This window comes from Nocardia sp. AB354, assembly GCF_049538315.1.
Taxonomy (GTDB): domain Bacteria; phylum Actinomycetota; class Actinomycetes; order Mycobacteriales; family Mycobacteriaceae; genus Nocardia; species Nocardia nova.
On record NZ_JBMVFU010000027.1, the window covers coordinates 1 to 104,950 of the forward strand.

The 104,950-nt window shown below is 67.8% G+C and carries 110 protein-coding genes, 2 tRNA genes and 3 pseudogenes; 55 read left to right on the forward strand and 60 right to left on the reverse strand.

Annotated elements, in window-relative coordinates; genetic code table 11:
- Window position 1 precedes the first annotated feature (1 nt).
- The 5 genes from ACPCUW_RS29125 (at window position 2) to ACPCUW_RS29145 (ending at window position 4,153) form a co-directional block, all read left to right on the forward strand.
- Window positions 2–397: a DUF779 domain-containing protein gene (locus tag ACPCUW_RS29125; protein ID WP_063014446.1), complete on the forward strand. Its 396-nt coding sequence runs from the start codon at window positions 2–4 to the stop codon at window positions 395–397.
- A 166-nt stretch (window positions 398–563) separates the two neighbouring features.
- Window positions 564–1,346 carry a (Fe-S)-binding protein gene (locus tag ACPCUW_RS29130; protein ID WP_063014448.1) on the forward strand — a complete coding sequence of 261 codons (783 nt, stop codon included), beginning with the start codon at window positions 564–566 and terminating at the stop codon, window positions 1,344–1,346.
- A complete protein-coding gene (locus tag ACPCUW_RS29135) occupies window positions 1,343–2,830 on the forward strand; it encodes a lactate utilization protein B (RefSeq protein WP_423428381.1) in 1,488 nt (495 codons plus the stop codon). Before ACPCUW_RS29130 ends, ACPCUW_RS29135 begins: the two co-directional genes overlap by 4 nt.
- On the forward strand, window positions 2,827–3,471 hold the full coding sequence (locus tag ACPCUW_RS29140; protein ID WP_423428383.1) for a LutC/YkgG family protein: 645 nt from the start codon (window positions 2,827–2,829) through the stop codon (window positions 3,469–3,471). Before ACPCUW_RS29135 ends, ACPCUW_RS29140 begins: the two co-directional genes overlap by 4 nt.
- Before the next feature lie 13 nt (window positions 3,472–3,484).
- Window positions 3,485–4,153: a nucleoside/nucleotide kinase family protein gene (locus ACPCUW_RS29145; RefSeq protein ID WP_423428384.1), complete on the forward strand. Its 669-nt coding sequence runs from the start codon at window positions 3,485–3,487 to the stop codon at window positions 4,151–4,153.
- Here the strand turns inward: ACPCUW_RS29145 and ACPCUW_RS29150 are convergent.
- Both ACPCUW_RS29150 and ACPCUW_RS29155 read right to left on the reverse strand, forming a co-directional pair.
- On the reverse strand, window positions 4,134–5,024 hold the full coding sequence (locus tag ACPCUW_RS29150; protein WP_423428385.1) for a PfkB family carbohydrate kinase: 891 nt from the start codon (window positions 5,022–5,024) through the stop codon (window positions 4,134–4,136). The two genes, ACPCUW_RS29145 and ACPCUW_RS29150, sit on opposite strands and share 20 nt — an antisense overlap.
- Window position 5,025: 1 nt before the next feature.
- Complete coding sequence (locus ACPCUW_RS29155) at window positions 5,026–5,598, reverse strand: TetR/AcrR family transcriptional regulator (protein ID WP_423428387.1); 573 nt, start codon at window positions 5,596–5,598, stop codon at window positions 5,026–5,028.
- 239 nt (window positions 5,599–5,837) lie between these two features.
- Here ACPCUW_RS29155 and ACPCUW_RS29160 point away from each other — a divergent pair, with 239 nt between their 5' ends.
- Window positions 5,838–7,076, forward strand: a complete 1,239-nt coding sequence (locus tag ACPCUW_RS29160) for a cytochrome P450 (RefSeq protein WP_423428388.1) — start codon at window positions 5,838–5,840, stop codon at window positions 7,074–7,076.
- A gap of 57 nt (window positions 7,077–7,133) precedes the next feature.
- Complete coding sequence (locus ACPCUW_RS29165) at window positions 7,134–7,553, forward strand: pyridoxamine 5'-phosphate oxidase family protein (RefSeq protein WP_423428389.1); 420 nt, start codon at window positions 7,134–7,136, stop codon at window positions 7,551–7,553.
- 54 nt (window positions 7,554–7,607) lie between these two features.
- Here the strand turns inward: ACPCUW_RS29165 and ACPCUW_RS29170 are convergent, their stop codons facing one another.
- Together ACPCUW_RS29170 and ACPCUW_RS29175 are read right to left on the reverse strand one after the other, a co-directional pair.
- Window positions 7,608–8,750: a phage tail tip lysozyme gene (locus ACPCUW_RS29170; RefSeq protein WP_423428390.1), complete on the reverse strand. Its 1,143-nt coding sequence runs from the start codon at window positions 8,748–8,750 to the stop codon at window positions 7,608–7,610.
- 185 nt (window positions 8,751–8,935) lie between these two features.
- On the reverse strand, window positions 8,936–9,943 hold the full coding sequence (locus tag ACPCUW_RS29175; protein ID WP_423428391.1) for a DUF4189 domain-containing protein: 1,008 nt from the start codon (window positions 9,941–9,943) through the stop codon (window positions 8,936–8,938).
- Window positions 9,944–10,165: 222 nt separating this feature from the next.
- Here ACPCUW_RS29175 and ACPCUW_RS29180 point away from each other — a divergent pair, with 222 nt between their 5' ends.
- Window positions 10,166–11,518 carry a cytochrome P450 gene (locus ACPCUW_RS29180; protein ID WP_423428507.1) on the forward strand — a complete coding sequence of 451 codons (1,353 nt, stop codon included), beginning with the start codon at window positions 10,166–10,168 and terminating at the stop codon, window positions 11,516–11,518.
- 92 nt (window positions 11,519–11,610) lie between these two features.
- Here the strand turns inward: ACPCUW_RS29180 and ACPCUW_RS29185 are convergent, their stop codons facing one another.
- The gene (locus ACPCUW_RS29185; RefSeq protein ID WP_030515733.1) at window positions 11,611–12,360 is read right to left on the reverse strand and encodes an SDR family oxidoreductase; all 750 of its coding nucleotides are present in this window, start codon (window positions 12,358–12,360) and stop codon (window positions 11,611–11,613) included.
- Window positions 12,361–12,406: 46 nt separating this feature from the next.
- Window positions 12,407–13,879: an aldehyde dehydrogenase gene (locus ACPCUW_RS29190; RefSeq protein ID WP_423428393.1), complete on the reverse strand. Its 1,473-nt coding sequence runs from the start codon at window positions 13,877–13,879 to the stop codon at window positions 12,407–12,409.
- 112 nt (window positions 13,880–13,991) lie between these two features.
- On the opposite strand from ACPCUW_RS29190, the gene ACPCUW_RS29195 reads away from it, so the two are divergent.
- The 6 genes from ACPCUW_RS29195 (at window position 13,992) to ACPCUW_RS29220 (ending at window position 19,843) form a co-directional block, all read left to right on the forward strand.
- Window positions 13,992–14,870, forward strand: coding sequence for an SDR family NAD(P)-dependent oxidoreductase (locus ACPCUW_RS29195; RefSeq protein WP_423428395.1), 879 nt, complete (start codon window positions 13,992–13,994; stop codon window positions 14,868–14,870).
- Between the two features lie 144 nt (window positions 14,871–15,014).
- Entirely contained in the window at window positions 15,015–16,220 is a 1,206-nt protein-coding gene (locus ACPCUW_RS29200) for a cytochrome P450 (RefSeq protein WP_063014570.1), read from the forward strand.
- A gap of 1 nt (window position 16,221) precedes the next feature.
- The gene (locus ACPCUW_RS29205; RefSeq protein ID WP_423428397.1) at window positions 16,222–17,028 is read left to right on the forward strand and encodes an SDR family oxidoreductase; all 807 of its coding nucleotides are present in this window, start codon (window positions 16,222–16,224) and stop codon (window positions 17,026–17,028) included.
- The gene (locus ACPCUW_RS29210) at window positions 17,028–17,225 is read left to right on the forward strand and encodes a ferredoxin (protein WP_423428398.1); all 198 of its coding nucleotides are present in this window, start codon (window positions 17,028–17,030) and stop codon (window positions 17,223–17,225) included. The genes ACPCUW_RS29205 and ACPCUW_RS29210 overlap by 1 nt, the downstream gene beginning before the upstream one ends.
- Before the next feature lie 31 nt (window positions 17,226–17,256).
- Entirely contained in the window at window positions 17,257–18,336 is a 1,080-nt protein-coding gene (locus ACPCUW_RS29215) for a dihydrodipicolinate reductase (protein WP_423428400.1), read from the forward strand.
- Window positions 18,337–18,616: 280 nt separating this feature from the next.
- Complete coding sequence (locus ACPCUW_RS29220) at window positions 18,617–19,843, forward strand: cytochrome P450 (RefSeq protein ID WP_423428402.1); 1,227 nt, start codon at window positions 18,617–18,619, stop codon at window positions 19,841–19,843.
- Between the two features lie 127 nt (window positions 19,844–19,970).
- Here ACPCUW_RS29220 and ACPCUW_RS29225 read toward each other — a convergent pair whose 3' ends face one another.
- Window positions 19,971–20,570 (reverse strand): TetR/AcrR family transcriptional regulator, encoded by a 600-nt coding sequence (locus ACPCUW_RS29225; protein ID WP_423428404.1) that lies wholly within the window; start codon window positions 20,568–20,570, stop codon window positions 19,971–19,973.
- Window positions 20,571–20,700: 130 nt separating this feature from the next.
- On the opposite strand from ACPCUW_RS29225, the gene ACPCUW_RS29230 reads away from it, so the two are divergent.
- A complete protein-coding gene (locus tag ACPCUW_RS29230) occupies window positions 20,701–21,576 on the forward strand; it encodes an NmrA/HSCARG family protein (RefSeq protein ID WP_423428406.1) in 876 nt (291 codons plus the stop codon).
- 63 nt (window positions 21,577–21,639) lie between these two features.
- Here the strand turns inward: ACPCUW_RS29230 and ACPCUW_RS29235 are convergent, their stop codons facing one another.
- From ACPCUW_RS29235 to ACPCUW_RS29265, 7 genes are all read right to left on the reverse strand, one after another.
- Complete coding sequence (locus ACPCUW_RS29235; RefSeq protein WP_063014572.1) at window positions 21,640–22,071, reverse strand: nuclear transport factor 2 family protein; 432 nt, start codon at window positions 22,069–22,071, stop codon at window positions 21,640–21,642.
- A gap of 98 nt (window positions 22,072–22,169) precedes the next feature.
- Window positions 22,170–22,481 (reverse strand): pyrimidine/purine nucleoside phosphorylase, encoded by a 312-nt coding sequence (locus ACPCUW_RS29240; RefSeq protein WP_063014479.1) that lies wholly within the window; start codon window positions 22,479–22,481, stop codon window positions 22,170–22,172.
- A gap of 30 nt (window positions 22,482–22,511) precedes the next feature.
- Window positions 22,512–23,558 (reverse strand): alpha/beta hydrolase, encoded by a 1,047-nt coding sequence (locus ACPCUW_RS29245; RefSeq protein WP_423428408.1) that lies wholly within the window; start codon window positions 23,556–23,558, stop codon window positions 22,512–22,514.
- Window positions 23,555–24,439: a short-chain dehydrogenase/reductase gene (locus ACPCUW_RS29250; RefSeq protein WP_423428409.1), complete on the reverse strand. Its 885-nt coding sequence runs from the start codon at window positions 24,437–24,439 to the stop codon at window positions 23,555–23,557. The genes ACPCUW_RS29245 and ACPCUW_RS29250 overlap by 4 nt, the downstream gene beginning before the upstream one ends.
- Complete coding sequence (locus tag ACPCUW_RS29255) at window positions 24,436–25,899, reverse strand: flavin-containing monooxygenase (RefSeq protein WP_104362849.1); 1,464 nt, start codon at window positions 25,897–25,899, stop codon at window positions 24,436–24,438. Before ACPCUW_RS29255 ends, ACPCUW_RS29250 begins: the two co-directional genes overlap by 4 nt.
- Before the next feature lie 89 nt (window positions 25,900–25,988).
- Window positions 25,989–27,032, reverse strand: coding sequence for a PDR/VanB family oxidoreductase (locus ACPCUW_RS29260; protein WP_423428412.1), 1,044 nt, complete (start codon window positions 27,030–27,032; stop codon window positions 25,989–25,991).
- Entirely contained in the window at window positions 27,029–27,922 is an 894-nt protein-coding gene (locus ACPCUW_RS29265; protein ID WP_030515749.1) for a metal-dependent hydrolase, read from the reverse strand. The genes ACPCUW_RS29260 and ACPCUW_RS29265 overlap by 4 nt, the downstream gene beginning before the upstream one ends.
- Window positions 27,923–28,021: 99 nt before the next feature.
- Here ACPCUW_RS29265 and ACPCUW_RS29270 point away from each other — a divergent pair, with 99 nt between their 5' ends.
- Window positions 28,022–28,636 carry a TetR/AcrR family transcriptional regulator gene (locus ACPCUW_RS29270; protein ID WP_030515750.1) on the forward strand — a complete coding sequence of 205 codons (615 nt, stop codon included), beginning with the start codon at window positions 28,022–28,024 and terminating at the stop codon, window positions 28,634–28,636.
- Between the two features lie 90 nt (window positions 28,637–28,726).
- Here the strand turns inward: ACPCUW_RS29270 and ACPCUW_RS29275 are convergent, their stop codons facing one another.
- The 5 genes from ACPCUW_RS29275 to ACPCUW_RS29295 all read right to left on the reverse strand — a co-directional run bounded on the left by ACPCUW_RS29275 (window position 28,727) and on the right by ACPCUW_RS29295 (window position 31,240).
- Window positions 28,727–29,347, reverse strand: coding sequence for an MBL fold metallo-hydrolase (locus tag ACPCUW_RS29275; protein WP_423428414.1), 621 nt, complete (start codon window positions 29,345–29,347; stop codon window positions 28,727–28,729).
- Window positions 29,344–30,426 (reverse strand): S-(hydroxymethyl)mycothiol dehydrogenase, encoded by a 1,083-nt coding sequence (locus ACPCUW_RS29280; protein ID WP_423428416.1) that lies wholly within the window; start codon window positions 30,424–30,426, stop codon window positions 29,344–29,346. Before ACPCUW_RS29280 ends, ACPCUW_RS29275 begins: the two co-directional genes overlap by 4 nt.
- Window positions 30,427–30,622: 196 nt before the next feature.
- Entirely contained in the window at window positions 30,623–30,907 is a 285-nt protein-coding gene (locus ACPCUW_RS29285; protein WP_423428418.1) for a hypothetical protein, read from the reverse strand.
- On the reverse strand, window positions 30,888–31,067 hold the full coding sequence (locus ACPCUW_RS29290) for a hypothetical protein (RefSeq protein WP_423428420.1): 180 nt from the start codon (window positions 31,065–31,067) through the stop codon (window positions 30,888–30,890). The genes ACPCUW_RS29285 and ACPCUW_RS29290 overlap by 20 nt, the downstream gene beginning before the upstream one ends.
- 5 nt (window positions 31,068–31,072) lie before the next feature.
- The gene (locus tag ACPCUW_RS29295; RefSeq protein WP_167331926.1) at window positions 31,073–31,240 is read right to left on the reverse strand and encodes a hypothetical protein; all 168 of its coding nucleotides are present in this window, start codon (window positions 31,238–31,240) and stop codon (window positions 31,073–31,075) included.
- Between the two features lie 227 nt (window positions 31,241–31,467).
- On the opposite strand from ACPCUW_RS29295, the gene ACPCUW_RS29300 reads away from it, so the two are divergent.
- A complete protein-coding gene (locus ACPCUW_RS29300; protein ID WP_423428422.1) occupies window positions 31,468–32,313 on the forward strand; it encodes a helix-turn-helix domain-containing protein in 846 nt (281 codons plus the stop codon).
- Window positions 32,310–32,513: a DUF397 domain-containing protein gene (locus ACPCUW_RS29305; RefSeq protein ID WP_423428423.1), complete on the forward strand. Its 204-nt coding sequence runs from the start codon at window positions 32,310–32,312 to the stop codon at window positions 32,511–32,513. The genes ACPCUW_RS29300 and ACPCUW_RS29305 overlap by 4 nt, the downstream gene beginning before the upstream one ends.
- A gap of 310 nt (window positions 32,514–32,823) precedes the next feature.
- Here the strand turns inward: ACPCUW_RS29305 and ACPCUW_RS29310 are convergent, their stop codons facing one another.
- The 6 genes from ACPCUW_RS29310 to trxA form a co-directional block, all read right to left on the reverse strand.
- Window positions 32,824–32,970 carry a hypothetical protein gene (locus ACPCUW_RS29310; RefSeq protein ID WP_423428424.1) on the reverse strand — a complete coding sequence of 49 codons (147 nt, stop codon included), beginning with the start codon at window positions 32,968–32,970 and terminating at the stop codon, window positions 32,824–32,826.
- Between the two features lie 201 nt (window positions 32,971–33,171).
- Entirely contained in the window at window positions 33,172–34,368 is a 1,197-nt protein-coding gene (locus tag ACPCUW_RS29315) for an alpha/beta fold hydrolase (protein ID WP_423428425.1), read from the reverse strand.
- Between the two features lie 365 nt (window positions 34,369–34,733).
- Window positions 34,734–35,171, reverse strand: a complete 438-nt coding sequence (locus ACPCUW_RS29320; RefSeq protein ID WP_423428427.1) for a VOC family protein — start codon at window positions 35,169–35,171, stop codon at window positions 34,734–34,736.
- An 86-nt stretch (window positions 35,172–35,257) separates the two neighbouring features.
- The gene (locus tag ACPCUW_RS29325) at window positions 35,258–36,193 is read right to left on the reverse strand and encodes a universal stress protein (protein ID WP_423428429.1); all 936 of its coding nucleotides are present in this window, start codon (window positions 36,191–36,193) and stop codon (window positions 35,258–35,260) included.
- Window positions 36,194–36,223: 30 nt separating this feature from the next.
- Complete coding sequence (locus tag ACPCUW_RS29330) at window positions 36,224–37,060, reverse strand: ribosome hibernation promotion factor (protein ID WP_423428431.1); 837 nt, start codon at window positions 37,058–37,060, stop codon at window positions 36,224–36,226.
- A 139-nt stretch (window positions 37,061–37,199) separates the two neighbouring features.
- Window positions 37,200–37,568 carry a thioredoxin gene (trxA, locus tag ACPCUW_RS29335; RefSeq protein ID WP_423428433.1) on the reverse strand — a complete coding sequence of 123 codons (369 nt, stop codon included), beginning with the start codon at window positions 37,566–37,568 and terminating at the stop codon, window positions 37,200–37,202.
- A gap of 307 nt (window positions 37,569–37,875) precedes the next feature.
- On the opposite strand from trxA, the gene car reads away from it, so the two are divergent.
- Both car and ACPCUW_RS29345 read left to right on the forward strand, forming a co-directional pair.
- Window positions 37,876–41,355: a carboxylic acid reductase gene (car, locus tag ACPCUW_RS29340; protein ID WP_423428434.1), complete on the forward strand. Its 3,480-nt coding sequence runs from the start codon at window positions 37,876–37,878 to the stop codon at window positions 41,353–41,355.
- A 133-nt stretch (window positions 41,356–41,488) separates the two neighbouring features.
- Entirely contained in the window at window positions 41,489–41,683 is a 195-nt protein-coding gene (locus tag ACPCUW_RS29345) for a hypothetical protein (protein ID WP_423428436.1), read from the forward strand.
- A gap of 151 nt (window positions 41,684–41,834) precedes the next feature.
- On the opposite strand, the gene ACPCUW_RS29350 is transcribed toward ACPCUW_RS29345, so the two are convergent.
- On the reverse strand, window positions 41,835–42,587 hold the full coding sequence (locus ACPCUW_RS29350; protein WP_423428438.1) for an SDR family oxidoreductase: 753 nt from the start codon (window positions 42,585–42,587) through the stop codon (window positions 41,835–41,837).
- 50 nt (window positions 42,588–42,637) lie between these two features.
- On the opposite strand from ACPCUW_RS29350, the gene ACPCUW_RS29355 reads away from it, so the two are divergent.
- The 5 genes from ACPCUW_RS29355 to ACPCUW_RS29375 all read left to right on the forward strand — a co-directional run bounded on the left by ACPCUW_RS29355 (window position 42,638) and on the right by ACPCUW_RS29375 (window position 47,493).
- A complete protein-coding gene (locus ACPCUW_RS29355) occupies window positions 42,638–42,952 on the forward strand; it encodes a winged helix-turn-helix transcriptional regulator (protein ID WP_423428439.1) in 315 nt (104 codons plus the stop codon).
- A gap of 149 nt (window positions 42,953–43,101) precedes the next feature.
- On the forward strand, window positions 43,102–43,563 hold the full coding sequence (locus ACPCUW_RS29360) for a hypothetical protein (RefSeq protein ID WP_064910885.1): 462 nt from the start codon (window positions 43,102–43,104) through the stop codon (window positions 43,561–43,563).
- Between the two features lie 127 nt (window positions 43,564–43,690).
- On the forward strand, window positions 43,691–44,593 hold the full coding sequence (locus ACPCUW_RS29365; protein ID WP_423428441.1) for a metal-dependent hydrolase: 903 nt from the start codon (window positions 43,691–43,693) through the stop codon (window positions 44,591–44,593).
- Entirely contained in the window at window positions 44,590–45,699 is a 1,110-nt protein-coding gene (locus ACPCUW_RS29370) for a PDR/VanB family oxidoreductase (RefSeq protein ID WP_423428443.1), read from the forward strand. Before ACPCUW_RS29365 ends, ACPCUW_RS29370 begins: the two co-directional genes overlap by 4 nt.
- Window positions 45,700–45,729: 30 nt before the next feature.
- Window positions 45,730–47,493, forward strand: coding sequence for an SDR family oxidoreductase (locus ACPCUW_RS29375; protein ID WP_423428445.1), 1,764 nt, complete (start codon window positions 45,730–45,732; stop codon window positions 47,491–47,493).
- Between the two features lie 102 nt (window positions 47,494–47,595).
- Here the strand turns inward: ACPCUW_RS29375 and ACPCUW_RS29380 are convergent, their stop codons facing one another.
- The 6 genes from ACPCUW_RS29380 to ACPCUW_RS29405 all read right to left on the reverse strand — a co-directional run bounded on the left by ACPCUW_RS29380 (window position 47,596) and on the right by ACPCUW_RS29405 (window position 53,741).
- Entirely contained in the window at window positions 47,596–48,525 is a 930-nt protein-coding gene (locus tag ACPCUW_RS29380) for a slipin family protein (protein ID WP_423428447.1), read from the reverse strand.
- A gap of 668 nt (window positions 48,526–49,193) precedes the next feature.
- The gene (locus tag ACPCUW_RS29385; RefSeq protein ID WP_423428449.1) at window positions 49,194–49,712 is read right to left on the reverse strand and encodes a hypothetical protein; all 519 of its coding nucleotides are present in this window, start codon (window positions 49,710–49,712) and stop codon (window positions 49,194–49,196) included.
- A 61-nt stretch (window positions 49,713–49,773) separates the two neighbouring features.
- Complete coding sequence (locus ACPCUW_RS29390) at window positions 49,774–50,793, reverse strand: TerC/Alx family metal homeostasis membrane protein (RefSeq protein ID WP_063014523.1); 1,020 nt, start codon at window positions 50,791–50,793, stop codon at window positions 49,774–49,776.
- Window positions 50,794–50,992: 199 nt separating this feature from the next.
- Entirely contained in the window at window positions 50,993–51,424 is a 432-nt protein-coding gene (locus tag ACPCUW_RS29395) for a nitroreductase family deazaflavin-dependent oxidoreductase (protein WP_063014525.1), read from the reverse strand.
- A gap of 138 nt (window positions 51,425–51,562) precedes the next feature.
- On the reverse strand, window positions 51,563–52,648 hold the full coding sequence (locus ACPCUW_RS29400; protein WP_063014527.1) for a dihydrodipicolinate reductase: 1,086 nt from the start codon (window positions 52,646–52,648) through the stop codon (window positions 51,563–51,565).
- A 40-nt stretch (window positions 52,649–52,688) separates the two neighbouring features.
- Window positions 52,689–53,741 (reverse strand): Rieske 2Fe-2S domain-containing protein, encoded by a 1,053-nt coding sequence (locus tag ACPCUW_RS29405; protein ID WP_423428451.1) that lies wholly within the window; start codon window positions 53,739–53,741, stop codon window positions 52,689–52,691.
- 147 nt (window positions 53,742–53,888) lie between these two features.
- On the opposite strand from ACPCUW_RS29405, the gene ACPCUW_RS29410 reads away from it, so the two are divergent.
- Window positions 53,889–54,506 carry a TetR/AcrR family transcriptional regulator gene (locus ACPCUW_RS29410; protein WP_030518457.1) on the forward strand — a complete coding sequence of 206 codons (618 nt, stop codon included), beginning with the start codon at window positions 53,889–53,891 and terminating at the stop codon, window positions 54,504–54,506.
- Window positions 54,507–54,641: 135 nt separating this feature from the next.
- Window positions 54,642–55,061, forward strand: a complete 420-nt coding sequence (locus tag ACPCUW_RS29415) for a hypothetical protein (RefSeq protein ID WP_423428453.1) — start codon at window positions 54,642–54,644, stop codon at window positions 55,059–55,061.
- 150 nt (window positions 55,062–55,211) lie between these two features.
- On the opposite strand, the pseudogene ACPCUW_RS29420 reads toward ACPCUW_RS29415, so the two are convergent.
- A pseudogene (locus tag ACPCUW_RS29420) lies at window positions 55,212–55,481 on the reverse strand (MerR family transcriptional regulator); the annotation flags it as partial.
- 24 nt (window positions 55,482–55,505) lie between these two features.
- On the opposite strand from ACPCUW_RS29420, the gene ACPCUW_RS29425 reads away from it, so the two are divergent.
- Together ACPCUW_RS29425 and ACPCUW_RS29430 are read left to right on the forward strand one after the other, a co-directional pair.
- Window positions 55,506–56,168 carry a maleylpyruvate isomerase family mycothiol-dependent enzyme gene (locus ACPCUW_RS29425; protein ID WP_423428454.1) on the forward strand — a complete coding sequence of 221 codons (663 nt, stop codon included), beginning with the start codon at window positions 55,506–55,508 and terminating at the stop codon, window positions 56,166–56,168.
- 278 nt (window positions 56,169–56,446) lie between these two features.
- Window positions 56,447–57,250 carry an LLM class flavin-dependent oxidoreductase gene (locus ACPCUW_RS29430; RefSeq protein WP_423428455.1) on the forward strand — a complete coding sequence of 268 codons (804 nt, stop codon included), beginning with the start codon at window positions 56,447–56,449 and terminating at the stop codon, window positions 57,248–57,250.
- Window positions 57,251–57,357: 107 nt separating this feature from the next.
- Here the strand turns inward: ACPCUW_RS29430 and ACPCUW_RS29435 are convergent.
- Both ACPCUW_RS29435 and ACPCUW_RS29440 read right to left on the reverse strand, forming a co-directional pair.
- A tRNA-Ile gene (locus ACPCUW_RS29435) sits at window positions 57,358–57,431 on the reverse strand.
- Between the two features lie 123 nt (window positions 57,432–57,554).
- Window positions 57,555–58,322, reverse strand: a complete 768-nt coding sequence (locus ACPCUW_RS29440) for a maleylpyruvate isomerase N-terminal domain-containing protein (RefSeq protein ID WP_423428456.1) — start codon at window positions 58,320–58,322, stop codon at window positions 57,555–57,557.
- A gap of 125 nt (window positions 58,323–58,447) precedes the next feature.
- Here ACPCUW_RS29440 and ACPCUW_RS29445 point away from each other — a divergent pair, with 125 nt between their 5' ends.
- The 5 genes from ACPCUW_RS29445 to ACPCUW_RS29465 all read left to right on the forward strand — a co-directional run bounded on the left by ACPCUW_RS29445 (window position 58,448) and on the right by ACPCUW_RS29465 (window position 61,141).
- A complete protein-coding gene (locus ACPCUW_RS29445) occupies window positions 58,448–58,900 on the forward strand; it encodes a hypothetical protein (protein WP_030518462.1) in 453 nt (150 codons plus the stop codon).
- A gap of 189 nt (window positions 58,901–59,089) precedes the next feature.
- Window positions 59,090–60,325: an inorganic phosphate transporter gene (locus ACPCUW_RS29450; RefSeq protein ID WP_423428458.1), complete on the forward strand. Its 1,236-nt coding sequence runs from the start codon at window positions 59,090–59,092 to the stop codon at window positions 60,323–60,325.
- A 5-nt stretch (window positions 60,326–60,330) separates the two neighbouring features.
- On the forward strand, window positions 60,331–60,630 hold the full coding sequence (locus ACPCUW_RS29455; RefSeq protein WP_104406835.1) for a hypothetical protein: 300 nt from the start codon (window positions 60,331–60,333) through the stop codon (window positions 60,628–60,630).
- A 10-nt stretch (window positions 60,631–60,640) separates the two neighbouring features.
- The gene (locus tag ACPCUW_RS29460; RefSeq protein WP_063909229.1) at window positions 60,641–60,952 is read left to right on the forward strand and encodes a DUF3349 domain-containing protein; all 312 of its coding nucleotides are present in this window, start codon (window positions 60,641–60,643) and stop codon (window positions 60,950–60,952) included.
- A 9-nt stretch (window positions 60,953–60,961) separates the two neighbouring features.
- Entirely contained in the window at window positions 60,962–61,141 is a 180-nt protein-coding gene (locus ACPCUW_RS29465; RefSeq protein WP_423428460.1) for a hypothetical protein, read from the forward strand.
- A gap of 7 nt (window positions 61,142–61,148) precedes the next feature.
- Here ACPCUW_RS29465 and ACPCUW_RS29470 read toward each other — a convergent pair whose 3' ends face one another.
- The 3 genes from ACPCUW_RS29470 to ACPCUW_RS29480 all read right to left on the reverse strand — a co-directional run bounded on the left by ACPCUW_RS29470 (window position 61,149) and on the right by ACPCUW_RS29480 (window position 64,896).
- Complete coding sequence (locus tag ACPCUW_RS29470) at window positions 61,149–62,090, reverse strand: hypothetical protein (protein WP_423428462.1); 942 nt, start codon at window positions 62,088–62,090, stop codon at window positions 61,149–61,151.
- Between the two features lie 183 nt (window positions 62,091–62,273).
- Window positions 62,274–63,929 carry a class I adenylate-forming enzyme family protein gene (locus ACPCUW_RS29475; protein WP_423428463.1) on the reverse strand — a complete coding sequence of 552 codons (1,656 nt, stop codon included), beginning with the start codon at window positions 63,927–63,929 and terminating at the stop codon, window positions 62,274–62,276.
- A 97-nt stretch (window positions 63,930–64,026) separates the two neighbouring features.
- On the reverse strand, window positions 64,027–64,896 hold the full coding sequence (locus tag ACPCUW_RS29480; protein ID WP_104362860.1) for an IclR family transcriptional regulator: 870 nt from the start codon (window positions 64,894–64,896) through the stop codon (window positions 64,027–64,029).
- 204 nt (window positions 64,897–65,100) lie between these two features.
- Here ACPCUW_RS29480 and ACPCUW_RS29485 point away from each other — a divergent pair, with 204 nt between their 5' ends.
- The 6 genes from ACPCUW_RS29485 to ACPCUW_RS29510 all read left to right on the forward strand — a co-directional run bounded on the left by ACPCUW_RS29485 (window position 65,101) and on the right by ACPCUW_RS29510 (window position 67,907).
- Window positions 65,101–65,844: an SDR family NAD(P)-dependent oxidoreductase gene (locus ACPCUW_RS29485; protein WP_030518469.1), complete on the forward strand. Its 744-nt coding sequence runs from the start codon at window positions 65,101–65,103 to the stop codon at window positions 65,842–65,844.
- A gap of 49 nt (window positions 65,845–65,893) precedes the next feature.
- Window positions 65,894–66,055, forward strand: coding sequence for a hypothetical protein (locus ACPCUW_RS29490; RefSeq protein ID WP_169812493.1), 162 nt, complete (start codon window positions 65,894–65,896; stop codon window positions 66,053–66,055).
- A gap of 80 nt (window positions 66,056–66,135) precedes the next feature.
- Window positions 66,136–66,303: a CopG family transcriptional regulator gene (locus tag ACPCUW_RS29495; protein WP_036499828.1), complete on the forward strand. Its 168-nt coding sequence runs from the start codon at window positions 66,136–66,138 to the stop codon at window positions 66,301–66,303.
- A 1-nt stretch (window position 66,304) separates the two neighbouring features.
- Complete coding sequence (locus ACPCUW_RS29500) at window positions 66,305–66,646, forward strand: VOC family protein (RefSeq protein WP_039784179.1); 342 nt, start codon at window positions 66,305–66,307, stop codon at window positions 66,644–66,646.
- Window positions 66,643–67,515, forward strand: coding sequence for a class I SAM-dependent methyltransferase (locus ACPCUW_RS29505; protein WP_218401965.1), 873 nt, complete (start codon window positions 66,643–66,645; stop codon window positions 67,513–67,515). Before ACPCUW_RS29500 ends, ACPCUW_RS29505 begins: the two co-directional genes overlap by 4 nt.
- A gap of 20 nt (window positions 67,516–67,535) precedes the next feature.
- Entirely contained in the window at window positions 67,536–67,907 is a 372-nt protein-coding gene (locus ACPCUW_RS29510) for an ACT domain-containing protein (RefSeq protein ID WP_064908943.1), read from the forward strand.
- A gap of 7 nt (window positions 67,908–67,914) precedes the next feature.
- Here the strand turns inward: ACPCUW_RS29510 and ACPCUW_RS29515 are convergent, their stop codons facing one another.
- A complete protein-coding gene (locus ACPCUW_RS29515) occupies window positions 67,915–69,552 on the reverse strand; it encodes an HNH endonuclease (RefSeq protein WP_423428467.1) in 1,638 nt (545 codons plus the stop codon).
- An 89-nt stretch (window positions 69,553–69,641) separates the two neighbouring features.
- On the opposite strand from ACPCUW_RS29515, the gene ACPCUW_RS29520 reads away from it, so the two are divergent.
- Window positions 69,642–70,115 carry a hypothetical protein gene (locus tag ACPCUW_RS29520; RefSeq protein ID WP_063011353.1) on the forward strand — a complete coding sequence of 158 codons (474 nt, stop codon included), beginning with the start codon at window positions 69,642–69,644 and terminating at the stop codon, window positions 70,113–70,115.
- Here the strand turns inward: ACPCUW_RS29520 and pabB are convergent.
- Complete coding sequence (pabB, locus tag ACPCUW_RS29525; protein WP_423428509.1) at window positions 70,095–72,335, reverse strand: aminodeoxychorismate synthase component I; 2,241 nt, start codon at window positions 72,333–72,335, stop codon at window positions 70,095–70,097. The two genes, ACPCUW_RS29520 and pabB, sit on opposite strands and share 21 nt — an antisense overlap.
- A 146-nt stretch (window positions 72,336–72,481) precedes the next feature.
- Here pabB and ACPCUW_RS29530 point away from each other — a divergent pair, with 146 nt between their 5' ends.
- The gene (locus ACPCUW_RS29530; protein ID WP_423428468.1) at window positions 72,482–73,546 is read left to right on the forward strand and encodes a phosphotransferase family protein; all 1,065 of its coding nucleotides are present in this window, start codon (window positions 72,482–72,484) and stop codon (window positions 73,544–73,546) included.
- Between the two features lie 117 nt (window positions 73,547–73,663).
- On the opposite strand, the pseudogene trpB reads toward ACPCUW_RS29530, so the two are convergent.
- The 3 genes and pseudogenes from trpB to ACPCUW_RS29545 all read right to left on the reverse strand — a co-directional run.
- Window positions 73,664–74,800 (reverse strand): annotated as a pseudogene (gene trpB, locus ACPCUW_RS29535) (tryptophan synthase subunit beta); the annotation flags it as partial.
- Window positions 74,801–74,936: 136 nt separating this feature from the next.
- Window positions 74,937–76,127: a serine hydrolase domain-containing protein gene (locus ACPCUW_RS29540; protein WP_423428469.1), complete on the reverse strand. Its 1,191-nt coding sequence runs from the start codon at window positions 76,125–76,127 to the stop codon at window positions 74,937–74,939.
- 65 nt (window positions 76,128–76,192) lie between these two features.
- A complete protein-coding gene (locus ACPCUW_RS29545) occupies window positions 76,193–76,966 on the reverse strand; it encodes an alpha/beta fold hydrolase (protein ID WP_423428471.1) in 774 nt (257 codons plus the stop codon).
- Between the two features lie 54 nt (window positions 76,967–77,020).
- Between ACPCUW_RS29545 and ACPCUW_RS29550 the strand changes: the two genes are divergently transcribed.
- The 3 genes from ACPCUW_RS29550 to ACPCUW_RS29560 all read left to right on the forward strand — a co-directional run bounded on the left by ACPCUW_RS29550 (window position 77,021) and on the right by ACPCUW_RS29560 (window position 78,900).
- Entirely contained in the window at window positions 77,021–77,392 is a 372-nt protein-coding gene (locus ACPCUW_RS29550) for a MerR family transcriptional regulator (RefSeq protein WP_423428472.1), read from the forward strand.
- Window positions 77,393–77,442: 50 nt separating this feature from the next.
- On the forward strand, window positions 77,443–78,276 hold the full coding sequence (locus tag ACPCUW_RS29555) for a serine hydrolase domain-containing protein (RefSeq protein ID WP_423428473.1): 834 nt from the start codon (window positions 77,443–77,445) through the stop codon (window positions 78,274–78,276).
- A gap of 96 nt (window positions 78,277–78,372) precedes the next feature.
- Window positions 78,373–78,900, forward strand: coding sequence for a DUF3145 domain-containing protein (locus ACPCUW_RS29560; RefSeq protein WP_423428475.1), 528 nt, complete (start codon window positions 78,373–78,375; stop codon window positions 78,898–78,900).
- Between the two features lie 79 nt (window positions 78,901–78,979).
- On the opposite strand, the gene ACPCUW_RS29565 is transcribed toward ACPCUW_RS29560, so the two are convergent.
- The 6 genes from ACPCUW_RS29565 to aceE all read right to left on the reverse strand — a co-directional run bounded on the left by ACPCUW_RS29565 (window position 78,980) and on the right by aceE (window position 87,668).
- Window positions 78,980–80,425, reverse strand: coding sequence for an acyl-CoA carboxylase subunit beta (locus tag ACPCUW_RS29565; protein ID WP_063011312.1), 1,446 nt, complete (start codon window positions 80,423–80,425; stop codon window positions 78,980–78,982).
- A 152-nt stretch (window positions 80,426–80,577) separates the two neighbouring features.
- Complete coding sequence (locus ACPCUW_RS29570) at window positions 80,578–81,828, reverse strand: KasA/KasB family beta-ketoacyl-ACP synthase (RefSeq protein WP_063011310.1); 1,251 nt, start codon at window positions 81,826–81,828, stop codon at window positions 80,578–80,580.
- A gap of 10 nt (window positions 81,829–81,838) precedes the next feature.
- Window positions 81,839–82,138 carry a meromycolate extension acyl carrier protein AcpM gene (gene acpM / locus ACPCUW_RS29575; protein ID WP_030518485.1) on the reverse strand — a complete coding sequence of 100 codons (300 nt, stop codon included), beginning with the start codon at window positions 82,136–82,138 and terminating at the stop codon, window positions 81,839–81,841.
- Between the two features lie 131 nt (window positions 82,139–82,269).
- Window positions 82,270–83,184 carry an ACP S-malonyltransferase gene (locus tag ACPCUW_RS29580; RefSeq protein WP_423428478.1) on the reverse strand — a complete coding sequence of 305 codons (915 nt, stop codon included), beginning with the start codon at window positions 83,182–83,184 and terminating at the stop codon, window positions 82,270–82,272.
- A gap of 128 nt (window positions 83,185–83,312) precedes the next feature.
- On the reverse strand, window positions 83,313–84,641 hold the full coding sequence (locus tag ACPCUW_RS29585; protein WP_063011308.1) for a PucR family transcriptional regulator: 1,329 nt from the start codon (window positions 84,639–84,641) through the stop codon (window positions 83,313–83,315).
- Window positions 84,642–84,719: 78 nt separating this feature from the next.
- Window positions 84,720–87,668 carry a pyruvate dehydrogenase (acetyl-transferring), homodimeric type gene (gene aceE / locus ACPCUW_RS29590; protein WP_423428480.1) on the reverse strand — a complete coding sequence of 983 codons (2,949 nt, stop codon included), beginning with the start codon at window positions 87,666–87,668 and terminating at the stop codon, window positions 84,720–84,722.
- Window positions 87,669–87,905: 237 nt separating this feature from the next.
- Between aceE and ACPCUW_RS29595 the strand changes: the two genes are divergently transcribed.
- The 5 genes from ACPCUW_RS29595 (at window position 87,906) to ACPCUW_RS29615 (ending at window position 90,382) form a co-directional block, all read left to right on the forward strand.
- Window positions 87,906–88,463, forward strand: coding sequence for a hypothetical protein (locus tag ACPCUW_RS29595; RefSeq protein WP_064902389.1), 558 nt, complete (start codon window positions 87,906–87,908; stop codon window positions 88,461–88,463).
- Window positions 88,464–88,640: 177 nt separating this feature from the next.
- Window positions 88,641–89,063, forward strand: a complete 423-nt coding sequence (locus ACPCUW_RS29600) for a DUF3052 domain-containing protein (RefSeq protein ID WP_030518770.1) — start codon at window positions 88,641–88,643, stop codon at window positions 89,061–89,063.
- Window positions 89,064–89,142: 79 nt separating this feature from the next.
- Complete coding sequence (locus ACPCUW_RS29605) at window positions 89,143–89,607, forward strand: peroxiredoxin (RefSeq protein ID WP_062999484.1); 465 nt, start codon at window positions 89,143–89,145, stop codon at window positions 89,605–89,607.
- 74 nt (window positions 89,608–89,681) lie between these two features.
- Window positions 89,682–89,753, forward strand: a tRNA-Val gene (locus ACPCUW_RS29610).
- 179 nt (window positions 89,754–89,932) lie between these two features.
- A complete protein-coding gene (locus tag ACPCUW_RS29615) occupies window positions 89,933–90,382 on the forward strand; it encodes a Zn-ribbon domain-containing OB-fold protein (protein WP_423428481.1) in 450 nt (149 codons plus the stop codon).
- A 32-nt stretch (window positions 90,383–90,414) separates the two neighbouring features.
- Here the strand turns inward: ACPCUW_RS29615 and ACPCUW_RS29620 are convergent, their stop codons facing one another.
- Window positions 90,415–91,173, reverse strand: a complete 759-nt coding sequence (locus ACPCUW_RS29620) for an SDR family oxidoreductase (protein ID WP_423428482.1) — start codon at window positions 91,171–91,173, stop codon at window positions 90,415–90,417.
- Window positions 91,174–91,242: 69 nt separating this feature from the next.
- Window positions 91,243–91,704, reverse strand: coding sequence for a hypothetical protein (locus ACPCUW_RS29625; protein ID WP_423428483.1), 462 nt, complete (start codon window positions 91,702–91,704; stop codon window positions 91,243–91,245).
- Between ACPCUW_RS29625 and ACPCUW_RS29630 the strand changes: the two genes are divergently transcribed.
- Entirely contained in the window at window positions 91,679–93,484 is a 1,806-nt protein-coding gene (locus tag ACPCUW_RS29630; RefSeq protein WP_423428484.1) for a recombinase family protein, read from the forward strand. The genes ACPCUW_RS29625 and ACPCUW_RS29630 overlap by 26 nt on opposite strands.
- Before the next feature lie 228 nt (window positions 93,485–93,712).
- Here the strand turns inward: ACPCUW_RS29630 and ACPCUW_RS29635 are convergent, their stop codons facing one another.
- Complete coding sequence (locus ACPCUW_RS29635) at window positions 93,713–95,329, reverse strand: flavin-containing monooxygenase (protein WP_423428485.1); 1,617 nt, start codon at window positions 95,327–95,329, stop codon at window positions 93,713–93,715.
- Between the two features lie 70 nt (window positions 95,330–95,399).
- Here ACPCUW_RS29635 and ACPCUW_RS29640 point away from each other — a divergent pair, with 70 nt between their 5' ends.
- Window positions 95,400–96,422 carry an AraC family transcriptional regulator gene (locus ACPCUW_RS29640; protein WP_423428487.1) on the forward strand — a complete coding sequence of 341 codons (1,023 nt, stop codon included), beginning with the start codon at window positions 95,400–95,402 and terminating at the stop codon, window positions 96,420–96,422.
- A gap of 223 nt (window positions 96,423–96,645) precedes the next feature.
- On the opposite strand, the gene ACPCUW_RS29645 is transcribed toward ACPCUW_RS29640, so the two are convergent.
- Both ACPCUW_RS29645 and ACPCUW_RS29650 read right to left on the reverse strand, forming a co-directional pair.
- Window positions 96,646–97,596 carry an SDR family NAD(P)-dependent oxidoreductase gene (locus tag ACPCUW_RS29645; RefSeq protein ID WP_423428489.1) on the reverse strand — a complete coding sequence of 317 codons (951 nt, stop codon included), beginning with the start codon at window positions 97,594–97,596 and terminating at the stop codon, window positions 96,646–96,648.
- A complete protein-coding gene (locus ACPCUW_RS29650) occupies window positions 97,593–98,042 on the reverse strand; it encodes a MerR family transcriptional regulator (RefSeq protein WP_423428491.1) in 450 nt (149 codons plus the stop codon). The genes ACPCUW_RS29645 and ACPCUW_RS29650 overlap by 4 nt, the downstream gene beginning before the upstream one ends.
- A gap of 429 nt (window positions 98,043–98,471) precedes the next feature.
- On the opposite strand from ACPCUW_RS29650, the gene ACPCUW_RS29655 reads away from it, so the two are divergent.
- Window positions 98,472–99,032 carry a TetR/AcrR family transcriptional regulator gene (locus tag ACPCUW_RS29655; RefSeq protein WP_423428493.1) on the forward strand — a complete coding sequence of 187 codons (561 nt, stop codon included), beginning with the start codon at window positions 98,472–98,474 and terminating at the stop codon, window positions 99,030–99,032.
- Between the two features lie 36 nt (window positions 99,033–99,068).
- Here ACPCUW_RS29655 and ACPCUW_RS29660 read toward each other — a convergent pair whose 3' ends face one another.
- Window positions 99,069–100,190, reverse strand: coding sequence for an alpha/beta hydrolase (locus ACPCUW_RS29660; protein ID WP_423428495.1), 1,122 nt, complete (start codon window positions 100,188–100,190; stop codon window positions 99,069–99,071).
- Between the two features lie 260 nt (window positions 100,191–100,450).
- On the opposite strand from ACPCUW_RS29660, the gene ACPCUW_RS29665 reads away from it, so the two are divergent.
- The gene (locus tag ACPCUW_RS29665) at window positions 100,451–101,641 is read left to right on the forward strand and encodes a PucR family transcriptional regulator (protein ID WP_423428497.1); all 1,191 of its coding nucleotides are present in this window, start codon (window positions 100,451–100,453) and stop codon (window positions 101,639–101,641) included.
- Between the two features lie 188 nt (window positions 101,642–101,829).
- Here ACPCUW_RS29665 and ACPCUW_RS29670 read toward each other — a convergent pair whose 3' ends face one another.
- Both ACPCUW_RS29670 and ACPCUW_RS29675 read right to left on the reverse strand, forming a co-directional pair.
- Window positions 101,830–102,189 (reverse strand): hypothetical protein, encoded by a 360-nt coding sequence (locus ACPCUW_RS29670; RefSeq protein ID WP_423428499.1) that lies wholly within the window; start codon window positions 102,187–102,189, stop codon window positions 101,830–101,832.
- Window positions 102,190–102,592: 403 nt separating this feature from the next.
- A complete protein-coding gene (locus tag ACPCUW_RS29675; protein WP_423428501.1) occupies window positions 102,593–102,922 on the reverse strand; it encodes a hypothetical protein in 330 nt (109 codons plus the stop codon).
- A 290-nt stretch (window positions 102,923–103,212) separates the two neighbouring features.
- Here ACPCUW_RS29675 and ACPCUW_RS29680 point away from each other — a divergent pair, with 290 nt between their 5' ends.
- Window positions 103,213–103,458 carry a recombinase family protein gene (locus tag ACPCUW_RS29680; RefSeq protein ID WP_423428503.1) on the forward strand — a complete coding sequence of 82 codons (246 nt, stop codon included), beginning with the start codon at window positions 103,213–103,215 and terminating at the stop codon, window positions 103,456–103,458.
- A gap of 426 nt (window positions 103,459–103,884) precedes the next feature.
- On the opposite strand, the pseudogene ACPCUW_RS29685 reads toward ACPCUW_RS29680, so the two are convergent.
- From ACPCUW_RS29685 to ACPCUW_RS29695, 3 genes and pseudogenes are all read right to left on the reverse strand, one after another.
- Window positions 103,885–104,043 (reverse strand): annotated as a pseudogene (locus ACPCUW_RS29685) (transcriptional regulator); the annotation flags it as partial.
- A 114-nt stretch (window positions 104,044–104,157) separates the two neighbouring features.
- Window positions 104,158–104,646 carry a PaaI family thioesterase gene (locus tag ACPCUW_RS29690; protein WP_423428505.1) on the reverse strand — a complete coding sequence of 163 codons (489 nt, stop codon included), beginning with the start codon at window positions 104,644–104,646 and terminating at the stop codon, window positions 104,158–104,160.
- 173 nt (window positions 104,647–104,819) lie between these two features.
- Window positions 104,820–104,945 (reverse strand): 2-oxo acid dehydrogenase subunit E2, encoded by a 126-nt coding sequence (locus ACPCUW_RS29695; protein ID WP_423428512.1) that lies wholly within the window; start codon window positions 104,943–104,945, stop codon window positions 104,820–104,822.
- Window positions 104,946–104,950 lie beyond the last annotated feature (5 nt).

Here is a 104,950-nt window from a genome sequence, read left to right on the forward strand (position 1 = left end):
GATGGGTACCCGCGTCGACCTGACCGAGGCAGCGGAGTCGTTGCTGGACAACCTGATTCGACAGCACGGCCCGGTCATGTTCCACCAGTCGGGTGGCTGTTGCGACGGTAGCGCGCCGATGTGCTTCCCGCGCGGGGAATTCCGCGTGGGCGCCTCGGATGTGCTGCTCGGCCGGGTCGGCGCCGATACCCCGTTCTGGATGAGCGCCGATCAGTACGAGTACTGGAAGCACACGTTTCTCACCGTCGATGTGGTGTCCGGGCGGGGGAGCGGATTCTCGCTCGAAGCTCCCGAGGGGGTGCGGTTCCTGATCCGGTCCCGGCTGCTCACCGATGACGAAGTGGCCGAACTCGATTCCGAGCCACCGCCGCTCACCGGGGCGGAGGCGATGAGCTGACCGACGCCGCCGGCGAGGCGGATCCGCGGGTGCACACGCACCCGCAGATCCGTCTCGCCGCGGTGCGTGCGGCGTATTCTGGCCGGGATCGTTCGCGAGTATCCGTATCGAGGTGCCGCTCCAGAAACAGTGCCCGGCCCGCGGCATCGGTGACGAGAGGGGCCGCATGTCGGCGCGTACGGCATTGTTCATCACCTGCGTCAACGACGTCATGTATCCGGGAACCGGCCGGGCGGCGGTGGCCTTGCTGCGCCGGCTCGGCGTCGAGGTCGAATTCCCGATGGCCCAGAGTTGTTGCGGCCAGATGCATGCCAACACCGGGTATCGGGCCGACACCGCGAAAATGGCCCGGCATTTCGTCTCGGTGTTCGGTGACTACGACCGGATCGTCGTGCCGTCCGCCTCGTGCGGCGCCGCGCCGCGCGAGTTCTACCGGGTGGTGGCCGAGCAGGTCGGTGACTCCGGGCTGGCTCGCGATGCCGAGGCGCTGCTCCCCAGAATCCGGGAGCTGACCGAATTCCTCACCGACGACCTGGATGTCGTCGACGTGGGCGCCTATTTCCCGCATCGGGTGACCTACCATCCGACCTGCCATTCGCTGCGCGTGCAGCGCATCGGCGACCGGCCGTACCGATTGTTGCGGGCGGTGGCCGGATTGGAGCTGATCGAATTGCCCGCGGCCGACGAATGCTGCGGATTCGGTGGCACGTTCTCGGTGAAGAACGCCGCCGCCTCCGGCGCGATGAACGCCGACAAGGCCGCCCACGTTCGCGAGACGGGCGCGAGTGTGGTGACGGCCGTGGACAATTCGTGCCTGATGAATATCGGCGGGCGCCTGGCCGCCGACGCGACGCCGGTGCGCGATCTGCATCTGGTGGAAATCCTGGCGCGCACGAAGGCCGACGGGCCGATGCCCGGGCTGCCGGTGGCCGCGGGAGCCCGCTCGTGAGTAAGAGTTTCGTGGGCTGGCCACCGTTCCCGCAGGCCGCGCGCACCGCGACCGCGGACGAACAGCTGCGTGCCACTGTGCACCGTGCCACCCGCACCATCCGCGCCAAGCGCGACGCCCTGGTGGCCGAACGCCCGGACTGGGAGGAACTGCGCACTGCCGCCGCCGCGGTCAAGGACGATGTGCTGCGCCGTCTCGACACCTATCTGGAGCGTTTGGCCGCTGCGGTGGAAGGCGCCGGGGGAGTGGTGCATTGGGCGACGGACGCGGCCGAGGCCAATGCCGTCGTCACCGAATTGGTCCTGGCCACCGGTGAAACCGAGATCGTCAAGGCCAAATCCATGCTGTCGGAGGAGATCGGGCTGGACGAGGCGCTTGCCGCGGCCGGAATCGACCCCCGCGAAACCGATCTCGCCGAGATCATCCTGCAACTGGGCGACGATCTGCCCTCCCATATCGTGGTGCCGTCGCTGCACCTGAACCGCAGCCGGATTCGCGACATCTTCCGCCGCGAGATGGGCAAGCACGGCCGCCCCGCGCCGGACGATCTGACCGACGATCCGCAGGCGCTCGCCGATGCGTCGCGGCTGCATCTGCGGGAGAAGTTCCTGCGCGCGAAGGTCGGCGTCACCGGCGCGAATTTCCTTGTCGCCGATACCGGAACGGTGGTGATGGTGGAGTCGGAGGGCAACGGGCGGATGTGCCTGACCCTGCCGGAGACGCTGATCACGGTGGCCGGCATCGAGAAGGTGATTCCGAGCTGGCGCGACCTGGAGATCTATCTGGAGTTGCTGGCCCGCAGCGCGACCGGGGAGCGGATGTCGCCGTATGTGTCGACCTGGACCGGCGTCACCGCGCAGGATGGCCCCTCGGCCTTCCACCTGGTCCTGGTCGACAACGGGCGCACCCGCGCCCTGCGCGACGAACTCGGGCGGGAAGCGTTGCGCTGCATTCGGTGTGGCGCCTGCATGAATATCTGCCCGGTCTACGAACGCACCGGCGGACAGGCCTACGGGTCGGTTTATCCGGGGCCGATCGGCGCCATCCTCAACCCGTTGCTGCAGGGTGCCGACGATCCGCAGACCGCCGCGCTGCCGTATGCCTCCGCGCTGTGCGGGGCCTGCGACGACGTCTGCCCGGTCGGCATCGATATCACCGGGAATCTGCTGGCCCTGCGCCACCGGGTGGCCGAGGGTGAGGCGGCGGTGAAACATCGCGTCGAACGGGTGGCCTTCGACGCGATGGCGGGAGTCATGAGCCATCCGGCGCTGTGGGGCGCGGCCGTGCGGTCGGCGGCGCGCATCGGCGTCACGATCCCGAAGCGGCATCTGCCCGGTCCGCTGAGCGGGTGGACCGACAGTCGGCGGGTACCCGACATTCCGGCCGAATCGTTCCGCCGCTGGTGGGCGCGCACCGAGGGCGGCCGCCACGGCGACGGACCCGGGCCGCGCGACACCGCGAACGAGGACGGGGGCCGGTCGTGAATGCGCGCGAGACGATTCTGCGGCGCATCCGCGAGGCCATCGGCGAACCGGCGGACGCGGTCACCGTGCCGCGTGACTACCTGCGGACCGCGCCGGGCGTCGACCCCGACGATCGCGCCGCGATCCTGGACCTGTTCGAACAGCGACTGCAGCGGTATGGGGCGCAGGTGCATCGGACCACGCCGGCAGGGATCGCGACGGCCGTGGATCGGGAACTGCGGCGTGCGTCGGCCCGTGTGGTGCTGACGCCACCCGGACTGCCGGACATGTGGACGGCACTGTGGGCGGACCGCTCCGAGCACCGGGTCGTGATCGACGACCCGCCCTTGACCACGCCCGAGCTGGGCGAGATCGACGCCGTCGTGACCACCTGCGCCGCGGCGATCGCGCAATCGGGCACGATCGTGCTCGACGGCGACGCCGGCCAGGGCCGCCGCGCGCCCACGCTCGTGCCCGACTGTCACGTGTGCGTGGTTCACGCGGAGCAGGTGAAATCCGCGCTGCCGGAGGTTGTTCCGCGTCTCGACCCGCGCCGGCCGACCACCTGGATCAGCGGTCCGTCGGCGACCGTGGATATCGAGATGACCCGCGTACAGGGCGTGCACGGGCCCCGGCGGTTGATCGTCGTCCTGGTCGAATGAGGGCGGGAACATCGTGAAGGTGACGGGGCCGGGTGAGCTGGCGGCGCGGATCGTGCGCGCGGCGGATGATGCGGGCGGACGCCGGTACCTGGTCGGTGTCGCCGGACCGCCGGGAGCGGGAAAGTCCACGCTGGCACAGGGTTTGGCGGATGCGGTGCGGAGGTCGGGAGTGTCCGCAGAGGTGGCGGGGATGGACGGATTCCATCTGAGCTCGGCACTGCTGCGAGATGCCGGCGCGCTCGCCCGCAAAGGGCAGCCCGATACCTTCGATGTGGCGTCGTTCGTCGCCCGGCTGCGGCGGCTGCGCGACAGTGCGATCGGCGTGCCGGTGCCGTGGCCAGTCTACGATCGGGCCCGCCACGACCCGGTCCCGGATGCGGTGGTCTTCACCGGCGAACGGGTCGCGATCGTGGAAGGGAACTACCTTCTGCTGGATCGGCCGGGATGGCGGGAGGTGCGGGAATATCTCGACGAGGTCTGGTACCTCGATGCCGAGGAAGCGGTCATCGAACAGCGCCTGCTGCGCCGGCATCTGCGCGGCGGTAAATCGCCGGATCGGGCAGAAGCCATGGTGGCCGGCAGCGATCTGCCGAATGCCCGTCTCATCGCGCGGACCGCGGACCGAGCCGACCTCGTGTTGCGCGCGGTCCGCGGCGGCTACCTCATTCGCCAGGGTCGGTGAGCCTTGGGGTGCGCGGCTCACGGAGCCGGTCTCCCCATGCGCGGGTGCCGAAGAACCGGCACGACAGGGTGGCGACCGCGGCGGCGCGGGTGAGCGCGTCGGCGAAGTCGTGGCCGCGCGAGTGGTAGGCGCAGAACGCGCCGTGCAGAATGTCCCCGGCGCCGAGCGTATCCGCGCCGTCCACCTCACCCACCGCGATCTCGCCCCGAATCCCGTTGGCGGAGTAGAGGATCGATTGCTGTCCGCGAGTGACGGCCACCGCCCGGACCCCGACCCGGTGCAGGTGGTCGAAGACGTCCTCGGCGCCCGGCGGCACGAACGAGGCCGAGCAGATCGCGATGTCGACCAGCGGCAGCAGTTGCGCGTGTTCGGGCTTCCAGCGTCCCCCGTCGAGCACCACCGGAACTCCCGCGTCGCGCGCCACCCGTGCGATGCCGAGGGCCAGTTCGATGTGATGCCCGTCGACGAGCACCACCGGCGCCTCCCGGGCGAGATCGGCGAATGCGTGGTCGAACGGCGCCTCGATCCCCGAACCGTCCAGCGAGACAATGGTTCTCGTCCCGGCGCCGGCCGCGACCACGATGGACGAGATCGGCGGCGGATCGGTGCGCCGCGCCGTGGTGTCGACGAGCTCCACGCCGTGGGACCGCAGATCGTCGCGGATCAGCGCGGTGAGCGGATGCCGGCCGACGGCGGTGAGCAGCCGGGCCCCGCCGGTCAGTATCGCGCACGCCACCGCGGCATTGGCGGCCGGTCCGCCGGCGCCCAGAAATTGGTCGCGCGCACGGGTTTTGGTGTCCTCGGCCGGATAGGCGTCGACGGCGTAGGCGAGGTCGACGGTCGTGAGACCGACGAAGAGGGGGACGTTCATCTCATCCCTTCCGCGCCGGTCCGGCCGGACGCATCATGAGCGGGCCGACGAACCGCTCCACCATCCGGCGTTCCGCGGCGGCGTCGGGCAGTGGCCAGGTGAGCAGCGACAACACCACCCTTACGATCCACTGTGCGGCATCGTCGTCCGCGGCGATTCCGGTGAGTGTGGTGGCGATGCCGCGCAGTTCGGGCGTGGCCACCACCTGGTCGCCGGTGGCGCCCGCACCGGCCACGAACGCCGACAGGGTGGGTTCGGCGCGGATCGCCGCGAGCGAGGCGAGGACGGCCTCCACCACGCGCCGCGGGCCGCGCAGCGGTGCCACGGTCGCCGCCACGCGTTCGGCGATATCCCGCGCCGCCGAGGCCGTCACGATCCGGACCAGTTCCGGCTTACCGCCGACGTGCCGGTACACGGTGGCCCGGGAGCAGCCCACGCGTTCGGCCACGTCGTCGATGCTCACTCGCTCTATTCCGCGTTCCAGGAAGAGGGCGGCGGCCGCCGCCTCGATGCGCGAGCGGGCGACGGTGCGCCGGACCCCGCCCGCAAGCCAGTCCACCTCGGTGGTTCGCATCGCCGGATACGATCCCTTCACTCTGCGGCGTCTCGAGACGAGACGATATAGCGCCATTGTCTCACGTCTGCCTCCCTCGGTATATGCGTGTGAAGTGCGTAGATAACGGCGGTCCACGTGTTCGCGCTTGTCGGCGAACGCGCGGAGGCGGTCTCCCGCGTCTCACTGTGCGACATCGATTGACACTCGTCTCCGCCGCGCGCACGGTGAACGCACCCGTTCCCGGAGGGAGTTCACCGATGACCACGACAGTGCCGGACGGATCCGAACTGTTCCTGTCCGCCCATCTCGACGATCCGTACCCGCTCTACGACCGGCTGCGCGACGAGGCGCCGGTCTACCGGGTGCCCGGCACCGGCTTTCACCTGGTGTCGTCGTGGGATCTCGTGACCGACGCGGCAGCCCGCACCACCGAGTTCTCCTCCCACCTCACCGCGGTACTGCTGCGTCATCCGGGAGCCGCTGCGACCGCCTTCGATCTCGACGGCGGCGGTCGCGCGGTGCATGTTCTCGCCACGGCCGACGATCCGTCCCACGCCGTTCACCGCAAACTCGTCTCGAGTGTGCTGGCCGGGCGCATCCGGGAACTCGCGCCGATGGCCGAGGATCTGGTCGACCGGCTCTGGTCCGAACACGTGCGCGACGGCCGCATCGACTGGGCCGCCGAGATGGCCGACCGCCTGCCGCTCGCCCTCGTCGCGGCAGTGATCGGGCTGCCCGGCGACGATGTGCCACAACTGCTCGAATGGGCCTACGACAGCACCGAAATGCTCGGTGCCGTGGTGGACGCGCACCGTCTCCCGCGACTGGTGCAGTCGGCGGCACTGCTCGCCGGCTACCTCGCCGAACAGCTGCGGCGGACGCGGGGCGCGGCGGAACCCGACGGTCCGCCACGAACCGTGCTCGACGCGCTGGCCCGCGCGTGCCGCGCCGGCACACTCACCGAGGAGGTCGCGGTGCTGATTCTCGTTCAACTGGTCGGCGCCGGCGGCGAATCCACCGCCGGCCTGATCGCCTCCGCGGCCCGAATTCTGGCCACCCGCAGCGATATTCAGCACCGGCTGCGCGCCGAACCGCACCTGATTTCCGCTTTCCTGGACGAGGTGCTGCGCCTCGAATCCCCGTTTCGCGGCCACTACCGCCACGTCACCACCGATACCCGTCTCGGGGAGGTGTCCCTGCCCGCCGGAAGCCATCTCCTGCTGTTGTGGGGCGCGGCCAATCGCGATCCGGCGATCTTCCCGGAACCGGCCGCTGTCGAGCTGCACCGTCCGAACATCAAGTCGCACACCGCCTTCGGCCGCGGGCTCCATTTCTGCGTCGGCTCGGCCCTGGCGAAACTGGAAGCCCGCACCGCGATCACGACCCTCCTCGACCGCAGCACCGACATCCGCCTCGCCGCACCGCCGCGGTGGACCCCGAGCATTCTCGTGCGCCGCCACACCACCCTGCCGCTGCTCATTCGCGGTGCGGAATAGGACACCCGTCGCGACGGGTTGTCGCGAACACAGACCCGACTCGCGAAAGGACCGTCGATGCCGACCATGACCCGTACCGAGCGTGAGAAGTTCCTCGCCGAATTGCACGTGGGGGTGATCGCCGTCGAGCGGCCCGATCGGGCGCCGCTGGCGGTGCCGATCTGGTACGGGTACGAGCCCGGCGGGGAGGTCGTACTGTGGACCGACGCCGGGACGCTGAAGGAGCGGTTGATCCGGGCCGCCGGGCGGTTCTCGATCACCGCGCAGGTGGAACAGCCGCCGTACCGGTATGTCACCGCCGAGGGCTCGGTCACCGCGATCGACGCGGCGTCGCCCGAGGTGGTCCGCGCGATCGCGGTGCGCTATCTGGGACCCGAGGAGGGGGCCGCATTCGCCGAGCAGAACCTCGGCCCGAACTCGGTGGTGATCCGGATGCGGCCCGAACGGTGGCTGAGCACCGACTACTCGAAGGAGTAGCGCGCCGAACGCAGGGAGCAGTGATCGCGCCTCGGCCGCGCCCCGCCGCCGCACTCACACGGCGAGCGCCGACTTGTTGTACTCCTCGAGCAGCCCTGCCGCGTAATTGCGCCGGTCGTTGGTCGAAAGGCCCGCGCTCTTCTCGTAGTACCTGTCGAAGGCCTCGGCCACGGTCCGGGCGTCGTTGGGGTTCGCGGTGACGGCATTGTTCGCCTGCTGATAGTCGCCACCGCGCAGTTCCTGAACCATGTAATCCAGATGGGTATGCCAGTCGCCGATATTCTCACCGGGCCTCTGCGCGAAGGCCTGGAGGCCGGAAAGCCGGTTGAAACGCCACTGGAACAGGCCCTTTGCCGATCCGTTGTCGCCGGTGGCCGAAACGTCGAATCCCGACTCGAATTTCGCGTTGGCGACGATGCCGGCGGCCTGCGCCGGTGTGAAGTGGTAGGTATCGATGAGGTACTTCATCATCGCCATCGCGGTGGGCTTTTCCGTGGTCGGAATGATCGCGGTGCCCATGGATCCCGACTGGCCGCTCCACGGAGTGCTTCCGTTGTATCCCGCCGGAGTGGCTCCCGCGGAGGGACTCGAACCGGTCGATACAGCCGGTATCGGATTGCCGGTGGAGGACGGCGGGGCGCCGCCCTTTATCTTCAGTGCCGCGGCCGCCGCCTGATCCGAGACGCCGTGGACCTTGTCGAAGGTCGTACTCAGGGTTTCCCACATGGCCTTGAACAAGCCGTCGACGATGGCTTTCGGTAGTCTCTTGTGCTCTCTGCCATTGTCGTCTTTCCAGGTCTCCGGCTTCACGTTCCAAGAGGCGTCGATCTTCGTATTCAGTTCCCGCACTGCGGTATCCACGCCCGAATAAGCGTCTGTTACAGCCTTGCCGATTCCGGCGGTGTGTTTCACGACGCCGTGGTCGTCTCGCTCGATATTGGATACGGCGTTGCTCAGCTGTTTCTTGTGACTGCCGTACTTATCGACCATCTCCGATTTGTCCTCGGGATTGGATACACCCTGGCCACGGAGTCTGTCGCGTAAGTCGGGCGCTTCCGACGGGTGGCCCGATCCGAGCGTGCGGACCTGTTCCTGAATAACCGCCTCGGCGGCATCGAAGAACGCTATCAAACCCTCTGGTGCATAGGCGGGAAGTTTGTGCAGGTCGCCCAGTCGTATGGTGCCATCGGGGCTCATCGCTGCCTCGCTTTCACCGCGGACACGCCTGGGATGACCATGATCCGCCTTCCGCCGCACGCCGGTTCATGTGCGTCACCGTCGCCGGACACGACTCGTGTCCGGGCCGACAGCACTGCCGGAAGCATAAGTCCGACACTGCGCGTGACTGCTCCCCTTGCTGGGAAGCGACCGTCAGGGAGCGATCACTCCGTCGCGCATTTCGACCATTTATTGAACGGTCCCGACACCCCGTAGTTGTCCTGTGCGCTGCTGATGGCCTTGGATTCGGCCTCTTCGGCGGTGGTGCCCCAGGTGGAGGCCCAGCCGTTGTTCTGGCCGACGACCACCGCCACGCACGCGTTGCGCGCCCACGCGGCCGGCTGTGCGCAACCGGGGCAACGGGTTTGGACCTGGTTGGTGGCGTCGTCGGAGCTGACCGTGCTGCGCGCCCAGGTCACCTTGCCGGTATCGACGTCGTAGCCCGCGGCGATCCAGACGTCGGCCGGGGTCGGCGGAGGCGGCGGGGGAGCGTTGCGGGTGGTCTCGCGGGTCGTGGGCGCGGTCGAGGTCGAATACGTCGGCGAGGGGCCGGCGCTCGTCGACCGGTCGGCGGCCGCATCGGCGTCGCTGTTCTTGTTGTGGTTGTGCACCACGATCACCGCGACGACCGCGCCCAGGACCAGGACCGCCACGACCACTGCCGCGACGATCGCCAGCACCTTGCCGCCACCCGAATTGGGTTGCGGCGCACCCGGATAGAGGTAGGGCTGCGCGCCCCCGTACTGCGGGTCGGGATACGGCTGCGGATACGGTTGCGCGCCCGGATATCCGCCTTCGGGGTAGCCGCCCGGCGGATATGCCTGCCCGTACATCGGGGGCTGATTCGGGTCCCCGGGATACGGCACGCCGGCGGGATATCCCTGTCCCGCATGCACGGTGGGATCCTGGGAACCGGGCGGCGGCCCCGGTTGCCCGCCGGGATAGGCCTGGGTCGTCGGCGCCGGCTGCCCGGGGTAGGCCTGTGTCGGCGGGGCGGGCTGTCCCGGATAGGCCTGGGTCGGCGGAGCCGGTTGCTGCGGGCCGGGCCCGCCGGGCTGTGCGCCCGGATCCGGCACGCCGCCGGGGTAGGCCCGGGTCGGCGGCGCCGGGGGTGGGCCCGGTTCGCCGGACGGCGGCTGCTGCGGGGAATCCGAACGATCGTCGGTGGCCATCGCCTACCGCGCCCGGCTCGTCGAAATGCGCTGTGTCGTGGTCGGTGTCGACATCGACCGTGCCCCCGTCCGTGCTGTGAATCGTATCGGCGAGCCACTGTAGCGCATACCTATGACGTCGATATTGCCTGAAATAGCATTCTCAAATTCGGAGAGCAATATTGCCGTTCGCCGTATTCTGTGTGCTTGGAGCCTGAGACCGGGGACGCCCGAGAGGACAGCATCGTGACCGTGCACGCCGACGACCACAGACAGCCGCGCTACGACTTCGATCGGCATGCGCCGCAGTACCGCGACAATTTCGACGCGATCACCACCGAGATGCACCGGCAGTGTCCGCTCGCGTGGTCGCCGACCTACGGCGGGCACTGGGTGGCGGCCGGCAGCCGCGAGGTGTTCAGCCTCGCGCGCTCGGAACACGTGTCGAGCGACCACGATCCGAACGGGGAGCGCCGCGGCTACCGCGGCATCACCATTCCGTTTCCCGAGACCGGGAATGTCATCCGCAACGGCATCCTCGAAATGGATCCGCCGGAGCAGCGGCTGTGGCGTCAGGCGCTCAATCCGTATCTGTCGCCGGCCGCGGTGCAGCGCTGGGTGCCGTTCGTCGACGAGGTGGTCCGGGCGAGTCTCGACGATCGGATCGAGAGCGGCCGTATCGATTTCGTCGACGACCTGGCCAATATCGTGCCGGCCGTCCTCACCCTGGCGATGCTGGGCATCCCGCTGCGCAAATGGCAGTTGTACTGCGAACCCGCGCACGCCTCGGTGTACACCCCACCGAATTCGCCCGATATCGAACGGGTTCGGCGTCAGCACGAGGCGATGGGCCTGGATCTGCTGATCAACCTCACGCAGGTGCGCGAGAATCCGCGTCCGGGAATCATCGAGGCGCTGACGCGTCTGGAGATCGACGGCGCCGCGCCGCCGGATATCGAAATCCTGGGCATGCTGGGCCTGCTGATCGGTGGCGGCTTCGACACCACCACCGCGCTGACGGCCCATGCGCTGGAATGGCTCTCGGAGCATCCGGATCAGCGGGAGATCCTCAGCGCCGAACGCGAGTTGCTGCTGAACTCGGCGACCGAGGAATTCCTCCGGTACTTCACTCCCGCACCCGGTGACGGCCGCACCATCGCCGCGGACTGCGAATACGCGGGTATCCGGCTCGAGGAAGGGGAGCGGCTGTGGCTGTCGTGGGCGATGGCCAACCGCGATCCGGAACTGTTCCCGGACCCGAACACCGTCGACCTGGATCGGAAGGGCAACCGCCACTTCAGCTTCGGTCTGGGCGTCCACCGCTGCATCGGTTCCAATGTGGCGCGCACGGTGTTCAAGCGCATGCTGGTCGCGGTGCTCGATCGGCTGCCGGATTTCCGGTGCGATCCCGGCGGCGCGGTGCACTACGACACGATCGGCGTGATCCAGGGCATGCGCCATCTGCCCGCCACGTTCACACCCGGCCCGCGGCTGGGCCCCGGACTCGACGAAACCCTGGAGACCCTGCAGCAGGTCTGCGATGAGAAGCGCCTGGCCGAGCCGGTCACCGTCCGTCGCGGCACCGCCGACCTCTGATCGCGAAAGGTGAAGCGGCCCGGCCCGGTTCACCGCACGGACCGCTGCCACCGGCCCGCTGGCACGCCCGTCGCGGGGACGGGCGTCGCGCGCTACCGGATGATCTGCCCGCCGTCCACGTTGAGGATGTGCCCGGTGACCCACGCCGCGTCGTCGGACAGGAGATACAGGCATGCCCCCACCAGATCCTGCGGGGTGCCGATCCGCTTGAGCGGCAGGCGATTCACCATGTCGTTCACGATCGAGCCCGGGGTGACGGTCTGCGTCGCCTCGGTGTTGATCGGTCCCGGCGCGATGGCGTTGATGCGGATGTTGGATCCGCCGAGTTCGACCGCCAGCTGCTGGGTGAGGCTGTTGACCCCCGCCTTGGCGAGGCCGTAGAAGTTCGAATACACCCATGCGGCGGTGGAGGACTGGTTCACGATGGACCCGCCGCCGCCCTTCGACATGTGCTGCCACACCGCGCGGGTCATGTTCAGCGCGCCGTCGAGATTCACGCTCATGAACTTCTTGTAGTAGTCCCACGGCACCGTCAGCAGCAGGTCCAACTTCATCCCGCCGTAGATGGCGGCGTTGTTGACCAGATGGTTGATCGCGCCGAACTCGTTCTGCGTGTAGTCGGCCAGGGTGGTGACCGATTCGGGATCGGAGACATCGACCGGATGGAAGACCGCGGTGGCGCCGCCGCTGCTGATCTCCTCAGCGACCTGTTTTCCCTTGTCCTCGTTGAGATCCGCGACGACGACGGTGGCGCCCTCGCCGGCCAGTGCCCTCGCGTATTCGGCGCCGATGCCCTGGGCCGCGCCGGTGACGATCGCGACGCGATCGGTGAAACGAGCCATGAGTTGTCTTCTCCTGTCGATAATTCGCGACGAGGTCGCGTGCTGTCTATTTCTGCGCGGTGGCGACGAGCTTGGTTTCGAGGTACTCCTCGAATCCGGCGACACCGAGTTCGCGGCCGATGCCGGACTGTTTGTAGCCGCCGAACGGAGCGTCGGCGCTGTACCAGATACCGCCGTTGACGCCCAGGGTTCCGGTCCGGACACCGTTGACCACGTGGTCGATTCGCGCCTGGTCGGTGCCCCACACCTCGCCCGAGAGCCCGTAGGGCGATTCGTTGGCCAGCCGGATGGCGTCGTCGTCGCCGTCGTGCGGGATCACCACCAGCACCGGGCCGAAGACCTCCTCCTGCGCCACGGTCGAGGTGTTGGACACTCCGCTGATCAGGGTGGGTTCGATGAAGAACCCACGGTCGCGATCGGGACTGCCCCCGCCGGTGACGATGGTGCCGCCCTCGGCGCGTGCGATATCGATGTAGCGCCGCACGCGGTCGCGCTGCCGCGCCGAGATGACCGGCCCGCAGACGGTGCCCGGCTCGTTCGGATCACCCGGGACGATGCCGCCCATCGACTTCGCCGCCGCGGCGACCGCCGTGTCGTACTGCTCGCGCGGAACCAGCAGGCGAGTGGTGAGCGCGCAACCCTGGCCGGCGTGGACGCAGACGGTGAACCCCGCGTAGCTCGCCGCGGCGGCCACATCGGTGTCGTCCAGAACGATGAAGGCCGACTTCCCGCCGAGTTCGAGAAAGACCTTCTTCAGGCTCTGCGCCGCACCGGCCATGATGGTCCGGCCCGTCTGCGTCGATCCGGTGAACGAGATCATGTCCACCCGCGGATCGGTGACCAGCTGGGCGCCGAGCTGATGGTCGTCGGAGGTGACGATATTGATCACGCCGGCCGGAATGTCGGTGTGTTCGGCGATCACCGTGCCGACCAGCGCGGCGACCCACGGGGTGTCGGGAGCCGGTTTGAGTACCACGGTGCATCCGGCGGCCAGGGCGGGGCCGAGTTTGGCGAAGTTGATCTGATGCGGGAAATTCCACGGCGTGATGGCGCCGACCACGCCGATCGGCTCCCGGCGCAGCGTGCGCGCCGTCGGGATTCCCATCGGCTTCGCGACGCCGAGATCGCTGACCCACTCGTAACTTTCGGCCAGGTCGGCGAAATAGCCGAGGTCGCCGATCGGGCCCTCCAGTTGTGGGCCGCTGGTGAGCATGCGCGGGGCGCCCACCTCGGCGATGGTGATCTCGCGCAGTTCCTCGATGTTGTCGCGCAGCGCGTCGCGCAGTTGCCGCAGGCACCGGGCGCGGAACGCGTGATCGCGCGACCACTCGGTGTTGTCGAAGGCCGCGCGGGCGGCGGCGATGGCCGCGTCCATATCGGCGGCGTCGGCATTGGCGGCCTGGCCGAGGATCTCCTCGGTCGCCGGATTGACCGTCGCGAACACCCCCGCGCCGCCGGCGACCAGTTTGCCGTCGATCAGAAGCCGGGATCCCTCGCCTGGGGGGAGCAGTTTCGTCATTCGCCTCTCCGATAGGGCTGTCTGGACACCTGTACGGAATATAGTTTGGACGGAGCTGTGAATACAAGAACGTGTTGCAGACTGATCGAGTCGGCGAGAGGCGGTACCGGCAATGACCGGAGATGCGGCGGTGGCCGGTAAGGCGGCGATCGTGGTGGGTGGCGGCAGCGGCATCGGCCGGGCCGTCGCCGTCGAACTGGCGCGCCAGGGCGCGGGGGTGGTGGTCAATTCCCGGAGCGAGGCGGCGGTGGCCGCGGTGGTGGACGACATTCGCGCGCCGGGCGGTCGCGCCGTCGCGGTCGCGGGCTCGGCCGCGGACGAAACGATCGCGGACGCGCTGGTGAGCCGGTGCGTCGAAAGTTTCGGTGCCGTCGATGTTCTCGTCAACTGTGCCGGCATCGCCGAACCCGCGCACTCCTCGATCCTCGATATCTCCACCGCGGACTGGCGAGCCCAGCTCGATTCCCACCTGACCACGGTGTTCAACACCTGCCGCGCGGTGGCGCCGCTGATGGTGGCCCGCGGCGCCGGCTCGATCGTCAACACCGGCTCGTTCGCCTATCTCGGCGACTACGGCGGCACCGGCTATCCGGCCGGAAAAGGCGCGGTCGCGAGCCTGACGCTGGCCATGGCCGCGGAGCTGAAAGAGCATGGTATCCGGGTGAACGCCATCTGCCCGGGGGCCAGGACGCGACTGTCCACCGGACCGGAATACGAGGCGAAGATCGCCGAGCTGCGCGAGCGGGGGCTGCTCGACGAGTTCACCGCGCAGTCGTCGCTGGACGCGCCGCCGCCCGATTACGCGGCCGCGCTGTATGTCTATCTCGCCTCCGATCTCGCCACCGCGACGGGCGAGATCTTCGTTGCGGCAGGCGGATTCGTCGGTCGCTTCGCCCGGCCGAAGCTCGAGTCGATCGGTTATCGCGACCATGCGGAAACTCCGCCGTGGTCGGTGGCCGAGCTGCGGCCGCTGTTCGGCGAGGGATCGTGAAGCCGATGGTGGAGCTCGGGCTCGCCCATTGTCCGGATTCCGGTCCGGTGGTAGCGTCCAGACACATGTCCAGTCCTGTGTCTCGGTTGGCGGTGTGCGGATGAGGCTTCATGTGAACGCGTTATATTTCGAGAGGTGGGTGTGATGACTGTGGCGTCTGCGCAACCGGTCGTGTTCGATCCCTACGACTACCGCTTCCACGAGGATCCGTATCCGGTGTATCGGCGGCTGCGCACGGAGGCGCCGCTGTACTACAACCCGGACCTGGACTTCTGGGCGCTGTCGCGCCACGCCGACGTGACGGCCGCATTCCGCGACGCCACCCGCCTGTCCAGTGCCAACGGCGTCTCCCTGGACCCGGCCGCGTGGGGCCCGCACGCGCACAAGACCATGTCTTTTCTCGCCATGGACGATCCGCGCCACCTGCGCATGCGCCAGCTGGTCAACAAGGGCTTCACGCCGCGCCGGATCGCCGGTATGGGCGATCGGATCCGGGAACTGACGTTGCAGCACCTGGAACCCGCGCTCGAGCAGGGCAGTTTCGACTGGATCGAGGATTTCGCGGGCAAGCTGCCCATGGACGTCATCTCCGACATGATGGGCGTGCCCGAACCCGATCGCGCCGAGATCCGCCGGATGGCCGACCTGGTGGTGCACCGCGAGGAGGGTGTGCTCGACGTGCCGGAGGCGGCCATCGAGGCCTCGCTGAATCTGGTCGTCTACTACTCCGACATGGTCGCCCAGCGCCGCCGCAGCCGCACCGAGGACCTGACCTCGGCGCTGCTCGACGCGGAGATCGACGGTGACAAACTCACCGACGACGAGATCATCGGCTTCATGTTCCTCATGGTTGTGGCCGGAAACGAGACCACCACCAAACTGCTCGGCAACGCGCTGTACTGGGCCGGCCGCAACCCCGAACAGTTCGCCAAGGTCGTCGCCGACGGCGACCTGGTGCCGGACTGGGTCGAGGAGACGCTGCGCTACGACAATTCGAGTCAGATGGTGGCGCGCTCCTCGGTCGTCGATGTGCCGTTCGAACACGGGGTGATCCCCGCCGGTTCGAAGGTGGTGTTGCTCATCGGCTCCGCCAATCGCGACGACGCGGTCTTCACCGACGGCGATCGCTACGACATCGAACGCACCGACAAGAGCGCGCTGGCCAGTTTCGGCGGCGGCGTGCACTTCTGCCTGGGCGCGCATCTGGCCCGGCTGGAGACGGTTGTCGCCCTGCGCGAGTTCGCCTCCCGCGTCCGGGAGTACTCGATCGACGAGTCCGCCATGGAGCGGGTGCATTCTACCAATGTCCGGGGGTTCGCGAAACTCCCTGTCACCGTGGAGGTTTCATAGTATGCCGCGTTTCGATCCGCACCCGGATGTGCGACCGGTTCTCATCGCCGGGGCGTCGTCGGGAATCGGCGCCGCGACCGCGATCATGCTGGCCGAGGCCGGATTCCCGGTGGCGCTCGGTGCGCGCCGGGTGGAGACCTGCCGCGAACTGGCCGACAAGATCACCGCCAACGGCGGCACCGCCTTCGCGGGTTCGCTCGACGTGACCGACGATGCCTCGGTCGACGCCTTCGTCACTGCCGCCGAGGAGGCGCTGGGGCCCATCGAGGTCGCGGTATCCGGCGCCGGGGACATCGAATTCGGTCTGGCCCACGAGATGGAACCGCAGACCTTCCTGAAGCAGGTCGACGTCCATCTGGTGGGTGCGCAACGGCTGGCCCATCGCATCCTGCCGGGCATGATCTCCCGGCGCCGCGGCGATTTCGTCTTCATCGGCTCCGACTGCGCCGACCAGGTCCGCCCCCGCAACGGCGCCTACAACGCCGCCAAGACCGGACTCGAGGCGATGGCCCGCCAGCTGCGAATGGAGTTGGAGGGCACCGGTGTTCGCGCCTCGATCGTGCGGCCGGGCGCGACCCAGACCGGAATGGGGATGAACGCCGCACCCGAGCAGGTCGGCCCACTGCTCGACGACTGGGTGAAATGGGGCTTCGCCCGCCACCCCTTCTTCCTGCGCGCCTCCGACCTCGCCGCCGCGATCGCCGCGGTGGTCAACACACCGCGCGGCGCGCATCTGGTGCTGGTCGAGGTGCAGCCGGAAGCCCCGTTGCGCGAGCCGGAGCAGGCCGACAAGGGGGAACAGAGCTGATGCGTATCGGAGTGGATCTGGACCTGTGTCAGGGCCACGCGATGTGCCAGGCCGAGGCGCCGGACTACTTCGACGTGCCCAAACACGGCAAGGTCGAAATCGTGCGGCCCGAGGTGGACGAGGCCGACCGCGCGGATGTGGAGAACGCGGTGCGGTACTGCCCGACCCAGGCACTCTCGATCGTGCGGGACCAGTGATGGGCGCGGCCGTCCGGGAAGGGGAGCGCTCGTGATCAGGGTGATCCAGTGGGCGACCGGTGGAGTGGGTCGCGCCGCGATCGAAGGCGTCCTCGACCATCCGGAGCTGGAACTCGTGGGCGCCTGGGTGCACAGCCCGGACAAGCACGGCGCGGACCTCGGCGTGCTTGTCGGCCGCGAACCCGTGGGCGTCACCGCCACCACCGATGCCGAGGCCCTGCTCGCCCTCGACGCCGACTGCGTGATCTACAGCCCGGTCTTCGCCGATACCTCGGTGCTGCGCGCGATCCTGCGTTCGGGCAAGAACGTCGTGACCCCGCTGGGCTGGTTCTATCCCCGGCAGCGCGACCGCGAGAAGTTCGACGCGGTCTGCGCCGAGGGCGGAGTCACGTTGCACGGCACCGGCATTCACCCCGGCGGCCTCACCGAACGGTTGCCGCTGGTGGTCTCCGCGCTGTCGGGTTCGGTGACCGGCGTCCGAGCCGAGGAATTCTCCGATATCCGCACCTACGGCGCTCCGGATGTGGTGCGGCACTGGATGATGTTCGGCGCCGATCCGGAGAAGGCCGCGGGAAGCACCGTCGCGGCGATGCTGGCCGGCGGCTACAGCCAGTCGGTGTGGATGATCGCCGACGAACTGGGATTCGATCTGGATCCCGATATCCGCACCACCCACGACATCGCGGTCGCCACCGCGCCGATCGACTCGCCGATCGGCGTCATCGAGCCGGGACAGGTTGCAGCCCAGCGCTTTCGGTGGGAAGGCACGGTCGACGGCGAACCGGTGATCACGGCGGCGGTCAACTGGTTCATGGGTGAGCGGAACTTCGACCCGGCGTGGAGCTTCGGGCCGAACGGTCAGCGGTTCGAGGTCGAGGTGCGCGGCGACCCCGGCTGTGTGCTGACGCTGTCCGGCTTGCACGCCCACGATCCGGCCGAGGGGGCCCGGCGCAATCCCTCGATCGTCGCCACGGCGCTGAACTGTGTGAACGCGATCCCCTATGTCGTGGCGGCCGAACCGGGCGTGCGCACCTATCTCGATCTGCCGCTGCCGGCGGGGCGGGCCGCGCCGCGTCTGCATCGCGACCGGAGAACCGAGGTGAGCGGATGAACGAAACCCGCCGTTGAATTCCCGGGTGCCACTCGGGTTTTCGCCGACCGAACAGTGCGATACAGACCAATAGCGTAGAGCGATGCGCGCCCGGACGATCGGGAAATCCCGCCGATCGGGCGGTTTTTCGTCTGCTCGAAATAGTTTTGTCATAACTTCTGTTTTTCCGGAATGCGCGCATCCGCAGCTCTTTTCCACTGCAATGCAACGTGTTCTAATCAAGGAAGAACACGTTTCGAAAAATCCATGATTCGCAGTGCAGCGGACACGAGGAGGAACTGTGGCTGCTCCGTCGATACCGGCCGGATTCGATTTCACCGACCCGGGACTGTGGGCCGAGAGAAGTCCGGTCGCCGAATTCGCGGAATTGCGGCGCACCGCGCCGGTCTGGTGGAACGCCCAGAGTGAGGAGCAGTCCTACCCGTTCGAGGATGCCGGCTACTGGGTGGTGAGCCGGCACGAGGACATCAAGGAGATCTCGCGCCGCTCGGACGTCTTCTCCTCGGAGAAGAAGGGTTCCATCATCCGGCTGCCCGGTTTCGCCACGCCGGAGCAGTTGTCGGTGACCAGCGCGCTGCTGGTGAACATGGATCCGCCCAAGCACACCAAGATCCGCCGCATTATCTCCAAGGGCTTCACCCCGCGCGCCGTGGAGAGCCTGCGGGCGGCATTGACCGAGCGGGCCGAGCGAATCGTGCGCGCCGCCAAGGAATCCGGCGGCGGCGATTTCGTCGAACAGGTGGCGTGCGAATTGCCGCTGCAGGCCATCGCCGAACTGCTGGGCGTCCCGCAGGACGATCGCCACAAGCTGTTCGACTGGTCGAATCAGATGCTCAATTACGACGATCCGGAATACGGTGATTCCGCGGTCGCCTCGGCCGAAATCCTGGGCTACGCGTGGAATATGGCCGAGGCGCGCCGGACGGAACCGTCGGGCGATATCGTCAGCCAACTGGTCAGCGCCGATATCGACGGCGAGGCATTGGGTTCGGACGAATTCGGATTCTTCGTCATTCTGCTCGCCGTCGCCGGAAACGAAACCACCCGCAATGCGATCACGCACGGGATGAAGGCTTTCGTCGACCATCCGGACCAGTGGGAGGTGTACCGGCAGCAGCGTCCGCGCACGGCGGTCGACGAAATCGTGCGCTGGGCGACTCCGGTCACCGCCTTCCAGCGCACCGCGACCGAGGATGTGGAATTGGGCGGGCAGCTGATCAAGGCCGGTGAGCGGGTCGGATTGTTCTACAGCTCGGCCAATTTCGACGAGGCGGCCTTCGACCAGCCGTTCGGCTTCGACGTGCTGCGCGATCCCAACCCGCATCTGGCCTTCGGCGGAACGGGCGCCCACTTCTGCGTCGGCGCCAACCTCGCCCGCCTGGAAATAGACCTGATGTTCAACGCCATCGCCGACGTGATGCCCGACCTGCACCAGATCTCCGACCCCCAGCGCCTGCGCTCGGGCTGGATCAACGGCATCAAACACTGGCAGGTCGAATACTCCTAGACCCGGGGAAAAGGGCTGGGGGACAACCGAGGGCCGCACGATCATTCGTGCGGCCCTCGATCGTGTGCGCGACATGCGTTGTGGCCCAGTATCATTCCCGGCGCAGTGGTTCGGCAACCGGTGTCGGTCACGCAGGCGCGCGGTGATCGGGCGCGCGGAGGCCGTCGAGCACGACGGCGATCAGAGGGTTCGGCGCGTTGCGCGCTCGGGCGCGGCGTTCGACCGTCGCCGCGCCGATGACCAGGTCGAGCACGTCGGCGACATCGATGTCGGGTCGTACGGCCCCTGCCTCTTTCGCCCGGGAGAGCAGGGTGTCGAACGACCGGATGAAGTCGTGCCGGAGCCGGTCGGGGATCGCTACGGCCGTGCCGCCGTCGTCGTCCAGCGCTTCGCACAGCGCCTGGTTGAGGGCGACCTCGCCGACGAGGTGGGTGAAGTAGTCGAAGAACGCGTCCTCCGGCGCGGTATCGGTGCCGGCGAGCAGGCGTGCTCGTTCGGTGAACTCCTCCACCCGGCCGACGACGACCGCCTCGAACAGTGCGGAACGCGTGGGGAAATGCCGGTACACGGTGCCGACGCCGACGCCCGCTCGGCGCGCGATCTCGTCGAACGACGCCGACGAGCCGTCCGCCGAGAGCATCTCCCGGGCGACCGCCAGTACCTGGTCCCGGTTGCGGCGCGCGTCGGCGCGCAGTGGCTTGGCAACCTGCCCCGCGTCCTTACCCATCGCTCGATCGTAGCCGCCACCGTTGCGAAACGGAGACGCCTCTCCGTATAGTGGGCAGAAGCGGAGAATAGTCTCCGTTTACTGCGGCTCGGCGGCGCGGTAGATCCGATGATTCGCTTACGGAGGGCTCATGGAGCAGGTTGTTTTCGTCATCGGCGCGACCGGACAGCAAGGCGGTGCGGTCGCCGATCGTCTCCTTGCCGACGGATGGCAGGTGCGGGTGTTGAGTCGTCGCCCTGACAGCGACAGGGCGCGAAGCTTGGCGCGGGCGGGCGCGCAGGTGATCGCGGGCTCGCTGGAGGACCCGGCGACGATTGACCGCTGCGTCGACGGCGCCTACGGCGTGTACAGCGTGCATCCCGGGCCGCTGGCCCCGGAGCAGGACGAGGTGAAGGCCGGTAAGGCCGTCACCGACGCGGCGGTGAAATATGGTGTGGCGCACCTGGTTTACAGCTCTGGCCTGGGTGCCGATCGCGGCGGCCAGCCGACCAAATGGGAGATCGAGCAGTACATCGCCGCGTCGGGCGTCTCGGCCACGGTGCTGCGGCCGAGTTCCTTCATGGAGAATCTGATCACGCAGTCCGCGACGGTTGGGATAAGCGACGGCGCGCTGCGCACCGCCGCCGCCGCGCACGTGCGTCAGCAATTCATCGCGCTCGACGATATCGGCGCGTTCACCGCGCTCGCCCTGCGGAATCCGAACGACTATCGCGGCCGGACACTGGAACTCGTCGGCGACGTGCTCACGCCGCCGGAGGTCGCCGCGCAGGTCGGCGCCGCCCTCGGGCGGCCGGTCCCGTACATCCAGCGCCCGATCGAGGAACTGCGCCGCATCAACGAACGATTCGCCCGCGGCTACGAACTGCTCAACAGCGGCGACGGTAGCATCCCCGACGTCGACGTCGACGAACTGCGCGCACTGCACCCGGGCTTGATGACCTTCCGGGACTGGCTCGACGCCAAGGGCGCGAAGCTGATCCGCCCCTTGCTCGACACCCGGCCTTGATCATCACCGAGGTGCGCCCTCGCGCTTGTCGGCGTCGACGATCGGGAACGGTGACCGAAGCTGTCAGCCGGTGACCGCCGGTTCACCGAAGACGTCACGGTGCCCGCGCGCGGTGTCCATGTATTCGCGAACCCGGTGAATCAGTCCGTCGCGCAGTTCGAACACGAAACAGTAGTCGTTGCTGTATCGATTTCCGTTCGCCAGCGTGGCAGTCATCGTCTCCTCCACGATCACCCGGTCGCCCTCGGCGTAAAAGCCGTGAAAATCCAGCGCGACATCGGCGACGAACAGGCGGGGAAAACCGTTCGCGATGAACTCCGTGATGGCCTCGCGCCCGATCATGTGGCTGGGAGCGTCCAAGGCGACCGCGGTGGCATTGCCCGCGGGCGCCAGCCATTCGGCGTCCGGAGTGAAGAATGCTGCGATCTGCTCGGCGTCGTGGCCGGCGAAGGCTCGCCAGGCAGCCTGAACCACGGTCCTGTTGTCCGGTGTCATGGCCCGGACCTTACCGTCGTGAACGACAGCGATCCGGCGGGAAATGGACAAGGTCATCGAGGTGGCGGGGAGCGTCGGCGGCCCGTGTTATCGGCTGGTCAGCCGAAGTGGCAGACGTAGTGCAGGGTTTCCCGCACCTCGATGTCGAACGAGCTGTCGCCGGGCACGGAGAACGATTCGCCGCCGCGGTAGGTCGTCGGCTCGGTCGCGCCGGGCAGTGTCACGGCGCACTCGCCCTCCACCAGTTCCATGATTTCCGGAGCGCCGGTGGTGAAGGTCAATGTCGACGGCAGGATCACGCCGACCGACTTCCTGGTGCCGTCGGGCAGCGTGAGGTCGTGGCTCACGCATTTGCCGTCGAAGTACACATTGGCCTTCGTGGCCACGCTGACGTTCTCGAACTGCGACATGGTCTCTTTCCCGGAGGTGACGTGGAGTAGTCAGCCTACTGACCGCGCCGATCGGCCCGGTGCGGCGGTCGCCGCCGCTGTCTCCCCGGCGGGATCGAGATGGGCGGCGACGAAGCGGGCCGCGGCGCGGTAGGCGGATCGGGATTCGGGCACGACGGCAGGTAGCGCGTGGAACACGTGCAGTTGCCCGGGCCAGGTGTGTAGTGAGCAGTGTGCGCCGGCGGCCCGCAGCGCCGTGGCGAGGGCGACGGCGTCGGCGGTGAAGAACTCGTCCCCGCCGACGTGAATCAGGGTGGGCGGCAGAGCCGTTCCCGCGACCGGCCGCAGCCGCTGCGGTCGCGCGGTGAACTGCGCGACCGCAGCGCGGGCGACGGCCGGGCCCAGCACGGTGTCACCATGGGCGGAGCCTGCGGCGGTATCCAGGGAGAGATCGGTCATCGGCGAGAACAGCAGCAGGCAGGCAGGGCGCGAATTACCCTGCGCCGCATGCGTGATCGCGAAGTCCGCGGCCAGATAGCCGCCCGCGGAATCGCCGGCCAGCACGATGCGGTCCGGACCGTAGCCCTGGGTCAGCAGCCATCGGTAGGCCGCCGCGACATCCTGCGGTGCCGCCGGATGCGGATACTCGGGAGCGAGCCGGTAGGCCGGCGTGAAGACCGGCAGCCGGGTGGCGGTGGACAGCCGCGAGGCGACGCCGCGGTAGGACCGGGGCGAGCCGGCCACGAACCCGCCGCCGTGTACGTAGAGCACAGCGGCGTCGTCGCGGGTGGCACGCGGTCCGCGCACCCATTCGCCCGGAACCGGGCCGTCGTCCACCGGGTCGATGCCGGTCCCGGCGAGTACCGGCGCGGCCGCGCGCATACCGTGCTCGAGCAGCAGGCGCGCGGCAGCGAGGGTGCGCCGGTCGACCGGGACGGCGGCGAGGACGGTGCCCACCCCGAGCAGTGCCGAGATCCGACGCAGCGCCCGGGCGGGGGGCGAGGCCGGCGCCGCGGTGACGGTGTGGTCTCCCGGGAACAGGCCGGCCGTGGCGAATTCCTCGTATTCGGCACGGTTTTCGCCGATCCGGCCGGTCACGGCCGGGCCCGCTGTTCGACGCGCCGCACCAGGTCGTGCATCCGCGCGTCGTTGGCCAGTCGACTGTCGAGCACGACGTTCACCGCGCCGCGCAGCAGGGCGTAGGGCTCCCAGCCGAGCGGCGCGACGGTGCGCGGTGCGCGGCGGGCGATGCCGTCGGCGATCACGGTGGCCGCCTCGGTCGCGCTGACCCGGACGTTGAGCGGCCACGGCAGCAGGTTGTCCAGTTCGTGGCCGAGGGGATCGCGATCGAGAGTGCTGCGCGTCATCTCGGTCTCCACCACGCCGAAATACGACACGCCCGCGCTCGCGCCGAACCCGGCCAGTTCCACCCGCAGGGCGCGGCCCAACTGCTCGACGGCGGCCTTGCTGATCATGTACGGCGATCCGGCCATCCCCGGTGCGAACGCCGCGCACGAGGAGACGACCACGACGTGTCCTCGATTGGCGACGATCTGGTCCAGCGCGGGATGCACGGTGTTGTACGCGCCGGTGAGGTTGATGGCCATCACCCGGTCGAACGCCGGCCCGGTCATCGTCCGCAGGGTCGCGGCCTCGGGCACGACCCCCGCGTTGGCGACCACGACGTCCAGGCGGCCGAAATGGTCGATCGCCCAGGCGATGGCGGCCTCCATACCCTCCCGGTCGGCGACGTCGGCCCCCACGCCGAGCGCGCGCGAGCCGAGATCACGCGCGGCGGTCTCGGCCGCGGCGGCATCGATGTCCACCACCGCGATCCGCGCGCCGCGCCGGTGCAGGATGGCGGCCAGTTCCCGGCCGATGCCCTGGCCGGCGCCGGTGATCAGCACCACCCGTCCGTTCACGTCGTAGCGCTCGCCGCCGCGACCGACGAGCCCGAGCAGTCCGCCGAGGCCGATCATGCGTTCACCGCGTAGGACTCGGCGTCGAAACCGGCTGTGCGGCGGCGGTATTCGAAACTCCAGTTGGGGTACAGGCCCGCGTTGCGGCCATCGGGGGTGGTGTAGTACGTCTGGCATCCGCCGGTGAGCCAGACCGTCGAGGTGCTGCGTTCCCGCATCTCCTCGACGAAGCGCTCCTGGACCTGCGGTCGCAGTTCGACCCGGCGCGCGCCCTTGCGGCGCATCGTGCGCAGGGCGTCGACGATGTAGGTGATCTGGGATTCGATCATGTAGATCGCCGACTGATTGCCCGCCGCCCCGAACGGGCCCAGGGTGCAGAAGAAATTGGGGAATCCGGCCAGTGCGATGCCCAGGTAGCTTTGCGGCTGCTGGTGATACAGCTGCGCCATCGTCACCCCGTCGCGTCCGTGGTAGCGCTCGAAGACCGAGGGGATCGGCTTGAAACCGGTGCCGAAGATGATGGTGTCCACTTCGTGCTCGGAGCCGTCACGTAGCACGATCGAGTGCGGCCGGACCTCCGCGATGGACTCGGTCACCACCTCCACGTTCGGCCGGTCCAGCGCCGGGAAGTACGCGTCGGAGAAGATCGCGCGTTTGCAGCCGATCACGTAGTCCGGGGTCAGTTTCGCGCGCAGCTCCGGGTCGCGCACCTGCCGCCGCAGGTGCCACTTGGACAGGGCCTCGTAGGGATGGCGAAAGCGCTTGTCCACCAGCGAGATCAGGCCGAAGGCCTCGATGGTGGCGTACCAGCCGCCGCGAATCGCCTTCTGCGCCATCGGCAGCGTGCGCAGTACCAGCCGCTCCGCGCCGAGCGTGGCGCGGTCCATGCGCGGCACGATCCACGGCGCGGAGCGCTGGAAGAGCAGCAGCTTGCCGACTTTCGGCTGGATCTCGGGCACGAATTGCACCGCGGACGCTCCCGTGCCGATCACCGCGACCCGTTCGCCGGTGAGGTCATGGTCGTGATCCCAGTGCAGCGAGTGAAAAGCATTGCCGGCGAACGTTTCCAGGCCCGGCAGCGCCGGATACTTCGCTTCGGCGAAGACCCCGGCGGCCGACAGCAGGAAATTGGCCGTGAGCGAGCCACGGGAGGTCTCGATCCGCCAGACCGACTCGTCCTCGTCCCACCGGGCGTCCAGCACCTCGGTGCCGAACCGGATGTGCCGGGCCACATCGAACCGTTCCGCCACGGAGCGGAGATAGTCGAGGATCTCGGGCTGCTTGCCGTAGGTGCGCGACCAGTCGGGGTTCGGGGCGAACGAATAGCTGTACAGGTGCGAGGGGACGTCGCACGCGCAGCCGGGGTAGGTGTTCGCCTGCCAGGTGCCGCCGAGGTCGTCCGCGCGTTCCAGGATCACCAGATTGTGGAAACCGGCCTCACGAAGTTTGACGGCCAGGCCGATACCGCCGAATCCGGCGCCGACGATGGCGATGCCGATGTGCTCGCGAGGTGTGTTCATCGCAGGTTCCTTCCGTGCGGTACCGCGATCGGCGTGGCATGCGCTTGTTCGGACAACGTTGTCCCTTCTCGGTGTCGGAGGTCGAGCGCTCAGAGGTCGAGCACGAGATCGTCGCCCGCCGCGCGGGAGACGCAGATCAGCATCCGGTCGCCGCGCTCGGCGCCGGACAGCAGGCGGTCGCGGTGGTCCACGGCGCCGGCGAGCACGCCGGTCTTGCAGGTTCCGCAGAATCCTTGGCGGCAGGAGAAGGTCACGTCCGGCGCCACGCGCCGAATCGCGCTCAGTGCGGTCTCGTTCGCCTCCACCCGCACCGTCCGGCGGGAGCGGGCCAGTTCGATCCGGAACGGCTTGCCGTCGGTGACGGGCAGAGCCGAGAACCGTTCGGTGTGCAGGGAGCCGGTGGGGTTCAGCTCGAACATGCAGCGCTGGGCGGCCGCGAGCATCGGCGGCGGCCCGCAGACGTAGACGGCCGCGCCGGGCTCGGCCCGCGCGATCAGGTCCGCGACCGCGGGCACGCCGCACTCGTCGTCCGGCCGGATCTCCGCATGCGCCGGCAGTTCTGCCAGGAACGGCATGGCCGAGCGGGTGCGGCCGGTGTAGATCAGTTGTCCGCGCGCGCCGGCCGCTGTGGCCATCGGCAGGATCGGGGTGATCCCGATGCCGCCCGCGAGGAACAGGTAGGACGGCGCCTCCACGAAGGGGAAGGCGTTGCGCGGACCGCGAATTCGCAGTGGGTCGCCCACTCGCAGCGTCTCGTGGATTTCCCGGGAACCGCCCTCCCCGTCCGCGATGCGGCGGACCGCGATGCGGTAGCGCTGCCGGTCGGCGGGGTCGCCGCACAGCGAATACTGCCGCTGCCGGCCGGACGGCAGGAAGACGTCCAGATGTGAGCCGGGACGCCAGCTCGGCAGCTCGTCACCGCCGGACGCGCGCAGCGTCAAGCCGGCCACGTCGTCGGCTTCCCGCTCGACGGACTCGACCACCATGTTCAGGTCGAAACCGTTGCGCCGCACCGGGTTCGGCCGCGACAACACCGTGGCGGCCGGTCCCGAGACGAACACGTGTTTGTAGACGTCGATGACGCCGCCGAGCACCCGCAGCCCGGCGGGCACGCTGGTCGCCGCGCGGGTCATCGCTGTGCCGCCCTGGCCGCGGGCGAGTGTGCGAGGTAGCGCAACGCCGTGTCCATCGGGCCGAGCTGGGAGGGATGGAATCCCGGCCGCAGGTAGCGCGGGATCTCGGTGAAGAACGTCGTCCAGCTCGGGATCACCTTGCGACGGGTCGCGCTGACGAATTGCCATCCCCAGAACCGGCCCTTGTCGGGCGATGGGTCCTTGCGATACATGTACGCGGCCGACAGCACGAACAGTGGCAGCAGCGTCGCACTCGCGACCAGCGCCGTCCGCGCTTTGCGGGCGTAGCTGCCGTCGACGTGCATGAACGCGTCGTACACGACGCTGCGGTGCTCCACCTCTTCGGCGCCGTGCCAGCGCACCAGATCGAGCATGGCCGGATGCATACCCTTCTGCTCGAGCACCTCGGCGTTGAGCAACCACTCGCCGAATACGGCGGTGTAATGCTCCATGCCGGCGAACAGGCCCAGCCGTTCCTTGAGCCATTCCTCCTTGGCGCGGCCGGTCAGTCCGTGGTCGCCGAGGATGCGATCGACGGCCCAGCCGATCGCGCCGATGTAGGAGTCGACGTCCAGCCCGATCGACTGCAGGTGCGTGCGAGCGGCCTCGTGGGTAGCGGCATGCATGGTCTCCTGTCCGACGAATCCGGTCACCTCCTCGCGGAGCCGTTCGTCGTCGATGTAGGGCAACGACTCGGCGAGGGCCTGGGCCATCGCCCGCTCACCTTCCGGCAGCAGCAGGTGCATCACGTTGACGATGTGGGTGGCCAGCGCCTCACCGGGGATGTAGTGCATGGGCACGGTGGCGAAGTCGAAGTGCACGTCGCGCGCGTTGATCGCATGCGCCTCGTCGCGGTAGGGGCGCCTCGTCGCGCCAGCTGTCGAAGCCATACACGGAACGTACAGCGCAACATTTTCTATTGCAATGTTGCGCGCAACATTTTCCTCGAGAATGTTGCAAGGGGTGGTCCCTCTGTTAGCGTGGACAGTGTGATCAGCGCGTCGAAAACGGCCTCTACCCGGGACAATGTCGCCGATGGCGTGGAAGCGCGCATCCTTGACGCGGCATTGGTCCGGTTCCAGAAGGTCGGCGTCAAGAAGACCACCATCGAGGACATCGCTCGCGAAGCGGGCGTCGACCGGGTCACGGTCTACCGGCGCATGGGCTCCCGCGACGACGTGGTGCAGGCGGTGGTGAACCGCGAAGTCACCGCCGTGCTCACCGATGTCGCCGAGATTCCCGAGCGCCATGACACCGTCGAGGACCTCGTGACCGACGTCTTCGTCACCGTCCTCACCCGCTGGCGGACCAACCCGCTCGTCGAGCGCATGATGGCCCTCGAGCCGGAGCGGGTCATCATGAAGCTGACCGCCGAGGGCGCCACGACCTTCGCCATGTGCGTCTCCGCGACGGCGGCGGTCTTGCAGCGCGCGGTGGATCGTGGGCTACTGCCCGACGCACCCGACCTGCTCACCCGCGCCGAATTGCTCTGCCGCATAGTGCATTCCCTCATCCTCGCGCCGTACTGTGCCGGAGAATTCCACAACGACGAAGAACTGGCCGCCTTCGCTCGCGTCTACCTGATCCCGCTCGTCAAGGGGTGAGCGAGGCCGCCACGGTAAGGGTGTCACGGCCGAGGGCCGCACGATCGCTCGTGCGGCCCTCGGCGCGTATATGACTGTGCGGCAGTTGTTTCAGTGACCGCGTTTGATCCATTCCGACAGGTGCGGCGCCTCCGTGCCGATGGTGGTGGAGTCACCGTGTCCGGTCAGTACCGTGGTATCCGCGGGCAGATTCAGCAGGCGGGTGCGGATGGATTCGATGATCGTGGGGAAGCTCGAGAACGAGCGGCCCGTCGCGCCGGGTCCGCCTTGGAACAGGGTGTCGCCGGTGAAGACCGTCTTCTCCGAGGCCAGGTACAGGCTCACCGCGCCGGGGGAGTGGCCCGGTGTGTGCAGGACCTCGATCTCACTGCCCGCCACCGGAATTCGCTCCCGATCATGCAGCGGTTCGTAGCGGGTGTCGGGGTAGAGGGCACTCCACAGCACCTCGTCGGCCGGATGCAGCCGGATCGGGGCGCGCAGCGCCTCGGCCAGTTCGGTGGCCACGTTGATGTGGTCGTTGTGGGCGTGGGTGCAGAGGATCGCGCGCACCGTGCGATCGCCGACGGCCGCGATGATCGGCTCGGCCTGGTGGGCGGCATCGATCACAATGGCCTCACGGTCGTCGCCGACGACCCAGACATTGTTGTCGACATCCCAGCTGCCGCCGTCCAATTCGAACTTTCCGGAGGTGACGACGCGGTCGATCCTCACAGCGTCACCACCGATCGCAGCACGTCACCGTGGTGCATGGTGGTGAAGGCCTGCTCGACCTGGTCGAGGGTCACGCGCTCGCTCACGAACCGCTCCAGCGGCAGCCGTCCCTGGCGGTAGAGGTCGAGCAGCATCGGGAAGTCGCGTTCCGGCAGGCAGTCGCCGTACCAGGAGGACTTCAGCGAGCCGCCGTGCGAGAAGAAGTCGATCAGCGGCATCTCCAGTTGCATATCCGGCGTCGGCACGCCGACCAGCACCACCGTGCCGGCCAGATCGCGCGCGTAGAAGGCCTGCTTCCAGGTTTCCGGCCGCCCGACCGCGTCGATCACCACGTCGGCGCCGAAACCGCCGGTCAATTCCTGCACCCGCTCGACCACGTCAGCACCGGCCTCGAGGGTGTGGGTGGCGCCGAGTTCCTTGGCCCACTCCAGCTTTCGCGGATCGCGGTCGATGGCGATGATGGTGGTGGCGCCCGCCAGCCGGGCCCCCGCGATCGCCGCGTCACCGACGCCGCCGCAGCCGATGACCGCGACCGAATCGCCGTAGCTCACCCCGCCGGTGTTGATCGCCGCCCCCAGTCCGGCCATCACACCGCAGCCGAGCAGTCCGGCCACGGCGGGATCGGTCTCCGGGTCGATTACGGTGCACTGTCCCTCGTGCACCAGGGTCTTGTCGGCGAAGGCGCCGATGCCCAGAGCCGGGGTCAGTTCGGTTCCGTCGGCCAGCGTCATCGGCTTGCTCGCGTTGTGGGTGTCGAAGCAGTACCACGGCTTGCCGCGCTTGCAGGCCCGGCACTGGCCGCACACCGCGCGCCAGTTCAGCAGCACGTGATCGCCGGGCTGGACGTGGGTGACGGCATCGCCGACCGTTTCCACCACGCCGGCCGCCTCGTGGCCGAGCAGGAAAGGGAATTCGTCGTTGATGCCGCCCTCGCGGTAGGTCAGATCGGTATGGCACACCCCGCAGGCCTGCACCCGCACCACCACGTCGTGCGGGCCCGGATCGGGGATGACGATATCGACGATCTCGACCGGGGCGCCCACACTGCGGGCGATGACGCCGCGAACCTTCTGGGACATGGAATCTCCTTTACGCGTCGGGGGTGCCGGTTTACCTTACGGGTCAGTGTATGCCCGCATCGACTGCCTCGGACAGGTGTCCAGACGATAGTTCGGTTTCCCTGGTCGCACCGCGCGCGTGCTGGTGGAAACCATTGTCATCTCCACTGCCGGGCGGAGTTACCGGCGCGCTGCCCGGGCCTGCGGCGGGCACCCGTCAGGTGGCGAACCGGCGACGGAACTCCTCGCTCACCGCGCACCACAGTGCGTGGTAGTGCGGAAGAAGGGAATGTGCTTGCGCCAAACTCGGCGTGTCGATGAAGACCACGCCGTGGCACGAGTACCGCGTCACCCGGAAATTCACGAAAGATTCGGTATTGATGGCTTTTTCGCGATCAGTGAGATGAGTGATCTCGACCCGCTCGCGGCCGGCGACCCGCCACCACGCCGACGACGGCCCGACTGCCGTCCGGAAGTGGCCGCTATTCGCGGTGTCGGTCACGGTATTTCGCCTCTCCGGCGCGGTCTTCGCGCGCGATCCGGTCGATGATCGCGCGCACGGAATCGCGCGATTCAGGTTTGGAGATCTGCTCGGGCCAGAACACCGCGAGCAGAATGACGGCCAGCGGAATACTGATCAGCAGCACGAATTCCCAGAACATCGGCCTCACTCCCGACCCGAGTCCGGCACCAGGTGTTTTGCCTCGATGAGCCGCTGCTTCGCCTGCTGTTTCACCGGGCACACGCACAAAGCGCAGTCGATATGCAATTGCATGATGATGTGCGCGTAGGAGACGGTCATGATCGGCATTCGATCGTGGTTGAGCAGTCCCATGGTGGATACTTCCCCTGCGATGTGAAAGTGGTTGTCGGCGTTGAGGTTGCATCGACTCGGCCGCGAGTTGTAGTCGAATGGTGGGGATTTCGGGTATCCGTTGCCGTACCGATTGTTTGAACTCGTCTACCAGCAACCTGTCCAGTGGGGACCTGTCCAGAAAACCGGGACACAATCGATAGGGGAGCTAACGAATGGGGTCAGGGAGCACACTCGCGCAACGAGCATTGGGGCGTGAACTGCGGCGGCTGCGAAATGCCAAGGGAATGGGCCAATCCCAGGCCGCGCGCATCGCGGAAACGTCGCATCAGACCATCGGCCGTATCGAAGAGGGCCAGACGACGCGGATCACCAGCCTGCAAGTGAACGCACTGTGCGACAGCTACGGGGCGACCGATGAGGAGCGGCGCATCTGCCTGGATCTGGTGAAGGAGATTCGCGCATCGCGAGAGGGGAAGGTGACGGCCAGCTGGTGGAGGGCGTATGCGGACGCGCAGGACAGCGGGTTCAACCACTACCTGGCTTTGGAGGACGCCGCAACCAAGTTGACGCTCTGGAAAACGACCATCGTGCCTGGTCTTCTTCAAACGCCTGCCTACCGACGCGCGATGGGTTGGGCAGAACGACCTGATATGCCGAGTGAGCAGCTGGAGCGACGAATCGAATGGCAGACCCATCGCCAAGAACGATTGAAAGACCCGAATCTTCGGATCGCGGCACTCCTCTACGAAGCCATCCTTCATGAACAGGTTGGAGGGCCAGCAGTGATCGCGGAGCAGCTAGGCCAACTGGCAACGCTGGCCGAAATGCCTAACGTGTCCGTCCGAGTAGTTCCGTTCAACGCGTCGAGTCATCTTGGGGCATATGTCGGCTCGTTCACTCTCTTGGAGTTTCCGGTTTTGCTCTCCGGGCTCTCCGCGCCTCCGATCGTCTATGTCGAAGGTTGGACCGGGGATCTCTACCTGGAACGCGAGGCGGAGCTGCAAAAATATACTCGGGCTCTTGGCGAGATTGATCGTGTAGCGTTGACCGAAGCCGAGTCGGTAGCACTGATCAAGGAGCACATGCCGTGAGCAACGACCTGTCCGGGGCGAAGTGGTTCAAGTCAAGCTTCTCAGGCGCGAGCAAAGACTGTGTCGAGGTGGCGTTCCTCAACGATGCTGTGGGCGTTCGTGATTCGAAGAACCCCACCGGTCCGGCCCTGATCTTCACTCCCTCGGAGTGGTCCGCCTTCACTGCCGGCGTCCAGTGCGGCCGGTTCGACCGGGCGTAAACACCTCCGCTCGCCACGATCCGAGAACCTCCGAAGCCCTTGCCTCCCTGGGTCTTCGGGGGTTCTGCCGTATCACCCCTCGTGCCGCCCCACCGCGTGCATCCCTCGAGCAGCCGAATTTTTCGTGCAAAGCTCTGCGATGTTGCGGGAAATCCGCAAAACCGGGCGGAGTTTGCACGATTAGTTCGCCGTAGTCTTCCTGGGACGACTCTCACTCCCAGTGCGAGGAGACGGCTGCTTCGGAGGCTTCGAAGCACGATCGTCGTTTGCTGTCCCGATGATCCGGCGCCACGCGGTATGAAACCGAAACCTATCGATCGAAGACGGCGGCAAGTGTGTCCGCGGTGAGGATCCGTAGCGCCCATTTCCGCACTTCTTCGGGCCGCGCCGCGTGCACGGTTCCGGTGACCGATTCCGGCAGCGGCCCGAACTTGAACGCGAGCTGCTGAAGCAACACCCGCGCCTCCCCGCGCGCCTCGCCGCGGGCGGTGAGGGCGCACCGGGCGGGTGTCGTTCGATTGGGGGCTGGACGGTGTTCTGCCTGAACTTTTCGTGCAAACCTCGCCCGATTTTGCGGACAACCGCAAATTTCCCCGAGGTTTGCACGGAAAGTTCAGCCCCCTCTGATACAACGCAATTCGCGCGGTGTCCTGTGTTCTCAGCGGAGATGCCGGTCGGCGAGGGCCCGAGCGGCGGCATCGGGCACGTATGTCGCACACGCGGTGATGAGAGCCCGGATCCCGTCAACGGTCTCGGTGGTGAGCGCGGCATGGCGCACCACGTCGAGTTCGTTGGCGACGGTGAGGAGTGCGAAGTCCGCGAGATCGGTGCCGTCTACGGCGACCACCTCGCCGGTGAAGCGGTCGGTGATCGGAAGTGGGGTGGTGCCGAGGTGGGGATTGGTCTCGGCTCGGTCGCACGCGCCGTAGCGGTAGACCAGAGCTTCCGCGTCGTGACCGATTGCCGCGCGCAGGCGCGCTCGCCGGTCGAGTGGCAGCAGTGAGTGCGGGAAGCCGTCCGTGCCGTAGGTGGCGTGGGTGAGCGCGGCCAGCTGAACCCGGGTACCTCCGCCGAGGTCCACGACCAGCTGCCGCACCCGCTCGAGATGATCGAGGAGATCCCCACCAGGATGCTCCACCCGCGCCGCGCCGAGTTCGCGCAGCAGCGCCCGCGCCGGCCACGGTGTTGTGAGATCCGCGATCGTCCGCGCCAATGCCTCCGGCTCCTCACGGGCGACCAGATGCCCGGCGCCGGGAATTCGGGTCACCGTGGCGTGCGGAACCAGCTGGAGCAACCCGTCCGCCTCGACGTCGGTGAGCGATGAGGCCCGGCCGGCACGGATCAGATGGATGGGGATATCCAGTTGCGCCGTGATCTGTCGCAGTCCCGGGACGTGGACCAAGACATCGTCGATGAAGTCCGGGTAGACATTCGACAGGCCGCCGGCAGCGAGAAAGCGCCGCACCCGGCCCGCATCGAGATTGGGCACCACATCCACCAGAACCAGCCCCGTGACCTTCGCTCGGGTGCGCGGATCACCCAGCGCCGCAACGGCGGCGAGCCCGCCCAGTGAGGCGCCGACGAGCACGCATCCGGGTTCCGCATCGACGATCGCGGCAATATCGCCCCCGCACTCGTCCAGCCTCCTGAGTGCCCCACCGCTATCGCCGTGGCCGCGCTGATCGAAAGCGACACACCGCAATCCGTCCCCGACAAGTCGCTCCACTACGGGAGCCCACACCTGCCGCCGCTCACCCCCGGCATGCAGCAAGACAACCGTCGGCCCCTCGCCGGCCTCCTCCCCGTACAGGTCTACGTCGGGGCGGGCAATATGCCGCGCTCGCATCACATCCATGGTCCACCCCCGTTGCGATAGTCGGGCCGCTCACGATAGCGCCACGCCGTGATCCTCGCCGCCCCTCCGTCCGGCTGAACTTTTCGTGCAAACCTCGCCGACGATGACGGAAATCGCCACATCTCGCCGAGGTTTGCACGATTAGTTCACCCCCCCGCACCTGTCCACAGGCCCTAGGACGTTCCCTGCCACCTCGGGATCTCCGGCGCACCGCAATCTCTCCGATGATGCACACCATCGTCGTTCGCAGGGAGCTGCTGTGGGAACGTCCGGGGCCGGCCCGCGAGGTAGTCGGGCTCTTCTCCGCGGTGAGGGAATCGGCCGCGTTGTGCATGATCGGCATGCTAGAGCGGCACGATCCGCCGTCAGTCCTTCTTCAGCTCCTCGGCGAGCATCACGAGGATTCCGCTCGGCCCGCGGAGGTAGGTGAGCTTGTAGATGTCCTGATAGGTCGCGACGCCGCGAAGCGGATGGCAGCCGTGCTTCGCGGCGATCTCGAGGGCTGCGTCGATATCGTCGACCGAGAAGGCGACCCGGTGCATGCCGATCTCGTTGGGGCGGGTGGGTTCCGTCTCGATCGCCTCCGGGTGGATGTACTCGAAGAGTTCGAGGCGACCGTGACCGTCCGGGGTCTGGAGCATGGCGATCTTGACGTGATTGCCGTCGAGACCGACGGCGGTGTCGGTCCATTCACCACTGACCGTGTCCCGGCCGAGAACCGTGAGACCGAGGTCGGTGAAGAAGGCGATCGCTGCTTCGAGGTCGCGAACGGCGATGCCGACGTTCTCGAGTTTGATGGGCATGCGGTGGATGCTACCGAGCAGGGCTGACCAATTTCGGTAGACGAATTACCGGCCGGGGCCCTCGTCGTCGCGGAACGAGCCGGCACTCATGCGACGCCTTCCGCCCCGGCGGTGACCTGTTCGGTGACCGCCGCGTCGGCCTCGCCGCCTCGGACGACGATCGTCGGACAGTGCGCGAGATGCAGCAGCGCGGTACTGGTCGAACCCAGAATTAGGCCGGGAAACCCGCCGCGCCCGTGGGTACCGACCACCAGCAGTTGCGCGTCCTCGCAGTGGGCGAGCAGCGCCCGAACGGGGCTGTCGCACATCACGACTCGCTCGACCGATACCTCCGGGAACCGTTCGGCCCAGCCGGCCAGTCTCTCGGCCAGCACCACCCGCTCGGTCTCGCGAATCGCCTCCCAGCCGACCACGGGCAGGTCGTAACCGCTCCGATCGCTCCAGGCGTGTACCGCGACCAACCCGGCCCCGCGCCGGGACGCCTCGGCGAAGGCGAGTTCGACGGCCGGGACGCTGTTCGCGGTGCCGTCCACTCCGACCACGACCGGTTTCCGCGCCCATCCGGCGTCGGCGGCCGGATCGCCGTGCACGACCGCGACCGGGCAGTGCGCGTGCCGGCTGAGCGCGGTGCTGACCGAGCCGAGCACCATCCGCCCGATCGCCCCGCGACCATGGCTGCCGACCACCACCATCCGCGCCCGCGCCGAATGCTCGAGCAGGGTGGGGATGATCATGTCGAAACTCAGTTCGGTGCTGATCGCCGGCGTCGCATCGGGTGTGGCATGGCGCGCCACCGCCGCCGCTTCGGCCAGTACTCGTTCCCCGTCCGCGCGCAGCCACTGCTGTTCCGCGGCGGCCAGCACCGCGGTCAGGCCCGGATTCGGCGCTACGCCGTAGGACGTGACGATGTGCAGCGCGCAGTGCTGCAACGCGGCCTCGACGGCGGCCCACACCACGGCTTGCAACGCGATCTCCGAGCCGTCGGCGCCGACCACGATCGCCGGTGTATCCGGTCCGCTCATAGGTATCTCCTCTTCCCGTGTGCGCCGGGCCTATTCGGTGCGGTCCGCGGCGTCGGTGCGGTCTGCGGCGTCGGAAGGCGTGATCAGGCCGTAGTGCCCGTCGTAGCGGTGATAGAGCACGCAGCCGCGATCGAGATCCCGGTCCCGGAAGAAGACGAACGGCCATCCGGTCAGTTCCAGCCGGGTGATCGCCTCGGGCACGCTCAGCCGGGGCGCCTGCCGGCTGCTGACGGACAATGCCGGCAAGCCGCGGGTCACCGCGTCGGGACGCGGATCCACTTGCGCCAGACGGTAACCCGTGGCGCCGTCGCGATACAGGACGCTGTCGACGCGGCTGCCGTATTCGGTGAACAGCTGGAACTCGTAGTCCATGAGTTCCATGTCGAAGGCCGCCTCGTCGGCGGTCTCGTTCGTCAGCGCGTACGACTTGTGCCGCACGACTCGACGCTCTTCGGCCGGACGCGGGTGGTACGGCAATCCGTTTCGCGGAGCAGCGCCGTGCCGCCATTCGTGGACCGCCCCGGCTCCCCGTCCCCCTCGTACGGCTTCCCAGTGCCGCGAGATGCGGGCGAGGCGTGACTCGAGCCGCGCCCGGAGCAGGTCCACGGCTTCGCGCGTGCTCGTGCCGGTGACCTGCACCCGCACCGGGCGACCGGCGAGATTCACATTGGCCTGCGCGACAACCGATCCGCCGAGGGCGGGATCACCGTGACCGGTGAGCCGCACTCGCGCGGACAGGACGGGCTCCGACGCGTGGGCCAGCGCACGTCCGATCTTCTCCCGTGCGTAGTCCGCTCCCGCATCCGACACATAGCGGCCGGCGGAGACCTGGAGGATCGGCTCCGCCGGCGAAACGGTGTTCTGCATGAGGAGGACAGTCGCATCCGCGCGGCCCGGTGCGAGAGGGCACAAAGTCACCGTGCCGCTGCCGTTCGACCGCTTCTCAGCGGCCGAACAACCGGCGAAGCCGCGGTGGTTCCGAGGGGCGATCCGGCAGCGACCCGGCTCACACTCGCGCCGCTTGCGCGGCCATCTCTCGGCGCACGTCGTCCATGTTCAACTCGCGTGCCCGTGAAATGAGTTGCTCCAGTGCGTCTTCGGGGACGACGCCCGGCTGCGCGTACAGCACGACACCGTCGCGGACGATCATCAGGGTCGGAATGGAGCTGATCCGGAACGCGCCCGCCAACTCCTGTTCCGCCTCGGTGTCGACCTTTCCGAACACGACGTCCGGATGCTTCGCGGCGACGCGCTCGAAGATCGGCGCGAACATCCGGCACGGACCGCACCAGGATGCCCAGAAGTCCAGAACCACCAGGTCCGAGCCCGCGACGACTTGGTCGAAGTTCGCCTTGGTCACTGTCGTAGTTGCCATGTCTCTCTCTTCTCTCTTGGGTCATATATACCCCGGGGGGTATATATGGAAGCGTGTGGGTGGCGCACTTATTCCACGCGGAGTCTCGCCCCAATGCCGGAAAGGAAACGTCTTCACACTGGAATCGAACGACGCCCAGGGGGGTGCGGCCATCATGTGCGTAGGCATTTCTTCCGCTGCCTACCGAATGGTTGGCGCAAAGGCTTGACGAACGGGTAGTTAGCGGAGCTAAGTTAACCGTGATGCGCGCTACAGTGGCGCGTGGGGACGACTCGTCCGCCGGTAGACGACCCAGGGAGACCTACCCATGCCCGATGACGTGCAGAAGGCCGAGCGTAAACGGCGCCTCGCGGCGGCGATGGCCGACGACGAGGTGCGCGCGGCATGGCCGGATGCGGACGTCAGCGCCGCACTCGCACGCCCGGGCCTGCGCCTGGCCGAACTGGTCTACACGGTCATGACCGCGTACGCCGACCGTCCGGCCGTCGGGCAGCGGGCCGGTGAGATCGTTGTCGACGCCGAGGGGCGCCGGGTGCGGCGGCTGCTGCCGCGCTTCGAAACCCTGAGCTATCGGCAGCTGTGGTCGCGCGCCGGCGCGCTGGCGAGTGCGTGGCAGGCTGGGGGACTGCGGGCCGGTGATTTCGTGTGCACCGTCGGATTCGTCAGCAGCGATTACGTCACCGTCGACCTCGCGGGCGTGCGGCTCGGCACCGTGGCGGTGCCGCTCCAGGCCACCGCCGCTGTCGCACAATGGAATTCGATCATCGCCGAAACCGAGGCGCGGGTACTGGCCTGCAGCGCCGAACTGCTCGACGCCGCTGTCGAGGCCGCGCTGGCGAGTGCGACGATCGGGCAACTGGTCGTCTTCGACAGCACCGGCGACGACGACGAACGCGCGGCCGTCGCGGCGGCTCGCGCCCGGCTGGCCGAATCGGGTCGCGAGATCGCGTTCGACTCGCTGCACGATCTCGTCGAGCACGGTTTCGCCCTCCCGGCCGTGCCGCTCGCGAGCGCGCTCGGCGACGATCCGTTGTCGCTGCTCATCTACACCTCCGGCAGCACCGGAACGCCCAAGGGCGCCATGTACACCGACCGCTTGGCCGCCGCGATGTGGTTGTACACCGCCAAGGCGCCGGTGCCCGCGATCACCCTCAACTATCTGCCGCTCAGCCATGTGGCCGGCCGTCTGCAACTGGGCGGCACGCTCGCTCGCGGCGGGACCGCCTACTTCACCGCGCGCAGCGATATGTCGACGCTGTTCGAGGATCTGGAGCTGACCCGGCCCACCGAACTGGTCTTCGTTCCACGCGTCTGCGAGATGCTGCTGCAACACCACCAGGGTGAGGTCGAGGCCCGGATCGCAGTAGGCGGCGAGCGCGGCGTCATCGAGGACGAGGTGAAAGCGGAACTGCGCGAACGACTTCTGGGCGGCCGCTTCCTCGGCGCGATGTGCGCCAGTGCGCCGCTGGCGCCGGAGATGCGCGCCTTCATGGAATCCGTGCTGACCATCGGCCTGCACGACGGATACGGCTCCACCGAGGCCGGCGGCAGCGTCATCGTCGACAACCAGGTCCGGCGCCCGCCGGTGCTGGACTACAAGCTCGCCGACGTTCCCGAACTCGGCTACTTCGGCACCGACCAGCCCCATCCGCGCGGTGAACTGCTGCTCAAGACCACCACCATGTTCCCGGGATATTTCAAACGCCCCGAGATCACCGCGGAGATGTTCGACGAGGACGGCTTCTACCGCACCGGCGACGTGGTCGCCGAACTCGGCCCCGACCATCTGGTCTACGTCGATCGCCGCAACAACGTGCTCAAGCTGTCACAGGGCGAGTTCGTCACCGTGGCGAAGCTGGAGTCGGTGTTCTCCACCAGCGCGCTGATCCGTCAGATCTTCGTCTACGGCAGCAGCGAACGCGCCTACCTGCTCGCGGTGATCGTGCCGACCGACGAGGCGCTGGCGCTCCCGGATCCTCGTGCGGCACTGGCCGAATCACTGCAGGAGCTGGCGAAGGAGGCCGGGCTCAACAGTTACGAGATTCCGCGCGACTTCCTGCTCGAGACCGAACCGTTCACTCAGGACAACGGTCTGCTGTCGGGGATCGGAAAGTTGTTGCGGCCCAAGCTGAAGGAACGCTACGGCGAGCGCCTGGAGCGGCTCTACGCCGAACTATCCCAGGAACAGGCCGACGAACTGGCCGCACTGCGCCACGGTGCGGCGGATCGTCCCGTGCTGGAGACGGTCGGCCGCGCCGCGCGGGCCCTGCTGGGCTGCGCGAGTGGCGATATCCGGCCGGAGGCGCATTTCACCGACCTCGGCGGCGATTCGCTCTCGGCGCTGTCGCTGTCGAATCTGCTGAGCGAACTGTTCGGTGTGGAGGTGCCGGTGGGCACCATCGTCCATCCGGCGAATACGTTGCGGCGCTTGGCCGAACACATCGACACCGAACGACGCGGCGGCGGCCGCCCCACGCTCGCCACCGTGCACGGGCGCGGCACGCGGGTGCGAGCCGCGGATCTGACCCTCGACGCGTTCATCGACCACGAGGCCCTTACTGCCGCAAAGTCTCTGCCGCCCGCATCGGACCCGCCGCGCACGGTTCTGCTGACCGGGGCGAACGGCTACCTCGGCCGGTTCCTGTGCCTGGAATGGCTGCACCGGCTCGACGCCTGCGACGGCACCCTGATCTGTGTGATCCGCGGCGGTGACGCCGCCGCCGCGCGGGCGCGCCTGGACGAGGCGTTCGACAGCGGGGATCCGGTTCTGCTGCAACGGTATCGGGAGCTCGCCGAACGCCGGCTGACCGTCGTGCCGGGTGATATCGGCGAACCGAATTTCGGGCTGGGCGAGGACCGGTGGCGCGAACTCGCCGAAACGGTCGACCTGGTGGTACACCCGGCGGCGCTGGTCAATCACGTGCTGCCCTACGACCAGCTGTTCGGGCCGAACGTGGTGGGAACGGCCGAGGTCGTCCGCCTGGCGATCACCGCGCGCCGCAAGCCGGTGACCTATCTGTCCACGGTCGCGGTGGCCTCCCAGGTCGACCCCGCGCGCTTCACCGAGGACGGCGATATCCGCGAGATCAGCCCCGAGCGGATCATCGACGGCGGCTACGCCAACGGGTACGGCAACAGTAAATGGGCCGGTGAGGTGTTGCTGCGCGAGGCGCACGACCTGTGCGGACTTCCGGTCGCGGTCTTCCGGTCCGACATGATCCTCGCGCACAGCGAATTCGCCGGCCAGTTCAATCTGCCCGACTTGTTCACCCGGTTGCTGCTCAGCGTGCTCGCCACCGGTCTCGCACCGGAATCGTTCTACCGCCCGGCCGCCGACGGGGGTCGCGCCCGCGCCCACTACGACGGCCTTCCCGCGGACTTCACCGCCGCCGCCATCACCGCGCTCGGCCCCGGCGCCGACAGCGGATTCGACACCTTCGACGTGCTCAATCCGCACGACGACGGCATCGGCCTGGACACCTTCGTCGACTGGCTCGTCGCCGACGGTCACCGCATCACTCGCATCGCCGACTACGCCGACTGGCTGGCGCGTTTCGAGACCGCGCTGCGTGCCCTGCCCGAGCGGCAGCGGCGGCATTCGGTCCTGCCGCTGCTGCATGCCTTCCGTCGTCCGGCCCCGGCCGTTCCGGGATCGGCGCTGCCGGCCGAGCGGTTCCGGGCCGCCGTGCGGGCGGCGGGAACCGGCCCGGACGGCGACATTCCGCATCTGAGCCGGGAATTGATCGGGAAATACGTCCGGGATCTGACCGCTGCGGGTCTGCTGTGAAGATTGCCGAAACCGGACACAGCCGGGGCGTGCCGGGCGTACCGTTTTGCCCCACAGCGTTGGTCGGCGAAGGCGCCGAGGGTGATCGCGTCGCCCCGGGCGCTCGCCGAGTGCGACAAGGAGGTCGATTCCGGTGCACCGACTCGAGAAGTCCGCTCTGTGGCGCTGTGTGCTGAACGGATTGTCCGCGCTGGGTGCGGGTTTCGGCGCGGTGGTTCCGGTCTACCTGAACGAGTGCCAGGTCGACGACTACCGCGACGCCGAAGCGGCCGCGGCCGAATGGGACTGGTCGATCCCGTATCAGTGGCTCGATCACGCCCACGGGTGATCGTGCGGGCCCGGCGGTCGATGTGGACCGATCGTGGCCGGGCTGCCGGCGCGCCGCGGCCGCTGGTCGGCTCGGCCGTCCGCGAACGGTAGTCGCTTCGCAGCGAGGGGTCGGAGCGTGGCCGTGGCGGTGCCGGCTCCGCGTCCGACGGTCAGGTAGCCGGATCGATGGCGTCGGCCAGGTAGTCGGTCCCGCCGACATAGACCGTATGGCCGGATTCGGTATCGGCCGTGGTGGTGTCGGCGATCGCGGTCGCGAACTCGTCGATCGTGGGCAGCGCACCGTGTTCGGTTCGCGCCGCCACCGCGTCCGGATCGCGGCGTTCGAGCAGGCGCACGATGATGGTGCCCTCGATCATGTCGCCCGATACGACCGTGAAACCGATTCCGCGCGAGTCGAATTCGCCGATCATGGCGCGCAGCGCGTCCTCGCCCGCCCGCTTGCTCCGCGCGATGGGCTCGTAGTCCGCCGGGGTGGGTTTGCGGCCGTGGAAATGCGCCTGGTGGCTGGTGACGAACACGATGCGCGCACCCGGGGCCATGAGCGGTAGCGCCAGCCGGACCAGCCGCACCTGGGCGTCACGGTTGATCGCCATCGCGTAATCGGGCGCGGCGCCGTGTTCGAGCCCGCCCGAGGCGTTGAGGATCAGCACGTCCAGCCGCCCGAAGCGGGTGCGGATCTCCTCGATCATGGCCGCGGCGGCCCCGGGATCGGACAGGTCGGCGCCCACCGGCGTCGCCGATCCGCCGTCGGCGGCGATCGAATCGGCGAGAATGCTTGCCCGCCTGCGTTTCTCGCGATAGTTCAGGACGACGTGATCGCCGCGCCCCGCGAGAATCCGGGCGGTCTGCGCCCCGATGCCGCGGGAGGCGCCGGTGATCAACACGATGCGTTGTGAATCCACCCGCACTCCCACTCGTTGCTTCTATTTCAGAATCACTATGGTGGTTCGAAATGAGAAGTGCAAGAGAGCGCGCGGGCGCCCCGCGGGCGGCGATGGAACTGCTGGGGCAGCGCTGGATGCTGCGCGTCGTCTGGGAACTGACGCCGGGACCTCTCGGTTTCCTCGAGCTGCGCCGGCGCATGGACAACTGCTCCTCGAGCATGCTCTCGGTGCGCCTGCAGACCCTGCAAGGCGCCGGTGTGATCGTCAAACGCGCCGACAAGGCCTACGAGTTGACCACGGCCGGAACCGAACTCGTGCGGGCGCTGCAACCGCTGTGGGCGTGGGCGGCGAGCAATCTCGACGCCGGCGTGGTGGGGGGATAGTCGCTGTCGTCGACCGAGCGAGGCGATAGGTGCCGAGGTTGCGCGTATGCGCCGGTGTCGCGTGCCCACGGCCGCGGAATCGATCCACTAGGTTTGGTAGACACGCCCACGGGCGGCGGGTGGAGTTCGACGAAGATCTGGGGACTGACATGAACGGTGACACGATTCGGCGCGGTAGCCGCCCGCTGTTCGGCGCGGCCGCGGCCGCCGCGTTGCTGATATTGACCGGCTGCGGCTCGTCCGACTCGGGGAACGCTCGCCCGGCCGACTCGGTCGCACCGAAGGCGACCACCGCCAGCACGGTCCCGGAAGTTATCGACTGTTCCTTCAGTAAGCCGGCGGTCCGGCCGGAGAATATGATCCTCGCCTGCGCCGATCTGGGTGCTCGGGTCGAACAGATCGTGTGGCAGAGCTGGGGGCCGGATCAGGCGCAGGGAGACGGTGTCGAGCGGGAGAACACCTGCGATCCCAACTGCGCCGCCGGCAAGTACGTCACCAAAAAGGTGCATCTGACGCTGACCGACGTCGCGCGGCCGGGCAATGTCTTCACCAAGGTGACCACCGTGGATGCCGACGGTCACACCTTCACCTGGCCGAGAACTCCGCGCTGATCCGCTCCGGCGGCTAAAATTATGTGGTACTCAGGGTGTCGCTTACCGCCCGATAATTGCTACGCTGCTGTAGCAACGGTGCCGGTGCGGCCGGAACCGATGGCCGAGATGACGACCAGGAGTACCGATGAAGTTACTTCCCATGCGCAACCGCGGCGTGGGCGATCCCGGTGAGGTGGCGCTGCACGCGCGGAATGTGCAGTTCGATTGGCGGGCCACCCCGCTGCACTGGCTGGCCGCCGAACCCATCGCCTCGCATGTGTTCAACTCGCTCAACCTGCTGCTGCCCGAGGGCGAGCGGATGTTCATCCAGACCTTCTCCGAGGCGCTGCCGCTGATCAAGGACGAGAAGCTGCGCGAACAGGTCATCGGCTTCATGGGGCAGGAGGCCATGCACGCCGAGACTCACAACGACTCGCTGCAGCAGGTCTTCCGCGCCCACGGCGTCGACGTCGACAGCTACGCACGGCAGATGGAGTACATCTTCCGCAAGGCGCTGGGTCCGCGAGAGGGGCAGACGCCGCGCGAGCAGTTCCAGACCCTCGTCGAACGGCTGGGCTTCATCGCCACCCTCGAGCACTTCTTCGCCTTCCTCGGCGACTGGATCATCAACGCCGATCTGGAGCGGTTCGACGCCGCGCCCAACATGCTCGACCTGTACCGCTGGCACGGCGCCGAGGAGGTCGAGCACCGCTTCGTCGCCCACGATGTCGCCGGATATTTCGAGGTCGGCTACGTGCGCCGGTGCGCGCTGATGGCGATCACCTTCCCGATCTTCGCGGTGCTGCTGCTGCGCGGTACGAAGTATCTGGTGCACCAGGACGCCGAGCTGCCGAATATGGGGTATCCCCGCATCGTGGGCAAGGCGCTCGGTGCGATGTGGCGGGGTGCGCTGCCCGGAATTCCCTCGCTGCTGTGGTCGGCGCTGTCGGTGGCCAAGCCCGGATACACCCCGGCCTCGGTCGGATCGACCGCGCAGGCCGTGGCGTATCTGGCGAAATCGCCTGCGGCACAGGCACTCGCGTCGTGACGACACGCAGGCCCGTGCCCACCGAACTGCCGCCCGACCTCTACGGCGGGCGCGGCTGGGACCGGCCGATCGGCATCATCGGTGCGGTCGCCGAGGCGCGGATGCGGTGGGCGTCGCTGATCCACCGGCGTCCGGTGACCGGCGCGGTCGACAGCGGCCGGTTGCGCGTGCGGGTGGTCGAGCGGCGGATCGAGGCGCACGACGCCGATGTGGTGAGCCTGGTGCTGCGCGCCACCGACGGCAGCGCGCTGCCGACCTGGCGACCTGGCGCCCATCTGGACCTGGAACTGCCGTCGGGCCGGCTGCGGCAGTATTCGCTGTGTGGTGACCCCGCCGATCGGTTCCATTACCGGATCGCGGTGCGCCGGATACCGGGCGGCCTCGGTGGTTCGGTCGAGGTGCACGACGACCTCCGCGTCGGCGCCGAACTCACCATCCGCGGGCCCCGCAACGCCTTTCCGTTCGTCCTGCCGGGCCACGGATCCTCCGCTGCCCGTGTGCATTTCGTCGCGGGAGGCATCGGGATCACGCCGATCCTGCCGATGGTGCGGATGGCGCATCGGCTGGGCGTGGACTGGACTATGGTCTACACCGGCCGCAGTCGCGACACCATCCCGTTCCTCGCCGAAACAGAATCCTTCGGCAGCCGGGTGACGGTGCGCACCGACGACGACGGGGGTGTGCCGATGGCGGCGGAACTGCTGCCCGGCGTCGGCGTGGACACATCGGTCTACTGTTGCGGGCCGGTCCCGATGACCTCGGCGATCGCCGCGGTCGTTCGCGAAATGCCCGGTGTGGAACTGTATTCCGAGCGATTCTCCGCCGCGCCGGTGGTCGACGGCAAGCCGTTCCGCGTCGAGCTCGCCCGCACCGGCGAGGTGCTCGACATTCCCGCCGACCGCTCGGTGCTCGACGAAGTGCTGCGCGTGCGGCCCGATATCGCCTACTCCTGCCGGCAGGGTTTCTGCCGCACCTGCAAGGTCCGGGTACTCGACGGGCAGCCCGATCATCGCGACACCGTCCTCACCCCCGGCGAGCGCGCCGAGGGCGAACTGCTCATCTGCGTATCACGGTGCGCCGGTGAGCGTTTGGTGCTCGACCTCTGACCTCCACTCGCCCTCTTCGAGGAGATTCTCGTGACCGACACCGCCCCCGTTCCGGACTCCGAACACTTCGTCCGCAACGGTGACTTCGATATCGCCGTCTACGAATACGGCGATCCCGCCGCACCGACCATGCTGCTCGTGCACGGCTGGCCCGACGACCATCACCTGTGGGATCGGGTGATTCCCAAGCTGTCCGGGCGTTTCCACGTCGTCGCCTACGACACCCGCGGCCACGGCCGCTCCACTCGGACCGATCGCACCGAGGACTACGGCCTGGACCGCTTCGCCTCCGACTTCTTCGCGGTGGCCGATGCGGTGAGCCCGGACCGGCCCGTGCACGTGCTCGCCCACGACTGGGGTTCGGTGCAGGTATGGGAGGCGGTGTGTGAGCCGCAGGCCGCCGCCCGGGTGGCCTCGTTCACCTCGGTCTCCGGCCCGAATCTCGACCACCTGGCGAAGTGGACCCGCAATCGGATGGGCCGCGGCGCGGTGTGGGGCCCGGCCACGCAGCTGCTGTCCTCGGCCTACACCTTCCTGTTCATGACCCCCGGCCTGAACAAGGCGGTGATGCGGCCGCTGTCGTCGGAGAAGGTGTGGAAGCGGTTCATCGGCCTGATGAACGAAACCTCCCCGGAGAACGTCACATTGGGCCCGGCGTTCCGGCAGGACTTCTTCGACGGCATGCGGATCTACCGCGCCAACATCCTGCCGCGCATGCTCGGCCCGCGCGAGCGGCACACCGAGGTGCCGGTGCAGCTGATCATCGCGCGCCGCGATATCGCGGTGCGTCCGGCCGGGTACGACGACACACCGAAGTGGACCGATCGGCTGTTCCGGCGCGAGATCGCGGGCGGGCATTGGCTGCCGTTCTCCCATCCGGAGTTGCTGGCCACCTCGGCGACCGAGCTCGCCACGGCCGTCGACACCGGTGAGTATCCGCGCACGCTGCGGCGCGCCGAGGTCGGCGCGCAAGCCGGGCCGTTCACCGAGCGGCTGGTCGTGATCACCGGCGGCGGCAGCGGCATCGGCCGCGAAACGGCGCTGGCGTTCGCCCGCCGCGGCGCCGAGGTGGTCCTGTCGGATCTGAACCTGGACGCCGCCAAGGAGACCGTGGAACTGATCACGGCGGCCGGTGGCATCGCGCACGCCTACGCCGTCGACGTCTCCGACCAAGCGTCGATGAGCGAGCACGCGAGCGCGGTGATCGCCGCCCACGGCGTGCCCGACATCCTGATCAACAACGCCGGCATCGGCCAGGCCGGAGACTTCTTCGAGACCTCCGCCGCCGAATTCGACCGGGTGCTGCGGGTGAACCTCGGCGGCGTGGTCAACGGCTGCCGCACCTTCGGCGCCGCCATGGCCGAGCGGGGACTCGGCGGACATGTCGTCAACCTGTCCAGCATGGCCGCCTACAGCCCGCAGCAGGGTTTCAGCGCCTACTCGACCAGTAAGTCCGCGGTTTTCATGTTCTCCGACTGCCTGCGCGCCGAACTGGCCGGTAAAGGTATCGAGGTGCACACCATCTGCCCCGGCATCGTGCACACGAATATCGTTGCGACAACGAAGTTCTCGGGCCTGTCCGACGATGCGGAGGCCGCGAAGCAGGCCCGCTACGACGCGCTGTACCGCAAACGCGGCTACGGCCCGGAGAAGGTCGCCGACCGGATCGTGCGCGCGGTCGAACGTCACCGCGAGATCGTCCCGGTCACGCCGGAAGCCCACCTGCAGTACCACTTCAGCCGCTTGGCCCCGGCCGTCAACCGCTTCGTCGCGGCGCGGGTGAAGCTGACGTAGGCCGCGTTTCACGTCGTCGGCGCGGGGGACCGGTCGTACGGTCGATGCGACCGGTCCGCCTGTTTGCGCCGGGGTCGAGGGAGCCGGGAGAGCAGGCGGCCTTCACTCGGGGCGAATCGGTGCGTGCTGCGATGATCGCGAGGCGTCTGCCCAGGGCGGTTCGGCGGCGCGGGGGTCTACGCCGGAATCCGTGTCCGGCGCGTGCGCCGTCCCGGCTTCGGCGGTGGGCGTGTCCGAGCGGCTCTCGGCCGGCGCCGCACCCGATTCCGGCGGCGTCGACCGTTCCAGGAAGCGCAGCAGCTCCACGGGGAACGGCAGGACCAGGGTCGAATTCTTCTCTGCCGCAACCTCGACGACCGTTTGGAGCAGTCGCAGCTGCAGGGCCGCCGGGGCGGTCGCCATCCGTTCGGCGGCGTCGGTCAGCTTCCGTGAGGCCTGGAGCTCGCCCTCGGCGGTGATGACGCGGGCGCGGCGTTCACGCTCGGCCTCCGCCTGCCGCGACATCGACCGTTTCAGCGATTCCGGCAGCGCCACATCCTTGATCTCCACCCGGTCGATGTGGACGCCCCAGGCGAGGGCCGGGCTGTCGATCATCAACTCGAGACCCTTGTTCAGCTGTTCGCGGTTGGACAGCAGATCGTCGAGTTCGCTCTTACCGATGATCGAGCGCAGCGAGGTCTGCGCCACCTGTTCGACGGCGAACAGATAGTCCTGGACCTCGACCACCGCCTGCGTCGGGTCGATCACCCGGAAGTACACCACCGCGTCGACCCGCACGGTCACGTTGTCGCGAGTGATGCCCTCCTGTCCCGGCACCGGCATCGTGACGACCTGCATCGGCACCTTGTGCATCTTGTCGACGAACGGAATGAGCACCCGCAAGCCCGGATTACGCACCGCCCGCACCCGCCCGAATCGGAACACCAGCCCGCGTTCGTACTGCTGAACCACTCGCAACCCGGTCCCGAACGCGACCCCGGCGCACACCGCCCCCGCCCCCACGATGAATGCGGCAAACGTCGCAACGTCCATAGCGTCACCACCATGCGAAACGCCCGGCACGCCCGCGACCGGGCTCCTGCCATCGATCATGGCACCGTTGCGCCGAGCGGGCCACGAACGGCCGGCGAAGGAGGTTCGCGGCCGGCGAGGTCGCCCGGGTGCGGCACAACCGGCTCACCGGGCGAACGCCCGGTTGTGCGGCTACCGTCCGCTCATGCACTTCGTCGTCATCGCGGCCGTGGTCGGCGCACTCGTCTGGATCTCGGTGGCAGCCGTTCGCCGAGAAGCATCGCCGTCGGCGCGGCGTCGGAAATGGGAGGCCGGCGATGCGGGTCGCAGTGGCCGCAGATTCAGCGGAAGTGATTGCGGCGGAGGCGGTTGCAGTACGGACAGCTTCGGCGGGGACAGCGGTTGCGGTGGGGGGAGCAGTTGCGGCGGGGGCAGTAGTTGCGGTGGTGGTAGCGGCTGTGGGGGTGGCAGCAGTTGCAGCGGGAGCAGTAGTTGCAGTAGCGGGAGTAGCTGTGGCGGAGGTAGCAGCTGTGGCGGTGGTAGTAGTTGCGGTGGCGGCAGCAGCAGCTAGGTCGAACGGCCACCTCGGCCGGCACGCGCGGGCGGCCCCGGGGATCGCCGCACCCGATCGGTTCGCGCCGGTCTGCGTCTGTGCGGCAGGAGCAATCCGTGGCGACCGGCGGCCATCGTCACCGCCGAGCGCGGCGCCCTGAACCTCCGCTGATCTCACCCAGGGCGGTTTCCACCTCGGCGATCCGCTCCGGCGAGACTCCCCACGGATTCTCCACTCCCACAACGGCATCCAGATCCCACAGCACGCAGTCCTCGCCGGGGTCGGCGACGAGGGACCAGGCGACGACGGTGCGTCCGAGCTGCGTCGCCATCGGCACACCGCTGCCGCCGCCGTAGCCGTCTCCCTGGGGGAAGTGGTGCAGGAACCGGCCGTACGCGGCCTCGCAGAAGTCCCGGTAACGCTTGGTGCACAGGATCAGACCGTGCCACGCCTCGTCCACGGCATGGGACGGCATGCCGATCACCTGGTCGTCGGCCAGCGCCGCTCCGCAGCATCGCAACCATTGCCGCAGACCGGTGTCCACCAATTCCCGCGGCTGCCAGGGACAGGTCTTGAAGACGGCCTCCGGCAATCGCAGCGCATCGACGGCGCGCCGGGTGCGGACCGGATCGATACGCCGGAAGCGGGACAGCACCGGCCCACGGTACGGCCGAGATCGCGCGGCGGACAACTCCTGCGCCCGCGGGCCGCGATGCTCATCGAGCGGACGTGTCGACAGTGGCGGAGTCGCCGTCCTTCTCGCCCCGGGTGGCCAGCAGGCTGGTCACGGTCACCACGCCGAGCACCACCACGATCACCAGCAGCGAGGCGGCGGTGGGGATCTCCGGCAGCCAGTCCCAGTAGCCGTGGGCCCAGTGCAGTACCAGTTTGACGCCGATGAAGCCGAGGATCACGGCCAGGCCGTAGGCGAGGTGCACCAGGCGGGCCAGGACCGCCTGCAGGACGAAGTAGAGGGCGCGCAGGCCCAGCAGGGCGAAGGCGTTGGTGGCGAACACCAGATACGGGTCGCCGGTGACGCCGTAGACCGCGGGCACCGAGTCGATCGCGAACACCAGGTCGGTGGCCATGACGGCGGTGACCACCAGGGCGAGCGGGGTCAGGGCGCGGCGGCCGGCCTCCCGCACGGCCATCTTCGTGCCGCGGTAGTCGTCGGTGACGGGCATCAGCCTGCGCATCAGGCGCACCGAACGCATCCGGGAGATGTCGACTTCCTGTTCGTGCCCGGTTACCGCGTCGCGGATCAGCTTGAGCGCGGTGAGCAGCAACACCGCGCCGAACAGCAGGAACGCCCAGTCCAGCGAGGCGAGCGCCGCCGCACCGACGGCGATGAAGATGCCGCGCAGCACCAGTGCGCCCACGATGCCGAACAGCAGCACCCGTTGCGCCAGCACCGCCGGAACCGCGAAGGCCGCCAGCAGCAGCATGAAGACGAACAGGTTGTCCACCGAGAGCGACTTCTCCAGCAGATAACCGGTGATGAACTCGGTGGCGGGCTTCGATCCGAATCCGGCCCACAGAATGCCGAAGAACGCGACCGGCAACGCTAGGTAGAACACGGTCCAGCCGACCGCCTCCCGCATCGACACCTCATGCGGTTTGCGAGTGACGACGAAGTCCAGCGCGAGCAGAACCAGCACACCGGCGATGGTGGCGGCCCACAGCCAGGGGGAGCCGATGGTGTGCAGCTGTTGGGCTGCGAGAACGGACGAGTTCACAGGTCTCCTCGGGTATGCGAAAGCACCCGAGGTCTCCTTCACCCGATATCCGGGTGGCCATCCGGGGATCCCGACGGCGGAATCCGTACTGACCGGTGTGGCGCTTGGGAAGTACTCCCCTCGGAGGCGAGGATAGCGAAACCTTTGCCCGAAAACCAAGCGATCCGGACGAATGTGACGAGTCCGACCGCCGCCCGCATCACTTCCGCGGGCTGAGCACCACCACCGATATGGGCCGATCGGTCATCTTCTGGTACTGCGTGTACCGGCCTTTGTTGACCTTGTCGACCAGCGACCACCGCCGCGCGTACTCGGTGTCGTCCGGATACGTCGGCCGCGCGGTCACCGGAATCCGCCGATGCCCGACCTGGATCTCGCACTCCGGGGCCGCCTTCACATTCGCCAGCCACCCCGGCGGCCGCGGCGACCCACCGTTGGACGCCGTCACCAGATAGTCGTCGCCGTCTCGCGCGTAGGTCAGCGCACTGGTGCGCGGCTGCCCGGTCTTGCGCCCCACCGTCCGCAACAACAGGGTGGGGTTTCCGAACAGCAGCCGGTGCCCCACGTACCCGTCCGACTTCTCGTAGATCCACTGATGAGCCCGCAGCGCGGTGGAAAACAGATCAGCCATCCCACACCTCCGATCAGACGACTAGGCAACCCCTGCTCAACCCTAACCGGCGCGGAGCGCGAAAGCCCGCAACAAGATTCAGCCGCACCCCGTGCATGCGCGATCCACGCGACGGGCCGGGATGCGGGTGCCGAGCGTTCAGATCCTGAAGCGTCCCGCGAAGGTGCGCAGCGGCAGGTCCGCGCTGGTGATGATGCCGGGGCGCGCGGCCACCACGGATCGAATGGCATTCAGGGCCGGCAGGCCGGTGACGGTCATGCCGATCGAGGCGAAGTTCTCCGGGTTCGACAGATCGAAACCCTTGCGCGGGAAGATCATGTGCTTGCTGTAGATGTTGGGGTCGCCGGTCACCTGAGTGATGTAGCAGCCCTTGATCTCCCACGACGGGTCGGTGTGCGGCGTCATCTGCCACTCGAGATGGGTCTCCACGCGCGGGACACCGTCGACCATGCCCTGATACTTGATGTAGCTCGCGCCGAGCGAGCCCTTCGGCATGAAGTACCAGCCGAGGTCGACGTCCTTGGTGCAGGCGCCGAGTTCGTAGCCGAACGTCACCTCGTCGAGTTCGAGTCCGAAGGCGTCGGCCATGAGGTAGACCGAGTCGGCGAACACCGCGGTGTAGCGGTAGAGCGAATCCGGGATCGTGGGGTCGTCGACCGGGCGGCCGTAGCCCACGGCCTTCCAGGTGTCGACGGAGTGGTGACAGGAGACGTCGACCGATTCGGTGACGGTGATGTTCTCGATGTCGGCGACGTCCGCGGTGTGCACGATGCCGAGAATCTGGCACAGACCCGGGTTCATGCCGGTGCCGTAGAAGGTGGCATTTCCGCGCTCACAGGCGGCCTGGATCACCTCGCTGACCTTGCGGCCCGAGGGATGGGCGTGGTTGGTGTCGCGGTGGAAACCGGTGATCCAGTCCGCGGTGGTGACCACGTTGATACCCGCTTCGAGGACCTTCTCGTAGAGATCTTCGTCGGGGAAGACGCCGTGGAAGGTGAGGACGTCGGGCCGCGCGGCGATGATCTCCTCGACAGTTCCGGTCGCGGTGACCCCGATGGGGTCGAGGCCGACGATCTCACCGGCGTCGCGGCCGATCTTCTCGGGCGTGTAGCAGTGCAACCCGACGAGCTCGAGATCGGGATGGTTGCGGATGCGCCCGATCATCTCGGTGCCGAGATTGCCGGTGGCGACCTGGAATACCCGGATCGTGTCGGAGGTGCTCATCGCGTGCCTTTCGGTGTGGTGGCTGCGTGGGTGACGGTGCTCAGGCGGTCGCGTCGGCCGCGGGATGTACGGCGCCGCTGTGCGGCCGGTGCGGGTCGGTGCCCGCGGGGCCGCCGTCGGGATAGAACTGCAGCGCCCACTGGCGTAGCGCGCTGAATCCCTGAAATTCCTTGCGGCTCAACGCGGGTGGATCGGAGTAGCGTTGGTGGGCCCAGATGTTGATGTCGGCCTCGAACTGTTCGATCACGAAATCGGCCATAGTCTTGCCGTATCGGCCGATCTCGGGGCTGTCGTCGCCCGGCTTGCGTCCGATCCACACGGTGAACCGGACGTCGGAGGTGTATTCGTCCACCGGCGTCACCGCGGGCATGGTGCGGTTGTCGACCATGCCCCAGCTCTTGGTGATCGAACAGCCCAGCCCGGCGTTGATCGATTCCACGCCGCTGTTGACGTCCGATTCGCTGATGCCCTCGTCGAAGGCGATGGTGAAGTCCACGTAGGACACCGGGCCGGAGAAGTCGTGGCGGGTGAACTCCGGCACGAACGGCGTCTTGTGCACGACCTTGAAATGCGCGAAGTCGACGCCGTTCTCCATGATGTACTGCGGATGCAGTTCCAGGCCCGGCCGGAACAGTGTGGCCGCGGGCACCGGCGGATAGTAGTCGGCGGCGGTCTTGTCGTCACCGAATGCCTCGAAGATGTCCGGCACCTCGAAATACGGTGCGCGGCCGTCGATGTCGTACCAGATCCACACGGCCTCGTTGCGTTCGACGACCGGATAGCTGCGGATGCGGCGGCCCTTGTTGGGATGTGCCTCGTAGGGGATGCAGACGTTGCGCCCCTGCCGATTCCACTCCCATCCGTGGAACGGGCACACCAGGTTCTCGCCGTCGACGCGCCCGCCGTAGCCCAGATGCGCGCCGAGATGTTCGCAGTACGCGTCGAATACCGCGAGCTGCCCCGATGCCGAGCGCCACGCCACCATCTCGCGGCCGAAGTACTTCATCTTGTGGACGGCGCCGATGGGGATCTCGGTGCACCACGCGACCTGGAACCAGCCCGTCGGCTCCATCGACAGGGGTGGTTTTGCCATCTCGATCCTCCACATTCGGCGAGGGGCTGCACGTCGCGGCGCAGACCGCCGCGCCCGGCGACACAAGAGTAGAAGCCTCTATGAAAGAAAACAAGAGGGTTCGTTGAAACTGGATGCCGCAGTTCAGGGACGGTATTATCGACCGTCGTGACGGAGGTAGCGGTGCACGGGAGGCGTGCGAACAAGCGCGGTATCCAATCGCGGGAGGCCATGCTCGAGGCCGCGATCACCTCGCTGGCCACCGGCGACCCCGCGGCCGTATCCGGCAACCGGATCGCCCGCGACATCGGCGCGACCTGGGGAGTCGTGAAATATCAGTTCGGTGATATCGACGGACTCTGGGCGGCGGTGCTTCGCTACACCGCCGACAAACGCGGCGACCTGCCCGCCGGTATCGCGACCGAAGGAACCCTGTCCGAACGGGTCGCCGCCCTGATCAACACCATGGCGATCGGACTGCGCCGCCCCGAATCCCTCGCCATCGAGACCCTGCGCGCCGCCCTGCCTCGCGACCACGCCGAACTCGAACGCGACTATCCGCTGACCGCCGCCGAACTCGCCTCGTGGAAACCCAACTGGGACAAGGCATGTGAACGAGCCTTCGCCGACCTGGGCGTCGACCCGGTCAAAATCCGCCGCGTCGCCGCCCTCATCCCCGCCGCCATGCGCGGCATCACCTCCGAACGCACCCTCGGCACCTATGGCAACCTCGACGACGCCATCCAGGGACTCATCGACGGAATGGTCGCTTACCTGGAGAAGTAGGGCCGCGCGGCGTCGCGACCACCGGCTCAGCGCCCGGTACAGCCAGTCCTGCGCCGCGCCGGTGGTGGTCGTACCGGTGATTTCGGCGGTGAGCGTCCAGTACCGGCGGATGCGCGGATCGTTGTCGTCGGCGCCGTGGAGCAGCCGGCGCCGGAACTCGGCCGTGGGGCGGACGCGCCGGGCGGCGGCGTGGGCGGCGAGAAACCGGTCGAGTTCCGCGCCCAGCCGTGGTTCCACGCGCGTCGCGACGAGCGGGTCCACGATTTCGCAGACTTCGGCGACGCCGGACAGCAGTGCGCGTTTGTCGCGGATATTCGTGGGGTCGTGCCGCCAGAGCTGTTGTGTCATCGCGGCGGTCAGGCGCGGATCGGTCACCGCGGTGGCGAGCTCGGCGTAGGCGACGACTTGCCGGGGCGTCGGATCGGCGGGCGGGGCCGGAATGTTCATGGCGACGAAACCGTCGAACGTCTCCGGTGCGATCGGGGTGAGCACTCGGCGCCAGAACGCGACCAGATCGTCGCGGGCGCGCCGGCCGTCGCCGACGGCGGCCAGTAGTTCCAGCCGCGCGGCGCGCCGGCCGGGCGAGGCGTCCTCGACCGCCGCCAGCACGGCCCGGCGCCAGGTCAGTGCCTCCAATTCGGCGTCGAGCGTGGCTCTTTCGGCGGCGACGGCGTCGGCGATCGAGGTGGTGCCGGTGAGTACGGCCGTGATCGCCTGCAACCCGAGGCCGAGCGTGCGCAGCCGGCGCACGAGCTGCAGGTGATCCACCGCCGTCGCCGGATCGAACAGTCGATGCCCGACCGCGCTGCGGTGCGCGTCCAGTACCCCTTCGTCGCAATAGAAGCGGATGGTGCGGACCGGGACGCCGGTGCGTTCGGACAGCTCTCCGATGGTGATCAGACCATCGCGACGTGTGTTGTGGGTCACAGTTGCTGGAACCTCCACCCGGCTGGAACTCCTACGGTACGGCAACACCGATCACCCTGAGGAGTTCCGACAATGGCTGGAAAGACATCGATCGATACCGAGCAGGTCTGGCAGGCCGTCGCCGCCGAGCGCGCGAGCCTGGTCGAACTGTTGCGGGCCCTGCCCGAGAGTGGTTGGGAGCAGCCTTCGTTGTGTGCGGGCTGGCGGGTTCGCGATGTGGTCGCACACCTGATCCTGTCGGCGGATTCCGGCCTCGGGACGATCCTGTTCCATCTGATCCGAGCCCGAGGCGACTTCGATCGAATGGTCCGCGACAGCGCCATCCGCCACGCCGACCGCCGGACCACGACCCGGTTGCTCGCCGACCTGCACGACAGTATCGGCGTTCGGCGCACACCCGTCGGCACGACGCCCGTCGACCGCCTGATGGATCTGCTCGTACACGGCCAGGACATCGCGATCCCGCTCGGCATCCCCCGCGAAATGCCGGTACCCGCAGCGCGATCGGCCCTCGATCGCGTATGGAACGGTGGCTTTCCGTTCCATGCCCGCACGAAGTTCGGGAGTTACCGCCTCGTGGCCTCCGACTGCCGATGGACCGCCGGCGCCGGACTGGTCGTCGAGGGGGCCGCCGCCGACCTGCTGCTGCTCATCACCGGCCGCGCGCCGGCCCTCGACCGGCTCACCGGCGAGGGCGCGGCGCAGTTGATCGCGAGGCGGGCGGGGCGGCGATAGTTCCCTCGGCTCGGACGGCGGCGGGTTTCCCTCCCGCCTCTTGCGAGAATGCTTGGCCCACCGAAGATTACGCACCGCAGTTGGTGGGCGACAGCTGAGGTATACGGATGGAGAACCTCGCCAGTCCGACCGATCCGCTCATCGTCGCCCACCCCGCGACGTGGTCGGTGCATGGCCGGACGCTTTCCGGCCGCGCCGATGAATTTCGCGGGGATCCGCCGTCCATGTTTTCGAACGCGCCGACGCCTTCGAACGCACCGACCGACAGGAGTTCAGCCATGACGAGACCGTTTCGCTTCGGGGTCGTCGCCCCGCTCACGACCGATGTGCCGACGTGGCGAGATCGCGTGCGCCGCATCGCCGGCAGCGGATACTCGACGGTGCTGGTGCCCGACTTCCCGCTCACGCAACCGGCTCCCGGGCCCATGCTGGCCGCCGCCGCGGCCCTGACCGACCTGCGCGTGGGCACCTGGGTGTACGCCTCTCCGCTGCGCCCGCCCTGGCAGACGGCGTGGGAAGCGCATTCGCTGTCGCTGCTGACCGAGGGCCGCTTCGAGATGGGCATCGGCACCGGCAGGCCGGGTATCGAGGACGAGCTGCGCGACAAAGGGCTGCCCGTCCTCCCGCCGAGCGAGCGGCTGGCCGAGGTGCGTGAGACGGTGAAGGCGCTGCGCGATCTCGACGGCCCCGACCGTCACACCCCGGTGGCGATGGCCGTCCTCGGGCCCAAGGCCCGAGCGCTGGCGGCCGAGGTCGCCGACACGGTCACCTTCGCGCTGGGGGACCAGCCTCGAAGTGAGGTCGAACGCCTGGCCCGCGACTTCCGCACCACCGGCGATCTCGAGCTCGCACTCGCCGTGCCCGTGGTCGGCGATACCGTCGCGCCGTATATGGCATCCCCCGACACCGACCCGGCCGCCTTGCGCGCGGCGGACGCGCTGAACGTACTCCCGGATGATCCGGCCGCCGCCCTCGAGGAAATCCAACGACGCCGGGAAGAGATCGGCTTCTCCTATTTCGTCTTCGGCGCCGACATGGCCGACCGGATCGCCCCGGTCGTCGCCGAACTCGCGGGGCGGTAGTCGGGTGGCGGCCCTCGGATCAGCACGATGAAGTACACGGCTCATCGAGCGCTGTGCTGTCTCGGCCCGACTCTACGGTTAGGCGATTCCGCTGGTGAGAGAGATTGTGGGGCGGGTGGGGCTCGAACCCACGACCAGCGGATTATGAGTCCGCGGCTCTAACCGACTGAGCTACCGCCCCTCGCCGCGCTGCACGCGCGTGGGGGATGCTACCGGGTCGGGGGTGCGACGGCCTAGTTGGGCTCGGGCGGGTGGCGTCTGGTGGTGAAAGGGGATGGCGCGAGGGCGGTTTCGTCCTTTCGTGTCAGTAGCCGGCGAGCAGCGCGTGCAGCCTGGTGAGTTGGGCGGGAGTGAGGGTGCTGCGGACGCGGGTGCGGGGCTCGGGACGGCGTCCCCACAGGACGAGGAGGCGGGCCGCGGCGTCCAGCTCGAGCCCGGGGGCGTCGGCTGCGTCCTCGACCGAACTCAGTGCAGCGCAACCGGATTCGACCGACAGCCGGATATCGGGCGCCCCCGGTGAGCGCAGCCGCACGTCGAAATTCTCATCCGGAGACGGATCGCGGCGCACGCCCGACGCCAGCAGCATCGGGCCGAGCGCGCGCACGGCGTGGGCGGTGAGTTCGGGCTGGGCGAGGAGTTCGTCGCCGACGCCGTCGTCCCCGGTGATGTCCCAGCGGTGGACGGCGAACTCGCTGCGCAGATGCGGCAGGAACATCGCCACGGGCATGGTCCGGCGGGTCCACGGGGCGACCGCGTCGGGGTCGGCGGCCAGAACATCCCCGAGCAGCCCCCGCAACCGCTGCTCCTCGAGTTCCAGCCGTCGCATCAATTCCGGGTCGCTCATCGCCCGAAACGGCGCCTCCCGCTCCTCGAACCCGCGCGTGGCGGGCACCGGATCACCGTTCAGATACGGCTCCAGATGCCGGCTGATCTCGACGGCCCCGGCCACGAGATGCGCGGTAACCTCATGCGCCGTCCACCCCGCACTCGCGCTGACCACCTCCGGAGCGATGGCCCGGCGCGCCTCGAGGAATGCCTCGGCCTCACGACTCTGCTGCACAGCTGAACTCATGCCGGGAGAGTAGAAGCGAAACCCTTCGGCCCCCACCGAACTGTGCCGGGCGGTCCCGCTGTTCTGTAGCACGTCTGTCACTCCACCGCCACAGTCCGATAGCGAACGGGCTGGAGGATCGGCTGATGACAGCCATCTACGCGAGCGAGCAGGTAACCGAACAGACCACTCCGTGCATTGCGCCCGCGCAGTCGCGATATCGGGAGATATTCGGTGACACCTGGTACGAACAACGGATCGGGGCGCTGGTCATGCGGTCGGGGCGCCTGTGTGCGGTGATGACACCCGCCGAGCGGGGCGCTTCGGTGCTCGGCATACTCGGTGATCTGGCGGTGCCGGTGATGCGGGTCGGGGTGGGGGACCGGTGCGTGTGGTCGTTTCTGGCCGAGAATCCCCGTTGTGGTGAGGGCGCGGGGTGGTGGTCGCTGGACCTGTTCCGCTGCTTCGTCACCCAGACCGGTCCCGGCGCGTTGATCGCGCTCCCTACCCCTGGCAACCCGCGCCGGACCTGGGTGCGTGAACCGCGGGGCGCGGTGCCGGATCTCCGCCTGGTAGCCGAGGCCATCGTCGCCGCCTAGCGCCGCAGATCCCCCAGGGCGATCAGTTCACCGGAGGCCCCGCCGATTCCGGCGAGTGGCAGGCAGACGATTCCATCGGGAACTTTCGATGAACCTCTGCCCGACGTCGATGAAACGCCCAGCTAGGCGGCGTTGTCGAAAATCGGCAGGGGATTGTGGGCGAGGCCTGCACACCGCACCATCACGAGAGTGAACAGCGAACTGATCATCCTGCTGCTGGTGATCGTCACGGCGCTTGCCTTCGACTTCACCAACGGTTTTCACGACACGGGGAATGCGATGGCGACGTCCATCGCGACGGGTGCCCTCAAACCCACGACCGCGGTGACCCTTTCGGCGCTGCTGAATCTGGTCGGTGCGTTCTTGTCGGTGGAGGTCGCGTTGACGGTCACCAACGCGGTGGTCAAGATCCAGAACCAGGACGGGACACCGAAAGCCGAGTTCACCGCGGATCACGGGCGGGCCCTGCTGATCATCGTGATGGCGGGACTGATCGGCGGCATCATCTGGAATCTGCTGACCTGGCTGGTGGGCCTGCCGAGCTCGAGTTCGCATGCGCTGTTCGGCGGATTGATCGGCGCCGCAATCGCTTCCGGTGCAGGCGTGGTGTGGATCGGGCACGGCAAGATCGACGGGGTGGTGGGCAAGGTGATCATGCCCGCGCTGTTCTCACCGGTGATCGCGGGCATCGTGGCCGCGGTCGGCACCTTCCTGATCTTCAAGATCGTGGTCGGTATCGGCGAACGGTTCACCGAGGCCGGGTTCCGGTGGGGGCAGATCGGCACCGCCTCCCTGGTCTCGCTCGCGCACGGGACCAACGACGCCCAGAAGACGATGGGCGTGATCACCCTGGCGCTGATCGGCTACAGCGCCTCGGATCCGCAGTCGACCGGCCCCCTCGCCTGGCACGAAACCGACAATGTGCCGCTGTGGGTGAAGTTCGCGTGCGCCGCCGCCATCGCCCTGGGCACCTATATCGGCGGCTGGCGCATCATTCGCACGCTCGGCAAGGGACTGGTCGAGATCAGTTCGCCGCAGGGGATGGCGGCCGAAGCCTCCTCGGCGACAATCATTCTCGCCTCCAGCCACCTGGGCTTCGCGCTCTCGACCACCCACGTCGCCACCGGCTCGATCCTGGGTTCCGGTGTCGGCAAGCCCGGTGCGCAGGTGCGCTGGAACATCGCGCTGCGCATGGTGGCGGCGTGGGTCATCACTCTGCCGGCCGCCGCCGTGGTGGGCGCGGTGATGTGGGTGCTCGCGGCGAAGATCCCGACCCTGCTGGGCCCGCTGATCGCCTTCGCGATCCTGTGCGCGCTCTCGGTCTGCATGTACCGGCGCGCCCAAGCGCAGAAGGTCGACCACACCAACGTCAACGCCGAATGGGACGAGCCGGTCGCTCCCGCGGACACGATCGCGAAGGTCTGAGAACCATGGAAACGATAAAGCTCGTTCTCGAATCGGTCTGGAAGATTCTGCTCGTCGGCATCGTGCTGGGCGCCGGTCTGCCCGCGCTGTTCGCCGTCGGCGTGCGCGGTCTCGCGGTCGCCAACGGACACGAGTCGGCCGACGGAACCGTCCACCGGCCCAATCCGTTCGGCGCCGCGGTGGCCGTTGTGGTCTTCGCCGTCGTGATCGCCGCGATCGCCGTCGGCATCACGATCATCGTCGCGTCCGGTTTCGGCAAGGCGGTCAGCTTCGAGCACATCTATCCGACCCTGGTCGAGAAGTAGGAGTACACAGGTGAATTCGAGGACCAACGACGAGGGCTTGCTCGCGCAGATCCTGGATTGGCTGCGCGCCGGCTACCCGGACGGCGTCCCACCGAAGGACTACTTCCCGCTGCTCGCGCTGCTGAAGAAGCAACTGAACAAGGACGAACTCGACCGGATTCTCGGCCTGCTGCTGGCGGGCCGGCCCGACGTCGTCGATCGCGAGCAGGTCGAGGCGGCGATCGTGGAAGTGACCCGCTGCGAACCGAGCGAGGACGATCTGCGCCAGGTCGCGGCGAAGCTCGCCGCCGGTGGCTGGCCGCTCACCGGATTCCACGACTGAAGGGTGGAAATGCAGCGCGATCTCAGTGCCGTCGCCGACCTCGAGTCCGCCGTCGACCTGACCGACACCTACGAGACCGACAAACGCCTGCTGCAGATCGAACTGCTCAAATTGCAGAACTCACCCGACATCGTCGCTCCCGCCGATCCGCTGCTCGTCGGCCGCGCCCGCGACGTGGTCGGCTCCTGACCTCGGGTCACGGCGTGCGGTCCAGGACGAGATCCGACAGCCGCACCGCGTACATCGAAACCAGCACGGCCTCTTCGTGACCCGGCACTCCGGGCCGCACATACGCGCGCACGGTTTCGGTTTCGCGCACCAGATCCAGCAGTGCGGCCCGCAGCAGCTCGGGGCGAGGAGAGGTGGTCAGCGTGTGAAAGCTGTAGCGCCAGCGGTAATCGTCGATCAAGCGGTGCAGTCGCTCGGCCTCGATCACATGGTGGTACCGCACCCCCTGCGAATGGGAATCCATGGCGATCAGCAGCTGCTCGACTTCGGCCAGCCGTTCCTCGGTGCCTACCGGTGGCGCGCTGTAGGCGATCTCGCCGGAATCGCGGACTGCGTGCGCGCAGGCCTGCGGCAGATTCCACGGCAGGGACAGCTGCGCCTGCGAGCCTTCCTCCGGTCCCGGCCAATGCGGGCCCGGACCGGTGTCGACGGCGAACAGCACCGCGTAGGGATAGCCCGCGCGGTGCAGCGCCTCGTTGTCCTGCCACGCCGGTCGCTGTGCCGCGTAATCGAGCATGCGCCGGCGCAGCCGGACCATCGTGCGCAGCGCCCGGTATCGATCGGGTTTGGCCCAGCCGAAACCGTTGCCGATCAACTCGCGGCGCACCGTCGCGTTCAGCCGATCCCAGCCCGGCCCGTCGGTGCAGGCGGCGATGCGCACGGAGTAGCCGTTGCCGAACAGATGCCGCAACAACTGCCGCTCCTCGGCGGCCACCGGTTCGGGCGGGCCGGGCAGCAGGACCGCTCGCAGCGAATCCGCGCCCTCGAATCCGTCGTTACCGACATGCACATCGACATGTCCGCGGATCGTGAGTGCCGCCAGCTGCGCCGCGACAATGCGGCCGTACCGGGCGGCACCCTGTTCGTGCATCGTCGGTGCCAGCAGCATTCCGGCCTGCAGCACCGTCATTCGGGCCGATAATCGTTCGAACGCCGCCGTCATCTGGTCGGGATCCGGAGGCATGCGCACCACTCACTCTGTGACACAGGGCAATCAGGTCCGCACCAGTGTAGAGCCCGGCGTGGCGTACATTCGGCAATATCGGCACCGGATCGAGTCGCGGGCGCCGGACGACACCTCGAAACCCCTGTGTCAGACCGTGATCCCGGACCGGATCAGCTTGCCGGTGATGTTGCGCGGCAACGGATCCGAGGTGATCCGCCACCGTTCGGGCACCTTGAAATACGCCAGCCGTTCGCGGGCGAATTCGCGCAGATCCGCCTCCGACGCCGTGGACCCCTCGATGAGAACGACGACGGCCGCCACCTGCTGCCCGAGATCGGGGTGCGGTTCACCGACGACGGCGCATTCCACGACATCGGGGTGTTCGTCGAGGCACTGCTCGATCTCGACCGGGTAGATGTTCTCGCCGCCGCGCAGAATAAGATCCGATCGGCGGCCGGTCAGGCGCAGGCGACCTTGTTCCATCACGCCGAAATCGCCCGTGCGCAACCAGCGCTCGGCATCGATCGCCGCCGCGGTGGCTTCGGGATTGCGCCAGTAACCCAGCATGACGAACGGGCTGCGGACGTAAACCTCACCTTCGACGCCCTCCGGAACGGGTGTCCCGTCGCCGTCGCGGATCTCGAGTGCCACGCTGATGATCGGCCGGCCCAGCGTCCCGGGGGATTCGGCGAGGTCGGCGGGGGTGGCGACGGCGACCGCGGTACTGCATTCGGTGAGGCCGTAGCTGTCCACCAAGGCGTCGGCGGCGAACGGAACCTCTTCGCGCAGACGTTGTTTGAACGCCGGTGACGACGGCGCCGACGCGAGGGCGAAGGCGGTGAGCGAGGAGGTGTCATAGCGTCCGATATCGCCGTGTTCGAGAAGCCGGGAGGCCATGGTGGGCACCGCACCCCAGTTGGTCACCCGCTCCTTCTCGATCAGGCGCAGAATCCGGTCGGCGTCGAAACCGCCCTGCGGCATGATCACCGCGCTGCCGGTGGCCAGCCGCGGCACCACCAGATTGTGCAGGCTGGCGATGTGGAACAGGGGAGAGGTCAGCAGGCAGCGCAGATCCAGCGGCGCGCCGGGTTCCAGGGGCTTTCCGGTGAACGCGGCGGCCAGTGCGTCGGTGTACTCGAAATAGCCGGTCACCGCGAGCAGATTACGCTGGGAATGCAAGGCCGCCTTGGGTTTTCCGCTGGTGCCGCTGGTGAACAGGATGACGGCGGGATCGTCCTCCGCCACGTCGGGGACTGTGGGTTCGGCGCCGGCGTGGGCGGCGATCAGACGCGGCAGATCCTCGTCCATGGTCACCACCGCGGCGGCGGTGTCGATATCGGCGAGCAGCTTCGCCCGCTTCGCGTCCACGACCACCACGGCCGGTTCGGTCAACGCCAGTCCGTACTCGATCTCGCGCGGCACCCACCACCCGTTGAGCCCGACGGCGATCGCGCCGAGGCTCTGCGCCGCCCAGAAGGTGATCACCCATTCGACGGTGTTCGCGGCCAGGATCGCGACCCGATCACCGCGCCCCACGCCGTACTCCTCCCGCAGCGCGGCGGCCAGCGCGGCGGCCGCGGCGGCGTGTTCGCGATAGCTCATCCGACGATCCTCGGTGACGAGATAGTCCCGGTCACCGAAGCGCACCGAGTCGGCGAGCAGTTCGGCGACCGCGCGGCGACGGTGCCGCAGCACCGGCATGCGAGCGCCGAGAACCTCCTCCTCGACGAGCTCGAATCTGCCGCCCGGACCGGTCAGCTCGCGCATGACGGCGGCGATATCGGGCATGGACGTGGTGGTCATGGGCGGTCCTTCTGTGTGGAGCATCACAACCACCGCACTGTGTCACGCCCGCCGCCGGCATATGCCGGCGTTTCCGCTCAGCGAGACCCGCGGCCGCCTAGGCGCGGCTCGGCGAGGCGGCGAGCGAGCGCCCGTTCGTCCGGACCGCCTGTGCGCGCCGGCCGGCCGGGACATGACGTCGCCCGCGGGACTCGGCGGCCAGCGCGCGCGAGGTGCGCGCGGCCGCCTCCGCGACCAGCGGGGCGAGACGCTCCATCGTCGCGAAGTTCGTTTCCCCGCACAGGCAGATCGCGGCCAGCGGACCCTGCGGACCCCGGATCGCGGCGGCCACGCTGGGAAGTACCCGGCCCACCATCGCGTTGGTGTATTCGCCGCGGTCGAACGACAGCCCGCGATTGCGGCGGATCCGGTTCAATTCGCGATGCAGGCTCGGCACATCCCAGCCTCGGCCCTGGACCGGATTCGACAGCTGCTTGCCGAGCAGTGCCTCCACTTCCTCCGGCGGCAGCCAGGCCAGCATGGCGCGGCCGCCGGTGGTGAGGTGGGCGAAACTGCGGCGCCCCACATGCGATTCCAGCGTGCGCGCGAACGGGCCGCCGAGTTTGTCCAGGAACACCTCGTCGGCGCCTTCGAGAGCCGCCAGGTGCACCACGAGTCCGGTCCGTAGCTGCAGTTCGTGCAGGTGCTCGGCCGCCGCCTCGCGGATCTCGCCGTGCCGGCCGTCGTAGCCACCGAGCCCGAGTGAACGGCGGCCCAGGCAGTAGCCCGAGGGGGTGTGCTCGAGCCAGTGCAGTTTCACCAGCTGGTCGAGGATGCGATGCGCGGTCGAGCGCGGGAGCCCGCTGTGTGTGCAGATCTCCACGAGGCTCAGCCGCGTCGACCGGTGCTCGAACATGTCGAGAATGAGCGTCATCCGCTCCACCATCGACGGCGGCAGGGGGCGGGGTGCCGATGTGGCCAGTGGCATCGATGCCTCCGATCGTGAGTCACTTCCATCCTGCCCGTCGAATCTGGGCGAGAACCGGAATTGAAGCCCGAGTGTAGTGACGGCAGACACACTGCGCGATGGCGGTCCATCCCGTTCGTCCGGTATCCCGCTGACCGGAACGGCGCCCGACCCGAATCCGCGGACCTGACAGCGTGGAATTTTTCCGGAGCGAGAGGAGTGGGTGTGCGGCTCGAAGGAAAGGTTGCGATCGTCACCGGTGGTGCGGGCGGCATCGGCCGGGGAATCGTGCGCGCCTTCGCGAAGGAAGGCGCCGAGATCCTGTTCGTCGACATCAACGACGAGGCCGGACGTGAGCTGGAACGGGAGCTGGCCGGCGCAGCGGCGTATCTGCACGCCGACATCACCCGCGAGGAGAGCGCCGAGTTGATCGTCGCCGCGGCGGTCGAGCGGTTCGGCTCGGTGCACGTGCTGGTCGACAACGCCCACGTCTCCAAGCAGGCGCCGCTGCTCGAGACCACCCAGGAAATGTTCGACCTGTCCTTCGGCACCGGCTTCTATCCGACCTTCCGATTGATGCGCGCTTGCTATCCGTATCTGAAGCGCAACCGCGGCTCGGTGATCAACTTCGCCTCCGGCGCGGGGCTGGAGGGGCAGGTCCGGCAGGGTTCGTACGCGGCGGCGAAGGAGGCGATCCGGGCGATCAGCCGGGTCGCCGCCAACGAATGGGCCGCCGACGACATCAATGTCAACGTGATCTCGCCGCTGGCGCTGACCGAGGGTGTCGCCGCCTATATCGAGGCAAATCCCGGCGTCGAGGAGGCCTTGCTCGCGCGCACCCCGCTGCATCGCTTCGGCGACCCGGAAAGCGATATCGGCCGGGTCGCGGTATTCCTGGCCAGCGCGGATGCGAAATACATGACCGGCCAGACCCTGATGGTCGACGGCGGGTCGATCAAACTGCGCTGAGCCCGTTTCCGTCCCCGCCCGCGGCCGCGCAGGCGGCTATCGTGGGGTTATGGGCGTGTTCGGTGAGATGTTCCCCGGCAAGAAGCTGACCGACGAGAGCGGCGGTGACAGCGACGGGCAGCAGCATCGGCCGCGGCTGGATCTCGACCTCGAGGCGGGGGTGATCCGGCTGTCGGGGACGCCGCGATCGGACGAGGAGCCGTCCGAGTAGCCGGTTCGGAAGATCACTTCGTGACATTCGCGGGCCGGTCGATCTAGCAATCTAGATTGCTAGCATGTTAGTGTTCTCTCGTGGGTGCCGAGGAAGTCAAGCAGTTCAACGTGTATCTCCCGGTGGAGCTGATCAAGCAGGTCAAATACCGGGCGGTCGAATCGGAGATGTCGCTGTCGGCGTTGGTGGCCGAGGCGCTGCGGGCGTATCTCGGCGCCGAACCGCCGACGCGTGAGAAGGAGAAGTGAGATGGCCGCCAGAGGTGTCGAGGCGATTTTTCTGGAGACCCACAACTGGGGGAAATCGGCGAAGTTCTTCCAGCAGCTGGGCTTCGAACTGGAATTCGCCACCGACCACAATTCCGGGCAGCTCCGCAACGGGGACGGTCCGTATCTGTTCATCGCCGAGGTGCCGGCGGATCGCGAACCGGGAATGCAGGTCGTGCTGAAAGTGGAAGCGGAGCAGGACTTTCCGGCGCCGGTCGAGGTGGTCTCGCCGTTCGCCGACACCCATTACGGAACCCGCGAGATGACGGTGCGTGATCCCGACGGGCGAGTGTGGACGCTGCAGGCTCCCGGTGGTGACCGATGAGCGATACCCGGACCGGTGCGGTGCCCGATCAGACCGCCGTGCCCGATCAGACCGCCGTGCGGGTTGCGCTGTGGCGCGCGCTGCACGTTCGGCTCGACCCGCCGCCGCATGTGCTCGACGACGAGATCGGCCTGCGTCTGGCCGATCCGCCGGAGGGCTGGCGCGAGCGCGGCGATATGGATCCCGTGGGCACCAGCCGCTTCCGGGCGAGCATCGTGGTGCGGTCGCGATTCGTGGAGGATCTGCTCACCGAACAGGCCGGGCGGGTCGGCCAATACGTGCTGCTGGGCGCCGGACTGGAGACGTTCCCGCAGCGCAAACCCGACATCGCCGCTCGTTTCCGGATTTTCGAGGTCGATCAGCCGCAGACGCAGGCGTGGAAGCGGCAGCGTCTGGCCGAGACCGGTTACGGCCTCCCGGAGTGGTTGCGTTCGGTCCCCGTCGATTTCGAGAAGGATTCGTGGTGGGAGCGCCTGACCGCGGCCGGTTTCGATCCGTCCCGGCCCGCTATCGTCGCCTCGCTGGGGGTGAGCATGTATCTCACCGACGAGGCCAACCGCGAAACGCTGTCGCTGCTGGCACGGACGGCGCCCGGGTCCACGGTCGTGATGACCTTCCAGCCGCCGCTGGAACTGCTCGACGAACAGGATCGGCCGAGCCGGGAGTTCGCGGTCTCGGGTGCGGCGGCCTCGGGCACGCCGTTCCTCAGCTTCTACGCCCCGGCGCAGCTCGTCGCCATGGCCCGGGAGGCCGGTTTCGCGCAGGCGCACCACATTTCGGCGGACGAACTCAACGCGCGCTACTTCGCCGGGCGGCCGGACGGGCTGCGCACCTCCAATGGCGAGGAGTTGCTGGTGGCGACGACCTGAGCCCCGCCTACGATGAGCCGATGGCGAAATCCCAGCGCTTGCACATCGTGCCGTCCCGATTCAGCGTCGACCACATCCCGTCCGCGACCTTTCCGGAGGACGACGAATGGGTGGCGCTGGTGCGGGCGCCGGAGGGGCTGACGGTCGTGCGCGAGGCCCCGCCGTGGGAGCGGGAGTCGTGCTGGCTCGGCCTGTACGCCGCCACGCCCCGCGAGCTGGACACCTCCGGCGCGCTGACCGCGATTCTGGAACCCCTGGCGCGGCACGGCATTCCCGTCTTCGTCGCCTCGACCTACCACGCGGATCTGGTCCTGGTGCCCGAATCGCGCAGCGCCGCCGCCACCGATGCGCTGACCGAGGCCGGATTCGAGATCGCCGGAGAGGCGGGCTGACGACGGCTCAGATGTGGTCGCCCTTGTCGCGGTTGCAGCCGCGGCACAGGATCTGCAGATTCGCCGCACTGGTCGCGCCGCCGCGGCTGAGCGGAATGATGTGGTCGAATTCGAGGTAGTGGGTGGCGCCGCATTCCACGCACCGGCCGCCGTCGCGATGCCACACTTCCGCCTTGATATCGGGTGCGATGGACCGGCTGTCGCGTCTGCCCGGCGCGACCGTGAGCCGTTTCGCCACCCGCAGGGCGCCTTCCACGATCGCGGCCACCAATTCCGGTTCGGCGACATCGAATTCGGCCCCGCCGCGTGCCGAGGTCGCCGCCACCGTCACGCCCGTCTCCGTGGCAGCTACGGAAACCGCTCGGGCCCAGGGTATTTCGATACCCGCGTCGGGTCCGATGAAGCGCAGCTTCCGGTTGGAGCAGATCAACCGTCCCGGTGACGCCTGCGCGCCGCGGCTCGACCGGCGGATGCGGGTGGCGGCGGTGTCGAGGTGGACGCGTTCCTGCGGATCCAGATGCAGATCGGGCACCGCGATCACCGGGAGTTCGCCCGCACGCAGCCGGGACAGGATGCGCAGCCGCCGCAGGCTGCGGCGCAACTCGTCCACGGCCGCGTCGCGCACCTCGAGCGCGGCGACCGTCGCATCGAATCGTTCCAGCTCAGCGCCACCGATCGTGCCGTCGGCGAGTGCGAAGGCCGCCATGCGCTCGAGATGGGCGACGGCGGGTCCGCGCAGGGCCGCGCGGGCGGTGTCGGGGTCGATGCGCTGACGGCGGATCCGCGTCCACAGCTCGTCCCAGTCGGGTCCGCTCGGTCCGGTGGTGGTCAGGACGCGCAGCGCCCGGGTGCGCCAGCCGGCGAGGTAGTCCTCGACCTCCGCGGCACACGCGCGGCAGGGCGCGGCGCCGAGCAGGCGCCAGACCCGCCGCCGCCCGCACCGGGGACAGGCGCGTGGGTCGGCGGAAGGGCGTGCCACGGTCTGCTCGGTCCACCGGGAGCCGTCCCACCAGCGCAGTGAGGCCGCGTCCGTGGGGTCGGGATGCCAATCGGGGCACTCGTCCGGTGGCGGGGGCACGGGTGCGGCGAAACTGTTGCGGTGCAACGATAGTCGCTGCGACCGGTGCTGTGCCGACTCCGAGACGGCTGCGCCGAATGTCGTGAACAAGTCCGCCGCGCCGGCGTGCTGCGGTCCGCCGCGCACGAACCACCATCGGTCCTCGGCCCGGCGGAACTCTCCGAACACCGCGGCCCACGCACCCGGCTCCGCGGCCACGTCGGCACGCGCCACCAGGCCCTCGGCATCCTCGACCGAAACCGCGAGGCCGGGCAGTGCGGCCAGCGGCTCGTCGGCGCCGGACCCCGTGATCAGGATGCGGACGATCTCGGCCTCCGTCCGGGGCAGCGAGACCGACAGCCGCGCGGTGCCCGGATGCGGATCCTGATCGACGGTCACCGCCTGGGAGGGGTGGCGCGGCGCGTTGAAATACACCACGTCGCGGGCGGAGCGGACCCGCCCGCCGGCGGTCAGCAGGACGGCATGCGCGTCCAGCGACGCCGTCGAACGCCACGAAACCAATACCGACAGAAGCGAAGTCGGTACCGGCGTGGCGTCGCCGTCGACGGTGGGGCGCATGGTTGTCATCGCCACGAACTATGCCAGGCCGCCCCGACACGAATCGCGCGGTCGGCGCGGAGCTTTTCGTGACTGTCCGGGTGCGGCACAGTGGAACCATGACGAACCCGAAGGGTGACTCCGGGCGTAAGCCCAGCGGCGCGCGGGTGCCGGGTGCGACGGAAATCCTCGCCGCCGCCCAAGCCGCCGCGCAGGCCGCGCAGACCGCCGCGGGCCAGGCGATCGATGCCGCGCAGGTCACCGCCGGTACCGCCTTCGGCACCGCGGTGCGGCTCCCGCCCGCCTCCGTACAGTTGGCCGCGCAACTTCCGGATCTGATCGAGAATCTGGCGATCGCCATCGACCGGCTCAATTCCACCATCGACCGCCTCGACCGGACCCTGGCGCTGGCCGATCCGGCCTTCGCGGCCTACGACCGGCTGCTGCCGCGGCTCGAGGCCGTGATCGCGCTGGGTGAGGAGGTGTTCAACCGGCTGTCGAAACTGCCGGGCATCTCGATGCTGGGCCGCCTCACCAGCCGCGAGGCGGAACCACCGCAACCGGAGCCGAAGTCACGTCGACGCGGGAAATAGACCCGCCCTGCCCGCCGATCGCGGCAACTCGGCCGTCGCGATCACCGCACGGGCCGCGGCCGCGGCCTTGAGCACCATCTCGTGGAATTCCGCGTCGGCATCGGAGTCCAGCACCACCGCGCCGCCCGCGCCGACGCGCCAGCCGCGCTCGTCGCGGACCGCGGTACGGATGACGATATTGAGATCCGCCGTTCCGCCCAGACCCAGAAACCCGATCGTGCCCGAGTAGATGCCGCGCGCCTCGGTCTCCAGCCCGTCGATGATCTCCATGGTCCGCAGCTTCGGAGCCCCGGTCATCGAGCCGCCCGGGAAGCATGCGCGCAGGCAATCGAGCACATCCACCTCCGGGCGCAGCCGCCCGCGCACGGTGCTCACCAACTGATGCATCGTGGTGTAGGTCTCCGCGACCATCAGCTCGGGCACATGCACGCTGCCCAGCTCGCACACCCGGCCCAGATCGTTGCGCAGCAGGTCGACGATCATCAGATTCTCGGCCCGCGTCTTGGGGTCCAATTCCAAGGCGCGGCAGAGGTTTTCGTCCGCCTCCGGAGTCGCGCCGCGCGGTGCGGTGCCCTTGATCGGCTTGGTCTCCACCGTGCGGGTGCGGTCGATCTTCAGGAAGCGCTCCGGTGAGGAACAGGCGATATGGAGCTCGCCGAAGCGCAGGTACGCCGCGTACGGGGCGGGATTGCTGCGCCGCAGCATTCGGTAGACCTCGAGTCCCGGCGCATCGGAGTCGATGGTCGCGCTGTCGGTGAGGTTCACCTCGTATGTCTCCCCGGCGCGCAGCTCGGCGTCGATCGCCGCGATATCGGCCAGATAGCGGTCCCGGCCGCGGGTCAGGCGGGAGACGACGGCCTCCTCGTCGGCGGGAAGGGTGAGCGGTTCCGGATTCCGCCGATCCGGCAGGCTCGCGACGATCGCGCGCGTATCGGCCAGCCAGCGGTGATTCTCCGCGGCCGAATCGGCGTCGGTGACAGCGATCAGATGGGTGCGGCCCGCGACGTGATCGACTACGACCAGCCGATCGGCGAAGAGCCACTGCGCGTCCGGATAGGGCGATCGATGCCCGGTCCTCGCACCGCAGTCGGCCTTCATCTCGTAGCCCAGATAGCCGACGTAGCCGCCGACGAAATCGAAGGGCACATCGGGGAATCGGACGTTCAGCGCACTCAGCCGCGCCGACAGATAGTCGAGCACCGGCCGCGGATCGGTGCGCGTCCCGGCTCGATTCTCGATCACACATCCCGCGCCCACCCGATACCGGACCACCTCCGCCAGCGGCCCGGACGCATCACCGGCGAAACTGAACCGATCCAGCCCCGGCTCCACATGCGCACTGTCGAGCCAGAACACCGTCGGCGAGTCCGGATATACCCGCAGCACAACGGATTCCGTCTCCACGGCGCGGTCGATCACCTCGTGCAGCACGGTGAGGGTCGTCGGCCGCGGGGCGCCGGCCTCTGCGGTTCCGGGCCCACTGGAGACCGGATCGGCCGCGGCGGACGTCGCATCCATCGACGGCGCGACGCCCGTCCAGCCGAGTTGCCGGCGAGCCGGACGTTCGCCCGGCCGTGAGATGTCCCGTGACGGTTCGTGGACGCCCGATGCCCGGCCGGTCACGGCCCGATGCGCCCACCACTCCCGGGTCAGCCGCGCGAAATTACCCAGCAGCGCGGCGCCGAATTCGCTCGACACCGATTCCGGATGGAACTGCACACCCCATTGCGGGCGGTGCCGGTGGCGAACGCCCATCACCACCCCGTCGGGCGCGGTCGCGGTGATCGCCAGCGCGTCCGGCAGGGGCTGGGCGGCGCACAGCGAGTGATAGCGCACGGCCAGGAAGTCGGCGGGAACCCCGGCGAACAGGTCGCGACCGTCGTGGCTGATGCGGTCCGGATAGCCGTGCCGGGGCGCGGGCGCCGGGATCACCCGCCCACCGGCCGCCAGCACGATGCCCTGGTGTCCGAGGCAGACGCCCAGCAGCGGGAGCTCCGCACGGTCGATCAGTGCCTGCGAGATCCCGAAATCCCTTGGTACATCGGGGCGTCCGGGCCCGGGGGAGACGACGATGTTGTCGAACCGGTCGAGGTCCAGCTCGGCCAGCGTGTCGACCTCGTCGTTGCGCAGCACGGTCGGCTCGGCGCCGTTCACCGTGCCGATCAACTGGAAGAGGTTGTAGGTGAACGAGTCGTAGTTGTCGATCAGCAGGGTGCGCACGGGGGTTCGGGTGCGCACCGCGTGGTCGACAGTGGTCTCGCCCGCATGCCGAGACCGGGACGTGCTCATGTGCATCACCGTATCGGGCACCTCGGACGACGCAGTGAGGGCATATGCCTTCAGTTGACCGGTCGTGGTGGTGCACAATGTGGGGCATGTCTGTGGTGCAACCGGCCGAGGTCGAGCGCGAGGTCGTCGATTTCGCGGCCGTCGGCGAGTGGATGGATGAGCAGGGCTTGCCCGGCGGCGACTTCGAGGATGTGACCTCGCTCGGCGGCGGCACCCAGAACATCATGCTGCGGTTCCGCCGGGGTGGCCGCGAATTCGTGCTGCGCCGCGGGCCGAAACATCTGCGTCCCAAGAGCAACGACGTGATCCGCCGCGAATCCCGCCTGCTCGGCGCGCTCGCGGGCACCGGCGTGCGCGCCCCGCGGGTGATCGCCGCGGGCGCCGACGAATCGGTGATCGGCGCGGTCTTCTATCTGATGGAGCCGATCACCGGCTTCAACCCGCAGAACGAGTTGCCCGCCCTGCACGCCGGCGATCCCGAGGTGCGGCGGCAGATGGGACTGTCGGCGGTCGAGGCCATCGCCCGGCTCGGTTCGCTCGACTACGAGGCGCTGGGGCTGGCCGATTACGGCAAGCCGGACGGTTTCCTGGAACGCCAGGTGCCGCGCTGGCTCGGCGAACTCGAGTCCTACAGCAGCAACGACGGCTACCCCGGCCCGCAGATCCCGGGTGTGGACCGAGTCGGGGACTGGCTCGACCGCAACCGGCCCGCACAGTGGCGGCCGGGCATCCTGCACGGCGACTGCCACCTGGCCAACATGATGTTCTCCTACGACGGACCCGAGGTCGCCGCCATGGTCGACTGGGAGATGTCGACGATCGGTGATCCGCTGCTGGATCTGGGCTGGCAGATCGCCACCCGGCCCGAGCCCGGAACCACCGGCGCCGCCCTGGTCGGCAAGCTCGGCGCCGCGGGTGGCCTGCCCACCGCCGAGGAGATGATCGCCCACTACGCGAACTTCTCCGACCGCGACCTCGGTCACGCCGGCTGGTACACGGTGCTGGCCTGCTTCAAACTCGGCATCGTCCTCGAGGGCACGCACGCGCGTGCCTGCGCCGGCAAGGCGCCCAAGCAGACCGGCGATTTCCTGCACGCCATCACCCTGGAACTGTTCGAGAACGCCAACCGGCTCTGCGAATGAGCCGGGCGCGGCGTCAGCCGGCGTCGAGCAGGTCGGCGAGGATGGCGAGATCCTTGTCGCGCGGCCGGACAGGCACAGCAGAATCAGCGCGTCCTCGGCGATTCCGCCCTGTTCGGCCAGCTCCAGCAGATATCCCACGGCGTGCGCGGATTCGAGTGCGGTGATGATGCCCTCGGTCCGGCACAGCGTATCCAGTCCGCGCAGCGCCGCCGCGTCGGTCGCGACGGCGTGGTCGATGCGGCCGATGTCCTTGAGATGGCTCAGTTCCGGGCCCACCCCCGGATAATCCAATCCGGCCGCGATGCTGTGGGTTCGCGCGATCTGTCCCTCCTGGTCCTGCAGGACGTAGCTGAACGCGCCGTCCATCTCACCCGGTGTGCCCGCGCTGAGTGTGGCCGCGTGCTCGCCGGTGTGTAAGCCGCGGCCCCCGGCCTCCACGCCGATCAGCCGCACCTGCGCATCGCCGGTGAAGGGATGGAACATCCCGATCGCGTTACTGCCGCCGCCCACGCACGCGATGACGTGGTCGGGCAGCCGTCCCGCCGCCGCCAGCAGCTGTGCCCGGGACTCGATGCCGATCCGGCTCTGATGGTCACGCACCATCCGTGGATAGGGTGCGGGCCCGGTGGCGGTGCCGAACAGGAAATGCGTGGTTTCGGTGTGCGCCACCCAATCTCGCACCGCCTCGGTCACCGCGGCCTTCAATCGGCGATCACCGGAACGGACGGCGCGCACGTCCGCGCCGAGCAGCCGCATCCGCACGACGTTGCTCTGCTGGCGGGCCATATCGTCGGCGCCCATGTAGATCACGCACGTCAGCCCGAGCATGGCGCAGACGGTCGCCACCGCGACGCCGTGCTGCCCGGCCCCGGTTTCGGCGATGACGCGGGTCTTGCCCATCCGCACGGCCAGCAGCCCCTGCCCGAGGGCATTGTTGATCTTGTGGGCGCCCGTGTGCGTCATATCCTCGCGCTTCAGGAATACCTGCACTCCGGGGACATTCAGCGCGCGGGCCAGTCGCGGCGCCGCGTGCAGCAGGGTCGGGCGGCCGACTCGCTCCCGCAGCAACCGGTCGAGTTCGCCGTGGTATTCGGGATCCGCCCAGGCCGCTCGATGGGCGTTCTCGACGTCGGTGAGCGCCGCCATCAATCCTTCGGGAACGTAGCGGCCGCCGAACGCGCCGAATCTGCCGGGGTCCCGGATGCCGTCCCGGGTGGTGGCGTGGGTTGGCCTGTGTCCGATCACCATTCGCATCCGCGCTTTCTCCTCGCCGTCCGGCTCGGACAGTGTGTGCGATCCGCTCGCACACCTGGTCACCTGCCGGCAAAGAGTGAGTTAACAGCACGGAAGAGGTCATCGTCAGTGGTGGTAAGTCGGCGCGGTGGCGTGATCAGCGGCAGCGGAGTAGTGCCTCCCGCACGGCGCGGGCGCGCGCATCGTCTAGGACGGCGGTGCCGAGGCGGTTCATCACATAGCCGAAACCCAAACCCGTTGCGGGATCGGCGAACCCGAACGAGCCCCCGTAACCGGTGGTGCCGTACGCGCGCCTGTCGCTGCCGAAACGGAAGCTGCCACACGATTTGCGGAACCCCAGATGGTAGCGGCTGTGGGTGAGCAGCACCAGATCGTCTGCGGGCACGTCGTCGACGGTGTCGGCGGTGGCCAGCCGGTCCAGAATGCCCGGTGCGATGGGCAATTCACCGGTGCGTCCCGCCGCTGCGCCGTAGACCCGCGCCAAGGAACGCGCCGTGCCCACCCCGCCCGCGGCGGGGCTTTCGACACCGAGGAATTCGCGGCGGGTGGCACGTTCGGGTGCGCCGGTGCGGGGGCTGCTCAAGGCGCGATAGGTGAGCCCGCGCCGCAGAAACATCTGAATCGCGATGCGCAGCGGCACGTCTCGCTCGTACCGCAGCACGTCCAGGCCGGAGGTGGACGCGAGCGTGGCGATGCGATCGAGGGATTGCTCCTCCGGCAATCCGATGAAGAAGTCCAGCTCGAGCGGGCCGGCGAAGTCCTCGGCGAAGATGCGGCCCAGGGTGCGGTGCTGCGGATCGACGCGGCGGAGCAGTTCGCCCAGATACAGCCCGGCGGTGATCGGGTGATAACCCTGCCGGGTGCCCGGACTCCACAGTGGTTTCTGGTCGGCCAGGATCTCCGCGAGCCGATCCCGGTCGGCCATATCGGACAACCGCACCACCCGGTCCAGCACCGGCAGACCCGCGCGGTGGTCGAGCAGCTGCCGCACGGTGATCGATTCCTTGCCGTGTGCGGCGAATTCCGGCCAATACTGCGCGACCGGGGCCTGATAGTCGAGGACTCCGCGGGATACGGCACCCGCCACGGCGAATGCCGTCATCCCCTTCGTCGAGGAGAACACCGGAACCATGGTGTCGCGCTCCCACGGCAGCTGTTTGCGGGGATCGCGGAACCCCGCCCACAGATCCACCACCGGCCGGTCCCCGTCGTAGACCGCCACGGCCGCCCCGATCTCGCCGAACCGGGCGAAGTTGCGTCGAAACGCGTCCGCGACCGGCTCGAAACCGGTCGCCACCTCACCGTGTACCTCAGCAACCTCGCCCATAGTGCAACCGATGGTAACGGTCACCGCCGCGGCGTCGTACGGTGTCCACCCCGATCGGAAACCGATCAGGCGGCGTGGATTCGGGAGCTGTCCGCGAAGTAGTCGAGGACAGCGCGATGCCACGCCTCCGGCGCCTCGTGCATCAGCACGTGCCCCGCCGCTACCTCGACGTATTCGGCGCCCGGAATAGTCGCCGCCAGCTCGCGCGAATTGGCGGGATCGACCAGCAGATCCGCGGTCGCGGCGATGACCCGGGTCGGCACCGCGACCCGGGGCAGATCGGCGCGGGTGTCCACCCGGGCGACCAGATCCGCCTGCGCCGCCGCCCCGCCCGGGACACCGGCCGCGATCTGGGCCAGGTACTGCGAATACACCTCGTCGGGCAGGGAATTGGTGAAGGCGGCGCTGTATCCGGACAACAGGACCACCCGCGCGAACGCATCGTGGTCGCGTGCGGCGAGCGTGCCGCGCCACAGATCCAGGACGAGCCGGGCCCGATGGTCGGCCCGGGCCAGCCCGGCCGCGAGCACCAAGCCGGTGACCCGATCGGGATGACGCACGGCGGCGCGCACCGCCACCGCGGTGCCGAGCGAGAATCCGATGATCGGGAATCGCTGGGCGCCCGCCGATACCGCCTCCTCGACCAGTGCGTCGGCCAGTCCGTCGAGGGTGAGCACGGTGTCGTCGGCCGGATAGTCGGAGCCGATCACGGTATGCCGCTCGGCGAGCAGCGGGATCAGGGAGCCGAAGTTTGCCTCGATTCCGCCGCCCGCGCCGTGCGCGAGCACGACCGCGGGACCGCTGCCGGTGACCGATGTGGACAGTGAAATGTTCGTCATGGCGGCGACGTTAGGGATTGACATGAGTGTGAAGGTCAAGCCCGGGAGGGCGCAGTGCTGATCGGCGAGCTGGCGAACATCACCGGCGTCAGCACCCGCCTGCTGCGCTACTACGAGGAACAAGGGCTGCTGAGCGCCCGCCGCGACGGCAACGGTTACCGTGTCTACGCCGACGACGCACCGCAGCGGGTGCACCGCATTCGCGAGCTGCTCGCCGCCGGACTGCCGACCAGCGCCATCCGCGAACTGCTGCCGTGTGCGACCGCCACGGGCTTACAGCACTGCGATCACACCCGAAAGATCATGCGGGAGGGCCTGTCTCACCTCGACACGCAGATCGCCGAGCTGACCCGGCGTCGCACGCTGCTGGCTCGTCAGGACGAGCAACTGGTGGCCGCGCCCTATCGCAGCGACGGCCCGGCGTAGCCGCCTCCCCGCGGCCGGTGGGTTCGGAGCCTTCTCGTAGGCTCGGTGCCGTGCGAGCACTCGAACAGATTCGCGACTGGCCCGTCCGGCATGCCGCCGCGGGCGTCGTCGATGCACACGGCGTGGTCGGCACCGAGGGAGACCTCGACCGGGTGTTCGCCCTCGCGTCGGTCACGAAACCCCTTGCCGCCTACGCGGTTCTGGTGGCGGTCGAAGAAGGTGCGATCGAACTGGACCAGCCCGCCGGCCCGCCCGGCTCCACCGTGCGCCACCTGCTGGCGCATACGGCCGGACTGGCCTTCGACACCACGGTGATCATGGCCGAGCCCGGGCAGCGCCGCATCTATTCCAGCGCCGGATTCGAGGTCCTCGCCGAGTTCCTCACGCGCGAGACCGGAATCGAATTTCCCGAATATCTGCGGCAGGCGGTATTCGAGCCACTCGGAATGAAATCCTCGGTGCTGGCCGGATCAGCCGGGCACGCCGGACGCTCCACGGTGAACGATCTCCTGCGTTTCGCCGGAGAATTGCTGAACCCGATCTTGATATCCGGTGGCATGCTCGCCGCGGCGACCTCCGTGCAATTCCCGGGCGTCGGCGGAGTGCTTCCCGGATACGGATCGCAGCGCCCCAATGATTGGGGTCTGGGATTCGAGATCCGCGACCACAAGACTCCGCATTGGACGGGGGGAGCCAACTCGCCGCGAACCTACGGGCATTTCGGGCAGTCCGGCACCTTCCTGTGGGTGGATCCGGAGATCGGGGTGGCGTGTGTGGCATTGAGCGACGAGAATTTCGGCGATTGGGCCCGAGCGGTGTGGCCGACGCTCAGCGACGCCGTCATCGCCGATATCCAGCAGATTCGCGACACGGCCGAAAAGTAACAGCCGTAACATCGGGCACTCCAGTAAACTCGGGCAACGCCTGGGCTCGACGGGATGTTGGGGAAGACGTCCGACGTCGAGGCTGGAGGTGTACAGGTGCGCGCATCTGATCAGTTCGCGGATGTGACGTGTGGTGTGGTGTACATCCACGCGTCACCGGCCGCGCTGTGCCCGCACATCGAATGGACGCTTTCCTCCGCTCTGAAATCACCTGCGTCCCTGCGCTGGACCGCCCAGCCGGCCGCCGCGGGACAACTGCGCGCAACCACCGACTGGGTCGGCCCGGTCGGTACCGCGGGACGAATTGCCAAGGCGTTGCGGGATTGGCCCGTACTGCGCTTCGAGGTCACCGAGGACCCCTCCGAAGGGGTCGACGGCGAACGCTACAGTTTCGTGCCCGGCCTCGGATTGTGGACCGGCGCGATGAGCGCCAACGGCGACGTCATGGTCGGCGAGATGCGGCTGCGCGAAATCGTCCGCGCCGCCCGGGCCCGCGGCCGCCACGGCGATATCTCCGCCGACATCGATCGCGCCCTGGGCACCGCCTGGGACGACGAACTCGAACCCTTCCGCACCGGCGGCGAGGGCGCCGAGGTCACCTGGCTCCGCCGCGACGTCGGCTGAGTACCCGCATCGAGCCGGAAAGACATTACGGGTGGCCTCCGCAAGGGAGACCACCCGTAATGTGTTGGCGCCTAACGCTTTACAGCGGAATGTTCTTGTTGTGGCTGGGCTGGGCCGGGGCCGAGGCCAGCGCGGCGGCGATGGTGGACCGGGTCTTGGCCGGGTCGATGACCTCGTCCACGACGCCGAGGGACAGGGCCCGTCCGACTCCGCCGGCGATGGTCTCGTGTTCGGCGGTGAGGCGCTCGATCAGGGCCTCACGCTCCTCTTCGGGGGCCTTCGCGATGGCCTTCTTGTGCAGGATGCCGACCGCGGCCTTGGCGCCCATCACGGCCACCTCGGACTCCGGCCAGGCGTACACGGCGGTGGCGCCCAGCGAGCGGGCGTTCATCGCGATGTAGGCGCCGCCGTAGATCTTCCGGGTCACCAGCGTGACGCGCGGGACGCGAGCCTCGGCGAAGGCGTGCAGCAGCTTCGCGCCGCGGCGCACCACGCCCTCCCATTCCATGCCGACACCGGGCAGGTAGCCGGGCACGTCGGTGACGACGACCAGCGGGATGCCGAAGGAGTTGCACAGGCGCACGAAACGCGCTGCCTTCTCGGCGGATTCGCTGGTGAGGCAGCCGCCCATGCGCAGCGGGTTGTTGGCGAGGACGCCGACCGTGCGACCACCGAGGCGGCCCAGGCCGGTGACGATGCTGCGGGCGTAACCGCCCTGCATCTCCTCGAAGGAGGATTCGTCGTTGCCGTCCGGCGAGGGGATCTTGTCGAGCAGCTCGCGCACGACCGGCTTGACGTCGTAGGCGCGCTTGGCCGACTCCGGCAGCATCGCCTTGAGGTCCACATCGCCGTGCGCGGCGGCGGACAGGTCGAATTCGCCCTGTTCGGCGAACATCGAGACCAGGCGGCGGCCGCGGTGCATCGCGTCGTTCTCGTCGTCGGCGACGATATGGCACACACCGGACTTCTTGCCGTGGGTCTCGGGCCCACCGAGAGTGGCCATGTCGACGTTCTCGCCCGTGACCGACTTGACGACATCCGGTCCGGTGACGAAGACGCGGCCCTCGGGCGCCATGATCACGACGTCGGTCAGAGCGGGACCGTACGCGGCGCCGCCGGCGGCGAAGCCGACCACGACCGAAATCTGGGGGACCAGGCCCGAGGCGCGCACCATGGCCTCGAAGACGGTGCCGACCGCGTGCAGTGCCTCGACACCCTCGGCCAGGCGGGCGCCGCCCGAATGCCAGATGCCGACGACGGGGATCCGGGAATCGATGGCGGTATCGATCGCGTCCACGATGTGCTTGCACCCGTCGACACCCATGGCGCCGCCCATCACGGTGGCGTCGGAGCAGTACGCGACGGTGCGCACGCCGTCGACCTCGCCGATGGCGGCCAGCACGCCGGACTTGTCGCGGGGGTGGAGCGGAAGAACGGTTCCGGGATCGAAGAAGCGCTGCAACCGACCCAGCGGATCACGGGGATCGGTCGTGGCATCCGCCTGCGCGGGGGCCATGATGGTCATCGCGGTCTCTCCTCGATGGAATGTGGAGTCGCTGACGCGGCTGCGAAAGATGAAAAATCCCGGTGGGGCTTTTCGACGAGGGGATCTGCCTTGGCCGAAAAGCCCCACCGGGTTCGCTGAAGTTGTCGACAGTACGTTGTCGACGAGTCGGATCAGTACCGTCCGAAGGCCAGCGCCACGTTGTGGCCGCCGAAACCGAACGAGTTGTTGATCGCGTACTCGATGTCCTGGCGACGGGCCTCACCGTGCACGACATCCAGGTCGATCTCCGGGTCCTGGTTCTCCAGGTTCAGCGTGGGCGGAACGATGCCGTCGCGAATGCTGAGCACTGTGAGCACCGACTCGAGGGCACCCACGGCGCCGATCGAGTGGCCCAGGGCGGACTTGGGCGCGTAGACCGAGGCGTGCTTGCCCACGGCCCTGTAAATCGCGTTCGCTTCCGCGGTGTCCCCGATCGGGGTGGCGGTCGCGTGCGCGTTGATGTGCGTGATGTCGGACTTCGACAGTCCGGCGGTCTGCATGGCGCGCTCCATGGCGCGCGCCGCACCGGCACCCGTGGGATCCGGGGCGACCAGGTGGAAGCCGTCGGAAGTGATGCCGGCACCCAGCAGGCGAGCGTGGATGGTGGCCCCGCGTGCCTTGGCGTGCTCTTCGGTCTCGACGACCATCAGTGCACCGGCCTCGCCGAAGACGAAGCCGTCACGATCCTTGTCGAACGGCCGCGACGCGCCCTTGGGGTCGTCGTTGCGGGTGCTCATCGCGCGCATCATGGAGAACGCGGCGATCGGCACGTCGGAGATGTAGCCCTCGACACCGCCGGTGACGACCATGTCGGCGTCGCCCATGACGATCATCCGCCACGCGTTGGCGATGCCCTCGGATCCCGACGAACATGCCGAGACCGGGGTGACCACTCCCGCCTTGGCCCCCAGTTCGAGGCCCACGACAGCGGACGGCCCGTTCGGCATGACCATCTGAACGGCCAGCGGCGAGATCTTGCGGTAGCCGCCGTTCTTCAGCTTGTCCACCGAGTCGATGAGCGCGTCGCCGCCGCCGAGACCGGTGCCGATCGACACGGCCAGGCGCTCGGGGTCGACCTCGGGGCTGCCGGCGTTCTTCCACACCTCGCGCCCCAGCACCATCGCCAGCCGCTCGACATAGGCCATGCGGCGGATCTCGACCCGGCTGAGCAGGGTGTCCGGCGAAACCTTCAGGTGGCCGCCGATGCGAACCGGGAGGTCGTATTCCTCGATGAAGGAATCCTCGAGAACGTCGATGCCGCTCTCGCCGTTGAGGAGTCCCTTCCACGTCGCATCGACGTCACCCGCGATCGACGTGGTCGCCGCCATGCTGGTGACGACGACGTTCGGGAAGTTCCCGTTCAAAGTGGAAGGAGTGGTCACGGTGTCGGCCTTACTGGGCGTCGAACTTGGCCTTGAGCTCAGCGGCCGCGTCGGAGTTCTCGGCCTCGAGCTTCTGGATGTAGGAGACGGCGTCACCCACGGTCTTGAGGCTGGCAAGATCCTCGTCGGGGATCTTCACGCCGTACTTGTCCTCGGTCTGCACGGCGATCTCGACCATCGACAGCGAGTCGATGTCCAGGTCATCGACGAAAGACTTCTCGATCGTCACCTCGGAGGGCTCGATGCCGGTCACCTCTTCGATGATCTTGCCGAGCTCTTCGACGATCTGTTCCTGGGTCAGAGCGGCCACTTGGTGGCTCCCTTCTTGTTCTTTCGTTGGTCCGACGTGAATCGGAGGTCCCGATTATTTCTTCGGTACGAGGTGGACGAATGTTTCGTCCTGCTCGCTCACGGTCGCGTCACTGCGAGCCGCGAGGAAAGCTAGCCGGTTGCCGAGAGCTCGACAAACGCGGGGATGTTCTCGGGGGTCTTCAGCGCCAGATTCGGGGTGCCCTTGAGCTCCCGCTTGGCGATGCCGACCAGGGTTCCGGCCGGCGGCAACTCCGCCACCGCGGAAACCCTTGCCGCGCGAACGGTTTCGGTGCACAGATCCCACCGGACGGGCCGGGTCACCTGTGCCGCCAGCTTCTCGATGGCGTCTTTGCCCGAGTCGACCGGCTTGCCGTCGTAGTTCGACAGCAGGGTACGGGTCGGCTCACCGGGGGCCATCTGGGAGATGGCTTCGGCCACGGCGTCCTGGGCGGGTGCCATGAACGCGGTGTGGAAGGCCCCGGCGACGGGCAGCGCGCGAATCCGCGCCTTTTCCGGCGGGTTCGCGGCCAGTTCCGCCAGCGCATCCAGCCGGCCTGCCGCCACGATCTGGCCGACCGCGTTGCGGTTGGCCGGGACCAGGTCGAGTTCGGCGAGCCGGTCGAGCACGGCGGCTTCGTCGCCACCGAGCACGGCGGACATGCCGGTCGGAACCAGCGCACACGCCTTGGCCATCTCCGCACCGCGAATCGCGGCCAGTTTCACCGCGTCGTCGGGAGAGACGACACCGGCGACGGCTGCGGCGGCGAGCTCGCCGACCGAATGTCCGGCGACGATGGTATCCGCCGGGACCGCTTCGTGCGGAATCTCGGCGAAAGCCAGCAGCGCGGCAGCGACGACCAGCGGCTGGGTCACCGCGGTATCGGTGATCTCCTCCGCGGTGGCGGTGGTGCCGAGGCGGAGCAGATCCAGGCCGGAGGCCTTGGACCACAGTTCGAGGCGGTCACGCGCGCCGGGAAGATCGAGCCATGGCGCGAGCATGCCGGGTGTCTGAGAGCCCTGTCCAGGGGCGAACAACGCGATCACGCCTCTAACAAAACACTGTGAGGGGGGTCCGTGGAGATGTCGGCGCCGATGATGTTTGAGCGACGCTTTTGTGTGGACCCCACAAAACGGCACGTGGGTCGAGGCGATCGACAGCGCCCCGATGTCCGTTACAGGCGATCTTCGTAGAAAGTTGCCTGCGAGTCTTCTGAGGCAGGTGTAGACGATTCGTTACGCATTCGTGTCAAACGACCCACTGTTGCCGCGATTCGGAGCACATAGGCGTCACGAGGATTCATCGGATCCCGGCCGGTGACCTCGGCGATGCGCTTGAGCCGATAGCGGACCGTATTTGGATGAACGAACAGCTGCCGGGCGCAAGTCTCGACCGCTCCACCGCAATCGAGGTAGGCGTCGAGGGTGTCCGACAAGGCCGACCCGGCGGCGGCCAACGGTAGCACAAGATACTCGTTGAGAGCGTCGACCGCAGCCCGATCGCCGAGCAGGGCTCGCTCGGGCAGGAGTTCGGAGGCGTGCACCGGCCGCGGCGCCGCCCGCCAGCCCACCACGGCCTCCATTCCGGCCATCGCCTCCACCGCGCTGACGTGCGCCGCCGACAGCGTGCGCATGGTCGGGCCGATCACCACGGGCCCCTCGGAGAACGCCTCGGCGAGCAGATCCATCAGGAACGGCGAGGGGTAGCCGGTATCGCCGAGATTGCCGCTGACCACCATCACCAGCCGCGAACCCTGCACCACCGCGAGCGCCGCGCGGCCGTGCCGGGCGGCGACGACGTGCACCGAACTCACCACGGCCACTTGATCTTTCGGTGGTGTGCCGACCAGCACCGTCGCGGCGGCGGTGGCATCCCAGTTCAATGTGGCCGCGCGCGAGAGCATTTCGGCGCCGGTGTCACCACGCACCACGGCGTCGACCACCAGCGCCTCCAGGCGGGTGTCCCAGGCGCCGCGGGATTCGGCCGCGGAGGCGTAGACCGACGCCGCGGCGAAACCGAGTTCGCGGCCGTAGCGCAGCACCGCCTCGGTGAGTGCCACCAGCTGGCGGTCGTTGCGGGCCAGCGCCGGCAGCCACTGCTCGAAGAACTCCATCGCGACCCGGACCATGTCGACGGTCTGCCGCAAGGTCAGCCGGCGGGCCAGGTCCTGCGGAATCACCTGGAACGCGTCGAGGCTGAAACGGATATCGCTTTCCGGATCCTGCAACCACTCCAGGAAATTGACCACCGCGGTCTGCACCAGCATCTGCACGCCCGCGCGCTGGGCGGCATCCAGATCGCCGAAGAACGGTAGCCGGTCCTCCATCGAGGCGATCGCCTCGGTGGACAGCCGCCCGGAGAACTGCTTCACCCGTTTCAGCAGGGTGTCCGGCAGCGGATCGCGGGTTTGCCGATTGGGGGACAGCGCCCCGGTCGGCAGATAGACCTCGTGCTCGGACGACCCCTCGGAAACCCGGCGAGGCCGCGGCGGTTTACGTTCCACTGTTCAATATTCCGTCATCGCGCTGTCGGTCTCCGCAACCCCCCGGTAGGGGCGCGATTCGCGCCCCTACCGGAACGGTCACGCGAGCTGTTCTTCGCTGCTCATCGATTTCGGCGCGGCGTCGACGTCGTCGATGCGGTAGCGGGCCGCGGCCTGCGCGACCACCGACGGATCGACCCCGCCGGTGCGTCCCAGGGCCTCCAGCGCCGCCAGCGCGATGGATTGGGCGTCGACGTTGAACACCCGCCGCGCCGCCTGCCGGGTGTCGGAGAACCCGAATCCGTCGGTGCCCAGCGTGGTGTAGTCACCGGGGACCCATTTGCGGATCTGGTCCGGCACCGCGCGCATCCAGTCCGAGGCCGCCACGAACGGCCCCTGCGCCTGCGACAGCACTCGCGTGATGTACGGCGCGTCGGTTCCGGCATCCGGATGCCGCAGCGTGTGGATCTCCTTGGCCAGCGCCTCCCGGCGCAGCTCGCTCCACGAGGTCACCGACCACACGTCCGCCTGCACACCCCAGTCCTCGGCCAGCAGTTCCTGCGCGCGCAGGCCGTCGGGCAGCGTCACACCCGCGACCAGGATCTGGGCGCGCACGTCACCACCGCGGCCAGCCGCGTCATCGTTACTGCCGCCCCGCCGATAGAGGTAGATGCCCTTCAGCAGGCCCTCGACGTCGAGGTCGTCCGGCTCGGCCGGCTGCTGATACGGCTCGTTGTAGAGGGTGATGTAGTAGAAGACGTTCTCGCCGCCGAAGACGTCGTCCTTCATCACCGGATGGGTCCCGGGCATCTCGGAGGCGAGGGTTCCGCCCGGACCGAGCTGCGCTCGCCCGCCCCCGTACATCCGTCGCAGGCCGTCGCGCACGATGTGGGCGATCTCGAAGGCGAACGCCGGATCGTAGGCGACCACCGCCGGATTGGTGGAGGCCAGCAGCAGCGAATGGCCGTCGTTGTGCTGCAACCCCTCGCCGGTCAGCGTGGTGCGCCCGGCGGTCGCGCCGAGCACGAAACCGCGGGCCAGCTGGTCGGCGGCCGCCCACAGGCCGTCGCCGGTGCGCTGGAACCCGAACATCGAATAGAAGATGTAGAGCGGGATCATCGGCTCGCCGTGGGTGGCGTACGACGTGCCGGCCGCGGTGAACGATGCGGTCGATCCGGCTTCGTTGATGCCCTCGTGCAGAATCTGGCCCACTTGACTTTCCTTGTAGGCCAGCATCAATTCCGCGTCGACGGAGGTGTACAACTGCCCGTTGCGGTTGTAGATCTTCAACGACGGGAACCACGAGTCCATACCGAAGGTGCGGGCCTCGTCCGGGATGATCGGCACGATGCGCTTGCCGATCTCCTTGTCGCGCAAAAGTTCCTTCATCAGCCGCACGAACGCCATGGTGGTCGCGACGTTCTGCTTGCCCGAACCCTTGCGCACCGAGGCGTAGGGCGCGTCGCCGGGCAGTTGCAAAGGCTTTGCCGTCGAACGCCGTTCGGGCAGGAAGCCACCCAGGGCGCGGCGGCGGTCCAGCATGTAGCCGATCTCGTGCGAATCCATGCCCGGGTGGTAGTACGGGGGCAGATACGGATCGGCCTCGAGCTGGGCGTCGGTGATCGGAATGCGCTGCACGTCGCGGAACGCCTTCAGATCGTCGAGCGTCATCTTCTTCATCTGGTGCGTCGCGTTGCGCGCCTCGAAGTGCTTGCCCAGGCCGTAACCCTTGATGGTCTTGGCCAGGATCACCGTCGGCTTGCCCTGATGCGCCAGCGCCGCGGCGTAGGCCGCGTAGATCTTGCGGTAGTCGTGGCCACCGCGCTTGAGGTTCCAGACCTGCTGATCGGTCAGATCCTTGACCAGATCCTTGGTGCGCGGATCGCGGCCGAAGAAGTGCTCGCGCACGTAGGCGCCGTCGTTGGCCTTGTAGGTCTGGTAGTCGCCGTCCGGGGTGGAGTTCATCAGGTTGACCAGCGCGCCGTCGCGGTCGGCGCCCAGCAGCGCGTCCCACTCCCGGCCCCAGATCACCTTGATGACGTTCCAGCCGGCGCCGCGGAAGAACGACTCCAGCTCCTGGATGATCTTGCCGTTCCCGCGGACCGGGCCGTCGAGCCGCTGCAGGTTGCAGTTGATGACGAAGGTCAGATTGTCCAGACCCTCCAGCGCCGCCACATGGGCCAGGCCGCGCGATTCCGCCTCGTCCATCTCGCCGTCGCCGAGGAAGGCCCACACGTGCTGATCGGAGGTGTCCTTGATCCCGCGATCGTGCAGGTAATGGTTGAAGCGCGCCTGGTAGATGGCGTTCATCGGGCCCAAGCCCATGGAGACCGTGGGGAATTCCCAGAAATCGGGCATCAGTCGCGGGTGCGGATACGACGACAGCCCGTGGCCCGGACCGCCGTGGCTGTATTCCTGGCGGAACCCGTCGAGCTGATCCTCGGTCAGCCGGCCCTCGAGGAAGGCGCGGGCGTAGATGCCGGGGGAGGCGTGGCCCTGGATGAAGATCTGGTCGCCGCCGCCGGGATGGTTCTTGCCACGGAAGAAGTGGTTGAAGCCGACCTCGTACAGCGCCGCGGACGACGCGTAGGTCGAAATATGGCCGCCCACACCGATTCCCGGCCGTTGCGCGCGATGCACCATGACCGCGGCGTTCCAGCGGATCCAGGCGCGGTAGCGGCGCTCGACCTCTTCGTCGCCGGGGAACCACGGCTCGTTCTCGGTGGGGATGGTGTTGACGTAATCGGTGGAGGTCAACGACGGGATGGTGACGTGACGTTCACCGGCGCGCTCCAGCAGGCGCAGCATCAGATAGCGTGCGCGGCCGGGGCCCTCGCGCTCGAGCATCTCGTCGAAGGAGTCGAGCCACTCGCTCGTCTCCTCCGGGTCGATGTCCGGTAGATATGACGCCACCCCCTCGCGGATCACACGCACACGCGCACCGGCCGGGCGGGCGGGCGCCGACTGGTGGTCGGCGGAACCGTTGGCGCTCGTCGGCTCGGGGTCGGATGCAGAACTTGACGAAATCGGGTGCATCAGGTCGGTCAAAATCAATGCTCCTCGTACAGGGGGTGGACAAGCTGATGGCTCTAACCCCGGGCAGCACCGCTGGTGTGCGGGCCGTCCGTCGCTCACGGTTTGGGGCGCACCTCACATCCTTGTCGATGATGCGTCCCAGGTCATCATGTCAGCCGTAAATCCAGTACCGTTCGCTAGGCTGTGACGCTCGTTGCAGCGAACTCGCCACAAGACATTCTTTCGACTGCTCGAGAAGCGGGGAGGACGATGAAACTGCTGAACCCACGTGGGTTCGGACTGACGTGCGCGACCTTGGCGGTCGGCACCGGACTCGTGGTGGCAGGATGCTCTACCGCTGTCCACGGTACCGCGACCGTGAACCAGGCGGACGCGGCCGCGTTCCGGACCGAGATGGCAGCGTCCTCGGCCGCGGCCACCTCGTCGAAAAAGGCTGCCGCGCAGACGAAAGCCGTCGCCGACAACTGCACACCGTTCCGTGACACCACCGGTGCCGCGGTGACGAAGTACAACGACTTCGTCGACGCGCACGATGCGAACGCCCCCGACCAGGACGCCAAGCGCGATTCCGCCGCGCAGACCCTCGAGGACGCCGCGCGGACCGTGGAGGGGCGGGTCACCGCCGCCGGCGACGCGTTACCCCCGGATCTCGCGCAGAAGCTCACCGAATACGTGAACGCCGCCCGCGGTCTGGCCGGCGAATCCCGCAAGATGACCTACACCGCACCGGTCGGCACGCTCAACGACGCGAGTAAGCGAGTCAACGACGCGCTGAACGCGGTGCGGACCGCATGCCCGGCGCGATAGCCGGGAAACGGATGTCCCGGGGCCGCTCAGGGCGTTGCGAACCGCCTCTGCGGGCTTCGCCCCGGGGCATGCATCCGCGACATTTCGGAGGCTATTTGGGCGGATCGGCTTGCGTTGCGGCCGATAACCATGTTCGCTTGCAACTATCTGTTGTCGGGAGTTGAGGAGGACACCACCGTGGTCGCCGCGGCGGACGCGCAGAACTACGCTCAGAAGCTTGGCATTGCCCACGGCATGGCGGTTCAGGAGTTGGGCTGGGACGAGGACACCGCAGACGAGTTGAGGGCGTCTGTCGAGGACGCGATCGGCTCCGAGCTACTCGACGAGGACACCGACGAGGTGATCGACGTCGTACTGCTGTGGTGGCGCGACGGAGACGGGGACCTGGTCGACGAGCTGATGGATGCCATCGGTCCGCTCGCCGAGGACGGTGTCGTGTGGGTACTCACCCCCAAGACCGGTCAGCCCGGCCATGTCGACCCCAGCGAGATCGCCGAATCCGCCCCCACCGCGGGGTTGACGTCGACCACACCGGTCAGCCTCGGCACCTGGACCGGCACCAAGCTGATGCAGCCCAAGACGCCCTCGAAGCAGCGCTGATCCACCGCGTGACTATTGTTTCGCACGGGCGGCCGCCGAGTACCGGAACAGCCCGCCGTCGAAGACAGGAGGACTGCGCATGCCGCTCGAAGTGGGAACGGCCGCACCGGATTTCACGCTGAAGGATCAGAACAACCAGGATGTGAGCCTCGCCGATTACCGGGGCCACAAGAATGTCCTGATCGTCTTCTATCCGCTGGCTTTCACCGGCATCTGCCAGGGTGAGCTGTGCAAGGTGCGCGACGAACTGCCGAAGTTCCAGAACGACAACGCCGAGATCCTCGCCATCTCCGTCGGACCCCCGCCCACCCACAAGATCTGGGCGGCCGAGCAGGGCTACACCTTCCCGCTGCTGTCGGATTTCTGGCCGCACGGCGCCGTCACCCAGGCCTATGGTGTCTTCAACGACAAAACCGGCTTCCCCAACCGCGGCACCTTCGTCGTGGACAAGGACGGAATCATCCGCTTCGCCGAGATGAACGGCCCCGGAGAGCCCCGTGACCAGGCGGCTTGGGAGAAAGCGCTCACTGCACTAGATTCATGAACCGCCGCGCACGGTCCCGGTCAACCGGCCCCGCGCAGCACACCATCTTCACCGCCGCCCGGCCGGTGAAGTCCGGGCGTATAGCTCAGTGGTAGAGCACTGGTTTTACACACCAGCGGTCGGGGGTTCGAACCCCTCTGCGCCCACTCTGTCTGTGCAGGTCAGAAGGCCTGCAATGTGCCCCGCGTCGAATCCGTGGGGCTCGCGGCTCGGCACGTCGGTCTCCGAAAAATAGGTATACGCACAGGTAGTTCTACCGTCGCGATGGTGCTCGCCGGCGACGAACCTTGAGTTCGTATCTATCGGTCACGTTGCGGAGGATTCGATGTCTGCACCCGAGCTTCGGCACAGGTCCCATGCCGGCACCACGGAAGAGATCTTGATGATCCGGCGATGCGCGAAGTGTGACAAGTTGTTCGCGCCGCTCACGGCGGGGTGTTCCTCGTGTGCGTCGGATGACCTGGAACGGGTGCCGTCGTCGGGTGTGGGTTCGATCGTGTCGTGGCGGGTGGTGGACCGTGGCGGTGCTGGTGGTGCGCCGGCGCCGTCGACGGTCGCGATCGTCGAACTCGACGAGGGGCCGTGGGTCTACACCTCGCTGGAGGGGGAGGTGCCGCTGCTGTCGGATCGGCCGGTGCGGGTGCATTTCCAGCCGCGGCCGCGAGACGACAGATTTCCGGTCTTCGTGGTGTGTGCCGATCGCCGGCACCGGCAGTGCCGGCGCGAATCGGTGACTTCCGCCGCCTCCGACAGAGGAGCCCACGCGCCCCGGTGAACCGCGTTTTGCGCAGTGCTATGGCCGGGGGATCAGGTCGCAGCGCTCGGAACCAGGCCCACCAGTCCTCCGTCGACGAGCAGATCCTGGCCGGTGATGTACGACGCCTCGGACGAGGCCAGGAAGGCCACGGTGGCGGCGACGTCCTCGGCGGACCCGATCCGGCCGGCGACGATATCGCCGGCCACAGCGCTCTGCACGGCCTCGGGAAGCTCGGCCCGCAGCGCGGGGATGTCGATATATCCCGGGCTCACCGAGTTGACCCGAATTCCCTTGGCGCCCAATTCGGCAGCGAACGTGCGTGCCAGATTGTGCGCCGCGGCCTTGGTCGCCGAATACAGCGAGCCGAACGGCATGCCGCGGTGCAGTGCCCACGAGGCGTTGATCACGACGGCCGCGTCGGGGGCCAGCAGCGGAATCGCCTTCTGCACGGCGAAGAACACCCCTTTGAGGTTGACACCGATCACCCGGTCGAAATCGGCCTCGGTCACCGCCTCGGTCGGTGGAAAGAATCCGATGCCCGCATTCACGAAGAGCACGTCCAATCGGCCGTACCTGTTCCGGACGGTCTCGAAGACGGCATCGATGGCGGCGAGGTCGGTCGTGTCGCCGGCGATCGCGAGCGCCTCCGGCCCGAGTTCATCGGCGGTCGCGGCCAGCCGGCCCGGGTCGCGGCCGGTGACGATCACCCGCGCGCCCTCGTCACGCAACCGCCGCGCGGTGGCCAGTCCCATACCGCTCGTCCCGCCCGTGACCAGTGCGATCTTGCCGTCGAATCTGTTGTGTGCCATGGGAAGAAGCCTGCCGAGGGCCGGACTCGACAACCAGTGCGAGATCAACGTGGGATAACCACCACCAGGCTATGCGGGTGCGGTCGTTTGATCCCGCGTCAGCAGGCTCAGCCGCTGCTCGGTCCCGGTGCCCGGCCGGGGGTTGTACAGCACCAGATGCCAATCGGGATGGTCCGCGACGATCAACGTGGTGGTGTCGAAGAACAGTTCGCCCGCCGCCGGATGGCGCACCGCGTGCACCGCCTGCGTCGGGGCGCCCACCTCCTGCCGGGCCCACAGTTCGGCGAATTCCGCGCTGATCGTGGAGAGTTCGGTGATCACCCTGTCGAATTCGGGATCGTTCAGCGCCGCATCCGCGCGATAGGCGGCGACGACCGCCGGTGCGGCGGCGGCCCAGTGCAGGTGCATTTCCCGGTAGCTCGCGTTGGTGAAAAACGAGACGAGACAGTTGTAGTCGTCGCAGTCGTAGCCGAAGGCTATCCGTGCCCCGTCGTTGACGGCCAGGATGTTCCAGTACCGGTCACGCAGCACCGCGGGCCGCGGTGACCACACCGTGAGCAGATGCCGCAGTTCCGCGGTGACCTGTGCATCCCGATCCCGCACGGCCCGAGGCGGATTCATCCCCGCCAGCCGATACACGTGGGCCCGCTCCTACTCGGTCAATCGCAGTGCGCTCGCGATCGCGTCCAGCACTTCGGTCGACACCTTGATATCGCGCCCCTGCTCGAGCCACGTGTACCAGGACACGCCGACTGGGGTGGACCCGGCGGAGTGGGCGTACGGGTATGTGCGTATCTCCCGTGACGACAAAGACGGCGCGGAGGGGGTGCGGTTGCAGGCCAAGCATGAGGTGGCGTATGCGGAGCGGAAGGGCTTGCGGCTGGCGCGGATCTTCTGTGACAACGACATGTCGGGCGCGGATCCGAATCGTCCGGCGTTGCGGGAACTGCTCGAGTTGGTGATGCCCGGCCCGACGAAGATAGTTCTCGCTCGCGATGTGGCCCGGTTGACACGCGATTACGACTTGGGCAACGAGCTGATGAAGCTTGGTCGGGATGAGGGTGTGCGGTTCGTGTTCATGAAGGACCACGAGTACGACCTGACCACAGGCGTGGGCAGGAAGAACTTCACGGTGAAGGTGGCTGAGGCGACCGAGTACCGGGAGGTCAACACCGAGAATCTGCTGGACCGGATGACCGAGGAAGCGGAGAAGGGGGTGATGCAGGGTGGTTCGCGCCGGTTCGGGTACGGCAAAGTTGTTGGCACGCACCCTATTACGGGGGCGGAAATCCTGGATCGGCGTGCGCTACGAGCGGAGGAGGTCGCGGTACTGTGCGAGGGCCGGGATCGGGTGATCAACGGCGAGTCGCAGACAGCGATCATCACCGATTGGAACGCGCGCGGGATCACCACGTCCGAGGGCTGGCGGTGGCGGGTGGGCAAACTGTCGCAGCAGCTGCTGCTGGAGGCGTATGTGATCTACCGCGCCCAGTGGCCGGGCATCTTCACTCGTACCGAGCACGAGGCGATGCGGGCGGCGTTGATCGCGCACCGTAGCGGGAAGGATCCGCAGCGGCCCCGGCAGCGCAACGGCGAGTACTGGCTGACCGGGCTGGCTCAGTGTGGCGGGACCTGGAAAGCGGGCACCGAACGGGCGGGTGAGTATTGCGGCGGGTGGCTGGTGGGTTCACTGATCGAGCGCAAGCGCAAGCACGGCACGGTCATCCAGCGCCGCTACGGGTGCCAGGCCGTCGATTCGGCGCGGGTGCGGTGTGGGTGTGGGCGGGTGTTCCGCGACGCTGGCGCGCTGGAAATGTTCGTGGCGCAGGCGGTGATCGCCGAATACGAGAACCCGGAAATCCTGGCTCGTTTGGATCGCGGTAACGACCACGCCGGGCGGATCGCAGCGCTGCAACAGCGGATCGAGACGACGACGGGGAATCTGGACGCCGAACCCGACCGCCGCACCGAGGTGTTGACCGGCGCGCGGGACGCCGACGACTTGCGGGTTATCGAACGCACCATCGCGGGTCTGAAACAGACATTGAAAGACCTTCGCAGCGAGCAGGATTCGCTGCGGAGCACGCAAGCGTTGGCCGTGCTGGCCGACATCGGGTCCACACCGGCCGAACTACGCAAGGCGTGGGACACGAAGGGGTCGCGGTGGCGGCACGAGGCCGCCGCGCGGCTGATCGAGAAAGTCATCGTCAAACCCACGCGCGTGTATGCCACCAGGTGGATCGACCAGAACGGCAAGACGTGGCGCTTCGATGAGTCCTCGGTCGAAATCCTGTGGCGCGATCTGGGGTAGTCCGCACCGGGCTACGCGGCACGATGGCCGTGGTCGCGGTCGAATGCCTTGTACCTCGGTTGTCGGCAGACCCACCGTCGTCAAGAATTCCACGATCTCCGGTGGGCCAACGCGTGGAACCACTCTCCTGGTATCGGCTCGAGGAACAACCCCGCGCGCGGCGCGCCGTCGGAGAGGGAACTCCACATCGCGCCGCTGAATCGCCGCGGTGGCCTCACTTCGCTCGTCTCATGTGGTCGCCTCGGCGATGTCGGATCCTCGCGAGACTGCAGTGGCGTGGAAATCAGCGAGCGATAACGTCGCCGTCCGTCGGGAATACTCCGAGACCAATCCTGGCCAGTTGCTGGAAATACGACCGGAGGCGGATCTGTACCAACTCACACAACCCGCCCACGCCGAGCCGGCGAGGCGTCGCTGTATCTCGTCGTCGTAGCGCTGTTCGACCTCCGCGCGGATCTCCAGGACTGCACCTGGGTTTCGCGCCAACACCTCGACGGCTTGCCGGATGTAGCGGGCTTGCCGTTCCAGCATGTAGATGATCGAACCAGTGCCGAGGTTGGTGTTGGGGCCGTACATGAGGAACATGTTCGGAAATCCCGGAACGGTCATGCCGAGATGAGCGTGGGCGCCATCGGCCCACACGGCGCTGAGTTCGCGGCCTTCACGCCCGCGCACCGTCATCGGTCCGAGGAATTCCTGGGTGGCGAATCCGGTGCCGTAGATGATCACGTCGACCGCGTGCTCGACGCCGTCGGCGGTGCGAATACCACGTGCGGTGATCTCGGTGATGCGTTCGGTGACGACGTCGACGTTGGGCTCGGTCAGAGCGGGGTAGTAGTCGTTGGCGAACAGCACTCGCTTACAGCCGACCGGGTAGTCGGGTGTCAGCTTCTGCCGCAAGGCCGCCGAGGCCACTTGCCGTCGCAGCTGCCACCTCGCCGCGGCTTCGACCGCAGCGCTGATCCGCCGGTTACCGGTGATACCCAGCGTCCACACTTCGCCCAGGGTCCACCACAGGCCACGTTCGAGCTTTTGCAGCAGGGGCAGCCGCCGGAAAGCGGAGTGATGGATCGACCGATACTCACCGTCCGGTTTGGGCAGGATGTAGGGCGCCGAACGCTGGAACAGGGTCAACTGTGCGACCTGCGGTCGGATTCGCGGAACGAACTGGATGACGCTCGCGCCCGCGCCGATCACCGCCACCCGCCGTCCCCGCAGGTCCGCATCATGACGCCAGTGCGCCGAATGAAACGATTCGCCCTCGAACCGTTCGCGTCCTTCGATGTCGGGCATCGCCGGACGAGACAGCTGCCCTGTCGCCGGCACGAACACCCGAGCTCGTACCGAACCGCCGTCGGCGGTGGACAGGATCCATAGCCCCTCGGACTCCTCGAACCGTGCGTCTGTCACGTCCACGCCGTACCGAATCCGGTCCCGCAGGTCGGGCGTGGACGCGATACCGGTCAGGTAGCTCTCGATCTGAGCCTGACCGGCATAGCGCCGGGTCCAGTCCGGCTTCGGGGCGTAGGAGAACGAGTAGTACGGCGAGGGCACGTCGCAGGCGGCACCCGGATAGGTGTTCTCGCGCCACACCCCGCCCGCCCGAACCGCCTTCTCCAAGATCACGAAATCGCCGATGCCCGCCCGCAACAGCTCATTGGCCATCGCCAGCCCGGCGAAACCCGCACCGACTATGGCCACCGATACCGTGTCCGCCACGCTTGTTGTCCCATCTCGCATGGTCCTCGACGCTAACCACGGAGCATCGCGGGACGTAGATCCGCGCGGCCAGAAAATTGATAATTTTGGCCAAACCTTCGGCAGACTTGTAAACTCGCTGGTCATGACGGGATCTATCCCGGCCGCAGCGGTTTCCACTCACGATTTTCCCCGGTCGGCTGCCAGCGTCGCCCTGATGTCCCAGTTCGCCCGCGACCACGGACTCACCCTCGAGCAGACACTCGACGGCTCAGGACTCACCGCGGCCCACCTCGCCGACCCTCACGCGCACGTTTCCGCCGCGCAGGAACTCGCCGTCGCGACCAATCTGGCCACCGCGCTCACCGAGGAAGACCACCCTGGGCTCGACCTCGGCCGCAGATACCGCACCACCACATTCGGCATCTTCGGATTCGCCTGCCTGGCCAGTCCCACCCTGGGCGAGGCCCTGTCGTTTTTCCTTCGCTACTTCGACCTGACCTTCGCTTTCTGCGTTCCCCGAGTTGAAGTGTCCGAGGCCGAGGTAATCGTGCGACTCGACGACAGCGCCCTCACACCACCGGCACGACAATTCCTCCTCGATCGCGACGCAGCGGCCATCCTCACCGTGATCGAAGACCTCTTCCCCGGCCAGTTCTCACCAACGCGCGTCGAGATCCGCCGCCCACGACCGGCCTCGCCTACCTCCTTCGAGGAACTGTTCCACCAGCTACCGATCTTCGACCGGCCCGAGAACATCGTGGCGTTCGACCCGCGCCTGCTCACCCAGCCACTTCCTCGAGCCGATCCACGCACCCTCGCCCAATCCGAAGAGCAGTGCCGGCAACTGGTCACCGCACGCCGACACCGCCACGGCATCGCGGCACAAGTCAGAGACCTGCTCACCCACGTCGACCTGGGCACGGCCGGGCCCGACGAGGTCGCTCGCGCACTCCACCTCAGCACCCGAACCATGCGACGACGATTCGGCGAAGCGGGCACCAGCTACCAGATCCTGCGCGACGAGGTTCGCGAAACACTCGCCGAACAAATGCTCAGCACCGGCGCGTTGTCGGTACACGACGTGGCCATCCGCCTCGGCTACGCCGAATCCGCGAGCTTCATCCACGCATTCAAACGCTGGAAGGGATTGACCCCCAAGCAATTCCAGATCACCTCCACCGCTGGCTCGCAACAACACCACCCACTTCGACACGCGGCTAGCACGAGCCGAGAGTGAACATCGACAGCCGGGAGGCATCGGCGTCATAGATCGACGCCGGATCCTCGTGCGAGGACTGCAGCGGCGTCAGTCCGCCCTGTGCCTCGATCGTGTGGACCTCGTTCCATCACCGGATACAGTCCAGCACCTCGCCCACGAACGCCTCGAACCTCCACACGGGCTGATCGGGATCACAGCGGGTTCACACAGCTGCGCGGCACAGCGTGGTTGTCCTGTGGATTCAGTTGTTGAGCTGTTCGGAAAGGTCCCACAGGTGGCGGGCGTTCTCGGGGTCCAGGGCGTAGGCGGCGACTCCGGCGGCATCGATTCCGGCGGCGGTCGGGTTGTCGGGGTCGGCTTCTCGGCAGTTCTCGAAGTAGCGGCCGACGGTCCCGGCGAGTTCGGGTGAGGTCGCGACATAGACGCTGGTGGCTGCGCCTTGGGCGAGGGTTTTGAAGGTGTATCGGTGCGAGTTTCGAAGCTGGTCCACTGTGGCTCTGTCGTAGTGACGCACGAGGTTGGAGTCGAGGATGGCGCCGGGATGCACGGCATTGGCTTCGATGCCGTCCTCGGCCCAGCGGCGTGCGGCTTCGACAGCGAAGAGCACGTTGGCGGTCTTGGATTGCGCGTAGGCCAAGGCCGGGTCGTAGGCGCGCGCCCGGAAGTCGATGTCGTCGAAGACGACGGGCGAGTTCAGGTGTGCCCTCGAGCTGACCGAAACGACGCGGGCGCCGCCAGCTGCTCGCAATGCGGGCAGGAGCGCGGTGGCGAGTCGGAAGTGTCCGAGGTGGTTGGTGGCGAACTGCATCTCGTGGCCTTCGGGACTGTGACGCAGGTCGGGGATGGCCATGACGCCCGCGTTGTCGACGAGGATGTGCAGCGGTCTGGCGATGGTGGCGACCGCGAGCGAGTCGATCGAAGCACGGTCGAGGAGGTCGAGGTGGGCGATGTGAACGTTGTCGTTGCCGGTGCCGGCGCGGATGTCGTCCGCAGCAGCGGCGGCGGCGGTGAGATCGCGTGCGGCGAGGATGGTTTCGGCGCCCGCGGCAGCCAGCGCGCGGGCGGTTTCGACGCCGATACCGCTCGCCGCGCCGGTGACCAAGGCTCGGCGCCCGGTGAGATCGACGCCGTCGATGACCTCGGCGGCGGTCGAATGCCAGTCGAATCGAGACGTGGCCGGTGTGGTGTTCACGTGGTCTCCTTCGGGTTGACGCGGTCGATCAATGGTCGGATCAGGGTGGCGATCTCGGCTGCTTCGTCGAGATCGCCCTGCTCGCGAGCGGCCCAGTAGCGAACTTTGAGTTCGAGGTAGCGGCGACGCAGCTCGAGCGTTTCGATCTCCTCGGCCAGGCGCTGTGCGTGGGCCTGGAACAAGGCTTTCTGCTCTCCTGCAGCATCGTCGCCGCGCTGTCGACCGGTGAGGTAGCGGCGCATGTCGGCGACCGACATGCCGACCGCGCGGAGGTTGCCGAGCGTGTCGAGAGTGTCGATGTCGTCCTCGGTGTAGCGGCGATGACCACTGGAACGATCACGTTCGACGGAACGAACGAGCCCGATCCGTTCCCAGTACCGCAGGGTGCTCTCCGGCAGGCCTGTCAGCGCCGATGCTTGTGCGATCGTCCACTGTTGCTCGGTCACGCTCCGAGTATCGAGGACCTGAACCGCTTCAAGTCAATCCCTCGGCCGCCACGGATGGCGTTGGGGCATCCGTCCTCGTCAGGGGCATGACAGGACGACTTTGCCGAACGCTTCGCCGGTAAGTACCCGCTGGAATGCTTTTCGTCCCCGAAGGAACTGCCAACTGGGATCAGTCATCACTCTTCGCTCGATTGCCCGCTCCGAACACTGGCCGACCGAGTCGGACAACAGGGTTGCACCATACTCAAATCGGCACGAGTGCGCGTTGAGAAGTCTTGCCGAACAAACCGATCCGGTCGGCTGTCCAACGCGCGCGCAGCGGCAGAAGAGCATGTTCGTCGGATCGCCTACTCGACGCTTTACCCGCCCCGGCCGTTCTTGGCGGCTGGCCAAGATAGCATCGTGGCAGGAACTAGGTCGGGACTGGAGATGCCTCGCAATAGACGCCCGCAGGATCGGGAAGAGAAACGCGCTGAGATCGTGGTAGCGGCTCGGCGGTTGTTTGTCGAGCACGGTTACGACGCGGCGTCGATGACACGGATCGCCCGCGACGCCGGGGTGGTGTCGAACACGCTGTACTGGTACTTCCAGGACAAGGACGCGGTATTGATCGCGGTCCTGGACGCGGTCCTGGCCGACTCGATGGCCTCCTACAGCCAGGTGCTGGGCTCGGGGCTGGGTGATCGGCTGTTGTGGCTGGTCGAGGAATTGGAGCAGCTGGGCCGGTTGGTGAGCACGGTGCACACGCGCGCCGAGGAGTCCGCGTCCATTCGGGAATGGCACGAGCAGTTCCACGCGCTGGCCGAGGGATTGTTCCGGGCAGAGCTGATCGAGCTTGGCGTGCCCGCGCACAAGGTCGATCCGCTGGTCGAGATCGGCGTTTTCGTTGTCGAGGGCATGCTGACGCATCCGAACGAGCGGGCCCAGCGGCGCGCGGTGATCGAGACCTTGCTCGACAGCGCTCGCGGTCTCGCTGCAGCCGCCGGCTGAGAGCTCAGCCTGCCCGCGTCGACGAGCCCGGGGCACCTACTGCGTGGTGGCTGCGGTGCAGTCGAATTGTGTTGCCAGGAAATCGAGTTGGTCACGCACCGCGCGTTCGAAGTGCTCGCCCACGTAGATGCCGAAGTGGTCGCACGAGTAGTTCTGGACGTGCACGTGTGCCAAGCCCTGCGCGTGACGCTTGGTGGTCTTCGCGGGCGCGGCGGCGTCGTTGTCGCAGACACACAGCAGCGTCGGAATTTCGAAGCGTGCCAGTGCGCGACCGGGCCGATCGAGGGGCAGGCGCAGCGCCAGCCGTGCGGCCAGGGCGTTGGCGGCATCGAAGTCACCATCCGGGCCGCGCAAGACACCCCACATGCTGTCGCGGCCGACACCGGTCACGGATGCGTCCCAGCCATTGTCCTCCGTCAGGTCGATGTTCTTCGACACCTGAGCCCGTACCGACGGCAGCCGATTCAACAGTGTGCTGGTGCGCCGCGAGAGCCGGGTTCCTGCGGGTAGGAGTGCCGAGGATCCGGCGAGAGCGTCGGGTGAGGCGACGAACGCGGGCATCCAGGATGTGCCCGCCATCGGCAGCAGGATCGGTTTCGCGCCGAACCAGGAACCGACCGTGTCGAGCAGCCCGACTACTGTCAGCGCTACCGCGCTCAATGGACCGGTCCGGATTCGTGAGCGCAACGACGCCGGTCCGTCGGTGAAGGGACACTGGGCCACGACCGCGGCGATACGGCTGTCTTCCGAGGCGACCTGAATGACATGGCCGCCGCCGAAAGAACTGCCCCACAACGCGATCCGGTCGGAATCGACCTCCGGCAGCGTGCGCGCGAAGGCCAACGCGGCATGCCAGTCGGCGCGTTGACGTCCGATATCGAGTAGCTGACGCGGTGCTCCGCCACTGGCCCCGAGGTGGCGGTAGTCGAACACCAGCACCGACCACCCCGCCTCGGCGAACCGTTGTGCGTAAGCGTCCAGGCGCATCTCCCGCACCGCCCCGAGCCCGTGTCCCATGATCACCATCGGGCGCGGGCCGTTGAGGTCGGGTGCGGTGTACAGCCATGCCGCACACGTGTCCTGACCGGAGGTGAAGGAGACCTCACGCCGTCGCACCGCGACTGTTCCATGGCGCTCGGCCGGCTCACTGATTTCCATGATTCGCGTCTCCCGCTTCGCCACTCTTCTTGGGTACCATCCAAGAAGTACTCGGGGTCACAGTAAACGGCTTCTTGAATGCCAGTCAAGAAAGCAATAGCATCGGTGCCGGAGCCAGGTCAGGACTGGAGATTTGCCGCGCAGCGACTTCACCGCCTGCGAGCGTTCGAAGGGCACGGACGTTCGGGAACCGATAACCACACCCGAGCCGGGGCGCGCCCATTCGAGTGCCTACGATCAGAACCAGGGAGCGCGGACTCGTGAGCAGTTCGATCGAACAGTCCCAGACCACCACCCGCCCGCCCGAGGTCGACAGCGCACGCGAGCGAGGAGGACCCTCGCGGATCGATGCCTGGTCGGGCCCTTCCCGACGCGCGGTCGCGGGTGTGGCCCGGACCGGGTTCGAAGGTCTGCGCGCCGAGGTGGTGCGGATATGCACCGACCTCGCCGTGGACGGGTCCCAGGGCCAGGACCTCGCACCCGTTTTGCGCGAACTCGAACTCGCGGCGCGTCACTGGGCAGAACTCGGGCTGGGCCTGGATCGTCTCCAGCAGGCGATCCACACCGGATTCCGGCGCGGGGCCGAGCGGCTCACACAACTCGCGCGCACCCCGGCCGAGGCGGTCGCGGCACTGGGTGACCAGCTCGACCTTTTGGAATCGGTGCATGTGCGCCTCACCCGCGCCTACTCCCACCAACTGCCCGCACCGACCAGTCACACCCATGCCGCGACTCGCACCCTTGCCGTCGCTTTGCTGCGCGGTGAGCACGCCGGCCCGCTGGCGCGTTATTGCGGTGTCGCGATCAGCATCCGGTATCACGTCATCGCCCTAGCGATACTGGGGCCGGTGGATGGCCGGTCCGCGGCGATCGCCTCCCGTCTCGAGGCCGCGGTGACCCGGCGGTGCGGACCGCGGGCGCTTGCACTGCTCGGTGCCGAGGGCGGCACCGTGCTGATCCCTGAGGGCTTGGTCGCCGAAGACGATCTCGGCGAACTGATCCGGGACCTGGAGACCAATATCGGGCGCGCCGTGGTCGCGGTCGCCGTGACCGCCGCCGTCTCCGATATTGCGGATGCGGGCTGCCAAGCACACGATTTCCTCGATGCCGCCACCGCGACGCGGGTCGAGCCCGGCCTGTACCGGTTGAGTGATCTGAGTCTGCATTTCCAGCTCACCCGTCCGGGCCCGGCTCGAGATGTCCTCAGCGCTTTGCTGTCCCCGCTGGATAGTTATCCGGAGCTGGTGCACACTTTGGCCACCCATCTCGCCAACGACACCGACCGTCGGCGCACGGCCTCCGAGCTGCACGTGCACGCCAACACCGTCGACTACCGGCTCAAACGCATCCATCAGATCACCGGCTGTGATCCCTTCACCGTGGCCGGTCTGTGGCGACTACGCTCCGCTTTGATCGTGCGCAGCTACACCCAACGCTCATCCGTGACGTAATGCCAAGCGCCACAGCGGATCTGGTCGACCGATCGCCCCGATCGGCCCGGCCAATCGCCTCCCTGTCTTCCAGAAAATTACGGGCTGATCGACCAGCCGGGGTGGTAAGCGTTTTCACGCTCACCACCCCGGCCACCCTCGACTCGCCGCACGAATGCTCAAACACTGACCGGACGTCCGTAGTGGCGTTAGGCGGCGCGGCGATCGTTGTCGCGGTCGTGTTCCCGGTCTAGGGGAAGGGTGGCGAGTGTGTTGCGGAGGAACAAGCCGAGGGATTCGATCACGGCGGGGTTCTCGATCCGAGGCAGTAGTCCTTGCCGCAGGCGGCTCTCGGCGACCAGGCGGCGGGTCTGCTCGCTGGTCGGCCCGACCCACATCCGTCCCGTGTGCGGGGGAGGTGTGCGGCGCTGGCGGTGTGTCGGCGCGGCCGGGGCTCGTTTCCGCCGCAGCGGGGTCACCGTCGCGTCCGGCCGGGCGTCAAGGGCGTTGGTGTCGGTCGGCTGGGTGTGGGGGTTCGGGCGGTCGCTGTGGTGGGCGGTGGGGGCCATGGGGTGCCTTCCTGTGCCGGGTCGAGCGGTCCTGGCGGTATGGTGACGAGAGAGGTGTTCAATAGTTGAATGCCTTCGCAACCCCCGCTTTTGGACACCGGGGTGAGCGAGGTCACCCACGAAGAAGCCACTCGACAGCCCTCGGCCGCGGCAACTTTTCGCGCTGTGGCAGAAGAAGGAGTGCCGGCGAACTCCGCCTCAAGCACCGACGCCCTCCAATATCTCTCGAAGGCACCTCGAAAGCATCTCCAGCCGTACACAACCCCAGCTAGATGCGGCCTTTCCCGGGGGCCGCAGGGGAAGCGAAGGGTGGTGACGGGACTCGGCCCGATACCGCGAAAAGGGGCCGAGCGGCGTGCGCTCGGCCCCTTTTCGGTCCTGTCCCTACAGGGCAGTCAGGATGTCAGTGTGATGCGGTGGGGGTCAGCCGCCAGCTCCGCAACTGCGTCTGGGCATTGCTGGCTTGGTGGGTGCCGGGGTGGGCGGTGGCGACCGCGTCGGCTGCGCTGGCGGTATCGGTGTAGCGGGTGCCGGTGAGCGGTCCGCTGGTGATTTCCACGGTGGCGGTCACCGGGTCGTAGCGGGCGTCGGTGCGCTGGGCGCGGTACACGGTGAACACCGGCAGCCACGACGACGACGTGGTGTCGAGGCTGCTGAGGTGGCGGGTGGCTTCGGCGGTGACGGCCAGCCACAGCTCGAGGCTGTCGGGTGCCTGGTTGGAGGCAGCGAACACATCGTGCAGTGCCGCCGCGAGAGCGGCTGGGGCGCAGGCGGTGTCGTTCTTCCTTGGGCCGCGGCGCCCACCGTAATCAGCTTCCTGCTCCTGGCACCGTTGATCGCGCTGACGGTCTTGGCGTCGCTGGCAGCGTGTGTCGCTCTGTTCGGACCGAAATGCCACCGTAGCAGCGCGATCCGGCTCGTCGAGATCATTCTTGACGCTCTACTGCGACTGATGTGCATCGTTCTGCGGTCCAGCCAGTTCTCGGAGAGGCCTAGTCGGCGGCGCGGCCGAGGACGCCGGAAATGACGCCCGCTCGTCGGCGTGGGCGGCCTCGCTGCTGCCCAGACGAGGTACTCCTCCGGATCGTCACCATGCATCACAGCGGCATCGGGTACCGCGCCATCTGCCGGATCCTCAACGAGGAAGGCACGCCCACCGCATCGGGTCGGCCGCAGTGGTACCCCTCGTACGTTTGGCGGCTGTTGAACACCGAGAACGTGATCGAGCAATTCGGACGACCACAGTCGCGACGAGGTCATCGCACGTGACGAGGCGGGCTTGACGATCTAGCAGCGCGCCACCGTCACCGATAAACGACGTCCGAATTCACCAGCGTAGCCACCACGTGCCTCCATCTCGGCTGCCCACCGCTGCTGCGGGCTGGACGGCCCGGAGTAGGCGAATCGTAGATCGGCAGGGCTGAGCTAGTCGGACGGTTCAGTCGGTAGCGGGTGGCTGATTCATCGATCGGTGCGGTGACGGGAAGCCTTCGCCGTTCCAGACGATGCCGTGCCGAGAATCCCCGTTCCGGGAACTCGCAACCGGGCTCGACACGTGGCGGCCGAGAGGAACGCGGTGGGCCGGAACGCGGCCGACGCCGCAGTAGTCCGGCTTCTGACCAACAAAATATGCTGGTTACAGCCAGTGGGATTTTGCTTTGGCCAGGTAAACCCGTATGGAGTGCGTAACACAATTGTTACCCCAGCGAGCTGTGCGACCTCCTCGCGCCGCAGGCCCGGCGTGCGACGCCGTCCGGTCGCCACCAGCCCGACCTCGGCGGGGTCGAGCCGTTCGCGGCGACTGCGGAGGAATTCGCGCAGCTGTTCTCTACGCCGCGCCGAGTCACTGGTCATGAAAAACAGTAACAATGCGCGCCGATTCGGCCTCGCCATCGCGCCGATCACCGGGTTGCCGCGGATGTGTTCGCACGTGTAGGCCCGAACAGGGAAATCCGGCGAGCGGTCGACTCACGCATCCCCGCGACCGGCGGCGGAAACCGCGGGCGTAGCTCCTGGTCTGCGCAGGTCGATGTTTCGCATCGTGACCAACGCTGTCGCACAGAGGGTTTCGGCACCCTGGTCGACACCGTAGACCTCGGCCGCCGCGACGGTGAGCGCCTTGCCGGGCTTCACGACCCGCCCGCGGGCCACCAGATACTCACCTCGCGCCGGAGACAGAAGTTTGACGGTGTAGTCGACCGTCATGTTCACCCAGCCGGCCGGTAACAGCGTCCCCGCCGCGGAACCACCGGCGAAGTCCGCCAGCGACCCGATCACGCCGCCCTGAAAGTTGCCGTTGTGCTCGGTCAACTCCGTGCGATAGGGCTGCACGATCTCGACCTCGCCCCGTTCGACGCGGCGGAACGAGAACCCCAGATGTCGCGCCGCGGGCATGCCGAGGACGACGGCCTCTACGATCTGCGCGAACTCCGGATTCTCCGCCTGCTGCCCGCTCATCACCCGGCTCCTCTTCGGGGTGCTCGACGCTCCACCGCCGAATCCGGGAAGCCGAGGTGCACCACAACTGGACTGATTGCCATTTAATCTGAACTTGACGTCAACTTCAAGTTCTGGCTCAACGGCGATTCGGCGTGGGGGAGCCTCCGCCGCCTGCCCACGCCGCACCGGCCTCACATCACGATGCGCAGTGGGTGTTCGATCAGCTCTTTCAGTTGGGCGAGGAATTCTGCGGCGACGGCTCCGTCGAGGGCGCGGTGGTCGGCGGACATGGTGACGCGCATAATCTTTCGGCTCACGACCT

Excerpts from the sequence above, each read along its gene's own strand:
- ACPCUW_RS29510 (WP_064908943.1), top strand. The coding sequence starts at position 67,536 with ATGGCGAAATCCCAGCGCTTGCACATCGTGCCGTCCCGATTCAGCGTC.
- ACPCUW_RS29445 (WP_030518462.1), top strand. The coding sequence starts at position 58,448 with ATGACAGCCATCTACGCGAGCGAGCAGGTAACCGAACAGACCACTCCG.
- ACPCUW_RS29395 (WP_063014525.1), bottom strand. The coding sequence starts at position 51,424 with ATGGCTGATCTGTTTTCCACCGCGCTGCGGGCTCATCAGTGGATCTAC.
- ACPCUW_RS29170 (WP_423428390.1), bottom strand. The coding sequence starts at position 8,750 with ATGAGCCCCGATGGCACCATACGACTGGGCGACCTGCACAAACTTCCC.
- ACPCUW_RS29250 (WP_423428409.1), bottom strand. The coding sequence starts at position 24,439 with ATGATCGGCCTCGGCGGACTGCTCGGGCTCGTCGGTCGCGGCGGCGAG.
- ACPCUW_RS29160 (WP_423428388.1), top strand. The coding sequence starts at position 5,838 with ATGACCACGACAGTGCCGGACGGATCCGAACTGTTCCTGTCCGCCCAT.
- ACPCUW_RS29690 (WP_423428505.1), bottom strand. The coding sequence starts at position 104,646 with ATGAGCGGGCAGCAGGCGGAGAATCCGGAGTTCGCGCAGATCGTAGAG.
- ACPCUW_RS29315 (WP_423428425.1), bottom strand. The coding sequence starts at position 34,368 with ATGGATGTGATGCGAGCGCGGCATATTGCCCGCCCCGACGTAGACCTG.
- ACPCUW_RS29355 (WP_423428439.1), top strand. The coding sequence starts at position 42,638 with ATGAGAAGTGCAAGAGAGCGCGCGGGCGCCCCGCGGGCGGCGATGGAA.
- ACPCUW_RS29290 (WP_423428420.1), bottom strand. The coding sequence starts at position 31,067 with ATGTTCTGGGAATTCGTGCTGCTGATCAGTATTCCGCTGGCCGTCATT.
- ACPCUW_RS29530 (WP_423428468.1), top strand. The coding sequence starts at position 72,482 with ATGTGGGGCATGTCTGTGGTGCAACCGGCCGAGGTCGAGCGCGAGGTC.
- ACPCUW_RS29320 (WP_423428427.1), bottom strand. The coding sequence starts at position 35,171 with ATGCCCATCAAACTCGAGAACGTCGGCATCGCCGTTCGCGACCTCGAA.
- ACPCUW_RS29130 (WP_063014448.1), top strand. The coding sequence starts at position 564 with ATGTCGGCGCGTACGGCATTGTTCATCACCTGCGTCAACGACGTCATG.
- ACPCUW_RS29595 (WP_064902389.1), top strand. The coding sequence starts at position 87,906 with ATGAAACTGCTGAACCCACGTGGGTTCGGACTGACGTGCGCGACCTTG.
- ACPCUW_RS29165 (WP_423428389.1), top strand. The coding sequence starts at position 7,134 with ATGCCGACCATGACCCGTACCGAGCGTGAGAAGTTCCTCGCCGAATTG.
- ACPCUW_RS29255 (WP_104362849.1), bottom strand. The coding sequence starts at position 25,899 with ATGAACACACCTCGCGAGCACATCGGCATCGCCATCGTCGGCGCCGGA.
- ACPCUW_RS29505 (WP_218401965.1), top strand. The coding sequence starts at position 66,643 with ATGAGCGATACCCGGACCGGTGCGGTGCCCGATCAGACCGCCGTGCCC.
- ACPCUW_RS29540 (WP_423428469.1), bottom strand. The coding sequence starts at position 76,127 with ATGGGCGAGGTTGCTGAGGTACACGGTGAGGTGGCGACCGGTTTCGAG.
- ACPCUW_RS29660 (WP_423428495.1), bottom strand. The coding sequence starts at position 100,190 with ATGGAAATCAGTGAGCCGGCCGAGCGCCATGGAACAGTCGCGGTGCGA.
- ACPCUW_RS29365 (WP_423428441.1), top strand. The coding sequence starts at position 43,691 with ATGAAGTTACTTCCCATGCGCAACCGCGGCGTGGGCGATCCCGGTGAG.
- car (WP_423428434.1), top strand. The coding sequence starts at position 37,876 with ATGCCCGATGACGTGCAGAAGGCCGAGCGTAAACGGCGCCTCGCGGCG.
- ACPCUW_RS29155 (WP_423428387.1), bottom strand. The coding sequence starts at position 5,598 with ATGCGAACCACCGAGGTGGACTGGCTTGCGGGCGGGGTCCGGCGCACC.
- ACPCUW_RS29475 (WP_423428463.1), bottom strand. The coding sequence starts at position 63,929 with ATGACCACCACGTCCATGCCCGATATCGCCGCCGTCATGCGCGAGCTG.
- ACPCUW_RS29640 (WP_423428487.1), top strand. The coding sequence starts at position 95,400 with ATGTCCCAGTTCGCCCGCGACCACGGACTCACCCTCGAGCAGACACTC.
- ACPCUW_RS29655 (WP_423428493.1), top strand. The coding sequence starts at position 98,472 with ATGCCTCGCAATAGACGCCCGCAGGATCGGGAAGAGAAACGCGCTGAG.
- ACPCUW_RS29230 (WP_423428406.1), top strand. The coding sequence starts at position 20,701 with ATGGAGCAGGTTGTTTTCGTCATCGGCGCGACCGGACAGCAAGGCGGT.
- ACPCUW_RS29500 (WP_039784179.1), top strand. The coding sequence starts at position 66,305 with ATGGCCGCCAGAGGTGTCGAGGCGATTTTTCTGGAGACCCACAACTGG.
- ACPCUW_RS29520 (WP_063011353.1), top strand. The coding sequence starts at position 69,642 with ATGACGAACCCGAAGGGTGACTCCGGGCGTAAGCCCAGCGGCGCGCGG.
- ACPCUW_RS29615 (WP_423428481.1), top strand. The coding sequence starts at position 89,933 with ATGTCTGCACCCGAGCTTCGGCACAGGTCCCATGCCGGCACCACGGAA.
- ACPCUW_RS29405 (WP_423428451.1), bottom strand. The coding sequence starts at position 53,741 with ATGGCAAAACCACCCCTGTCGATGGAGCCGACGGGCTGGTTCCAGGTC.
- ACPCUW_RS29325 (WP_423428429.1), bottom strand. The coding sequence starts at position 36,193 with ATGAGCGGACCGGATACACCGGCGATCGTGGTCGGCGCCGACGGCTCG.
- trxA (WP_423428433.1), bottom strand. The coding sequence starts at position 37,568 with ATGGCAACTACGACAGTGACCAAGGCGAACTTCGACCAAGTCGTCGCG.
- ACPCUW_RS29565 (WP_063011312.1), bottom strand. The coding sequence starts at position 80,425 with ATGACCATCATGGCCCCCGCGCAGGCGGATGCCACGACCGATCCCCGT.
- ACPCUW_RS29330 (WP_423428431.1), bottom strand. The coding sequence starts at position 37,060 with ATGCAGAACACCGTTTCGCCGGCGGAGCCGATCCTCCAGGTCTCCGCC.
- ACPCUW_RS29430 (WP_423428455.1), top strand. The coding sequence starts at position 56,447 with ATGACGAGACCGTTTCGCTTCGGGGTCGTCGCCCCGCTCACGACCGAT.
- ACPCUW_RS29490 (WP_169812493.1), top strand. The coding sequence starts at position 65,894 with ATGGGCGTGTTCGGTGAGATGTTCCCCGGCAAGAAGCTGACCGACGAG.
- ACPCUW_RS29670 (WP_423428499.1), bottom strand. The coding sequence starts at position 102,189 with ATGGCCCCCACCGCCCACCACAGCGACCGCCCGAACCCCCACACCCAG.
- ACPCUW_RS29630 (WP_423428484.1), top strand. The coding sequence starts at position 91,679 with ATGTTCCAGTACCGGTCACGCAGCACCGCGGGCCGCGGTGACCACACC.
- ACPCUW_RS29380 (WP_423428447.1), bottom strand. The coding sequence starts at position 48,525 with ATGGACGTTGCGACGTTTGCCGCATTCATCGTGGGGGCGGGGGCGGTG.
- ACPCUW_RS29235 (WP_063014572.1), bottom strand. The coding sequence starts at position 22,071 with ATGACACCGGACAACAGGACCGTGGTTCAGGCTGCCTGGCGAGCCTTC.
- ACPCUW_RS29515 (WP_423428467.1), bottom strand. The coding sequence starts at position 69,552 with ATGACAACCATGCGCCCCACCGTCGACGGCGACGCCACGCCGGTACCG.
- ACPCUW_RS29295 (WP_167331926.1), bottom strand. The coding sequence starts at position 31,240 with ATGGGACTGCTCAACCACGATCGAATGCCGATCATGACCGTCTCCTAC.
- ACPCUW_RS29455 (WP_104406835.1), top strand. The coding sequence starts at position 60,331 with ATGGAAACGATAAAGCTCGTTCTCGAATCGGTCTGGAAGATTCTGCTC.
- ACPCUW_RS29185 (WP_030515733.1), bottom strand. The coding sequence starts at position 12,360 with ATGGCTCGTTTCACCGATCGCGTCGCGATCGTCACCGGCGCGGCCCAG.
- ACPCUW_RS29190 (WP_423428393.1), bottom strand. The coding sequence starts at position 13,879 with ATGACGAAACTGCTCCCCCCAGGCGAGGGATCCCGGCTTCTGATCGAC.
- ACPCUW_RS29225 (WP_423428404.1), bottom strand. The coding sequence starts at position 20,570 with ATGGGTAAGGACGCGGGGCAGGTTGCCAAGCCACTGCGCGCCGACGCG.
- ACPCUW_RS29125 (WP_063014446.1), top strand. The coding sequence starts at position 2 with ATGGGTACCCGCGTCGACCTGACCGAGGCAGCGGAGTCGTTGCTGGAC.
- ACPCUW_RS29150 (WP_423428385.1), bottom strand. The coding sequence starts at position 5,024 with ATGAACGTCCCCCTCTTCGTCGGTCTCACGACCGTCGACCTCGCCTAC.
- ACPCUW_RS29360 (WP_064910885.1), top strand. The coding sequence starts at position 43,102 with ATGAACGGTGACACGATTCGGCGCGGTAGCCGCCCGCTGTTCGGCGCG.
- ACPCUW_RS29470 (WP_423428462.1), bottom strand. The coding sequence starts at position 62,090 with ATGACGGTGCTGCAGGCCGGAATGCTGCTGGCACCGACGATGCACGAA.
- ACPCUW_RS29440 (WP_423428456.1), bottom strand. The coding sequence starts at position 58,322 with ATGAGTTCAGCTGTGCAGCAGAGTCGTGAGGCCGAGGCATTCCTCGAG.
- ACPCUW_RS29280 (WP_423428416.1), bottom strand. The coding sequence starts at position 30,426 with ATGTCCCAGAAGGTTCGCGGCGTCATCGCCCGCAGTGTGGGCGCCCCG.
- ACPCUW_RS29400 (WP_063014527.1), bottom strand. The coding sequence starts at position 52,648 with ATGAGCACCTCCGACACGATCCGGGTATTCCAGGTCGCCACCGGCAAT.
- ACPCUW_RS29205 (WP_423428397.1), top strand. The coding sequence starts at position 16,222 with ATGCCGCGTTTCGATCCGCACCCGGATGTGCGACCGGTTCTCATCGCC.
- ACPCUW_RS29465 (WP_423428460.1), top strand. The coding sequence starts at position 60,962 with ATGCAGCGCGATCTCAGTGCCGTCGCCGACCTCGAGTCCGCCGTCGAC.
- ACPCUW_RS29425 (WP_423428454.1), top strand. The coding sequence starts at position 55,506 with ATGGCTGGAAAGACATCGATCGATACCGAGCAGGTCTGGCAGGCCGTC.
- ACPCUW_RS29210 (WP_423428398.1), top strand. The coding sequence starts at position 17,028 with ATGCGTATCGGAGTGGATCTGGACCTGTGTCAGGGCCACGCGATGTGC.
- ACPCUW_RS29240 (WP_063014479.1), bottom strand. The coding sequence starts at position 22,481 with ATGTCGCAGTTCGAGAACGTCAGCGTGGCCACGAAGGCCAATGTGTAC.
- ACPCUW_RS29680 (WP_423428503.1), top strand. The coding sequence starts at position 103,213 with ATGACGCCCGCTCGTCGGCGTGGGCGGCCTCGCTGCTGCCCAGACGAG.
- ACPCUW_RS29545 (WP_423428471.1), bottom strand. The coding sequence starts at position 76,966 with ATGACGAACATTTCACTGTCCACATCGGTCACCGGCAGCGGTCCCGCG.
- ACPCUW_RS29635 (WP_423428485.1), bottom strand. The coding sequence starts at position 95,329 with ATGACCAGCGAGTTTACAAGTCTGCCGAAGGTTTGGCCAAAATTATCA.
- ACPCUW_RS29260 (WP_423428412.1), bottom strand. The coding sequence starts at position 27,032 with ATGACCCGCGCGGCGACCAGCGTGCCCGCCGGGCTGCGGGTGCTCGGC.
- ACPCUW_RS29620 (WP_423428482.1), bottom strand. The coding sequence starts at position 91,173 with ATGGCACACAACAGATTCGACGGCAAGATCGCACTGGTCACGGGCGGG.
- ACPCUW_RS29200 (WP_063014570.1), top strand. The coding sequence starts at position 15,015 with ATGACTGTGGCGTCTGCGCAACCGGTCGTGTTCGATCCCTACGACTAC.
- ACPCUW_RS29195 (WP_423428395.1), top strand. The coding sequence starts at position 13,992 with ATGACCGGAGATGCGGCGGTGGCCGGTAAGGCGGCGATCGTGGTGGGT.
- ACPCUW_RS29480 (WP_104362860.1), bottom strand. The coding sequence starts at position 64,896 with ATGCCACTGGCCACATCGGCACCCCGCCCCCTGCCGCCGTCGATGGTG.
- ACPCUW_RS29175 (WP_423428391.1), bottom strand. The coding sequence starts at position 9,943 with ATGGCCACCGACGATCGTTCGGATTCCCCGCAGCAGCCGCCGTCCGGC.
- ACPCUW_RS29265 (WP_030515749.1), bottom strand. The coding sequence starts at position 27,922 with ATGGCTTCGACAGCTGGCGCGACGAGGCGCCCCTACCGCGACGAGGCG.
- ACPCUW_RS29605 (WP_062999484.1), top strand. The coding sequence starts at position 89,143 with ATGCCGCTCGAAGTGGGAACGGCCGCACCGGATTTCACGCTGAAGGAT.